Genomic DNA, 113,961 nt, shown 5'->3' on the forward strand with positions numbered 1-113,961 from the left:
GGCCGTCGACCTCGCCGCGAAGCTGCGGCCGCCCTCCTGGGCCCACCTGTTCGGCACCGACGACGTCGGCCGCGACCTGCTGCTGCGCTGCGTCTACGGCCTGCGTGTGTCCCTGCTCGTCGGGGTCGTCGCCGCCGTCGTCGCCACCGTCATCGGGACCGCCGTCGGCGCGCTCGCGGGCAGCCTCGGCGGCTGGTTCGACCGGGGCCTGATGCGCGTCGTCGACGCCTTCTCCTCCGTGCCGCACCTGCTGCTCGGCATCTTCGTCGTCGCCATGTTCCGCCCCGGCGTCTGGCCCGTCGTGATCTCCGTCGGGCTCACCCACTGGCTGTCCACCGCCCGGATCGTGCGCGCGGAAGTACTGTCCCTGCGCTCGCGCCCGTACATCGACGCGGCGATCTCCGGCGGCGCCTCCCGCCGGCGCGTCACCGTGCGGCACCTGCTGCCCGGCGTCCTGCCGCGGGCCGCGCTCGCCGCCGTCCTCATGGTGCCGCACGCCATCTGGCACGAGTCCGCCCTGTCCTTCCTGGGCCTCGGACTCCCCGCCCACCAGGCGAGCCTCGGCACCCTCGTCCAGTCGGCGCGCGGCTCGCTCCTCGCCGGTGACTGGTGGCCCACCCTGTTCCCCGGCCTGTTCATCATCGTGCCGACCCTCGCCATCGCGGGCCTCGCGGGCGCCTGGCGCGAACGCCTCGACCCGCGCCGCCGATCGGAGCTGACCCTGTGACCCCGGTGCTCTCGGTGGACGGCCTCTCCGTCCGGTTCCGGATGCGCGACGGCGCGTACGTACGGGCCGTCAGCGACGCCTCCTTCGACCTCGCGGCGGGGGAGTGCCTGGCCCTCGTCGGCGAGAGCGGCTGCGGCAAGTCCGTGCTCGCCTCCGCCCTGCTCGGCCTCCTCCCCGCCAACGCCGAGACGGCCGGCGCCGCCCGCGTCGGCGACCTCGACCTGCTCGGCGCCGACGAGGCGACCCTGGCGCGCACCGTCCGCGGCCGGCGCGTCGGACTCGTCCCCCAGAGCCCCGCCGCCCACCTCACCCCCGTCCGCACCGTCCGCTCCCAACTCGCCGAGACCGTAAGGGAACTGACCGGCATCGGGCGGCGCGGACCGAAGCTCGCCGCCGCTGTCGAGGCCGCCGCCGCGCGCTCCGCCTTCCCCGCCGATCATCTCGACCGGTACCCCCACGAACTCTCCGGCGGCCTCGCCCAGCGCGCCGCCACCGCGCTCGCCCTCGTCGGCGACGCCCCGCTGCTGCTCGCCGACGAACCCACGACCGGACTCGACCGCGACCTCGTCGACCGCACCGTCGACGAACTGCGCCGCCACATCGGCGACGAGCGCGCCCTGTTGCTCATCACCCACGACCTAGCCGCCGCTGAACGCATCGCCGACCGCGTCGCCGTGATGTACGCGAGCCGCATCGTCGAACTCACCGACGCCGCCACGTTCTTCGGCCCGCCGGGCCCCCGGCACCCGTACGCCCGCGGCCTCCTGAACGCCCTGCCCGACCGGGACTTCACCCCGATCCCCGGCATGCCGCCCGAACTGGGCGCACTGCCGCCGGGCTGTGCTTTCGCCGCGCGCTGCGACCGCGCCGACGCCGCGTGCGACCGGCTGCCCGCGCTGCTCGACGGCACCGCCTGCCACCACCCCGTACGGGAGGCCGTCCATGCTTGAGCTGCGACGCGTCACCGCGGGCTACGACCGTCGCGAGCCCGTCCTGCGGGACGTCAGTCTCACCCTGGAACCCGGCGAGAGCGTCGGTCTGCTCGGCCCCAGTGGCTGCGGCAAGTCCACGCTCGCCCGGGTCGCGGCGCTGCTGCACGAGCCGTACGCCGGAGAGGTCGTCGTCGACGGCGAGCCCGTACGCGGCTGGCGGCACCGCGCTCCGCGCGCACAGCGCACCACGTTCGGCGTCGTCTTCCAGCAGCCCCGCCTCTCGGCCGACCCGCGCCTGCGCCTGGCCGACCTCGTCGCGGAACCCTTGCGTGCGAACGGGCTCGCCCCTGACTCCCGGGTCGCGGAACTCGCCGAACGGGTCGGACTCGGCCCGGACCTGCTGTCCCGCCGCCCCCACGAGGTCAGCGACGGCCAGCTCCAGCGCGCCTGCCTGGCCCGCGCCCTGACCCTGCGCCCCCGGTGGCTGATCTGCGACGAGATGACGGCGATGCTCGACGCATCCACGACGGCGGCGTTGGTCGGGGTGGTGGAGGCGTACCGCGGGGAGAGCGGGGCCGGGGTGTTGGCTGTGGGGCATGATCGGGTGTTGCTGGAGCGCTGGTGCGGGCGGATTCTGGACTGGAGCGTGCGGCCCCAGCCTTCGAGGTGACAGCACCTCGACGCCGAGCGCGCGATTTGGTGGACCTGAGCCTCGGCTGCAGCGCCCCTGCCGTAGGGGGCGAGGATCATCGCCGGGTGCCGCGCCATCGTGGCTGATCGCGCAGTTCCCCGCGCCCCTTACGGGGCCTGTCGTGCCCCCGCGCTTGATAGGGCGCCGCCCTGGCCCCAGCCCATCTCCCACCCACCCGCCCCCTCCGGGCGCGTTCGGCCCGGCGACCTGCCTCGCGTCCAGCTCCGGGCACGGATACATGTGGCGTGCCGCCGCCTTGGGCAGTCTGCCGCCTGGGGCGGCACGGGTGGGCAAGGCGGCACCCAGGTGCCGGGTGCCTGAATCATTGGGGCTCCGCCATGGCGCCGTTGCCGGGTGCTGCGTCGTTGGGGCTGGGCGCGCAGTTCCCCGCGCCCCTTTCGGGGCGTATCTGACCGGGGCTGGATGCGTGCCGCCGCCCCCGGTGAACCATGGGCGACGGTCCGGACAACTCCCTTGCAGGGGCTCCCTTTTGGCGGGGCGGGCCGCGCATACTCACCCGTGTCCTCAACGGCCCACCACGGGAGGCACCATGGCCCCGACCACCCGCCGCAGAGCCCTCGGCACCTTCGCCGCCGCCCTGGCCACCGGTCTCGCCGCGCCCCAGCTCGCCCGGGCGGACGGGCAGGGGCCGCGCGGGCCCCGGCCCCTGCTGCGCGCCCACGCCCACAACGACTACGAGCACCCCCGGCCGCTGTTCGACGCGCTGGACCACCGCTTCAACAGCGTCGAGGCCGACATCTACCTCGTCGACGGCGACCTCCTCGTCGCCCACGACCCCGTCGACCTCGACCCGAGCCGCACCCTCGAATCCCTCTACCTCGCCCCGCTCGCCGCCCGCGTCCGGGCGAACCACGGATCGGTGTACCAGGGGCATCGCGTCCCGCTCCAGCTGCTCGTCGACATCAAGACCGACGGCGCGGCCACCTACCTCGAACTCGACCGCCAACTGAAAAGGCACCGCCACCTGTTCACGACCTACGCCCACGGCCGCGTGCGCCCCGGCCCCGTCACCGCGGTCGTCTCCGGCGACCGGGCCGCCCGCGTCCCCATGGAGGCCCAGACCGCGCGCAGCGCCTTCTACGACGGCCGGCTCGCCGACCTCGGCACCGCGGCGCCCGCCTCCTTCGTGCCGCTGATCAGCGACAACTGGTCGAACAACTTCACATGGCGGGGCGTGGGCCCGATCCCCGCCGCCGAACGCGACAAGCTGCGCCAGATCGTCGGCGCTGCGCACGCCGCCGGGCGGCGGGTCAGGTTCTGGGCCACCCCGGACCTCGCGGGACCGCAACGGGACGCCGTCTGGGCCGAGTTGACGGCCGCCGACGTCGACCATCTGAACACCGACGATCTCGCCGGACTCCAGGCCTTCCTGGAGACGTACGACCGGTGACGGCCCGTTAACACTCTTTCGGGGGACAGGTCGTGACCCGGGACGAGCCCTCCGCTGCGCCACACTTGCGGCCGACAGCCACGGCGTGGGCGTGGCGGAGGAGGTTCGGCGATGTCTCTGTCCATTTCCATCGTGCTGCTGCTCCTGGTCGTCGCGGTGATCTTCCTGCGGAACGGGGCGCTCAAACTCTCGCACGCCCTGGTGTGCGTCATGCTCGGCTTCCTGCTCGCCGGGACCAGCGCCGCCCCGACCATCCATGACGGCATCAACGCGACGGCCGGCCTGGTGAGCGGACTCAACCCGTGACACCGGTCCGCCCCGCCCCACCGCCCGCAGTGATCGTTTCGGGTTCGTGAACAACTCCCGTATGTACATGGACACTTCAAGGGAGTCGGCCTAGCTTCGGCGCATGCCGCAGCGAAGAAGCCTCGCCCGTGCCCTCGCCCTGACCCTCGTCGTCGCGGGCGCGGGTGTCGTCGGCCCGTCCGTGGCCTCGGCCGACGACATCCCCAAGGCGCCGGGCCACCGACTCGTCCCGCAGTACGAGGGCGCGCCCGCCACCCCGCGTCCGGTCACGGGCCGGGCCCCCGACCAGCACCCCCACCTCGCCGCCAACGGCCGCAGCGGGATGCACGCCGACGCCTGGGGCAGCGGCACCTACCCGTGGAGCGGGCCGCGCGGCGTACGCCCCAGCGTGAGCAGCGAGAAGATGGCCGCCCTTGGCGGCGAGTGCGCCACCGTCACCTTCGACAAGGCCGGCCGCATCGTCACTGTCTGCGGCACCTTCACCGGCTTCCTCGTCAAACTCCTCGACCCGAAGAGCCTCACGACGCTCGCCGAGTACAAGCTCCCGCAGCGGCCCTCCACCGTCGAGGCGATCACCCGCCTCGACTTCTCGAAGATCTTCAAGGACACGTCCGGCGGCGCCTACTCCTACCTCGACGAACAGGACCGGCTCGTCCTCGCCGACTCCCGCCAGCACATCGTCCGGCTCGCCCACGAACAGGCCGCGGACGGCACCTGGAGCTTCCGGGTGACCGACGACTGGGACCTCACCGGACAGGTCCCGCACGACTGCGTCAGCTGGACCAACCTCTACCCCAGCGGCACGTGCGACCCCGTCACCTCCGTCATGCCCGACTGGGACGGCCGCGTCTGGTGGGTGACCCGGCAGGGCCGAGTCGGCACCGTCGACCCCGACACCGGCACCATCCGCTCGATCCGACTGGACGGCGAGGAGATCCAGAACTCGTTCTCCGTGGCCCGCGACGGCGTCTCCATCGTCACCGACCACGCCCTCTACAGCTTCGAGACCACCGCCGACGGAACCCCCGAGGTCGTCTGGCGCCAGACCTACGACCGGGGCACCGGCACCAAACCCGGCTCCGTGAACCAGGGTTCGGGCACCACCCCCGACCTCTTCGGCGAGCACGAGAACTACGTCGCGATCACCGACAACGCCGACGACCGCATGAACGTCCTCGTCTACCGCCGCGACGCCGGCGTCCCCGACGCGCAGCGCCTCGTCTGCAAGATCCCCGTCTTCGGCTCCGGCGCGTCCACGACCGACAACTCCCTGATCTCGTACGGGAACAGCCTCGTCGTCGAGAACAACTACGGCTACGAGAACATCACCTCGCTCACCCTCGGCCGCAGCGTCGTCGGAGGCGTCACCCGCATCGACGTGCGCGAGGACGGCAGCGGCTGCGACACCGTCTGGGAGAGCCAGGAGCGCTCCCCGTCCACCGTGCCGAAGCTGTCCACCGCGGACGGGCTGCTGTACCTGTACACGAAGAAGCCCGACAAGCTCGGCATCGACGCCTGGTACCTGACCGCCGTCGACTTCCACACCGGCGAGACCCGGTGGAAGCAGCTCGTCGGGACGGGCATCGCCTACGACAACAACTGGGCGCCCGTCACCCTCGGACCGGACGGCACCGCGTACGTCGGCGTGTTCAACGGGCTCACGGCGGTACGGGACGAGTAGCGGGCCGTGGCCCGTCAGGTGCCGAGCAGCCGGGAACGGATGAGGAACCGGACCCCCTCCGGGGCCTCCAGGGAGAAGCCGCTGCCGCGCCCCTCGACCACGTCCACGATGAGCCGCGTGTGGCTCCACAGCTCGTGCTGGCTCCTCGACATCCAGAACGGCACCGGCTCGGCCACCCCCGGCACCGCCAGCTCGGCGAGCAGGACGTCCGCCGCGCCGGTGCGGAACTCGCCGTCCGGATAGCACATCGGGGCGCTGCCGTCGCAGCAGCCGCCGGACTGGTGGAACATCAGCGGGCCGTGGGACTCCCGCAGCCGCCGCAGCAGCGCGGCGGCCTCGGGAGTCAGCTCCACGCGGGGTTCGTCGCTCATGACGGACCAGTCAAGCCACGAGGACGTTGCGAGCACGTTGCACGTACGGGGGCCCGCGCCGCATAGGCTCGCACCATGGAACAGAGGGAGATCATCCTGCGGGCGATCGGCGTGCTGACCGAGACGCAGGAGATGGTGCGCAGACTCACCGACGGCGAGCAGCTCGACACCGACGTCACCCAACTGGGGCGGCTCGTCTCGGAGGTGTTCCCCACCGTCGAGATCCCGGCGGGCGCGACCGCCGAGCAGGCGGCCGAGATCACCATCTCCGCGCTGATGCCGGCCAGCGTCTCGCTCGTCGAGGCCTTCGCCTTCCTGTTCACCCAGCTCGCCCTGGTGCACGACGAGGGCCGCAGGGACGTCAGCTCCACCGAGCTGCTCCAGGAGATCGCCCTGCGGATGTCCGCACCGGACGCGCAGGACTCACCGGAGAGCCCGGACACGCCCGACACGGACTGACGTACTAGCGGTTCGGATCCCGGAAGCGGCCGAACGCCTTCGACAGGGCGCCGAGCGGTGAACCGTCCGGCCGGGCCACGGGCGCGGCCGGACGCGGCGCCGCCGAGCCCGCCTCCGCGAGCGCGGCCTGCGCCGCCTCGGCCGCCTCCTTGTACAGGTCACGGGACTTGGTCATGGCGTCGAGCGCCTCCGCGTACCGGCCGACCATGTCCCGCGCGTGCGCCAGCTCCTCCTCCGGCGTCAGCAGGTGCCAGCCCTTGCGCAGCCGGCTCACCACCCGCTCCGCCTCGGCGGACAGCGGCTTCGGCAGCGCCGTCGCGGCTACGACCCGGGCCAGGAGTTCGGGCTGCTCCGACCCGTCCAGGAACACGCTGCGGACCGTGAAGGCCTCCGGCTCGTACCCCGGCTCGCGGGGCGTCGAGGGCAGTACGACGGCGCCGCCGCGCGGCAGCCGCACGTCGAGTTCCTTGCGCAGCGCGAAGTCCACGATCTGCGCCAGCTCGGGCGCCGCCCGGTGCTCGATCACCCGGTGCCGCAGGCTCGGCGGCAGCGACGCGACGACCGGGAGCTGCCCCCGCAGGTCGGGGGTCATCGCCTCGTGCACCACGACGTGCGTGTACCAGCTGTCGCGCGCGCACTCCCGCAGCAGCCGGCGCACCTCGTCGTCGTCCTTGGGCAGCGGGTTCGCCGCGCGGATGCGCAGCCCGGCCACCGTCTCGTGGTCCCACGGCACCCGCTCGCTGTCGGGCCAGAACATCGTCGCGGGCGAGGGCCAGTGCGGCTGCCAGTCGCCCTCGGCCTCCGCCGCCAGGACCCACGGCACGCCGCCCTCGGTCTCCCGGCGCCGGGCCTCCGGCTCGTACGTCGTCAGCTGCGCCCGCACGGTGATGTCGCCGTCCACGCGCCAGCGGGCCTCGAAGACACGCCGGGCGCCGGGGCCCGGGTCGGCGTCCTCGTCGCGGGGATGCATCGCCGTGGAGCGGGCGGCGTCGGCCGGATCGAGATCCAGGAAACCGTCCAGCACCCCGGCCGCCTCGAGAGCGATCAGGTTGCGCCGGACGTCCTGCTCGGGCTCGGGACCGGTGTGGCGGCCACGGGCCGGCCAGACAGTCGCGGGGGCGGGGTTCGAGGAAGGTTTCTTCTTGGCCATGGAGTCGATCTGTGAGCGGACGGGGCCCGACCAGTATGGTCCGTCGACCTGTGTGCGCGGAGGACCAGGGGGTGCGGGTGTCGGGATTGTCGCGCCGGGATTGTCGCACGTGCCCGTGATTCCACGCCGTGTACCCGGCGACACGCCCGCCGGATCCCGTACGCTCGCCGCATGGCCAGGTACTTCGACGTGCATCCCGAGAACCCGCAGGCGCGCCTGATCACGGCCGTCGCCGACAGCATCCGCGACGGGGCGCTCGTCGCCTATCCGACGGACTCCTGCTACGCGCTGGGCGCGCGGCTCGGAAACCGCGAGGGGGTCGACCGGATCCGCGCGATCCGCCAGCTCGACGACAAGCATCACTTCACGCTGGTGTGCCAGGACTTCGCGCAGCTCGGCCGGTTCGTGCACATCGACAACGACGTGTTCCGCGCCATCAAGGCGGCCACGCCCGGCAAGTACACCTTCATCCTGCCCGCGAGCCGCGAGGTGCCGCGCCAGCTCCAGCACCCGAAGAAGAAGACCGTCGGCGTCCGCATCCCCGACCACGTCGTCACCCAGGCCCTGCTCGCCGAGCTCGGCGAGCCGCTCCTGTCGAGCACCCTGCTGCTGCCCGGCGAGGACGAGCCCCTCACCCAGGGCTGGGAGATCAAGGAGCGGCTCGACCACTCCGTCGACGCGGTGCTCGACTCCGGCGACTGCGGCACCGAGCCGACCACCGTCATCGACTTCTCCGACGGCGAGGCCGAGATCGTCCGGTACGGCGCGGGAGACACCGAGCGCTTCGAGTGAGCGGCCCGCTCGGCGGGCTCAGACCGTGCCGAGGAAACGGATGTGCGGTCCCGCCTCCGGGTCCGGGTGCGTGATCTTGGCCCGTACGCCGTAGACGTCCGCGACCAGTTCCTCCGTCAGGACCGCGCCCGGGGTGCCGGACGCCACGACGCGGCCCGCGCGCAGGACGACGACCTCGTCGCAGTACGTGGCCGCGAGGTTCAGGTCGTGCAGGGCGACCACACAGGTCAGGTCGAGGCTCTGGACCAGGTCGAGCAGCTCCAGCTGGTGCTGGATGTCGAGATGGTTCGTCGGCTCGTCCAGGAGCAGTTCGCGCGGCTCCTGGGCCAGCGCCCGCGCGATCTGCACCCGCTGCCGCTCACCGCCCGAGAGCGTGTGCCACAGCCGGTCCGCGCGGTCGGCGAGCCCGCTGCGTTCCAGCGCGGAGCGCACCGCCCGCTCGTCGGCCGCCGAGGCCGGCGACCACGCCCTGCGGTGCGGGATCCGGCCGAGCCGCACCACGTCGGCGACCGTCAGCTCCACCTGTGTGTCGGACTGCTGCTGCACCAGCGCGATCCGGCGCGCCGCCTCCCTGCGCCCCACCTCGGCGAGCGGATCGCCGTCGAGGGTGACGACCCCGGCCGTCGGCGCGAGCACCCCGGCGAGCAGCCGCAGCAGCGTCGACTTGCCCGACCCGTTCGGCCCGAGCACCCCCGTCACCGAACCGGGCTTCGGCGCGACACTCACCCCGTCGAGGATCACCGCCGCGCCCGCCGACCGGGCCACGCGCTCGGCGCCGAGCCCCGCCGTCATCGCGTGCTCCGGCCGCGCCACAGCACGTACACGAACGCGGGCACGCCGATCAGCGACGTCACCACCCCCACGGGGACCTCCTGCGGTTCGAGAGCCGTACGGGCCAGCGTGTCGACCCACACCAGGAACACAGCCCCGGCGAGCGCGGTGGCCGGCAGCAGCCGGGTGTGGCCGGGGCCCACCAGGGCGCGGGCCGCGTGCGGCAGCACCAGACCGACGAAGCCGATCGCGCCCGCCGCGCTGACCAGCGCCGCCGTCAGGAGTGCCGTCACGCACAGCAGGACGAGCCGGGTGCGGGCCACCCGCACACCGAGCGCGGCCGCCGCCTCGGGGCCGAACGCGAACGCGTCGAGCGTCCGCCCGTACCCGAGGCACACCGCCAGCGTGACCACGAGGACGGCCAGGCACAGCCACACCTCGGTCCAGCCGACCCCGCCGAGCGAGCCGAGCAGCCAGAACAGGACGCCGCGCGTGGTCTCCGCGTCCGCCGCCGTCAGGACGACGAACGAGGTCAGCGCCGAGAACAGCTGCATCGCCGCGACACCGCACAGCACCACCCGGTCCGTGGTCCCGCCGAGCGCGTGACTGAGCACCAGCACCAGGCCGAACGAACAGACGGCGCCCAGGAACGCGCCGCCGGACACCGACAGGGCGCCCCCGCCGATGCCCAGCACGACGACGAGGACGGCGCCGGTCGAGGCCCCGGAGGAGACGCCGAGCACGAACGGGTCGGCGAGCGGATTGCGCAGCAGGGCCTGGAGGACCGTGCCGCAGACCGCGAGGCCCGCCCCGCACACGGCGGCCAGCAGGGTGCGCGGCAGCCGCAGGTTCCACACGATCCCGTCGCGGATCGGCGACAGGTCCGAGCTGCCCCAGCCGACCCGGGCCGCGACCGACGCCCACACGTCGCCGACGCCTATGTGTGCGGGCCCGATCGTGATGGCCACGGCGACCGAGACGCACAGGGCGAGCAGGCCCGCCGCCGCGTACGACGCCGGGCGCAGGCGGGTCACTTGGTGAGGCCGGGGCACTTGGTGGGGCCGGGTCACTTGGTGAGGCCGAACGCGCGCAGCGCCGCCGCCACCTTCTCCACGCCGTCCACGGTGCGGATCGTCGGATTGAGGTCCTGCCCCTTGAGCAGCACGTACCGCTTCTCGCGGACCGCCTTCATGTTCTTCGTCGCGGGGTCGGACTCCAGGAACCTGATCTTCTGCGCCGCCGACTCGGCCGACTGCGAGCGCCGGGTCAGATCGCCGATCACCAGGACGTCCGGGTCGCGGTCCACGACCGTCTCCCAGTTGATCTGCGGCCACTCCTCATGGGTGTCGTCGAAGACGTTGCGCACCCCGAGCGCGTTCGTGATGACTCCGGGAGCTCCGCAACAGCCCGCCATGTAGGGCGACTTGGAGTCGGAGAACCAGTACAGGACGCGCACGCCGTCGGCATCGCCACCCGAAGCGGCCTTCCGCACCCGCGACTTGAGCGTCGCCACCAGCTTCTCGCCGCGTTCGCGCACGTCGAAGATCCGTGCCAGGTCCCGGATCTCGCCGTAGACCGTGTCCATGGTCAGCGCCTCGGTGCGGACGCCGTCGCCGTCGCCGCTGTTGTCCTTGTCCGCGCAGTCGGTGGGGGACAGGTACGTCGGCACGCCGAGCTTCTCGAAAGAGGCGCGCGGCGCCACGCCGCCCTTGCCGAGCGTGTACCCGAACGAGGCAGCGGCGAAGTCGGGTTCCGTGTCGAGGACCTTCTCGAACGACGGGTAGCGGTCCGCGAGGCGCGGCACCTTCGCGTTCGCCTTCGCCAGGTTCCCGCGCACCGGGTCGGTCCAGGTGCCGGTGCCCGCCATCCGGTCGGCGAGGCCGAGGGACAGCATGATCTCGGCGGAGCCCTGGTCGAGGGCGACGGCGCGGCGCGGCGGGTGCGCGACGTGCACGCGCTGCCCGCAGTTGGTGAGCGTGACACCGGCGCCGGACGCACCGTCGGAGCGCTCCGACGGGGCGCCGGATCCGCAGGCGGTGAGCAGCAGTGCGGTGATCGGCACGAGGGCACAGAAGCGGGCGAGACGTGCGAAGGGCACGGGAGATCCTTTAGCGTCCAGGGCTCAAACGCGGAGCCGGCCAACGGTCCGCCCCGCCGGGTGCACGGGCGGGGCCGCCAGCAGGTCTTCGGACTCGGGGTCGTCCGGACGGAGCGCCTTCCCAGGCCCGGTTCCCCCCGGCCCAGTGGCAGTTGCCCCGCCCGTCGCCCTCACCGCTGCGCGTCAGTTCCGGTCTTGCACCGGATTCCCTGACCCGAGTACGTACAAGTACGCACAAAGGTACGACTGGCTTGGGGAAGCTATCACAGGGCGTCACCACCCCGGCAGGGCGCGTCAGTCCTCGCCCGACCAGGCCCGCAGCTTCTCCGGATTGCGCACCACCCAGATCCGCGCGACCCGTCCCCCGGCGAGGTCGAACGCCGCCACCGTCAGCACCACACCGTCCCGGAGCGCGACGAGTCCCGGCGCGCCGTTGACCGTACGCTCCAGAAGTTCCAGACCCGGCGCCTTGTCGGCGATCGCCACCATGTACGAGGCGATGCGCGCCGCCCCCTCGACCGGGCGCAGCGCGGCACCGGCCAGGCCGCCACCGTCGGCGGTCATCACGGCGGACGGGGCGAGCAGGCCGACGAGCGCCGCGATGTCCTTCGCCTCCCAGGCCCGTCTGACCTGCCGCACCGCTTCCGCCTGCCGCGCGCCGACGTCCTCCGGGCGCGCGGCGCCCACCCTCCGCCGCGCCGAGGCGGCCAACTGCTTGCAGGCCGCCGACGACCGGCCGAGGACCTCCGCGATCTCCGCGAACGGATACCGGAACACGTCGTGCAGCACGAACGCCACCCGCTCCGCCGGCGTCATCGACTCCAGGACGACGAGGAACGCCATGCTCACGGACTCGTCGAGCACCATCTGCTCGGCGAGGTCGCCGCCCTGCCCGTGCGCCCACTCGGACCGGTCCGGGAGCGGCTCGGGCAGCCACGCGCCCACGTAGCGCTCGCGCCGGGCACGCGCCGAGCCGAGCACGTCCAGGCAGATCCGGCCGGTCACCGTCGTCAGCCAGGCGCCGGGCGACGCGATCTCGTGCCTGCGGCTGTCGGGGAGCGCGTACCAGCGGGCGTACGCCTCCTGCACCGCGTCCTCCGCCTCGGCCAGTGAGCCGAGCAACCGGTAGGCCACATTGAGCAGTTGGCGCCGCTCGCCCGCCACCGTGTCCGTGTCCGCCCCCGCCGTCCCCAAACCGTCCGCCCCCTCGCCTTACCTTTCGCCGACCTGCGTCGTCGGCCTGGCGAGACCTTATCGACCGACTGCCCTCGGGCGGGAAAGAGGACCAGGCCATGGCCACCCACGTGACGACCACCCGGCGCACCCTTTCGTTCCTGCGCGTCGCGATCGCCCTGCAGACCGCGACGATCTTCCTCCAGGCCGTCTCGGCGGGGCTGCTGCTCACCGCCTCCTACGGGGAGGCGCTGCACAGCGCCGGGGCGCGCGTGATGTACGCGGCGTCGATGCTGTACCTGCTCGCGGCGGTCCTCGCGTGGAAGCCGGGCGGCGGGCCGGTCCGGCCCGTGTGGCACGCGACCGGATTTCTGGTGCTCGCCTCGGCGCAGGTAGTGCTCGGTGTCGCGCACGTCCCGTCGGTCCATCTGCCGCTGGGGGTGCTGATGTTCGGCCTGAGCGTGCTGGCGCTCGCGCGGCGGACCGGTGAGCGGCGAGGGCGGGTGTGACGCCTGTGGCCCCTGGGGCCGTGTGCACCTTTTGCCGTATTTAAGGTGCATGGGCAGGATGGGGTGATCTGGCATCTGAAGGGAAACCCGGCATGCACTCCTCCCTGAACCCGGAAATACTCCGCGACCTGCGCAGGCCGCGCTCGTACCCCGCCGTGTCGGTGGCGATGACCACGCACCGGCGGCCCCCGGGCGACGCCCAGGACCCGGTGCGGCTCGGCAACCTCGTCGACGACGCGGCCCGGCAGCTGTCCGCCGACCCGGGCGTGACCAAGGAGCGCCGGGAGGACGTCCTCACGCATCTGCGTGCCGCCGTCCAGGAGGCGGACCTCGTGCACGCCAAGGACGGCCTCGTGCTGTTCGCCGCACCCGGCGAGCACCAGGTGTGGGCGATCGACCGGGAGGTGCAGGACCGTGTCGTGGTCGCCGACACCTTCCTGACCCGCAACCTGGTCGCCGCCGACGCGGCCGCCCATCCGTACTGGGTGCTCTCGGTCGCCGCCGACCGCGTCACCCTCTGGGACGGCCGCGGCAACCGCGTCGTGGAGGACAAGCAGCACGGCTTCCCGCAGGAGCGGAGCCTCGAGGACCCGGACGCCGAACGCAAGGAGCGCGTCGGCGACGTCCCGAGCACCTACCGGGACGAGGCGACCCGGCAGTTCTTCCGCGAGGCCGACGCGGCGCTCGGCGAACTGCTGCGGACCGCGCCGCGCACCCTTTATGTGACGGGCGAGCCCGCCGCGCTGTCCCTGCTCACCGAGACCGGCACGGCCGCCCACGGCGCCGCCCAGGTCCCGTTCGGCGGGCTCTCCCACGGCAGGCCCGAGGCGGTCGCCCGCGCGGTGGCCCCGGCCCGCACCGCCGACGCGGAGCGCGAGGTCGCCGAGGCCATGGCCGACCTGGACCGGGCCCGTGGCGCCAACACGTACGCGGCCGGGGTCGACGAGGTGTGGCAGGAGGCCGCGGACGGGCGGATCCGCCGGCTGGTCGTCGAGGAGAACTTCCGCGTCACCGTGCGGGCGGGGGAGGGGCATCTCGCGCCGGCGGCGGACGACGACGTCGACGCGGTGCACGACATCGTCGACGAGATCGTGGAGTGCGCGCTCGAGACGGGGGCGGAGGTCGTGTTCGTGCCGGACGGGGCGCTGGAGGAGGCGGGACGGATCGCGGCGGCGCTTCGGTTCTGACCTGCCTTCTGCCGGGCGGGGTGAGTGTGGGGGCCCTGCCGATCTTCGGGGGCGCGCCGTTGTGGGGCGCCGATGCGTGGCCGGGTGCGCGATCGTGGTGGCTGGTCGCGCAGTTCCCCGCGCCCCTGGAGGTCGAGGCTCCGCCGCTCTCCAGCGGCACCTGTCTCGCCGTTCTACCGAGGGTGACGCAGTCGCCCGAGCAAGGCGTAGGCGCGGCCCTCCGTCGCGGCCAGTTCCGTGGGGTCGATGCCCGCCGGCCAGAGTTCGCCGGCGGCCGTGTCGTCGGCCTCGCGCAGTTCCACGACGGCCAGGGCGAGGCGGACCTGGAGGACGGGGAGCAGGGGGCCCGGCGGGCCGGTCAGAGCCCGTTCCGCGTCCGCCACCGCGCTCCGGCACTCCGCCAGCGCCCGCTCGACCCGCACCGCGGCGCGGTCGTGGACGATCAGCAGGGCGCAGAGCAGGCCCACCCCGATGCCCACGACGCTGCCGAGGACGCGGTCCAGGACCAGTTCGCCCGCGGGGGCCGGGACGGCCAGCTCGGTGAGGAGCAGGGCGATCGGGGTGAGGAAGACGACGGCCAGCGCGTAGTTGCGGGCCGCGACGTACTCCAGCAGGAATTCCAGCACCACGACCACCAGGGTCAGCGTCACCGGCGCCAGGTGCAGGCCGAGCACCGCGAGCGCGAGGAGCAGGCCGACCCCCGTGCCCAGGGTCCGCTGGACCGCGCGCTGGGCGGTGGTGCGGACGTTCACCGAGTGCAGCACGGCGGCGGCCGAGATCGCCGCCCAGTAGCCGTGCTCCAGACCGAGCAGCGCGGCGACCGCGCCCGCCGCGCCCGTGCCCAGGGCCATCCGCCACGCCGGAACGGCCGCCGCCGCGAACCGCTCCCGGCCACCGGGTCGCCCCAGCAGCAGTTCGGTGGCCCGCGTCGCGCCCGGATCCTCCGGCAGGTGCGGTTCGGGCGCGCCCGACCGGGACCGCAGCGGGTCCAGGATCGGCGGGACCCGGCGCCTGCGGCCCGTGAGCAGCCGGGCCTGGGCGCGCAGCCCGCGCGCGACGGGGCCCGCGGCCGCGGCCGGGCCGCCCCCGGATCCGGTCAGCAGGGACCAGGCGAGATCGGTGAGCCGTACGAAGTCGGCCTGGCCGCCGGGCACGGCGCGGGGAGCCCGGGTCGGCGGCGGGACGCCGAGGCAGTAGTAGGCGTGCAGCACGGCGACCGTCGCGCGGTGCCGCACGGACCGTGTCGCGGCGCCGCCCGCGGTGGCCGCGCCGCCGGTGACGTCCAGCAGGTCGGCCACGCGGCGCAGCGCCATGGCCACCGCGAGCCGCTGCGGCCGGTCCGGGTGCAGGAGCACGCCCGCGACGCCCAGCACCCAGGCGCAGCCCGCGCCCGCCGCCGCGAGCCCGGTGTACGGGAGCACGTCGGCGGCGGCCGGCGCCCCGTTGGCCGCGACCGCGAACGCGAAGAGCAGCAGGACGGCGCCGAGTCCGCCGACCCGCGTGACGTCGCAGACGAACTTGGCGATCCCGGCCACCACGGCCGTCGCCGCGATCACGGCGAGCGCCCCCGCCCCGCCCGCGTGCGGGTCCGCCGCGACGGCGAGCGCCGATCCCGTGCCGACGGCGGCGGTCATCGCGAGCGCGGCCACCGAGAGGACCCGGACGCGCCGCGCGTAGGGCAGATTGCGGCCGAACGTGGTGGTGAGGGAGCCGAGCGTCGCGTACACCGCGAGGTCGGGCCGGCCGGCCACGCTCAGCGGCACCGCCACGACCCCCGTGGCGAGCGCGGCCCGCAGCGCGAACACGACCGCCCCGTCGACCTCGTGCAGGGCGAACGCCCCGCGCGGCGACAGAGCACGCCGGGCGCCCCGGGCCGAATGGCGCCACCCGTGCCGCGGCTCGGGCGGAGCGAAACGCCGGAAGTTCGGCATGTGCGGTGTATTCCCCTTGTCAGGTCTGCATTTCAAGTCTGCCCGGTGCCGGGTTTCCCCGCGAGAACGGAATTCGGCGGGCCGCCCCGCCGGGGCGCGGCTAGCGTGGTCGCTCATGAACACCCGAAGGCCGCTTCCGGCCGTTCCCCGGCTGGTCGGCGCGGTCGTGCTCGGCACGCTGACCGGGGTGGCCGTCGCACTGACCGTGGACGCCGGACTCGGTGTCCTCGCCGGCATCGCGGCCACGGAGGCGCTGTTCGTGCTGTCCGGCTGGCTGGTGCTCTGGCCGCTCGACGCCGAGGCCACCCACCGCAACGTCCGCCGTGAGGATTTCCGCCCCGTCACCGAGGAGCTCGCCGTCGTGGGCGTCGCCCTGTGCGGGCTCGTCGCCATCGTGCTGCTGCTCCTGCGCGGAAAGTCGGAGCACGCGCACGCCGCCGCGGCGACCGCGCTCGGCGGAGTGTTCATGGCCTGGGCCGCCCTGCATCTGATGTACGCGACCCGATATGCCTTCGTGTATCACACGGCGGGCGGCGGAATCGATTTCAACGGAAAAGAGACCCCTGCCTACCGGGATTTCTTCTATTTCAGTTACAACCTCGGCATGACCTATCAGGTGTCCGACACGAACGTGTCGAGCCCGACCGTCCGCGCGATCGTGCTGCGGCATTGCCTCCTGTCGTACGTCTTCGGCACCAGCATTCTCGCCACGGCCATCAATCTCGTCACCGGAATCGTCACGGGCTGACCACCCGGTCGATTTTCCGGCAGTCTTTCCCGCCCGGTCAAACTGGTCTTTTCGATCGGCTGATAGCCGGCGCTTATGAACGGCGTGATCGGCGCCGCCTATCACGTGATCGACACCGCCTCTTTGACGAATTCACCGGCGTGCCGGAAAGTGAATTCGCTACGCGGCCGGCGAGGCCGGGGAAGCCGAATGAGGACGAGGAAAGAGGCAGAACGGAACATGGCGGACATCCAGGACCCGGTCGACGATCTCTCCGTCACCCCGCCGAAGGAGTGGGCGACCGGCGTACCCGCCGTGACGCACGCCCTCGAGTACTCCCTGGGCCAGACCTCCGTACGCCGCACCGCCCTCACGCTGCTCAACATCAACCAGGTCAAGGGCTTCGACTGCCCCGGCTGCGCCTGGCCCGAGCCCAAGCCCGGCAAGCGGCACAAGAACGAGTACTGCGAGAACGGCGCGAAGCACATCGCCGACGAGGCCACCTCGCGCCGCGTCACCGCCGACTTCTTCCGCGACCACACCGTCGCCGAGCTCGACCAGAAGTCCGACTACTGGCTCAACCAGCAGGGCCGCCTCACCGAGCCCATGGTCAAGCGCCCCGGCGCCGAGCACTACGAGCCCATCGGCTGGGACGCGGCCCTCGACCTCGTCGCCCAGGAGCTGCGCGCCCTCGACTCCCCGGACGAGGCCCTCTTCTACACCTCGGGCCGCCTCAACAACGAGGCCGCGTTCCTGCTCCAGCTCTTCGCCCGCGCCTACGGCACCAACAACCTGCCCGACTGCTCCAACCTGTGCCACGAGTCCAGCGGCTCCGCCCTGACGGAGACCCTCGGCATCGGCAAGGGCAGCGTCACCCTCGACGACATCCACGAGTCCGACCTCGTCTTCGTCGTCGGCCAGAACCCGGGCACCAACCACCCGCGCATGCTGACCGCGCTGGAGGAGACCAAGCGGGGCGGCGGCCGGGTCATCGCCGTGAACACGCTGCCCGAGGCGGGCCTGCTGCGCTTCAAGCACCCGCAGAAGGCCCGCGGCGTCATCGGCCGCGGCACGCAGATCGCCGACCAGTTCCTGCACATCCGGGCCGGCGGCGACCTCGCCCTCTTCCAGGCGCTCAACCTGATGCTCCTGGAGGCCGAGGAGAAGGCCCCGGGCACGGTCGTCGACCACGACTGGGTCACGACCCACAGCACCGGCTACGAGGAGTTCGCCGAGCACGCCCGCAAGACGTCCTGGGACGACGTGCTCATGGCCACCGGGCTCTCCCGCGCCGAGATCGAGCAGGTCCACGAGCAGGTCCTCAAGAGCCGTAACGTCATCGTCTGCTGGGCCATGGGCGTCACCCAGCACAAGCACGGCGTGCCCACCATCCGCGAGATCGTCAACTTCCTGATGCTGCGCGGCAACATCGGCAAGCCCGGCGCCGGCGTCTGCCCCGTCCGCGGCCACAGCAACGTCCAGGGCGACCGCACCATGGGCGTCTGGGAGCGGATGCCGCAGGCGTTCATGGACGCGCTCGGCCGCGAGTTCGACTTCACGCCGCCCCAGAAGCACGGCCTCGACTCCGTCGACGGCATCCGTGCCATGCGCGACGGCAAGGCCAAGGTCTTCGTCGGCGTCGCGGGCAACTTCGTGCGCGCCACCCCCGACAGCGACGTCACCGAAGCGGCGATGCGCGGCTGCCGGCTCACCGTCCACATCTCCACCAAGCTCAACCGGTCCCACACGGTCTGCGGAGACACGGCCCTCATCCTGCCGACGCTCGGCCGCAGCGACCGCGACGTCCAGGCGGGCGGCGAGCAGTTCTACACCGTCGAGGACTCGATGAGCGAGGTGCACGCCTCGCGCGGCCGTCTCGCCCCCGCCTCCCCGCACCTGCTCAGCGAGATCGCGATCATCTCCCGCCTCGCCCGCAAGGTCCTCGGCGACAGCCCCGCCATCGCCTGGGAGGACTTCGAGGCGGACTACGGCACCGTCCGCGACCGGATCTCCCGCGTCGTGCCCGGCTTCGAGAACTTCAACGAGCGGGTCGCGGCCCCCGGCGGCTTCCGCCTGCCCAACCCCGTCAACCAGGGCGTCTTCCGCACCCCCAGCGGCAAGGCCGTCTTCACGGTCAACGACTTCACGATGCCCGAGGTCCCCGCCGGCCACCTGCTCCTGCAGACCCTGCGCTCCCACGACCAGTGGAACACCATCCCCTACGCGATGAACGACCGCTACCGGGGCATCCACAACGCCCGCCGCGTCGTCATGGTCAACCCCGAGGACATCGAGGCGCTCGGCCTCGCCGACCGCGACCTCGTCGACCTCGTCTCCGTCTGGCACGACGGCACCGAGCGCCGCGCCCCCGGCTTCCGCATCGTCTCCTACCCGACCAGCGAGGGCTCGGCCGCCTCCTACTACCCCGAGACGAACGTCCTCGTCCCGCTGGACAGCGTCGCCGACATCAGCAACACGCCGACGTCGAAGAGCGTCCTGGTCCGGCTCGAACCGGCCGCCTCCGGCGGTACGCCCGCCGACGACGTGGCACTGTGAACGGAGGAGGATCGACATGGGGCGAGTGACCGCGCGCAGGCGCGTGATGCGGGTCCGCGACGGAGTGGTGTCCCACCGGCCGGACACCCTCGCGGCCGAGGAGCCGATGGAGATACGGGTCAATGGGCGCCCGCTGACCGTCACGATGCGCACCCCGGGCGACGACTTCGACCTCGCGGCCGGGTTCCTGGTCAGCGAGGGCGTCGTCCACCGGGCCGCCGACGTCGCCGGGATCCGCTACTGCGCGGGCGCGACGTCCGACGGCGGCAACACGTACAACGTGGTGGACGTCGTCCTGGGCGCCGGCGTCACGCCGCCCGACGCCTCCCTGGAGCGGAACTTCTACACCACCTCGTCGTGCGGCCTGTGCGGCAAGGCGAGCCTCGACGCCGTGCGCACCACGGCCGCCTGGACGGTCGAGGACGACCCGGTGCGGCTCGGTATCGAGCAGCTCACCCAGTTCCCGGACCGGCTGCGCGCGGCGCAGAAGGTGTTCGACAGCACCGGGGGACTGCACGCCGCCGGACTGTTCACCGCCGACGGCGAGATGCTCTGCCTGCGCGAGGACGTCGGCCGGCACAACGCGGTCGACAAGGTCGTCGGGCACGCCCTGCGCGAGGGCCTGCTGCCGCTGCGCGGCACGGTCCTGATGGTGAGCGGGCGCGCCTCCTTCGAGCTCGTGCAGAAGGCGGTCATGGCGGGCATCCCCGTGCTCGCGGCCGTGTCCGCGCCGTCCTCGCTCGCCGTCGACCTGGCCGACGAGAGCGGACTGACCCTGGTCGGCTTCCTGCGCGGCACCTCGATGAACGTGTACACGGGCGCCGAGCGGCTCGCCGCCGTACCGGCCGGCTGACCGCGTCCGCGGGCCGGGCGTCCCCTCAGCGGGCGTCCGGCAGCCGGTCGAGCGTCGTCGCCAGATCCTCGTGCCGGGCCACCTCGACCAGGGCCCGCGCCATCACCGAGCCGGGCTCCCGGGCGGACCAGACCAGACCGACCGGGACGGCGGCGCTCGGGTCGACCAGCGGCACCGCCCGCATCCCGTGCGGCACGCCGAACACGTGCAGCCAGGCCTGCGGCACGACACTCGCCCACTGGCCCGTCCTGACGTGCGCGAACAGCGCGCCCACCGAGTCCGTCTCGATCCGGGGAGACGGCGTGAGGCCCACCGACGCGAACACCTCGTCGAGGACCCGGCGGCCCTGCATCGACCCGGTCAGCAGACACAGCGGCAGCCGGCTGGCATCGGCCCAGGTGGCCGAGCGCCGGTGCGCCGGGCCCTCGGCCACCGTCGTGAGCAGCACGTACCGCTCCTCGTACAGCGGGAGCGTCTGGACGCCCTCGGGCAGTTCCTTGTGCAGATACGTGATGCCGGCGTCGATCTCGAAGTTCTGCAGCAGCCGGAAGACGTCCACCGACTGAAGGTCCGTCAGGACGTCCACCGTGACGAGCGGGTGCGCGGTGCAGAACGGGCCGGTCAGCAGGGACACCGCGCCGGACGCTGTCGGGATCGAGCCGATCCTCAGCCGCCCGTTCAGACCGCTGCGCAGCGCGCCGACCTCGTCCCGGAGCGCGTCCCGGTCCGCGATGATGCGCTGCGCCCACACGACGATGCGCTCGCCCTCGGGGGTGAGCCCCTCGTACTTGCGGCCGCGTCGCACGAGCGGCACGTCGAGCTCGTCCTCCAGTTTGCGGATCGCCTCGGACAGCGCGGGCTGGGAGACGTGACAGGTTTGCGCGGCGCGGGCGAAATGGCGCTCACGGGCGAGCGCGACCAGGTACTCGAGTTGACGGAACAGCACGTGACGGGTCTACCCGAGCGGCGCGCGAAGCGCCAATCGCGCCCCGGCGCGTCCTCGGTGGACCGCTAGGGCCTCTCGTTTGGATCAGGCTGGGCTCGCGGGGTGTGGCACGCACATCTGCGGCGTTGTCGTCAGTCGCCGACGTCCCCCAGCCTTCGGCCGGGAGGTGCCCCCACCGCGTCGACTCCTTCCTCCGCCTTGCAGCTGCACGCACCACGCCCCGCTCCCTGATCCAGCCTGATCCAAACGAAAGACCCTAGCCGAGCGAGACGATGCGGGCCGACGTCGGCCCCGCGGGGGTGCGGTAGTCGACGGTGTCCCCGGGGCGGCGGCCCATCAGGGCGAGTCCCAGCGGGCTGTCGGACGTGACCAGCGACGGCGTCGAGGCGTCGGGCAGCTCGCTGATCTCCACGGTCTGCTCGGTGCCGTCGTCGAAGCGCACGGTGACCGTGCTGCCCACGCCGACCTCCGAGGTGTCGGGGGCGCCCTCCGCCGCGCCCTCGCGCAGCCGCAGCTCCACCTCCTCGATCCGGGCGTCGAGCCGCCGCAGCTCGTCGGCGCGCTGGATCTCGTCGGCCGAGTCGGCCTCGTCGCCCACCTGGTCGGGATCGCTCAGGGTGGCGGCCACCGTCGCGCGCTCGGCGGCGAGATCGGCGCGCTGCCGTTCGAGGGCCGCGCGGCCGGTGGCGCTGATCGGTTCGGGCTGGCTCGACATGCCGACTCCTCGGACCAGGAGAACAGGATGAAACCGGATATTCGTAGCCTAAGTGGTACGGGTGAATGTGGCAGGGCCGCGATGATCCACACGCGTGCGGCGCGTCCGGGTGCGGTCGCTATGTTGAGGGCCATGCAGTCCTACACCATCGGCCAGGCAGCGCGGCTGCTCGGCGTCAGCCCCGACACCGCACGCCGCTGGGCCGACGCCGGCCGCGTCGCCACCCACCGCGACGAGGCCGGACGCCGGCTCGTCGACGGCAGGGATCTCGCCGCGTTCTCCGTGGAGCTCGCCAAGAGCGGCGGCTCCGGCGAGGACGAGATCTCCTCCACCTCGGTCCGCAACGCGTTCCCCGGCATCGTCACCGCCGTCAAGCTCGGCGACGTCGCCGCCCAGGTCGAGATCCAGGCCGGGCCGCACCGGCTCGTCTCCCTGCTCACCCGCGAGGCCGTCGAGGAGCTCGGCCTCGAGGTCGGCATGGAGGCCACGGCCCGGGTCAAGTCGACGAATGTCCATATCGACCGGACCTGATCCCTCCGGGCGGCGCCCGCTCCGTATAAACGCACATGCATGGCTGGTCGTGGATGGTGGCCAGCTCATGCGATGCCACAGCAGACTTCTCCCTCGCACCTGCGGCAGTATGATCCCCGCAAGCCAGGAACCAAGGGAGTGGACCTGTGATATCTCGTCCCGCGCGCCGGGCCCGTCGCACGCTGACCGTCGCCGGCCTCGGAGCGGCCGCACTGCTGACACTGAGCGCCTGCGGCTCCGCCGACCCGTCGTCCGGCAAGACGGACGCGGGTGCGTCCGCGTCCGCGTCGTCGGGGGGCAAGGTGTCCGGCACGGTGAACGTGTTCGCCGCCGCCTCCCTCAAGGAGAGCTTCACGACGCTCGGCAAGCAGTTCGAGAAGGCGCACCCGGGCACCCACGTCACCTTCAACTTCGGCGGCAGCGACAGTCTCGCCGCGGGCATCAACAGCGGCGCCCCGGCCGACGTGTTCGCCGCCGCCAGCCCCAAGACGATGAAGATCGTCACGGATGCCGGGGGCGCCGCGGCCGACCCGAGCACCTTCGTGCGCAACCAGCTGGAGATCGCCACCCTGCCGGGCAACCCCCACAAGGTGTCCTCCCTCAAGGACCTCACCGCCGACGGCCTGAAGGTCGTCCTGTGCGACAAGGCCGTGCCCTGCGGCACCGCCGCCCAGAAGGCCCTCGACGCGAGCAAGCTGAAGCTCACCCCCGTCTCCTACGAGCAGGACGTCAAGAGCGCCCTCACGAAGGTCGAGCTGAAGGAGGCCGACGCGGCCGTCGTCTACAAGACCGACGTGAAGGCCGCGGGTGACAAGGTGGAGGGCGTGGAGTTCCCCGAGTCCGCCGACGCGATCAACGACTATCCGATCGCCCTGCTCAAGAAGGCCCCCAACACCGCTGCGGCCAAGGCCTTCGTCGACCTCGTGCAGTCGCCCGACGGCCAGAAGGTGCTGACCTCCGCCGGATTCCTCGCACCGTGACCGAGCCCCGCACGCCGGGCGCCGCGACCGACACCCTCACGGGGGGCGGTCCGCGGCGCCGCCGTCGTACCCGCACCGCGCCCCTTCCCTTGCTGCTGCCCGCCCTCGTCGGCCTCGCCTTCCTGGTCGTGCCGCTGATCGCCCTCCTCGTCCGGGCGCCGTGGCGCGATCTGCCGTCGCAGCTCACCAGCCCCGAGGTCTGGCAGGCGCTCCAGCTGTCGTTGGTGTGCGCGACGGCCGCGACGCTCGTCAGCCTCGTGCTCGGCGTCCCGCTGGCCTGGCTGCTCGCCCGCACCGAGTTCCCCGGGCGGGGCCTCGTCCGCGCGCTCGTCACCCTGCCGCTCGTGCTGCCGCCCGTCGTCGGCGGTGTCGCCCTGCTGTCCGCGCTCGGGCGCAACGGACTCGTGGGCCAGTACCTCGACTCCTGGTTCGGCGTCACCCTGCCCTTCACCACCACCGGCGTGATCGTCGCCGAGGCCTTCGTCGCCATGCCCTTCCTCGTCATCAGCGTCGAGGGCACCCTGCGCGCCGCCGACCCCCGCTACGAAGAGGCCGCCACCACGCTCGGCGCCTCCCGGTTCACCGCGTTCCGGCGCGTCACCCTGCCGCTCATCGCGCCCGGCATCGCCGCCGGATCCGTCCTCGCCTGGGCCCGGGCGCTCGGCGAGTTCGGCGCCACGATCACCTTCGCCGGCAACTTCCCCGGCCGCACCCAGACCATGCCGCTCGCCGTCTACCTCGCCCTGCAGAGCGATCCGGCCGCGGCCATCGCCCTCAGCCTGGTCCTGCTCGCCGTGTCCATCGCGGTCCTCGCGGGCCTGCGCGATCGCTGGATGACCGCCTCATGACCCGTACCGACAAGGCCCTCGACGCCGACGAGACCCTCGCGCTCAGGGAGGAGCCCGGGGGCGCGGGGCTCGACGCCCGGCTCGTCGTCGACCGCGGCGACTTCCACCTCGACATCGCCCTCAGCGCCGCACCCGGCGACGTCGTCGCCCTCCTCGGCCCGAACGGCGCCGGGAAGAGCACCGCCCTGCGCGCCCTCGCCGGCCTCGCCCCGCTCGACGCCGGCCACCTCCGGCTCGACGGCGTCCCGCTCGACGACACCCCGCCCGAGTCCCGCCCCGTCGGCGTCGTCTTCCAGGACTACCTGCTCTTCCCGCACCTCAGCGCGCTCGACAACGTGGCCTTCGGCCCGCGTTGCCAGGGCGTGAGCAAGGCCGAGGCCCGCGCGCAGGCCCACACATGGCTCGACCGGATGGGCCTCGCCGACCACGCGGGCGCCAAACCGCGGCGCCTGTCCGGCGGCCAGGCCCAGCGCGTCGCCCTCGCCCGCGCGCTCGCCACCCGGCCCCGGCTGCTGCTCCTCGACGAACCCCTCGCCGCGCTCGACGCCCGCACCCGGCTCGACGTACGGGCCCAGCTGCGACGCCACCTCGCCGAGTTCGAGGCCGTCGCCGTGCTCGTCACCCACGACCCGCTCGACGCCATGGTGCTCGCCGACCGGCTCGTCGTCGTCGAGCACGGCCGCGTCGTCCAGGAAGGCGCCCCCTCAGCTGTCGCGCGCCGCCCCCGCACCGACTACATCGCCCAGCTCGTCGGCCTCAACCTCTACCGGGGGCAGGCCGACGGGCACGCCGTGCGGCTCGAGGACGGCCAGGAGATCACCACCACCGAGGACCTGCGCGGCCCCGTCTTCGTCGCGTTCCCGCCCGGCGCCGTCACCCTCCACCGCGAGCGCCCCAGCGGCTCCAGCGCCCGCAACCTGTGGGAGTGCGAGGTCACCACCATGGAGACCCACGCCGACCAGATCCGCGTCGCCCTCACCGGCGGCCTGCCCCTGGCCGCCGACCTCACGACGATCGCCGCCGCGGAACTGGGCCTGCATCCCGGGACGACGGTCTGGGCGACAGTGAAGGCCACGCAGACGCACGCGTATCCGGCGTGACGGAGGGCGGGGGCTCGCGGCGCTGGGGAGTGTCGGTTGACGGGGGTGACGGGGTCGGTGGGGTGGCGGGGAGGTGCGGCGGCTGGGTGGGGTGCGTGTTGGGTGAGCCGGTTCAGGGTGCGGCCTCGCCGGGCGGTGACGGCGCAAGGCCGCGTATCGGGGCGGGGACAGGCGTCCGGCGAGTTGCCGCTGCACGTGCGTGCCGGGCTTCGTCGGGCTGTCCGGCCGGGCGGCGTCGCCGCGACTGGGGCGGCGGGGGAGGTGCGGCGGCTGGGTGGGGCGCGTGTCGGGGTGAGCCGGTTCAAGGTGCCGCCTTGCCGGGCGGTGACGGCGCAAGGCCGCGTACCGGGGCGGGGCACGGGGTCCGCTGAGTTGGCGCTGCACGTGCGTGCCGGGCTTCGTCGGTCGTCGGGCCGGGCGGCGTCGCCACGACTGGGGTGGCGGGTGTCGGGGTGAGTCGGTTCAGGGTGTCGCTCGGCCGGGCGGTGACGGCAATACGCGTACGAGGTCCGGGGCGCGGCCTCCGGTGAGGTGACGCGGCACGCGCGTTCTGGGCTCCGGGCCGTCCGGCGACGACGTGACGCGTACCCGGGCCCGAGTACGGCCGAGCATTGCGTCCGGCGACGTGACGTCCGCGTCGACACACGCCCGTCCCGCTTGACCGGCTATGTCCCCCGGCGCCGCTACCTTGGCCACGTCCGACACCCCGTCACCAGTGAGGCGCGCCGTCATGACCCTGAGCACGAGCATCCGCAACCAACTGCCCGGCACCGTCGCCGCCGTCACGTCCGGCGCCGCCATGGCCACCGTACGGATCCGCCTCGACGACGGGCAGGAGCTGACCTCCGCCGTCACCGCCGAGGCCGTCGCCGACCTCGGCATCGACGTCGGCTCCCGGATCACCGCGCTCGTGAAGTCCACCGAGGTCGCCCTCGCCATCGGCCCCGTCGAGGGACTCTCCATCCGCAACCGCCTCGCCGGCACCGTCAGCTCCGTCACCCTGGGCCCGGCCATGGCCATCGTCAAGATCGCCTCCGGGTCCGTCGAGCTGACCGCGGCCGTGACCTCCGACGCCGTCACGGACCTCGCCCTCACCACCGGCACGCCCGTCGTCGCCCTGATGAAGTCGACCGAGGTCTCCCTCGTGACCGACTGAGTCTTACGGAGCCGTGACGTGCGGGCCGCGTCCCGTGCTCCGCGCCGTCCCCGCGCCTAGCGTGGCGCCATGCGTGTACTGGTCACCGGCGGTGCCGGGTTCATCGGGTCCCATGTCGTCGAGGCGCTCGCCGCGCACGGCCACGAACCCCTCGTGTACGACGTGCGGGACGACCCCGGCGCCGACGTGCGTGACCCCGACGCCGTCGCCCGCGCCCTGGCCGGCGTCGACGCCGTCTGCCACCAGGCGGCGAAGGTCGGACTCGGTGACGGGGTCCGGGACGCGGCGGATTACGTCTCCCGCAACGACCTCGGCACCGCCGTCCTCCTCGCCGCCATGGCCGACCACGGCGTGCGGCACCTCGTCCTCGCCGGGTCCATGGCCGTGTACGGGGAAGGCCGCTACACATGCCCGCACCACGGCGACGTCCGCCCCGGCCCCCGCACGGTCACCGACCTCGACGCGGGCCGCTTCGAACCCCGCTGCCCGCGCTGCGCCGCCGCCCTGGAACCGGCCCTGATCGGCGAGGACGCCCCGGCCGACCCGCGCAACGTCTACGCCACCACCAAACTCGCCCAGGAACACCTCGCCGCCGCCTGGTCCCGCTCCACCGGCGGCACGGCCGTCTCCCTGCGCTACCACAACGTCTACGGCCCCCGGATGCCCCGCGACACCCCGTACGCGGGCGTCGCCTCCTTCTTCCGCTCGGCGCTCGCGCGCGGCGAGGCACCGCGGGTCTACGAGGACGGCCGGCAGCGCCGCGACTTCGTCCACGTCCGCGATGTCGCCGCCGCCAACCTCGCCGCCCTGGAGGCCGGCGCCGCCCCGGGCGCCCTGACCGCGTACAACACCGGCAGCGGAGACCCGCACACCGTCGGCGAGATGGCCCGCGCCCTGGCCGCCGCCCACGGGGGACCCGAGCCGGTCGTCACGGGGGAGTACCGGCTCGGCGACGTCCGCCACATCACCGCCGACTCGGCCCGCCTGCGCGCGGACCTGGGCTGGAAGCCGACGGTCACCTTCGAGGCGGGCATGCGTGCCTTCGCCCGGGACGAGCTGCGCGCCCCCTGACCGCTCCGGCTACGACGCGGTCGGCAGGGTCACCTCGAAGCAGCAGCCTCCCGGGATGTTGCGGACCGTGGCCCGGCCGCGGTGGGCCTCCACGATGCCGCGCACGATGGCGAGGCCGAGCCCCGCGCCCGCGGGGGGCGTCCGGGCGTGGGTGCCGCGCCAGCCGGTGTCGAAGACGCGGTCGAGGTCGTCCTCGGGGATGCCTCCGCAGCCGTCCGTGACCGAGAGCACGACCCCCTCCGCGGAGCGCTCCGTGGCGACCGCGACGGTGCCGTCCGCCGGGGTGCGGCGGATCGCGTTCACGAGGAGATTGCCGAGCACGCGGCTCATCTCCTTGCCGTCGACCTCCACCGGCACCGGCTCGACCCCGTCGCCGACCAGCCGCACCCCGTGCTCCCGCGCGAGCGGGTCCGCGCCGGCGAGCGCGTCGCCCACCAGGTCGTACAGCGACATGCGGGCCGGGGTGAGGGGCAGGGCGCCCGCGTGGATGCGGGACAGTTCGAAGAGGTCGCCGACCATGCCGTTGAGCCGCTCCACCTCGGCGCGCATCTGCCGCAGATAGCGGTCCGGATCCTCCGCGACCCCGTCCTCCAGCGCCTCCGACATGGCCCGCAGACCGGCCAGCGGGGTCCGCAGATCGTGCGAGATCCAGGCCACCAGCTCGCGCCGCGACGTCTCCAGGGCACGCTCCCGCTCCCGCGACGCCGCGAGCCGCGCACTCGTCGCCGCCAGCTCCCGGCTCACCGCCTCCAGCTCGGCCGTGGCCGGATGATGCGGGGCGGCGAAGTCCCCGCCGTCGCCGAACGAGCGGGCGGCGACGGCCAGTTCACGGCTGCGGGCGACGACCCAGCGGCCCAGCAGCAACGCCGTCGCGAGCGACACCACCGCCGCCATCGCCACCACCGTCGTCACGACGGTGAGGTCGTGCGGCGACAGGAACATCGCCCACGCGACGGCCAGCGTGCCCGCCAGCATCGCGACCACCCCGACCGCCGCGACCACGGCCAGTGACGCGGTCAGCGACCGGCGCCGGGTCAGCCGCAGCAGCGCCGCCCCGGCCAGACCCGTCGCCGCCGCGCCCGCGAAGGCGTACAGCGCGATGAGAAGGATGTCCCCCACGGCTCAGGCCTCCCCGGCGCCGGGCGTGTCGTCCGGCTCGAAGCGGTAGCCGACGCCCCACACCGTCCGGATCAGGCGCGGGCGGGCCGGATCGTCCTCGACCTTGCCGCGCAGGCGCCGGATGTGCACCGTCACCGTCGACAGGTCGCCGAACTCCCAGCCCCACACCTCACGCATCAGGTCCTCGCGGCTGAACGCCCGCCCCGGATGCCGCAGGAAGAAGGCGAGGAGGTCGAACTCGCGCAGGGTCAGGGCCAGTTCGGCGCCGTCCCGGGTGGCGCGGCGGGCCGCCGGATCCAGCGCGAGGCCCGCCGCGCGCAGCGGGCGCAGGCCCGTGCGCGGGCGGGCCCGGCGCAGCACCGACTCGACGCGCAGCACTAGTTCGCGCGGGCTGAACGGCTTGGTCACGTAGTCGTCGGCGCCCACCTCCAGGCCCAGGATGCGGTCGTCCTCGTCGCCCCGGGCCGTGAGCATGACGACCGGCACGGGCCCGTTCTCGCGGATCCGCCGGCAGACCTCGAGGCCGTCCATGCCGGGCAGCATCAGATCGAGCACGACCAGATCCGGGTGCCGGGCCGTGGCCCGGGCCAGCGCCGTCGGACCGTCGGCGGCGCGCTCCACCAGGAAGCCGGCCCGGTCCAGGTATCCGGCCACCACCTCGGCGACCGTCGGATCGTCGTCGACGACCAGGACCCGCGCCGGATCCGTGGGCGCCGCGTGGCCCGTGAGCTCGTGTGACTGCTGCATGAGGCCAGCCTCGCACCGCGCCCGCGCGTACGACGACCCCGAGCGGGCCCGCACCGGCGGACGTCCGCGTTTCGTAAGGAGCGCGCATCCGAAATGCCCGGATCGCGCTCGTAGGGTGAAAGCCGTGACGACCCCACCCCACCCATCCCCCTCCGTCGACGTGGTCCTGCCCTGCCTGGACGAGGCCGAGGCGCTGCCCTGGGTGCTCGAACGCATCCCGACCGGCTGGCGCGCCCTCGTCGTCGACAACGGCTCCACCGACGGGTCCGCGGACCTCGCGCGCGCCCTCGGCGCGACCGTCGTGCCCGAACCGGTACGGGGGTTCGGCGCCGCCTGCCACACCGGGCTGCTCGCCGCCGACGCCGACATCGTCTGCTTCTGCGACTGCGACGCCTCCCTCGACCCGGCGCTGCTCGTCCCGTTCGTCGACGAGGTGCGCACCGGACGCGCCGACCTCGTGCTCGGGCGGCGCCGCCCCACCCGCCGGGGCGCCTGGCCCCCGCACGCCCGCGCCGGCAACCTCGCCCTCGCCCGCCTTCTGCGCCGCCGCACGGGTCTGCGCCTGCACGACCTCGGCCCCCTGCGCGCCGCCCGCCGCACGGAGCTGCTCTCCCTCGACCTCACCGACCGGCGCAGCGGCTACCCGCTGCAGATGGTCGTCCGCGCCGCCGACGCGGGCTGGCGCGTCACGGAGCACGACGTGCCGTACCGCCCACGCAGCGGCGCCTCCAAGGTGACGGGCACATGGCGGGGCACCTGGCAGGCCGTACGCGACATGAGCCGCGTCCTCGCGGAGGCGACGCCGTCCGCCGCGGAAGGGCGCTCCCGGTGAATCCTCGCGCCGCCGCCCTGCCGCAGCGGGACCCGGTGACCGGGTCCCCTGGCCACGCAGCCTCCGGGGCGGCCCCCGCCCGGCCGCCAAGCCGGACTCCAGCCCCGGCCCGGTGGCTGAGCTGTACGCCGGCCCCCGCCCGGCGGCTGAGCCGCACGCTGGCCCTTGTTCGGAGGCCGAGCCGTACTCCAGCCCCGGTCCGGCGGATGGGCCCCACTCCGGTCTCCGCCTGGAGGCCGATCTGCACGCTGGCCTCCGCCCGGCCGCCAAGCCGAATTCCAGCCCCCGCCGGGCGGCCGAGCCGTACTCCAGCCCCGGCCCGGAGGATGGGCTGTACGCCGGTCTCCGCCTTGAGGTCGATCTGCACGCTGGCCTCCGCCCGGCCGCCAAGCCGAATTCCAGCGCCCGCCCGGCGGCTGAGCCGTACTCCAGCCCCCGCCTGGAGGCCGCGCCGCACGCTGGCCCCTGTTCGGAGGCCGAGCCGTACGCCGGTCCTTGCCGGGCGGCTGAGCCGTACGTCGGTCCCCGCCGGGCGGCCGAGCCGTACTCCAGCCCCGGTCCGGCGGTTGGGCCGTACTCCGGCCCAGGCCCGGCGGATGGGCCGTACTCCAGCCCCGGCCCGGCGGATGGGCCGTACTCCAGCCCCGGCCCGGAGGATGGGCCGCACGCCGGCCTCCGCCTGGAGGCCGATCTGCACGCTGGCCTCCGCCCGACGGCCGAGCCGTGCGCCCGCCCCCGGAGGGAGCCGACGTCGTGCCGGCCCCGTGGAGGCGCATCGGCATGGCCATGCCGTCGCGTGCGCCTTCCGCTCCCGCGGTCACGTCCCCGACGTGACCGGCCCGCGCGAGGCGGCCCAGGTCATGCGGCGCGTCCGGGCCGCGTTCCCGACCCAGCGGCCGCGCCTCGGTCCGCGCGGCCCCGAGTTCCCGACCCAGCAGCCGTGCCTCGGTCCGCGCGGCCCCGAGTTCCCGACCCAGCAGCCGGGCCCGGGCCCGCGCGACCCCGCGTGCAAGGCCCTCCGGGCCGGGCGCCGCGTCTCCGCAGTTGCACCCGGGCTCGCGCAGCCCCGCGTGCACGGCCGTCCGGGCCGAGCACCGCGTCCCCGCCCCGCCCCGAACACCACCTCCGCCCCGGAAGGCCGTACCCCGTGACCACCCTCCTCGTCATCGCCAAGGAACCCCGCCCCGGCCGGGTCAAGACGCGGCTCACGCCACCCTTCACGCCCGAGGGCGCCGCCGCCCTCGCCGAGGCGGCCCTGCGCGACACCCTGCACGCGGTCGCCGCCGTGCCCGCCGAGCGGCGCGTTCTCGTGCTCGACGGGGTGCCGGGGCCCTGGCTGCCGGACGGGTTCGACGTCGTGCCGCAGAGCGGCGGCGGCCTCGACGAGCGGCTCGCCGACGCCTTCGCCGGGTGCGACGGGCCCGCCCTGCTCGTCGGCATGGACACCCCGCAGCTCAGCCCCGCCCTGCTCACCGTCGACTTCGCGGACTGCGACGCCTGGTTCGGCCCCGCGCTCGACGGCGGATTCTGGGCCCTCGGCCTCGCCGACCCCGACCCCGCACTCCTGCGCGGCGTGCCCATGTCCACGGCCCGCACGGGAGCCGTGCAACGCGAACGCCTGAGAGCCGCCGGACTCCGCGTCCGCGACCTGCCGACCCTGCGCGATGTCGACACGGCCGCAGACGCCGCCGCGGTGGCCGCCCTCGCCCCCGACAGCCGCTTCGCCGCCTGTCTCGCCCGGTGTACGTCGCAGGCCCGCGGATGAGCGCGCCACCCGCCGAGACGGCACCCTGGGCCGCGGCCGACCCCTACACGGCGGCCCTGCGCACCGGCACCGGCCCGCTGTTCCTGCGCCGCACCGACGGCTGGCTGCTGCCCCTCGACGTCGAACGCTGGTGCGCCCGCGCCGACGCCGTCGACCGGGACGTCCTGGACCGCTGCGAAGGCCCCGTCCTCGACGTGGGCTGCGGACCCGGCCGGCTCGTAGCCGAACTCGCCGCCCGCGGCCGCACGGCCCTCGGCATCGACGTGAGCTCCACCGCCGTCGAACGCACGACACGGCTCGGCGGCCCCGCCCTGCACCGCTCCGTGTTCGACCCGCTGCCCGGCGAGGGCCGCTGGCGCACGGTCCTCCTGATGGACGGAAACGTCGGCATCGGCGGCGACCCGTACGCTCTGCTCCGCCGGGCGGCCGAACTCCTCGCCCCCGACGGACTGTTGATCGCGGAGACGGCGCCCGTCGACGTGGACGAACGCGCCGAGGTCGAGGTCACCGACACGCCCGGCCGGGCCCCGGGCCGCCCCTTCCCGTGGGCCCGCCTCGGCACACCCGCCCTGCTCAGGTACGCGAACGAGGCGGGCCTGCGCCCCACGGCTCAGTGGGAGGCGGGCGGCCGCAGCTTCGTCGCCCTGCGCGCCCGCACCGCCCACACGAGCGCGGACACCCCGAACAGGGCCGCGGTGATCAGCAGCCAATGGCCGAGGAACACGTCCGCCGAACGGCCGGTCGCCCGCGCGTAACGCCGGGCCGTCGTCCCCGTGATGAGCGGGAACCACACGAGCAGCAGCAGGCACGACAGCGCGGCCGGCACCCGCACGTAGCCCACCCACTCGCGCCGGCCCGCCGCACCGAAGGCCCGTACGAGCGCCCGGTCGGCGCCCGCGTACAGCGGCAGCAGCACCAGATCGTGCAGCAGTGCCGCCCCCACGACCCACACGGCGACGCCGAACCAGTCATCGTCCAACAACCGCACACCGGCGTACCCGGCCAGCGCGAACGAACACAGCAGGAGCAGCAGGGTGAGCGGGCTGCCCAACGGGATCCTCTGCCGGGGGATCCATTTCCTCGTGGTCACCGGGAATCACGGCCTTCCGAAGGTCAGCCGGGCCACCCATTTGGTGTTGAGCACACCGGGCGCCGCGGGAACGATGACCCGGGCCGGACGGCCGTGGTCGGCGGACAGCGGCTCGCCGTTCACCCGGAGCGCGAGCAGCGAGCGCGGATCGGCGACCTGGGAGGCGCTCAACGCGGCGTGCCGGAACGCCCCGTGGCGCTGGAGCGACTCGACGAACACGCCCGGCGGATCGTCCTCGTGCCCCACGAGCGCCGCGAGATCCCGCAGCCGGACACCCCGCCACCACTGGTCGGACGTCGACCAGCCCTCCACGCACGCGATGGGCAGCGCGGCACTGTGCTGCGGCAGCCGTGCGAGCGCCGCCCGGTCGAGCCGCACCGTCCCGCCCCGCCCGACCACCGTGAGCCGCCACGCCGGATCGCTCGCCTCCACCGCGTCGATCCCGGCGAGTTCGGCCGTCTTGTTGATCTGGAACCCGTTCGGCCCCGTCCCCGGATCGGCGCCGCCGTGCGGGGCGAGCAGGGCCGTACGGCGCAGCGGCCCGTCGAAGTTCTGCCCGACGGTCGTGCCGAACAGCAGCGCCGAGCCGCCGCCGACGAACCACAACGCCCCGCGCCGGGACATCGTCGGCGGGTCCGGCGACGGCGCCACGAGCCCGGCCGGATCGTCCACCTCCTCCGTCTCCGCGCGCATCCGCCGTACGTTCCGCACGGCCGCCGGTACCTTCAGCACCGCGTGCACCACGAAGGCGGAGAAGAACACCCAGGCCCCGTAGAAGTGCAGCGGGTAGAACGAGCCGGGGAACACGTAGTCGAGCTGTACGTTCAGGACCCCCGTCGCGAACTCGAACAGGCCGCCGCCGACCAGGAGCAGCAGCGACAGCCGCTCCAGGGCGTGCGTGACGGACCGGACGGGCGGGAGCGCGAAGAGCCGCGGCACCACCGACCACAGTTTCGCCAGCAGGACGGGGATCAGTGTGACGCCGAGCGTGACGTGCACGCCCTGCGTGAGCCGGTACAGCCAGTGCGGATCGGTCGGCCAGTCGAACAGGTAGAAGCCGAGGATCCCCTTGTCGGGGGTCTTGTCGTTCACCGGAGCCAGGTCCGGGTTGTACGCCGCGTACGACACGAGCCCGGTCACGAACAGCACGGTGACGCCCACGAGCAGGACGAGACCGAGCACCGAGGTGAACCGGGGACCGCGCAGCGGACTGCGCCAGAACGCGGGGGACGAGGGGGAGCTGTCGCGCATGACCCGACCGTAGGCCGGGACCCACCCTCCGAGGCCGCTGCGACCCATGACGAAACGCTGACGTCCGGCCCGGGAGACCTCCGACGCACCACCGCACGGCCTAGCGTGCCGGTGTGACCCGCACCGAACCCTCCGACCCGCGTACCGCGTGCGCCCCCGACCCCCGCCGCGACCGGCTCGACCTCGTCGCGGCCACGGCCGCGGCCCTCCTCGTGGTGGCGGCCGTGCTGGTCGGCCGGCACATCGAGGGGACGTACGGCACGCTGCACGTCGGCTGGCCGCCGCTGTACGCGAACTGGCTGCCCCACACGGGCCCCGGCACCGTCCCCGCCCTGGTGCTCGCGGGCCTCCTCGTGGCGTACGGCCCGGCCCTCGCGTCCCGCCTGCCCTGGCGAGCCCTGCTCCCGGGCGCCTGGGCGGCGTCCACCGTCTGGATCCTCTCCCTCGCCCTGGTGGACGGCTGGCACCGCGGCATCGCCGTGCGGCTCACCACCCGCTACGAGTACCTCCAGGTCATCGACCGCTTCCACGACATCCCCGCCACCCTGCGGGACTTCACGCACCACATCCTTCTCGACTCGCCCGACCACTGGCCCGCCCACACCGCGGGCCACCCGCCGGGTGCCACGCTCACCTTCGTGCTGCTCGACCGGATCGGGCTGCGCGGCGGCGGCTGGGCCGGCCTGTGGTGCGTCGTCGTCGGCGCCACCGCCTGCGTCGCCGTCCTCATCACCGTGCGCGCCCTGTCCGGCGAGGCCCTGGCCCGCCGCGCGGCCCCGTTCCTCGTGGCCGCCCCCGGGGCCGTGTGGATGGGCGTGTCCGCCGACGCCTACTTCGCCGCCGTCGCCGCCTGGTCCGTCGCCCTGCTCGCCCTCGCGGTCACGGGCCGCGGCATCGCCTGGGCCGCCGGCGCCGGCCTCCTCTACGGCCTGACCTGCTACCTCTCCTACGGCCTCACCCTCGTCGCCGTCATCGGCGCGGCCGTCCTGCTGCTCGGCCGTCACGAGGTCCGCAGGCGCCCCGCGCTGCTCCTCCTGCTGTTCGCCGGATGCGCGGTCGTGCCGGTGGTGTTCACCCTCGCCGGGTTCGACTGGTGGGAGGCGTACCGCCTGCTCGTGACCCGCTACTACCAGGGCGCGGGCGGCATCCGCCCGTACGGCTACTGGGTCTGGGCCAATCTGGCCTGCACGGTCCTGATCGTCGGCCTGGCCGCGGTCGCCGGCCTGCGCCGTGCCGTGACCGCGCTGGCCGACCGGGCCGCGCCCGCCGCCGACCGCCGCCTGACCCTGCTGGTCACGGCCGCGCTCCTGGCCCTGCTGATCGCCGACCTGTCCGGCATGAGCAAGGCGGAGACGGAACGCATCTGGCTCCCGTTCTCCCTCTGGCTCCTGCCCGCCTGCGCCCTGCTCCCGCGCCCGCGCGCCTGGCTCGCCGCGCAGGTGACCCTGCCGCTGCTCGTCAACCACCTGCTCCTGACGGGGTGGTGACCTGTGCGCCGGCCGGGAAGGGGTCGCGTACGACGATCTCCCGCCGGAGGATCTTCCCCGTCGGCCCCTTCGGCAGGGACTCGGCGACGCGCACGATCCGCGGGTACTTGTAGGCGGCGAGCCGTTCCTTCACGTACGCGCCGAGCTCCTCGGGTGTCGGGCCCGGGGTCGTCCGGAGGGTGACGACGGCTGCGACCTCCTCGCCGAGCTCTGGATGCGGTACCCCCACGACGGCGGCCTCGACGACCTCGGGGTGGGTGTACAGGACCTCCTCGATCTCGCGCGGGTAGACGTTGTAGCCGCCCCGGATGATCAGGTCCTTCTTGCGGTCCACGACGAAGTGGTAGCCGTCCTCGTCGACCTGGGCCAGGTCGCCGGTGAGGAACCAGCCGTCCTGGAACGCGGCGGCGGTGGCGTCCGGGCGCCGCCAGTACCCCTTCATGACGTTCTCGCCCCGGACCGCCAGCTCACCGACCTCACCCGGCCCGGTCACCGGACCGTCGGGGCCGAACAGGCACAGCTCGACCCCCTCGACGGGCAGGCCGATCGAACCCGGCTTGCGCGGCCGGTCCGGCGGGTTGAAGCAGGCCACCGGCGACGTCTCCGACAGGCCGTAGCCCTCCAGGACCGTGACCCCGAGTTCGCGTTCGGCGGCGTGCAGCAGCTCCACGGGGAGCGAGGCGCCGCCCGAGACCCCGAGCCGCAGCCGGGGCAGGGCCGGGCCGACGCCCGCGCGCAGCAGCGCGGTGTACATGGTGGGGACGCCCAGGAAGACGGTGACCTCGTCGCGCCGCAGCGTCTCCAGGGCCTGGTCCGGTTGGAAGCGGGGGAGCAGGGACAGCGCGGCGCCCGCCGCCGTCGCCGCGTTGAGGGCGCAGGTCTGGCCGAACGCGTGGAAGAGGGGCAGCCCGCCGAAGAGGACGTCGTCCGGGGTGAGCCGGAGCAGGGTGCGGGCGGTCGTCAGGGCGTTGGTGACCAGATTGCGGTGGGTCAGTTCGGCGCCCTTGGGGGTGCCTGTGGTGCCGGAGGTGTAGAGGATGACCGCTGTGTCGTCGGCGGCCGCGTCCGCCGGAGCGCCTGCCGCCGGGTCCTGCGCGCGCAGCAGCCCGTCCCAGGCCGCCGGATCCGCGACCAGGCACTCGGCGCCGGTCCGCGCGGCCGCGGCGGCGGCCTCGTCCGCGCCGCCCGGCGCCGCCACCAGGAGCCGCGCCCCGCTGTCCCGCAGCGCGAACTCCAGCTCGCCCGCCTTGAGCAGCGGATTCAGCGGCACCACCACGGCCCCGGCGTACAGGGCGCCGTAGTAGACGACGGGGAAGCGCAGGACGTTCGGCAGCGCGACCGCCACCCGGTCACCGGCGCGCAGCCCGCGCGCCCGCAGCAGCGCCGCGAACCGGGCCGCCCGGTCGTCGAGCTGCGCGTACGTGAGCGAGGCCGTGCCCTCGCGGACCGCCGTACGGTCGCCGTGCGCGCGGGCGGACCGGGTGAGCAGGGCGGACAGGGCGGACACGTGAGGCAGGTTCGGCACGTGCGGCAGGGAGGGGCCGGGCGCGGTCATGCGGGTTCCTTTGTGTGGAAGGGGGAGCGGTGGGCGATCACGTCGCGGGGCGGGACACCGCCGCGTGTCCCGTGCGGACCCTGGGCCGTGTCGCCCCAGAACTCCGGGGGCAGGTCGCGTGGCTGATGTGGCGTCAGCCAGAGCCGCAGGGCGTCGGCGGTGGCCTCGGGGGCCGTCGCGCGGGGATTCGTGAAGGTGAGGGTGTGCGCCACCGTGTGGTTGTCGAGCAGGAGGAGGTCGCCGGGGGAGAGGTCGAGGTCAAGGCGGAGGGCCGGGGAGGCGGCGGCCGCGTCGAGGAGGTCGAACAGCTCGACGTCCTCGCGGGTCAGGGGCGGCACGCCGGGCCGGCCTTGCGCCGCCTCGATCCGGCGGCGGTCGTAGCGCAGGCTGAAGCGGGGCCCCGCGCGGTGGGCGAGCGGCGCGGCGAGGGCGGGCAGCCGCGGGCCGCGATCCAGGTGATGGGTGCGGTAGAGGCGGTGGAGCAGCTCGGGCCGGCGCGCGAGCACGGTGTTGTGCAGCGCCGCCGAGCTGACCAGGGACGCCCGCGCGGGACGCAGGCAGAGCAGGGCCGTCGTGTCCGCCTCGTCGGTGCGGAAGGCTCCCGGGGAGGCGGCGGCCGGACCGGCGACGGGCAGGCGGCCCAGCATGTGGCCCGTCACGTCCTGCGAGACCGGTGTGCCGAGGTGCCGGCCGAGGCCCCACAGCAGCTGCTCCCGTTCGGCCGGACGGAAGCCCTCCACGGGAATGCGGCGCACGACCGCGAGCCCGCACCCGTGCGCCAACTCGTGGGAGATCGCCGCGAGTTCAGGATGCCAGGCCGGGGCGGGGAACTGTTCGGCGGTCACGCGCAGGAGCGGGGTGCCCCGGGTGCGGACCGTGCGTACGGCGAGGGCGAGCTCGGCGAGCTGCGCGGGTGTCGGACGGCGCAGCCAGGCTCCGGAGGCGGCCGGTTCCGGTCCCGTCCACAGGGCGGGGCCGTGGCAGGGGACTCCGGGGGCGGCGGCTGACGAGGGGCCCACGGCCGGCTCCTTTCGAGGGGCATCGGGGTGGTGCCACGCTAGGTCACGGTCTGCCGTATCGCTTGACCTCACGGGGCAGATGACTTATCAGTTGGGGACAGGTCCCGTGCGGAGCACCGTGCCGCGCGGCAGGACCAGATCCCGGACCGAGCCCCGGAGTGCCCGATGAAGCCCCTGGTCCGCAACGCCGCGCTGAGCAGCTACGTCGAGCTCAGCCAGTCCGTCGGCATCGACCCCCGCGCCCTCATGAAGCGGGTGGGCCTCGACCCCGTGGGCCTCACCGCCCAGGACCGCTGGGTGTCCGGCGACGCCGTCACCCGGCTCCTCGAACTCTCCGCCGCGGCCGCCCGCCGCGAGGACTTCGGACTGCTCCTCGCCGAGCGGCGCCGCTTCGCCAACCTCGGCCCCATCAGCCTCGTCCTGCGCGAGGAACCCGACGTGCGCAGCGCCCTCGCCCTCCTGGTGCGCCACGAGCGCGTGTACAACGAGATGCTCCGCAGCCGCCTGACCGAGACCAACGGACTCGCGACGGTGCGGGTCGGCCTCGAACTCGGCGAGTTCCACGAGTCGCGCCAGGCCGTCGAGCTGGCCGTCGGCACGTTCATCGGATTCCTGCGCGAGTTCCTCGGCCCGCGCTGGCAACCCGTCTCCGTGTGCTTCACGCACGCCGCACCCCGCGACCTCACCACCCACCGCCGACTCCTCGGCCCCGTCGTCGAGTTCGACCGCGAGTTCACCGGCGTCGTCCTCTACGCCGCCGAGCTCGACACCCCGAACAAGCTCTCCGACCCGCTCCTGCGCGACTACGCCCGCCAGTACTTCGAGTCCCTCGCCGTCACCACCGACACGACGGAACTGGACCGGGTCCGCGAACTCATCGAGGTGCTGCTGCCCACCGGACGCTGCTCCGTCGAACAGGTGGCGGGCAGCCTCGGCGTCGACCGCAGGACCGTCCACCGGCATCTCGCCACGACCGGCGAGACCTTCTCCGGACTCGTCAACGCCACCCGCACCCAGCTAGCCGAGCAGCTCGTCGCCAATCCGAGGCGCTCGCTCACCGAGATCTCCGGCCTGCTCGGCTTCTCGGCCCCGAGCGCCTTCTCCCGCTGGTTCCGCGAGCAGTTCGGCACGAGCGCCCGGGACTGGCGCACCCGGCACACGGCCGGCGCCGCCCCGGCCGCCGACTGAGCCTGTCCCGAACCTGTCCCCGACCTGTCCCGAACGGGAAAGTCTTGTGTCTCCTCGGGTGAAGCGCGGCCGGTAACCCGCTCTTAACGTGGCGGTACCGCGAGCGACACCGAAGCAGTCACCACCCGGTGTCCCCGCCTCCACCACGCGTCGGGCCCGGCCGCGACCGTTTCCGGCGCCACCGCCCGCCGCCCCGTTCCAGGAGACTGCCATGCACTTCCTCGACGACTCCCTGCTGCCCGAGAACCAGGAGAAGCTGGTCATCCAGGCCGCCCCCTACGGACCCGAGTGGCTGCCCGGCGACGCCGACGACCTGCCCCTGACCATGGACGAGCACGTCCAGGCCGCCGTCGACTGCTACAACGCGGGCGCCACCGTGCTCCACATCCACGTCCGCGAACTCGACGGACACGGCTCCAAGCGCATGTCCAAGTTCAACGAGCTCATCGGCCGGCTGCGCGAGGCCGTGCCCGACATGGTCCTGCAGATCGGCGGATCCATCTCCTTCGCCCCCGAGGACGAGGGCTCCGAGGCCAAGTGGCTCAGCTACGACACCCGCCACCTGCTCGCCGACCTCGACCCGCGCCCCGACCAGGTGACCATCGCCATCAACACCAGCCAGATGAACATCGTCGAGATCATGTCCGACGACGACCTGGCCGGCACCTCCATCGCCAAGCCGGACTACTACAAGGCCTACCGCGACATGGTCGTCGAGGCCGGCCCCGACTTCTACCTCGAACACCTGCGACGGCTGCGAGGCAACGGCATCCAGCCCCACTTCCAACTCGCCACCCTGGCCCAGCTGGAGACCGTCGAACGCCTCATCCGCAGCGGCGAGTACACCGGCCCGCTCGTCCTCAACTACGTGGCGATCGGCGGCGGTTTCGCCGGCCGGCACCCCGCCGACCTCATCGAGTTCGTGCGCCGCGTCCCCGACGGAGCCGTCCTCACCATCGAGTCCTCCATGCGCGCCGTCGCCCCCATGAACGCCATCGCCATCGCCCTCGGCGTTCACGTCCGCGTCGGCAACGAGGACAACCTGTGGGCCCGCAAGGGCGAGCGCATGAGCTCCGTCCGTCAGGTCGAGCAGATGACGCAGATCGCGCACACCCTCGGCCGCGACGTCGCCACCGGCGCCGAGGCCAAGGAGATCTACCACATCGGCGAGTACTACACCGACACCGACGAGACCCTCGCCCGGCTCGGCATGGTCCCCAACCGGCGCCCCGGACAGCGCGGCTTCATGCTCCGCGACACCACCCGCTGACCCGCCGGACCCCACGGAGAACCCCATGGCACACGCCATCCGCTTCCACGAGACCGGCGGCCCCGAGGTCCTGCGCCTCGAAAGCGTCACGGTCGGTGACCCCGGCCCCGGCCAGGTCCGCGTCCGGCACGAGGCCGTCGGCCTCAACTTCGCCGACACCTACTTCCGTACGGGCCTGTACCCGGCCCCGCTCCCCGCGGGCCTCGGCGTCGAGGCCGCCGGTGTCGTCGAAGCCGCAGGACCCGGCGTCACCCACCTGCGACCCGGCGACCGCGTCACCTACACCGGCAGCCCGCTCGGCGCCTACAGCACCGCCCGCGTCATGGACGCCGGACCGCTGATCAAGCTGCCCGACGGCATCGACTGCGAGACCGCCGCCGCGATGACGATGCGCGGCCTCACCGCCGCCTACCTGCTGCGCCGCATCCACCCCCTGAAGCCGGGCGACACGATCCTGCTGCACGCCGCGGCCGGCGGCGTCGGCCTCATCGTCTGCCAGTGGGCCAAGCTCCTCGGCCTCACCGTCATCGGCACCGTCTCCACCGAGGAGAAGGCCGCCCTCGCCCGCGCCCACGGCTGCGACCACACCGTCCTGTACCGCAAGGAGGACGTCGCCGCCCGCGTCCGCGAACTCACCGGCGGGGAAGGCGTCCCGCTCGTCCTCGACAGCATCGGCAAGGACACCGTCGCCGGATCCATGGCCTCCCTGCGCCGCCGCGGACTCCTCGTCTGCTTCGGCACCGCCTCCGGCGTCCCGCCCCTGGACGCCATGCAACTCGCCCTCCACGGCTCCCTGTTCGTGACCCGCCCGGCCCTCGCCGACTACATCGCCGACCCCGCGGAACGCGACGCGCTCGCCGGCGAGCTCTTCGGCCACGTCACCGCGGGCCGGATCCGCATCCGTATCGACCAGCGTTACGCCCTGACGGACGCGGTGGCCGCCCACCGCGCCCTGGAGTCCGGTCTCACCACCGGCTCCTCCGTCCTGATCCCCTGAGGAGCGCGCACATGACGCACACGTCCACCGCCGTCCGCACCCGGATCGACGCCGAACCCCTGACCTGCACCCTCGGCGCCCAACTGCACGGCGTCCAGCTCGCCGACGCCGTCCACGACGACGCCCTCTTCGCGGAGATCAGGCAGCTCCTGCTGCGCCACAAGGTCCTCTTCCTGCGCGACCAGAACCTCAGCCGCGCCGACCACGTGGCCTTCGCCTCCCGCCTCGGCCCCCTGGAGGACCACCCCGTCCTCGGCAGCGACCCCGACCACCCGGGACTCGTCCGCATCTACAAGGACCTCGACAGCAAACCCGAGCACTACGAGAACGCCCTGCACTGCGACGCCACCTGGCGCGAACGCCCGCCCATGGGCGCCGTCCTGCGCTGCGTCGAGACCCCCGAGGTCGGCGGCGACACCATCTGGGTCGACATGGCCGAGGCCTACCGCCGCCTCCCCGAGCACATCCGCACCCAGATCGCCGGCCTGCGCGCCCGCCACAGCATCGAGGCCAGCTTCGGCGCCGTGCTGCCCCCCGAGGAACGCCACCGGCTCAAGGAACGCTATCCCGACCCCGAACACCCGGTCGTGCGCACCCACCCCGAGACCGGCGAGAAGATCCTCTTCGTCAACGCCTTCACCACCCACTTCGTCAACCACCACACCCCCGAGAACGTGCGCTTCGGCCAGGACCACGCCCCCGGCGCCAACCTCCTGATGAACTACCTCGTCAGCCAGGCCGCCGTGCCCGAGTACCAGGTCCGCTGGCGCTGGACCGCGAACAGCGTCGCCATCTGGGACAACCGCTCCACCCAGCACTACGCGGTCCAGGACTACTGGCCCGCCGTCCGCAAGATGGAGCGCGCCGGGATCGCCGGTGACCGGCCCGAGTGAACGGATGACCCGCCGCTACGCGTGGGTCGTGTTCGGCCTCAGCTTCGGCCTGCTGCTCTCCGACTACATGTCGCGGCAGGTCCTCAACGCGGTGTTCCCGCTGCTGAAGGCCGAGTGGATGCTCTCCGACGCCCAACTGGGCTCGCTGAGCGGGATCGTCGCCCTCATGGTCGGCGTGCTCACCTTCCCCCTCTCCCTGCTCGCCGACCGCTGGGGCCGCGTCCGCAGCCTCGTCCTCGCCGCCGTCGTGTGGAGCCTCGCGACCATCGGCTGCGCCGTCGCCGCGAGCTTCGGCCAGATGTTCCTCGGCCGGTTCATGGTCGGCGTCGGCGAGGCCGCGTACGGCAGCGTCGGGGTCGCCGTCGTCATCAGCGTGTTCCCCGCGACCCTGCGGGCCACCCTGTCCGGCGCGTTCATCGCCGGCGGCGCCTTCGGCTCCGTCCTCGGCGTCTCCGTCGGCGGCGTCGTCGCCCAACACCTCGGCTGGCGCTGGACGTTCGCCGTCATGGGCCTGTTCGGCCTCGTCCTCGCCGCGGTCTACAGCGTGGTCGTCACCGAACGCCGCCTCGCCCGCGCCACCGTGGACCTGGGCACCGCACCCGGCGCCGGGGGACCGGTGCGGGCCCTGCTGCCCCGCCTCTTCTCCTCCGTCTCCGTACGCTGCGCCTACGTCGGCAGCGGACTGCAGATGTTCCTGGCCATGTCCCTGCTCGCCTGGATGCCCAGCTACCTCGACCGCTCCTACGGCCTGTCCACCGACAAGGCCGGACTCGTCGCCGGCGTCTTCGCCCTCGTCACCGGCATCGGCATGATCGGCGGTGGCCTCGTCAGCGACCGGCTCGGCCGCCGAGACACCCACCACAAGTGGACCCTCGCGATCCTGTGCAGCACCGGATCCCTGGTCCTGCTCGCCGCCGGATTCCAACTCCCCACCGGCATCGGACAGTTGCTGCTCATCGGCGCCGGGACCCTGCTCTCCAACGCCACCGCGGGACCGGCCGCCGCCATGGTGGTGAGCCTGACCCCACCCGCCGTCGTCGCCACCTCCATGGCGACCCTCACCCTCGCCAACAGCCTCCTCGGCCTGGCACCGGGCCCCGCCGTCACCGGCATGCTCGCCGACCGCATCGGACTGCACGCCGCACTCGGTGTGATCCCGTTCGTCTCCCTCGTGGCCGCCGGGGCCTTCGCCCTCGGCCGCCGCCACTACGCCGCGGACCTCCTCCCGGCCGCCCCGGCCGCACCCCGCACGAAGACGGAGCTCCCCACATGACCCCCGAACCGACGGCCGCTCCCACGGTCGTGTTCGTCCCCGGACTGCGCGACCACGTCCCCGACCACTGGCAGACCCGTCTCGCCGCCCGGCTCCCCGGATCCGTGACCGTCCCACCGCTCACCGAGGCGCGGCTCAGCCGCGCCGCCCAGGTCGCCGCCCTCGACGCGGCGCTCACCTCGGTCGCCGGGCCCGTCGTGCTCGTCGCCCACAGCGCCGGCGTCCACACCACCGTCCACTGGGCGCTCACCCACGACCGCCCGGTCCTCGGCGCCCTGCTCGCCACCCCGCCCGACTTCGACACCCCGCTCCCCGAAGGACACCCCGACCCGGCGACCCTGCGCGCCCACGGCTGGCTGCCCGTCGCCCGCACCCCGCTGCCCTTCCCCAGCATCGTCGCCGCCAGCACGAACGACCCCCTCGCCCGCCGGGAACAGGTGGCCGCGCTCGCCGCCGACTGGGGCAGCCGCCTCGTCGACATCGGCCCCGTCGGCCACCTCAACCCGGCCTCGGGCCACGGAGAATGGCCCCAGGCCCTGCGCCTCCTGGAGGAACTCGGCTGCCGCACGCACACCCCGCGGGAGGCCGTGAAGTGAGCGCCCCCGCCTCGAACATCGCCGACTTCCAGGCCTGGCTGCACCGCGAACGCGGCCTGGTCCACGCCGACTACGCCGCCCTGTGGCGCTGGAGCACCGACGACCTGCCCGGCTTCTGGTCCGCCGTGTGGGAGTACTACGGCCTGGACCACGTCAGCTCCTACGAGGAGGTCCTCGCCGACGCGACGATGCCCGGCGCGTCCTGGTTCACCGGCGCCCACCTCAACTTCGCCCGGCAGTGCCTGACCCGAGGCGACGACACCCGGCCCGCCGTCATCGCCGTCTCCGAGACCGGCGCGCCCGAACACATCCCCTGGCAGCGGCTGCGCGCCGAGGTCGCCGGCGTCGCCGCCGGCCTGCGCGACCTCGGCGTCGGCCCCGGCGACCGCGTCGCCGGCTACCTGCCGAACGTGCCGCAGGCCGTCGTCGCGCTCCTCGCCACCGCCGCCGTCGGCGCCACCTGGACCGTCTGCTCCCCGGACTTCGGCACCGCCGGAGTCCTCGACCGGCTGCGCCAGGCCGCACCGAAGGTGCTGTTCTCGGCGGACGGCTACCGCCACGGCGGCAAGGAGTACGACCGACGCCCCCAGACAGCCGAACTGCTCGCGGGGCTGCCGACCGTCCGCCACCTCGTCGCCGTCGACCGGCTGTACGCGTCCGCGCCCGGACCGGCCTGGTCGGACCGGCCGGACGTGACCCAGCACGCCTGGGCCGCGCTCGCCAGCCGCGACGCCCCGCTGGTCTTCGCCGACGTCCCCTTCGACCACCCGCTGTGGATCCTCTGGTCCTCCGGCACCACCGGCGTCCCCAAAGGCATCGTCCACGGCCACGGCGGCATCGTCGTCGAACTGCTCAAGGCGCTCGGCCTCGGCGTCGGCCTGCGCCCCGACGACCGCTACCTCTTCCACACCTCCACCAGCTGGATGGTCTGGAACTTCATGGTGGCGGGCCTGCTGCACGGCAGCACGATCGTCCTCTACGACGGCAGCCCCACCCACCCCGACATCGACGGGGTCTGGCGCATCGCCGAACGCACCGGCGCCACCGTCGTCGGCGTGGGCGCCGCCTATCTGACCGCGGGCGAGAAGGCGGGCACCCGTCCGGCCCGGGACCTCGGCGCCCTGCGCACCGTGCTGCAGACCGGCTCGGCCATGCCCGACAGCACCTGGCACTGGGTCCGTGAGCGGCTCGCGCCCGGCGCCCGGCTCCAGTCGATCTGCGGCGGCACCGACATCTGCTCGGTCCTCGCCGGCGACTCGGCCCTGCTGCCCGAACACACCGGGCGGCTCTCCGCACCGGCCCTCGGCGTCGCCCTCGACGCCTGGGACCCGGACGGCCGGCCCGTCGTGGGCGAGCAGGGCGAACTCGTCGTCACCGCCCCGCTGCCCTCGATGCCGCTCCACTTCCTCGGCGACACGGACCATCGGCGCTACCGGGCCGGGTACTTCGACGTCTACCCGGGCGTCTGGCGGCACGGCGACTGGATCACCCTGCACCCCGACCTGTCCGTCGAGGTCGCGGGACGCTCCGACGCCACCCTCAACCGCATGGGCGTACGCATGGGCTCCGCCGACCTGTACGCCGTCGTCGAACGGCTGCCGCGCGTCGCCGACAGCCTCGTCATCGGCGCCGAACTGCCGGGCGGCGGCTACGCGATGCCGCTGTTCGTCGTGCCCGCACCGGGGGAGCCCTTCGACGACAGTCTCCGCGCGGAGATCGTCGCGGCGATCCGGCAGAACCTGTCGCCCCGGCACGTCCCCGACGTGATCGTCCCCGTCGAGGCCGTGCCCCGCACCCTCACCGGCAAGAAACTGGAGGTGCCCGTCAAACGCATCCTGCAGGGCGCCCGCGCCGCCGACGTCGTCGCCGAGGGCACGGTGACCCGCCCCGACCTGCTGCCCTGGTTCGCGGAGTTCGCCGCGCGGTCCGGCTACGGAACCCGCGCCACACCCACGTAGAACCCGCTCAGCTCCTCGGCCGGCGCGGGCTCGGACCGGTACCACTTCGTCGCCGTCACCAGTCCGGGCTCGACCAGCTCCAGGCCCTCGAAGAACGGCTCGACCTCGGCGCGGGAGCGCATCCGCAGCGGGATCTCGCCCTTGCGGTACGTGTTCTTCACCGAGCTCGCCAGGTGCGGGTGCTCGTCCGTGGTGCCGTGGGAGAGGACCAGGTAGCTGCCGGACGGGAGGGCGTCGACGAGCTTGCGCGACAGGCCGTACGGGTCCTCCTCGTCCGTGATGAAGTGCATCAGCGCGATCATCGACAGGGCGATCGGCCGCTCGAAGTCGAGGAACGTACGGGCGTGCGCGAGGATGCCCTCCGGGTCACGGGCATCGGCCTCGATGTAGTCCGTGGCCCCCTCCGCGCTGCTCACCAGCAGCGCTTCCGCGTGGCGCAGCACGATCGGGTCGTTGTCCGTGTAGGCGACCCGGGCCGACGGCACGATCTTCTGCACGATCTGGTGCAGGTTCGGCTTCGTCGGGATGCCGGTGCCGATGTCGAGGAACTGGTCGATGCCGCTCTCGGCGAGCCAGGCGGCGGCGCGGTGCATGAACGCGCGGTTGCGCATCGCGTTGTGCCGCGCCTCGGGCGGCAGCTTCTCCGCCACCTCCTGGTCGACCGGGTAGTTGTCCTTGCCGCCCAGCAACCAGTCGTAGACACGCGCCGGATGCGGCTTGCTCGTGTCGATACGGCTCGGCGAAGACGGTGCCGTCATGGCGGACTCCAGCGTGTACTCGGACGGTGAAGGACCCGGCGATTATGTCATTGGCCAGGCCCTTGCGCGGAGTTGTCACCTGCCGGTCGGTCGGACGGCCGGTGACAACTCCGCGCCCGCTCACCCCACGTGGACGCGCGGCCGCAGCTCGCGGTCCGGCTCCGCCTCGCGCAGCACCTCGCGGGTCACGGGAGCGATCTCGCCCTGGCCGAAGAGGAAGAAGCGCAGGAAGTTGGCGAAGGGGTTGCCCTCGGTCCACTCGAAGTAGATGTGGGGGCGGACGCCGGTGAGGTCGCGGGCGTGGAGGAGGAGCGCGGCGAGGCCGTTGGGGACGGAGGAGGCCTCGACGGTCAGGACCCGGAAGCGGTTGTGGAGGACCTCGCCGCGGACGGTGAGGCCGGCCTCGAACTCGGACGGGTCGGTGATGGTGACCTCGACGAAGACGAAGTCCTCGGCGCCGGGGATGTCGTTGTCGGCGCGGATCTGGTCCTTCTTCGCCCGGTACTCGTCGGCGTCGCGGTTGTCCGGCTCGTTCGCGATGAAGCGCGGCGTGCGCTTGCAGATGTCGCGGATGAAGCGCTCGGCCGTCGCGTCGAGCTCGACATGGGTGACGCGCAGCTCGAAGGCGCGGCCGAGCCGCGACAGCAGGGAGATGAGGATGATGCCGGCGATGAAGCAGGCGCCGATCTTCACGCCGTCCGGGCGCTCGATGATGTTGACGACCGTGGTGTAGAGGAAGACCACGGCGATGACGCCGAAGCCGATGGTCCAGCCGCGCTGGCCCGCCTTGTTCGCGGCGATGGTCACGGCGATGGCGGCGGAGCAGATGAGGACGAGGACGCCGGTGGCGTAGGCGCCGCCCTGGGCGTCGACGTTGGCGTCGAAGAGCCAGGTGACGAGGAACGCGACGAGGATGAACACGATGACCATGGGGCGCACCGCGCGCGCCCAGTGCGGGGCCATGCCGTACTTGGGCAGGTAGCGGGGCATCAGGTTCAGCAGGCCCGCCATCGCCGAGGCGCCGGCGAACCACAGGATGAGGATCGTCGAGATGTCGTAGACGGTGCCGAAGGAGTTGCCCAGGTATTCGTGGGCGAGGTAGGCGAGGGCGCGGCCGTTGGCCTTGCCGCCGGTCTCGAACTCGTCCTGCGGGATCAGGACCGTCGTGATGAAGCTCGTGCAGATCAGGAAGACGCTCATGATGAGCGCGGCCGTGGTGAGCAGCTTCTTGGTGTCGCGGATGCGGCCGGCGGGGTTCGTGTCGGTGTCGGTGTCCGCGCCCTTCACGTGCGGCATGACGGCCACGCCGGTCTCGAAGCCGGACAGGCCCAGGGCGAGCTTGGGGAAGACGACCAGGGCGACGCCGATCATCACGAAGATGTTGCCGTGTTCCTGGGTGAGGGCGGCGGTCCAGTCGGTGACGACGTGTTCCTCGGTGACGACGTGCCACAGGCCGGTGACGACCACGACGACGTTGAGTGCGAGGTAGATCCCGACGAGGGCGGCGGCGACGCCGATCGCCTCGAGGAAACCCTTGAGGAACACGGCGCCGAGGAGCGCGATGAGGATCATCGTGATCAGCACCTGCTTGTCGTGCAGGGCGGATTCGAGGTGGGGGTTCTCGACGAGGTGCGTGGAGGCGTCGGCGGCGGACAGGGTGATCGTGATGAGGAAGTCCGTGGCGGCGAAGCCGAGCAGCGTCAGGACGAACAGCTTGCCCTTCCAGAACGACAGCAACCGCGACAGCATCGCGATCGAGCCCTCACCGTGCGGGCTCTCCTCGGCGACCCTCCGGTACACGGGCAGCGCGCCCGCCAGCGTGACGATCACCAGAACGACCGTGGCGACGGGGGAGAGGAGTCCGGCGGCGAGCGCGGCGATGCCGGGCTGGTAGCCGAGGGTCGAGAAGTAGTCGACACCCGTCAGGCACATGACCCGGTACCAGGGCTGGCCCCGGTGCTCCGTGCCGGCGTCGGGCTTGGGCACGGACGGCCGTCCCTTGCCCATGTCCGACAGGCCCTCCAGCATCCACGCGCGCAGTCGCCCGCCGCGCGCGGGGTCGGTCGTGGACATGGATGCTCCTGGGGCTGCGGGAAAGGGGGACGTACCACCGCGCGGACACCCGCACTGACGGTCGAGTCAGCGTAAGCAGCCCCGACCGGTCCGTCCCCGCTCCCGGCGTCAGGGAAGCGTCAAGATCCCCCGGAGAGACGTCGTGTGCCTCACATTCGTGCCCCTGCTGCTGGTAGGCACCGCGTCACCTGCTGTGCCGGCCCGGTCGGCCGAAGGCGGTGAAGTGGGCCGGCGGATGGTCGAGAGGCAGGCTGGGACGCCACGCGGTGAGGATCTGCGCCGAGCACTCGAACAGGCCGTGCGGCAGCGCGTCGAGCGGCCACCAGGACCAGTCTCCGACGCTCTCGCCGGGCCGCGTCCGCGGCGCACCCCGCCAGGCCGTCACGACGGCGCCGACCGTGACCCGTAGGACGTCCTCGACCCGGTCGACGAGCGTGCCGAGCAGCTCGACGTCCGCCGCCTCGGCCATCAGGCCCGTCTCCTCACGGAGCTCGCGCACCGCCGTCTCGGCGAAGGACTCACCCGGCTCGACGGTCCCGCCGGGCAGTTCGAGCGTGCCACGGCGGTGCCGGCCGAGCAGCAGCCCGTCCTCGCCGAGCACGATCGTGCCCACCCCGACCGCCGCGTGCGGCACGGGCGCGCGACGGCCGCGCGGACGGCTGGAGATCCGCCCGTCTCCGGAGGACAAGCGGCGGGCCCGGATCAGCGTGCAGACCACGGGATTGTCCGGATCGGGCGAGCGCAGGAGACCGGTCTCCTCCACGCCGAATCCGTACGCGGACAGCAGGCTCTCCCACGCCTCACCGGTCAGCACCCAGGTGTCCAGCGGCAACGGCGTCATGCCGACGACCCCGAGCATCTCCTCGCGCGGGGCCACGGTGGCCGACGGGCCCACGCCGTGGACATTGGTGTGCAGGACGGAGAAGACGAACGGCGCACCCGGCGCGAGCGCGTCGCGCAGTGCGGGCAGCACGCGGTGCGGATCGATTCCGGCCAGCGTGCAGACCGCGTACGCCCCGTCGTACGGCTGCTCGGTGCGGCGCAGATGCTCGACCACGTCGTCGTGGACGAAGGAGACGCCGGGCACCTCACCGAAGTGCGTGACCGCCCGCTCGTACTGGGTCGGTGACAGCTCGACGGCGTCGATCCGGGCGCCGTGGGTCCGCGCCAGGTGCACGGCGTAGTGGCCGACCCCGGAGCCGATGTCGACGAGGCGACGCCCGGCCAGCGGTCCCAGGACCTCGTCGCCGGGCCCCACCCCGTCCCAGAATCCCCAGCGCATCCGGTCCGGCAGCCCCGGCATGTACTTCCGGCCGATCTGGTGACGGCCGTACGCGGTCCAGGCGTCGGTGTTCGAGGTGCGCGGGGACGGGGTGTGCGGGGACACGGGGCCTCCTGAGGGCGGGGTCATGCGGGGTCGGTGACGGTCGGGGCGGGCGGTGGCGTGGGGTGGGGGACGGTGGGCGGTACGGGGGCGTACTGGTCGGCCTGGGCCGTGAACATCGCGGCGTAGCGGCCCCGGGCGGCGAGGAGTTCCGCGTGGGTGCCCTCCTCCGTGAGGCGGCCCTGGTCGAGGACGAAGATGCGGTCGGCGTGGCGGACGCCGGACATGCGGTGGGTGACCAGGACGACGGCCCGGTGCGGTGCGGCCAGGCGGCGGATGCGGTCGAACGCCTCGATCTCGGCCTCGGGATCGAGCGCCGAGGTCGGCTCGTCGACGATGAGGATGCTGTCGGCGGTCGATGTCGCGCTGCGCCAGTGCGTACGGGCGAGGCCCATCTTCTGCCACTCGCCGCCCGAGAGCTCGATGGCGCCGCGGAACATCCGGGCCAGCAGGCTACGGAGACCGTCGGGGAGCTTCGCGACGATCGGGCCCGCGCCCGCGTAGTCGAGGGACGGGCGCAGGTCGTCGGGCTCCGCCGGGTGCTCGGGCCGGCCGATCCGGACGTTCATCGCCGCCGTCACCGGCCAGCGCTGGAAGTCCTGCGTCAGCAGCGAGACCCGGCCATAGACCTCGGCGCGGTCGAGGTCCCGGACGTGCGCGGCGCCCCAGCGCACGGTCCCCTCCTGCGGCAGCAGCAGCCCGGAGAGGATCTTCATCAGGGTGCTCTTGCCGGAGCCGTTCTCCCCGACCACCGCCGTGACCGACCCCATGGGAAGCGTGAGCGACACCTTGTCGAGCGCCGGGGCGTCGCGGTCCGGATAGCGGTAGGTGACCTCGTCGAGCGCGATCTCCGCGACCCGCTCGGGCAGCGGAGCCCCACCGGTCGGGATGGCACGCTGCGCCGCCTCCACCAGGAAGCGGGAGTGGTCGCGCACGTAGAGGGACTCCTCGTGGAGCTGGTTCACGTTCATGACGAGCGCGCCGAGGCTCGCCGAACCCGAACGGACCGCGATCACCGCCGTACCCGCGACTGCCAGGCCCATGCGCCCGCTCATGATGAGCCAGATCATCGCCCCGTACGTGGCGGCCGTCGCGAGGCCCGACAGCGCGGAGGCGACCCACTCGGTGACCGCCTTGCTCGTCGCGAGCCGCTCCTGCTCCGCCTCCGCGCTGCGGGCCATGCCCCGGTAGCGGTCGAGCAGGAACGGACCCACGGAGTGGATCCGGACCTCCTGCGCCGCCGTCCGCTCCGTGAGGAGATTGCCGATCAGCCGGCCGGCCCGGACGTGCTCGATCCAGCTCATCATCGACACGTAACGCTCCTGCGCGACCCGCATCGCGCCCCAGCCGCGCGGCGCCGCGATGACCAGCAGCATCGGCAGCAGCGCCGGATGCAGCACCGTGAGCACACCGGCCGTGGCGACCAGGGAGATCGTGCTGTTGAGCGCCGAGACGCAGCAGCTGATCATGCGGCGCGCGGAAGCCGCCCCGTACTGGGCGATGTCGATCAGACGGCGGAACTCCGGGTCGTCGATCGCCTCCAGCTCGACCGCCGTCGCCGCCGCCAGGTACTGCGTCGTCGCGATCCGCTCGACCAGCGGCTCGAGCCGGCCGGCCTGCGCGGTGGACCAGCCGGCCAGCGCGGAGTTGACGACGGCGACAGCCGCGGCGGCCAGGAGTCCCGGGAGCAGGGCGTGCAGCCGTTCGGCGGCCGTGCCGTCGCCCAGCAGGGCGTGCATGACGGCGTTGACCGCGAGCAGCCCGACAGCGGCGGCCACCCCCTGCCCGATCTCGCTCAGCGCGACCACGAACAGGGCCCGCCGGTCCGCGTTCCACGCCATGCGCAGGGCGGCCCCCACGAGCGCCGGCATCTGACGTAACGCCGAGCGCATCGTCAGGTCGAGGGTCGCGTTCTCATGCGTGGACCAGCCCATGTCGTAGCGCAACGGGCCGCCGAACAGCTCCCGTTCGGCCTCCGACACACGCGGCTCGGCCGGCCGCACCTTCCCGAAGAACCTCTTCAACTGTCACCCTCCCAGAGCATCGGCACCCGCGGTGAATGCACCGTGAGGGCGCTATTTAAAGCGGGGATCCGTGCGTGTGGGGCGGCTCTGGGAGGCCTGGGACGGATGGGCCCGATGCGGTGCGTGGGGGGTGGTGAGGGGTGGATTCCGGGGGCGCGCGGGACGCGCAGTCCTCCGGGTACGACGCGGCTCCCTACGCTGCCGATGCAACGGGTGCGATGTCGCTCTCCGGGGGCTTGGTGCCGCCGGGCGCGTCGGGCAGTACCGTGCGGGTCGTCTCGGCGTCGTCGGATCGGGAACGCGGTGGGTGAAGTGGACGGTGCGGCGCCGGCAGGAACGACCCGGGCGGGGAAGCGGCAGATGGCACCGCTGTACGCCGCGGGCTTCACCACCGCCTTCGGGGCGCACGGCATCGCCGCCAGCCTCGGCGCCGGGGACACGGACCTGGCGAGCTCCGTCCTGTACCTGGGCGTGCTGCTCGCCCTCTACGACGGCGCGGAGGTCGTGCTCAAGCCGGTCTTCGGTACCCTCGCCGACCGCGTCGGCCCCCGGCCCGTCCTCCTGGGCGGCCTCGTCGCCTTCGCCCTCGCCTCCGCGCTCTACGTGGGCGTACGCGACCCGGGCTGGCTGTGGGCGGCCCGCCTCGGCCAGGGCGCGGTGGCCTCCGCGTTCTCACCCGCCGCGTCCGCGCTGGTCGCCCGGCTCAACCCGCAGGCCAGGCACGGCCGTGCCTTTGGTTCCTACGGTTTCTGGAAGAGCCTCGGATACACCGCGGGCCCACTGATCGGCGGCGTGCTCGTGTGGCTCGGCGGGCTGACGCTGCTGTTCGCCGTTCTGATGGTGCTCGCGATCGTGGTCGCGGGCTGGGCGCTGCTCGCGGTGCCGGTCGTGCCGCCGCTGCCCAAGCGACGGCAGACCCTCGCGGATCTGGTGCGGCGGCTCACCGACGGGGTGTTCCTGCGGCCCGTCGCCGCGCTGGCCGCGGCGACCGCCGCGATGTCGGTCGGCGTCGGCTTCCTCCCGCTGTCCGGCCGGGCCGACGGGCTGTCACCCGTGGCCACGGGCTCGGTCGTCTCGGTCCTCGCGGCCTGCGCGGCGCTTGTGCAGCCGTGGGCGGGGCGGGCGCTGGACGCGGGGCGCCTGAGTACGCGGGGCGGATTCGGCGCGGGGCTCGCGGTGACGGCGGGCGGGCTGGCGGTGGCCGCGGTGCCCGGGGTCGCGGCGCTCGTGGGGGCGGCGGTGCTGATCGGGGCCGGGACCGGGCTGATCACGCCGATCGGATTCGCGGCGCTGGCCGCGGCGACTCCCGAGGAGCGGATGGGGCAGACGATGGGGGCGGCGGAGCTCGGGCGTGAACTGGGCGACGCGGGTGGGCCCTTGCTGGTGGCGTCGGTCGCGGCCGGGGCGTCTTTGGGGTGGGGGTTCGGGGTGCTGGCGTTGTGCACGGGCGTGTTGGTGCCGGTTGTGGTGGGGGCGGGGTCGCGGCGCGGGGGGCGGTGAGGTGGGGCTGGGCTTGTGGTTCCCGGGGCGCGGCGTGACGTTGGGCGGGCGTTTCCGTGGGCTCGGCTGCTGCGCGGCGCTGTAGGGGTGGGGCTCGGTGTCGGGTGCCGGGTGCCGGGTGCCGGGTGCCGCGCCGTCGTGGCTGGTCGCGCAGTTCCCCGCGCCCCTTACGGGGCGTGTCTGACCCGGTGCGTACGGGTGGGCAAGGCGGCACCTAGGCGCTGGTCGCGCCCCGTGGCGGAGCCGCTAGTGGACACAGCCTCGCGCTCCCGGCCAGCGCCCCCGGCGGGGCGTGTCGGCACCTGAGGCGTTCGAGACATGCCGAGTTCCCGCGCGGGGCCGGGTTCACCCGATCCGGCGATCATGGTCGACCGGTTCGGCGGGGCTGGGGGCTGGGCGGAAGTGGTCGTTCCGGGGCGGGGGATCCTTGGCGCCGTTGAGCTCCGAGCGGTCCAGCCGCCGCCGCGAGGCGCCCCGCTGCGACTGATCTTCACGCGCACTTTATGCGCTCACCCGATTACTCTCTGTCGTCATGAGGATCTCGCCCGCACGTCACGACAGGAGCCGCCCCGGTCACCGCACCGGCGCGATCCTCGCCGTGCTGCTGGCGGCCCTCGTCCATCTCCTGTGCTGCGCGCACGGCCCTGTCGCATCCGCCGCCGGCCGCGCCGACACGATCACGGCCGTCGCCCCCGCCCCGTGCGGGCAGCCCGCCGGACCGCAGACGCACCTGGGCCACGACGACCACGACGGTCACGACGGTCACGAGGGCGACGCACAGTGCTCGGGCACCGACGAGCCGAGCGTGCAGGCCCCGCGCGGCATCCAGCCGGCCGCCGACATCACGCCGGTCACTCTCCCCGGCGCGGACCTCGACCGGGCGGACCTGCCCACCGCGCGCAGACCGTTCGGGTACAGCGGCCCACCCCTCGTCGCCCCCGCGGAACAGCGGCGCGCCCACCTGGGCATCTGGCGGACCTGACCGGCCCCGCGCCGTCCCGCCTGCCCACGCGGCACCTACCGCGCACCACGCGTACCCCGTGCACACCACGCACGCCGGCAGGACGACGCCCCCGGACCACCAGAATCCGACCGACACGCCGGCCCGGCAGCTCCACGGAACCTTCAGGTCACCGCCCTGCCCACAGCGCCGCAGGAGAAGCACGTCATGACCCACACCACGACACACGCCACGACCCACACCACGACGCACGCCGTCACCCACGCCACGCAACACGACACGACCCACGCCACAACACACCTGGACGCCCCCGCCCGACTTCTCGCCGACACCAAACGTCCCCAGCACACCCCCGGCGGCCTCGTCGGCGACACACCCGTGCTGTGGATCGGCGCCCCCTTCACCGCCGAAGGCCGTGGCTTCTGGGCCAAGCTCGAAGGGCACAACCCCGGCGGCATCAAGGACCGCACCGCCCTCCACATGGTGCGCGCCGCCCGTGAGCGCGGCCGCCTCCTGCCCGGCGCGCGCATCATCGAGTCCACCTCCGGCACCCTCGGCCTCGGACTCGCCCTCGCCGGTGCCACGTACGGACACCCCGTCACCGTCGTCACCGACCCCGGCATGGAGCCACTCATGACCGGCCTTCTCACCGCCTACGGTGCGGAGGTCGATCTCGTGGAGCACCCGCACCCCGAAGGCGGCTGGCAGGAGGCCAGGCGTCTGCGCGTCGCACGGCTCCTCGCCGAGGACCCCACGGCCTGGTGCCCCGACCAGTACCACAACCCCGACAACGTGGCCGCCTACGCCCCGCTCGCCCACGAACTCGTCGCCCAACTCGGCCGTATCGACACCCTGGTCGTCTCCGTCGGCACGGGCGGGCACTCGGCGGGCATCGCCTCCGTCCTGCGCGGCTACTTCCCGCGCCTGCGGGTCGTCGGCGTCGACACCACCGGGTCGACGATCTTCGGCCAGCCCGCCGCCGCCCGCCTGATGCGCGGCCTGGGCAGCAGCATCTATCCGCGCAACGTCGCCTACGACCTCTTTGACGAGGTCCACTGGGTGGCCGCGCCCGAATCCGTCTGGGCGGCACGGAGCCTGGCCCGCCGGCACTACGCCACCGGCGGCTGGAGCGTCGGCGCGGTCGCCCTCGTGTCGCGGTGGCTGGCCCGCACCCGCCCCGCGGAGGAGCGGATCGTCACCGTCTTCCCCGACGGTCCGCAGCGCTACGTCGGCACCGTCTTCGACGACGCGTACGGCCACGAGCACGGGTTGCTCGGCCGGCCGCCCGCCGAGGATCCCGACGAGATCGCACACCCCGCCGACCGGGTCGTCACCCGCTGGACCCGCTGCACCCACGTCACCGATCCCCTCGACCCCGTCGGCCCTCTCGGCCCCGACGCGGCACAGCCGCACCGCACCGCCGGGACGGCCACCGGGGCCCGGCGATGACCGGCCTGTGGCGGCAGACCCGCTCCTTCCCGGCCCCGGTACGGCTGCTGATGATCAATCAGTTCGCCATCAACCTCGCCTTCTACATGCTCATGCCCTACCTCGCCGCGCATCTCGCCGGATCGCTCGGCCTCGCGGCGTGGGCCGTCGGACTCGTCCTGGGCGTACGGAACTTCTCGCAGCAGGGCATGTTCCTCATCGGCGGCACCCTCGCCGACCGCCTCGGCTACAAGGCTCCGATCATGGCCGGCTGCCTGCTGCGCACCGTCGGGTTCGCCCTGCTCGGCTGGGTGGACAACCTGCCCACGCTGATCGCCGCCTCCGCCGCCACCGGATTCGCGGGCGCTCTGTTCAACCCGGCCGTGCGCGCCTACCTGGCCGCCGAGGCGGGGGAGCGGCGCGTCGACGCCTTCGCCACCTTCAACGTGTACTACCAGGCCGGCATGCTCCTCGGCCCGCTCGTCGGACTCGCCCTGCTGGCCGCCGACTTCCGGCTCGTGTGCACCACCGCGGCCGCCGTCTTCGCCGCGCTCACCGTGCTCCAGGCGCGCGCCCTGCCCGCCCGGCGCGGCACAGGGACCGACCGCCCGCAGCAGGAGGACGTCGCCGACGAGAGCGTGCTCGCCCAGTGGCGCAGGGTCGTCGCCAACCGGCCCTTCCTGCTCTTCGCCCTCGCCATGATCGGCTCGTACGTGCTGACCTTCCAGGTCTACCTGGCGCTCCCGCTCGCGGCGCGCAGCGCGCTGGGGGAGCGCGGCACCTGGGCGACCAGCGGCCTGTTCGTGGTGTCGGCCGCCGTCGCCGTCGCGGGCCAACTGCGCCTCACCGGCTGGGCGAAGACGCGGTGGAGCCCGCCGCAGGCGCTGGTGCGAGGGCTGACCGTCATGGGGCTCGCGTTCCTGCCGCTCGCCCTGACCCCGTCCGACGCGGCCTGGCCCGTACTCGGCGCGCTCGTCCTGACGGTCACTCTGCTCGCCCTGGGCGGCGCCGTCGCCTACCCCTTCGAGATGGACACGGTCGTCACCCTGTCCGGCAACCGCCTGGTCGCCACGCACTACGGGCTCTACAACACCGTCTCAGGCCTTGGCATCACCCTCGGCAATCTCGCGACGGGCGCCCTGTGGGACTTCGCCGAGCGGCATGACGCCCTGTGGCTGACCTGGTGCGCGCTCACCCTCACCGGCCTGGGCTGCGCCGCCTCCGTCGCCGCTCTCGCCCGCGCCGGCCGCCTCACCGCACGGCCCGAGCCCCGCCTGGCGACCGCGTGAAAAGGGTGCGGGGCGAAGCGCCCCGAAGGCACCCCGCCCCGCACCCCTTCACTTCGTGCGACCGCTCAGTCCTGCGCCACCGCCGGCGGCGCCGCGTCGACACCCCAGCGCGTCGGCTGCCCGGAGAGCGTGACCTTGATCGACCCCGCGTCCAGCAGCTCCCGGTGCGACAGCCAGCTCCGCTGCAGCGGACCCGCACCCGTGCGCACCGAGGACACGTACTGCATCTTCGAGGCGTCGGCCCCCGGCGCCTCGATCGAGATCGGCTTGCCGTGCGCGGGCCGGATCTCGACCTTGTCGAACATCGGCGCCGTGACGATGTAGTTCGCCGATCCGGGCTGCGCCTCGAAGACGCCGGCCATCGCGAAGACCAGGAGCGAGGAGGTCGCCCCGAGGTCGTCGTTGCCCGGCATGCCGTACGCGTCGTCCGTGAACAGGGTGCGCATCGCCCGCAGCACCGCCGAGGTTTTCCACGGCGCGTTCGTCCACGTGTACATCCACGGCGCGTGGAAGTCCGGCTCGTTGTTCGGGTTGAAGGCGAAGTTGTTGTGGTAGTCGTACGCGCCGTTCACCCAGGACTCCGAGGCTGCCTTCGCCGGGTCGGTGAGCACGGTCGGCATGTCGAAGAACGTGTCGAGCCGCTGCTCGGCCGCTCCCGCCCCGCCCATCAGCCCGTACAGGGTCCCCGGGTCCTGCTGGGCCAGCCACTGGTACTGCCAGGCCGTGCCCTCGTGGAAGGCGCCCGACTGGGTCGGGTCGGTGTCGCCGGCCGGCGTGCCGTCCGCCTTCTTCGCCACGGGGAAGCCGGTGAAGCCCTTCGAGGAGATGCCGGAGTCCCACAGCTTGGTGAAGTTGTCGCAGCGTCCCGCCAGCAGGTCCGCCTTGTCCTCGTGGCCGAGCCCGCGCGCCATCGTGGACAGCGCGCAGTCGCCGAGCGCGTACTCCAGCGTCGCCGAGCCCGCCTGCCGGGTGTCGCCGAACTGGTAGCCCGGCAGGTCCTGGTAGCCGACGAAGCCGTTCTTCACGTACGTCGGATTGCCGTCGCGGCCGCGGAAGCGGGACTGGTCCGCGGGGACCTCGTTGACGTTCTTCCACAGCGCGTCGAACAGGCCGCGCGCGGTGCGGTCGTCGAGCAGACCGCGGTTGTAGAGGTCGACGATCCACGGGGTGACGGGGTCGCCGCTCATCACGTTGGTCTCGCCGTTGCCGAGCCCCCAGCGCGGCAGCCAGCCGCCGTCCTCGTAGACGCGCAGCAGCGACTTGGCCATGTCCCTGGCCTTGTCCGGGTTCAGCAGCGCCACCAGCTGGTTCTGCGAGCGGTACGTGTCCCACAGGGAGAACATCTGGTAGTATGGCGAGTCCGAGCGGTGCACCTGGTCGTCGAAGCCCCGGTAGCGGCCGTCGACGTCCGAGCCGACCGACGGATGCAGCAGCGAGCGATAGAGCGCGCTGTAGTAGGTGCGCTGGTCGGCCTTGCTGCCGCCGGCCACCCGCATCCGGTTCAGCTCGTCCTGCCATGTGTCGTGCGCGGCCGAGCGGACCTTGTCGAAGGACTCCGGCTGCTCGGCCCGCCGGTTCAGGCGCGCCCCGTCGACCGACGTGTACGACAGGCCCACCGAGGCGCCCACCCGGTCGCCCTTGTCCCGGTCGAAGGAGAGCCAGGCGCCCGCCCGCTTGGTGCCGCGCTGTGCCTCGCGCTTGCCCGGCGTGAGCGTGCCGTCCGTCCAGGTGCCGAACTTGGAGAACGTGCGGTCGAACTTGGCGCTGAAGTAGACCCGGTAGCGCTCCTTGACGGTCTCCCAGCAGAAGTTGCCGCCCTGGACCCAGCCCTCCACGGTGTCGTCACCGACCACCTTGAGGTCACCGGCGAACGTGGCGCCGTTGCTCTCGCCCGCCTCGATCAGCACGTTCTCCGCGCCGGACCCGCTCGGGAACGTGTATTGGTGCTGGCCCGTGCGCTGCGTGGCCGACAGTTCGGCCTTGATGCCGTTGTCGAACTTCACGCCGTAGTAGCCGGGCGAGCGGGTCTCGTTGTCATGGCTGAACTTGGCCCGGTACTGCGCCGGGTCCGAGGACGTGACGTCCCCGGTCGTCGGCATGAAGCGGATGTTGCCCATCGTCTGACAGCCGACGCCCGACAGGTGCGTGTGGCTGAAGCCGAGGATGCTGTCCTGCGCGTAGTCGTAGGACGCGTACTTGTTCAGCTGGGTGTCGGGGCTCAGCTGCACCATGCCGAAGGGCGTGGCCGCGCCGGGGAAGGTGGTCCCGTCGCCGTTGTTGCCGATCGACGTGTCGACCAGCGTGGTGGGGTCCGCGGCGAACTCCGGTCCCTGCTCACGGGCGCTCGCGGCGCCCGTGGCGGTGACGGAGGCGGCGGCCAGAGTGGTGGCGATCAAGGCTGCGGTGAACGCGCGTCTAAACGCTCGCATCGCGATCCTCTCGTGCGACAACGTTGTCAAAGGGGGTGCCCGTCGATCTTTCTCTCCTGGGCATGCATCCGTCAATGCCGTGGCACCGACTCGTCACGGATGGCCGTCCCCGGCGCCGGTGAGCAGGCGAGCCCGGGCCGATCGACGGAACATGGAGAAAGCGGAGGGATCACAGGGCGCCGAGCAGACGGGAGTGCCGCACGTGGGAGGCGGGCGCGAACACGGCAACACCGAGGAGTACGACGCCGAGATGCGCCAGGTCGACGCCCTCAACCGACTGGCGGGCCCGGCCACCGGAGGAGCGGGCAGGCCGCCGGACGACCTGCGCCACCGCGGCGCCGACCTCCTCGTCACCGGCCACGCCCTGGCCCGTGTCGCCTCACTGGGCGAGGCACTCACGCTGATCTCCGGACTGACCGACCCGTCACTGCCCCTGTGCAGCCAGGCCGTGTTCCGCGCGGACCGGGAAACGCTGCACTGCGTCGGCCAGTTGGGGCTGCGCGACGACGGGCGGGACGCGTACCGCATGCCACTGGGCACCGTGCACCCCGCCGCACAGGTCGCCCGTACCGGACGGCCGGTCTTCCTCGGCTCGCCGCAGGAGTTCCGCGACCGGTTCCCCGAGGGCCACTCCCTCTCCACCCACGCCGGACACGAGTCCTGGGCCTTCCTGCCCCTGACCACGTACGGCCAGCTCACCGGCGTGTGGATGGCCGCCTTCGACGCCCCCGTCACGATCACCGACGGTCTGGGCGTCTTCCTCATGACCGTCGCCCGGCTCCTCGGCCAGAGCATCGAGCAGACCTACGACGGCCAGGCCGACCGCGCCCTGTCGCAGACCCTGCGCAACAGTCTGGGCGGCGTCGGTTCCGGCGTCGACGGCCTCAGCGTCGCCGCCCGCTACGTCCCCACCGGCGGCGGACTCATGGTCGGCGGCGACTGGTTCGACAGCATCGCCCTGCCCGGCGGCCGCCTCGGGCTCGTCATCGGCGACGTCCAGGGCCACGACCTGCAGGCCGCGGGGCTCATGTCCCGGCTGCGCACCGCCATCCACGCCTACGCCGCCGAGGGCCACGGGCCCGACGCCGTCCTGGTGCGGGCCTCGCACTTCCTCGCGTCCCTGGGCGAGGACCGCTTCGCCACCTGCATCTACCTGGAGGCCGACCCCGCCACCGGAACCCTCCGGATCGCCCGCGCCGGCCACCCGCACCCCGTCCTGCGCCTCCCCGACGGCACCTGCGTGCTCAAGCACGTGAGGGGCGGCCTGCCCCTCGGCCTCGACCTCGACGAGGACGACTACCCGGTCAGCGTCGTCACCCTGCGCGAGAACGAGATCATGATGCTGTGCACCGACGGACTCATCGAGTCCGGCGGCCACGACATGTACACGGGATGGCTGCGCGTGCGCGACGCGCTCGAACCGGGCAGCGCCGGCGACCTCGGCGGACTCGCGGACCGGCTCATGAACGCCGTCGTCGCACCGATGGAGGCGGTGAAGGGCGAGCAGCCCGCCGCCGCCTTCACCGAGGACGACATCGCGCTGCTGCTCCTGCGCCGCGACCCGTCCGCCGTCCCCGTCGACGGCACCGGCCGGAACCTGCGCTTCACCCTCGAACAGGACCAGGCCCAGGGCCTCGCCGACGCCCGCATCGAGTTCCAGGGCCTTCTTCACGACTGGGCCCGCCCCGAACAGGTCGACACCGTTCTCCTGCTCGTCTCCGAGCTCCTCGGCAACGTCCTCGTCCACACCGAGCAGGCCGCCGCCCTGCGCGCCGACATCCATGGCTCCCACGGCCGGCGGCGGCTGCGCGTCGAGGTGTCCGACCGCAGCGACGAGGTCCCGCACCGGCGCGCCCCCGGCGAGCTCTCCTCCTCCGGCCGCGGCCTCGTCCTGCTCGACCTGCTGGCCCACCGGTGGAACATCCGGCCCGAGCCCGAGGGCAAGACGGTCTGGTTCGAGCTCGACGAGGACGGCCCGGAGGAACCGTGAGCACACGGCGGCGGCCGGGGCGGACCAGGCCGCCCCGGCCGCACACCGAGCAGCAGCTCCTCAGGTCACCGGATCTCGACGAGCAGGTCGCCGCCCTCCACCTGCTGGATCCGCGAGATCGCGAGACGCGAGACCCGCCCGCCGCGCGGCGCCGTGATCGAGGCCTCCATCTTCATCGCCTCGATCGTCGCCACCGTCGCACCGGCCTCGACCTGGTCGCCCTCGGCCACCGCCAGCGTCACGACACCGGCGAACGGCGCCGCCACATGCCCCGGATCGCCCTTGTGGGCCTTCTCGGTCACCGGCAGGTCGGCCGCGGCCGCGTTGTCCCGCACCTGGATCGGCCGCAGCTGGCCGTTGAGCGTGGACAGCACCGTGCGCAGGCCCCGCTCGTCGGCCTCGCCGACCGCCTCCAGCTCGATCAGCAGCCGCACTCCAGGTCCGAAGTCGACGCTGTACTCCTTCCCCGGGCGCAGCCCGTAGAAGAAGTCCTTGCTGTCGAGCACGCTGGTGTCGCCGTACGCCTCGCGATGCGTCTCGAAGGCCTTCGTCGGACCGGGGAACAGCAGCCGGTTGAGGGTCGAACGGCGGTCCTTGGCGAGGCCGTCGCGGTCCTCGGCGGTCAGGTCCTGGACCGGCCTGGGTCCGGCCCGGCCCTCGAGGGCCTTGCTGCGGAACGGCTCGGGCCAGCCGCCGGGCGGCGTGCCCAGCTCGCCGTGCAGGAAGCCGATCACCGAGTCCGGGATGTCGAACCGGTTCGGCGTCGCCTCGAACTCGGCGGGCTCCACGCCCGCGCCCACCAGATGCAGCGCGAGGTCGCCCACCACCTTCGAGGACGGTGTCACCTTCACCAGCCGGCCCAGCATCCGGTCGGCCGCCGCGTACGTCGACTCGACGTCCTCGAAACGGTCGCCGAGGCCGAGCGCGACGGCCTGCGTACGCAGGTTGGACAGCTGTCCGCCGGGGATCTCGTGGTGGTAGACCCGTCCGGTCGGCGCGTCCAGACCCGCCTCGAAGGGGGCGTAGATCTTGCGGACGCTCTCCCAGTACGGCTCCAGGTCGCCGACCGCCTGGAGGTCGAGGCCCGTGGGGCGCGCCGAGTGGTCGGTCGCCGCGACGATCGCCGACAGCGACGGCTGCGAGGTGGTCCCGGCCATGGAGGCCACCGCGCCGTCCACAGCGTCCGCCCCGGCCTGGATCGCCGCGAGGTACGTCGCGAGCTGGCCGCCCGCCGTGTCGTGCGTGTGCAGGTGCACCGGCAGGTCGAACTCGCGGCGCAGCGCCGAGACCAGCGTCGCCGCGGCCGGGGCGCGCAGCAGACCGGCCATGTCCTTGACCGCCAGTACGTGCGCGCCCGCGTCGACGATCTTCTCGGCGAGCCGCAGGTAGTAGTCCAGCGTGTACAGCTTCTCCGCCGGGTCCGACAGGTCGGACGTGTAGCAGAGCGCGACCTCGGCGACGGCGGTGCCGGTCTCGCGCACGGCCTCGATCGCCGGCCGCATCTGGTCGACGTCGTTGAGCGCGTCGAAGATGCGGAAGATGTCGATGCCGGTGGCGGCGGCCTCCTGCACGAACGCGTCGGTCACCTCGGTCGGGTACGGCGTGTACCCCACGGTGTTGCGACCGCGCAGCAGCATCTGCAGACAGATGTTCGGCACGGCCTCGCGCAGCGCGGCGAGCCGCTCCCACGGGTCCTCGGCGAGGAAGCGCAGCGCGACGTCGTACGTGGCGCCGCCCCAGCACTCCAGCGAGAGCAGCTGCGGCAGCGTGTGCGCCACCGTCGGAGCCACGGCCAGCAGGTCCTTGGTGCGCACCCGGGTGGCGAGCAGCGACTGGTGCGCGTCGCGGAACGTGGTGTCCGTGACGCCGAGCGTCGGCGCGTCCCGCAGGCTCCGGGCGAAGCCCTCGGGCCCCAGCTCCGCGAGCCGCTGCCGCGAACCGGCCGGCGGCTCGCCCGCGGGGAGCGGTGCCAGCTTGGAGGCGGGCGAGATCAGCTCGGGCCGCGGCCCGTGCGGCTTGTTCACCGTCACGTCCGCGAGGTACGTGAGCAGCTTCGTGCCCCGGTCCGCCGAGTGACGGGCCGTCAGCAGATGCGGCCGCTCCTCGATGAACGAGGTGGTGACCCGCCCGCCCTGGAAGTCCGCGTCGTCGAGCACCGCCTGAAGGAACGGGATGTTCGTCGACACGCCCCGGATGCGGAACTCGGCGACGGCCCGCCGCGCCCGGTCCACGGCCGTGCGGAAGTCCCGGCCCCGGCAGGTCAGCTTCACCAGCATCGAGTCGAAGTGGGCGCTGACCTCGGTGCCCGCGTGCGTCGTACCGCCGTCGAGCCGGATGCCCGAACCGCCGGGGGAGCGGTAGGCGCTGATCATGCCGGTGTCGGGGCGGAACCCGTTCGCCGGGTCCTCGGTCGTGATGCGGCACTGGAGCGCGGCGCCGTGCAGCACGACGGACTCCTGCGACAGGCCCAGGTCGGCGAGGGTCGCGCCGGAGGCGATGCGCAGCTGCGCCTGCACCAGGTCGACGTCGGTGACCTCCTCGGTCACCGTGTGCTCGACCTGGATGCGCGGGTTCATCTCGATGAAGACGTGCTTGCCCGCGCGGTCGAGGAGGAACTCCACGGTGCCCGCGTTGCGGTAGCCGATCCGGCGGGCGAACTTCACCGCGTCGGCGCAGATCCGCTCGCGCACCTCGGGGTCGAGGTTCGGCGCGGGCGCCAGCTCGATGACCTTCTGGTGGCGGCGCTGCACGGAGCAGTCGCGCTCGAACAGGTGGATGACGTTGCCCTCGCCGTCGGCGAGGATCTGCACCTCGATGTGGCGGGGGTCGACGACCGCCTTCTCCAGGAAGACCGTCGCGTCACCGAAGGCCGACTCGGCCTCACGGGCCGCCGCCTCGATCGACTCGCGCAGCAGCGCCGGGTCGTCCACCCGCCGCATACCGCGCCCGCCACCGCCGGCGACGGCCTTCACGAACACGGGGAAGCCGATGCCCTCGGCGGCCGCCACCAGTTCGTCCACGTCGGTGGACGGCGCCGAGGAGCCGAGTACCGGTACTCCGGCCTCGCGCGCGGCGGCCACGGCCCGCGCCTTGTTGCCCGTCAGCTCCAGCGTCTGCACGGACGGGCCGACGAACGTGATGCCCGCCTCCTCGCAGGCGCGCGCCAGTTCGGGGTTCTCGGAGAGGAATCCGTAGCCCGGGTACACGGCGTCGGCCCCCGCGAGCCGGGCCGCGCGGATGATCTCCTCCACCGACAGATAGGCCCGCACGGGATGCCCCGGCTCGCCGATCTCGTACGCCTCGTCGGCCTTCAGCCGGTGCAGCGAATTGCGGTCCTCGTGCGGGAACACGGCGACGGTGCGCGCCCCCAGTTCGTAGCCGGCGCGGAACGCGCGAATCGCGATCTCCCCGCGGTTGGCCACCAACACCTTGCGGAACATCCTGACCCCTTCACCTGGCCGGTGACGAGCACCGTGGATCGTGCCCGGCTCGTTTCGGCAACGCTAAGGGCAGCGCGGGCGCGTACTGAAGGTTCGGCGACAGTGACATGGATCATCGAGCCGAAGGGGCCGCCAATGGCGCAGAGTGGACCCCTTTGCCTCCGTGCCGCCCGCGCGCCGCCCGCCGACCGATGAGTTCCGTCGACCCCAGCGGTCCTACCCACCGACAGGCCGTTGATCCTCCTTCCGCACGGGAGTACGTCATGACCGCCACATACACCTTCGACATCTTCAGCAGCCTCGACGGCTTCGGCGCCGCGAGCGGCGACTGGACCGGATACTGGGGCAAACAGGGCCCCGAACTGCTCGAGCACCGGCTCCGCCAGTACGACCGGGACCAGCGGATGGTGCTCGGCGCGAACACCTACCGGGCGTTCGCCGAGATGCTGGCCGAGAACACCGAGCCGGGCGTCCGCGACCCGTGGGTCACCCGGATGCGGAACCTGCCGCTCACGGTCGTGTCGACCACACTCGAGGAACCGCTCGACTGGCCGGACGCCACGGTCGTGAGCGGCGACGCGGTCGACGTCGTGGCCCGCCTGAAGAAGGAGTCCGACGTACCGCTGCGCTCGCACGGCAGCCTGTCGATGAACCGGGCCCTCATGGCCGCCGGCCTCGTCGACCGCGTCCAGATCACCGTCTTCCCCGTCATCACGGGCCGCACCGGCCTCGACCCGGTCTTCGCAGGCGCGGAGGACTTCGACCTCGACCTGATCGAGACACGCACCCTCGACGGCCGCACCCAGGAGTTCGTCTACCGCCCGACCCTGCACGGCTGAACGGGCGCGGCGCCGCGTCAGCCGCGCCCGCGCATCGGCGCGAGGGCCGAGGTCAGCGCGACCACCTCACCGAGCATCTGGCCCAGGGCCCGATCGTGGCGCTCGGCGGGCGCGAACGTCCGGTACTCCTCGAAGTCGCTCTGCAGCGACAGGTGCACCTGCGTGTGCACGGCGGTCAGCTGGACCGCACCGGCGATGTGCCGCAGATGGTCGAGGGCGCGGGCCCCGCCGACGTTGCTGCCGTAGCCGACGAACCCGGCCGCCTTGTGGTTCCACTCGTTGTAGACGAAGTCGATGGCGTTCTTGAGCGCGGCCGGGATCGACCGGTTGTACTCGGGCGTGACGAACACGAACCCGTCGAGGGCGTCGATCGTGGCGGCCCAGGCACGGGTGTGGGCGTGCTCGTAGTCGCCCAGGCGGGGCGAGCGCGGCTCGTCGAACAGCGGCAGGTCGTAGTCGGCGATGTCGACGACCTCGAACGTCGCGTCGTCCCGAGCCCCGGCCGTCTTCTCGACCCAGCTCGCGATCTGTGGCCCGACCCGGCCGGGACGGGTGCTGCCGAGGATGATGCCTATCGTCGTCATGTCCTGCGTCTCCAGGTGCGTGGCGTCGTACGGGTGAAGAGCGGTGCGGGTGTGCTCAGTGGGCGGGACCGGCGGTGGGCAGCAGGGCCTCGACGAGGTCCGCGGCGCGCAGGGTGCCGCCCTCGGCCCGCGCCTCGGCCTGCAACTCGCGGGAGCGCGCGCGGCGTTCGGGGTCGTCGATCAGCGCGGTCAGCGCCGCGCGCAGCGTCTCGGCGGTGGCGTCTGCGGTGTCGACGCGGCGGGCGACGCCGAGTTCGACCAGGCGGTCGGCGTTCAGGAACTGCTCGGCGCCCTGCGGCACGGCGATCATCGGGACGCCCGCGAGGAGGCCCTCGCCGCAGCCGCCCATCCCGGCGTGCGTGACGAAGGCGTCCGCCTGTTCCAGGATCGCCCGCTGCGGCACCCAGGAGTGCACCTCGACATTGCCCGGCACGTCACCCAGCTCGGCCGGGTCGGTGTAGCGCCCGATCTGGAGCACGACGTGCCATCCGGGCAGGTCGCCGAAGGCCGCGACGCACTGCCGGTAGAACTCCGGCTGCCGCGTGTACGCGGAGCCGAGCGAGACCAGCAGCACCTTCTCGGCGCCCGCCGGCCGGGTCCAGCCCTCCGCCTCCGTACGAGTGTCGAAGCACGGCCCGACGAACGTGACGACGTCCGTGTCGACCCGGTCGGCGTGCAGCTGCATCGCGCGCGGGATCAGGGCCAGGGAGCGGGAGGGCGGCCCGGAGAAGGCGTCCACGTCCGTGGTGACGGCCCCGGCCTCGGCGAGCCAGCGCGCGAACCTGCCCCGGTACGCGTCGGCGCCGGGCAACTGCCGCAGATGTACGGCGACTTCCTCCTCGTACCCGTCCCAGGCGACGAAGGTCGGGGACAACTGCGCGAGCGGACGGCCCTGCGTCTCGGCCAGGGCGCGCGCGGCGTAGGCCCCGATGTCGTAGAGGTACAGGTCGGCCGGGTCGTCGTCGTACGCGGCGTGCAGTTGCGGCAGCGCCTGGATAGCGTCGTCGAGGAAGAGGGCCGCCGCCGCGATGGGATCGTCGGGCCACTTGTTGTCGGCGAAGGGCAGGGTGGAGGCGCACGGCACGAGTTCGGCGCCGGTGGCTTCGATCCGCTCGGCCATCACCGGGTCGTTGGCGTACGTGACCCGGTGCCCGCGGGCCACGAGTTCACGGATCACCGCGAGGCTGGGCAGGACATGGCTGACGAGGGGGACGCCGACCATCGCGATGTGGGCGCGGCTGCGGGGCATGCTCGATCACTCGATTCCGGGGAGGGAGGGGCGGACGGGGTTCAGGTCCGGGGGAGCAGGGCGGCGGCCGCCTCCAGTTCCGCGATCGACCCCGACATGATCGTCCGTACGTGCGCGGTGATGTGCTCGACGGGCCAGTCCCACCAGGCGACCGCGAGCAGCCGGGCGACGTCCGCGGCGTCGTAGCGGGTGCGGATCAATCGGGACGGGTTGCCGCCCACGATGCCGTAGTCCGGCACGTCGCCCGTGACGACGGCGCCGGAGGCGATGATCGCGCCGTGGCCGATCCGCACCCCGGGCATGACCATGGCGCCGTGGCCGAACCACACGTCGTTGCCGACGACCGTGTCGCCTCGGCCGGGCAGGCCCGTGATCAGGTCGAAGTGCTCGGCCCAGGAGCCGCCCATCGTGGGGAAGGGGAACGTGGACGGGCCGTCCATACGGTGGTTGGCGCCGTTCATGATGAACCGGGTACCGGTGCCGAGCGCGCAGTACTTGCCGATCACCAGGCGCTCGGGCCCGTAGTGGTACAGGACGTTGCGCGTCTCGAACGCGGTCGGGTCGTCCGGATCGTCGTAGTACGAGAAGTCGCCGACCTCGATGAGCGGTGACTTCACCAGCGGCTTGAGCAGGACGACGCGCGGGTGCTCGGGCATCGGGTGGAGCACGGTGGGATCGGCGGGAACAGCGGGAACGGGCGGCATCGTGAAGGCGGTCCCTCTCGGCAGACGGCGCGTACGCAGGTGGCGGCGGCGATGAGGAGCGTTAGTGCGACAACTGTTGCGTTAAGATGCTGTCACAGCCCACCGACGTGGATCAACCGGATACTGGATTCCCGATGTCAGAACCCACGGCCCCCGCACCCGACCGCCGGCCGGGCGGCCGCACCGCCCGCATCCGCGCCCAGGTCCTCGACGCGGTCCGCGCCGAACTCGCCGAGGGCGGTCACGAGTCGCTCACGGTGGAGGGCGTCGCGACGCGCGCCGGCGTCCACCGCGCCACCGTCTACCGACGCTGGCGCGACGTCGGCGGACTGCTCGTCGACGTCATCGACGCGGCGGGCGAGATCGACTGGCAGCCCCCGGACACGGGTTCGCTCCTGGGTGACCTGACGGCCCTGAACCGGGAGATCCAGGAGTCCCTGGCCGTGCGGCCCTCGCTCGCCGTCGCCCTGATGTCCGCCTCGTTCCACTCCGAACAGGCGGCGCAGGCCCAGACGCGTCTGTGGGCGGACCGGTACACGCAGTGCGCGATCCTGGTCGAACGAGCCGTCGGGCGCGGCGAACTCCCCTCGCCGCACACCGACGCGCAGGCCCTGCTGATCGCGGCGACCGCGCCGCTCTACCACCGACTCCTGCTGCTGCGCGCCGATCCCGACCCGCACCAGCCGGAACGGGACGCGAGGACGGCGGTGTCGGCGGCCGCGGCGGGGGCCTTCACCGTCAGCCCGTAGGCGCGGCCCGATAGGCTCCCGCGATGCGCATGCGCCTGATACCCGACGAACCGTTCCCCGAGATCGGCCACCCTTTCACGACCGCCGTGAGCGCGGACGGCCGCTGGATCGCGGTGAGTTGCCACGCGAGCGGCCGCGACGGCCGCGGGCGCATCGCCGTCTACCGGACGAGCGATCTCGCCCTGTGGGACCAACTGGTGGTCGGACGGTCCGTCGAGGCGCTCGCCTTCCACCCGGCGCTTCCCCTGCTCGCCGTGGGCGCGGGAGAGGGTGACGAGTTCGCGGCGCAGGGCGCACTCCACCTGTACGAGCCGGATACTCACCGTCGCGTCGACGTGGAGGTCGCCGGAGCCGAGGTCGTCGCGCTGCGCTGGTGGAACGCGCGGCGCCTGGAGGTGACGTTCAGTGCCCCGATCGTCGACTACGAGGACCTGGGGAACGTCTCGTACACGCGCGCCGTCGCCGAGCACGACGACTGGAGCCGGGTCACCGCGGACGTGCTCGCCGCGCGGGTCGCCTGGCCGCAGACGCCCGCGACGGTGGACTGGACCGCCGCGAAGGGCCCCGCCGTGGACGCCCCGCAGCGGTACCTGGCCGCCGTCGCCGCAGAGCACGGCAGCTCCTGGAGCACGCGCAGCGGACCCGCCGCGGTGGAGGTGCTGAGCGACGGCCGGATGCTCGTCGCGCGGCCCACCAAGACACTTCTGGAGTGCTGGTCGCGGGACGGCGCTCTGCTGTGGTCGCTGCCGGAGCCGGAGGACACGTTCGAGCGCAGCGGCTGCCGGATCCACGTCACCCCGGACGAGACGAGCGTCTGGGTCACGATCCTGGTCGGCACGAGCGACAACCGCCGCACCCGGCTGTGCCGGTTCGACCTGGCCGACGGCGCCCCGATCGCCGAACTCGCCCTCGACTTCCCGGTCGTCATCGCCGCGCGTACGGACGGCGCCTGGGTGGCGAGGGACTCGCGCGACCTCTTCCCCTGGGCGCACTGGCCGCCCAGCGCGAGCGTCGTCCTCACCCCCTCCGGACGGCAGTTGGGCACCCTGGACCTGGGGGAGTGCCACACCTCGTTCGACCTCCCGGTGCGCCGCTCCCCGCACCTGCTGTTCCTGTACGGCGACGGCCCCGCGGACGTGCAGCCGCCCCTGCTGGAGAAATGGGTCGTGCGGGCCGGCCCCGACGGGATCGAGCGGCTGTTCCCGCTCTCCTGGGACGACTCCGTCGGCGCGTACCAGGGCGGCCCCGCCGTGTACGTCGACGACGCCCTCGGCGCCGGACTCGTCCACGGCTGCACGGGCCGCGACGCCTCCCACCTCGTACGCCGCTCCTACCCGGACGGCGCCGCGGTCTGGGCCCACCGCTTCGACACGAGGATCACCGGAGTCGACGCGCACGACGGCCTCGTCCACGCCGTGACGGCCGGTCCGGCCTGCGAACTGCTCACCCTGCGGGCGACGGACGGCACGGTGCTGCGACGGCAGCCGCTCGCGCTCGGCGAGCACGTCTACACGCCCACCTGCCTGAGCGCCGGCCCGGACGGGGAGCTGGTGATCGGCACGGCCGAGGGCCGGCTGATCCGGACCCGGCTGGAGTTGGGGCCCGCTCAGACCCCGTAGCCGCCGTCGACGTCGAGCTTCTGGCCCGTGATGAAGCGGGCGCGGTCGGAGGCCAGGAAGCACACGGCCTCGGCGATGTCCTCGGCGGTGCCGAAGGTGCGCAGCGGGATGTTGGCCATGGCCGCGTCGAGCGCCCGCTGATCGAGATCGCCGGAGTCCATCAGCCGCGCGGCCATCCCGTCGGTCAGCATCCCGGGCCCCACGCAGTTCACCCGCACCCCGAACCGGCCCTCCTCGGCGGCGAACGCGCGGGCCAGCGCCTCCACCGCCGCCTTCGGCCCCGCCGACAGGCCGTCACGTACCGGATAGCGGCGGGTCGCCGCCGTCGTGACCGCCACGACCGAGCCTCGGCTCTCGCGCAGGGCCGGCAGCGCGGCGTGCAGCAGGTTGAAGAAGGCGGACGTGTCCGTGTCGAGCTGCTCGCGCCACTGCTCCGGTGAGACGCGCGAGAGATGCACCATCGGCACGTGCGGGCCCGCGCAGTGGACCACGGTGTGGACCGCGCCGAACCGGGAGACCACCGCGTCGAGATAGCGGCCGGTGGCGGCCGGGTCCGACAGGTCCAGCGGGTCCGTCGCGACGGTGACACCGTGCGCGGAGGCCAGCTCGGCGGCCACCGCCTCCGCCTGCTCCTTGTTGCGCCGGTACGTCAGGGCCACGGCCGAACCGGCGGCCGCCAGGCCGCGGCAGACGGCCGCCCCGATCCCTCCGGAGCCGCCGGACACGCCCGCCCTGTTCCCGAAGTCGCGCATCGCGCCCACCTCTCGTGCTCGGAGCACCGCCCGGCGAACAAGCAGACGCTTGGTCGTGGATCACGGTAGGTGCGCCGTGAGAGGCCGGTCAAGGGGCCGGAATCAACACCAAACAAATGCTTGACCGGTGCGCGATTCACCGTGCTACGTTTCGCGGCACTAACAAGCGCTTGGTTCGGTAGCGGCGCTTCCTCGGCTCTCCGATCGACTTTCCATCGACTTCCATCGACTCTCCGTCGGCTCTCCATAAGGGTTGAAAATGAACAGACGAATCGTTGCGGTGATCGCGTCGGCCACGGGTGTCGCCTTCACCCTCACGGGCTGTGGGGCCGGTTCGGCCACGGAAGGGAAGAGCGCCGACGAGCCCTACCGCGTCCTGGTCACCGGTGGCCTGAGCGCGCAGGGCGTCCTCGCGGACAACTCGGCGACCTCGGTGCTCTCGGCGAAGGCCGGCGCCAAGGTGGTGAACGCGGCGGGCGGGATACTCGGCCGCAAGGTCGAGGTCACCGTGGTGGACGACGCGGGCGACCCGACGACCGCGGTCACCAAGCTCCGCGAGGCGATCAACTCCGACAAGAAGCCGGACCTGTTCCTCGACTCCGGCCCGTCCACTGTCACCGCCGCCGTCCTGCCGATCCTGAAGCAGAACAACATCCTGTCCATGAACGTCGGCCCCACCGCCGACTCCTCGGACCCGAAGGCGTTCCCCCTCAACTTCGACCTGTCGCCCGGCCCTTCCGACTACGCCAAGGGCTTCATCCCCCACCTCAAGGACAAGGGATACAAGAAGGTCGGCATCATCCACGGCAGCAGCTCCTACGGGGAGACCTTCGACGCCGAGATGACGAAGGCCTTCGACGACGCCGGGATCAAGGTCGTCAAGAGCGAGGAGTACGACGTCGCCGCGCTCGACATGACCCCGCAGCTCCAGGCGGTCCGCGCGGCCGGCCCCGACGCCCTGATCATGGACGGCTACGGCGCCCCGGTCGGCTACCTGCTGAAAAGCATGAAGAAGCTCGGCTGGAACGTCCCGGTCGTGGCCAACACCTCGGTCTCCGCGACGGGCCTGATCTCCACGCCGCCGCCCGCCGGGGTCCTGGGCACCGACCAGGTGAAGAACCTGGTGATGCAGGTGTACACGAGCACCAAGTACGACGCCGGGGACAAGGCCATGAACGAGGCGGTCGCGGCCATGAAGTCCCTCGGTAAGATCCGCTCCACGCTGATCCTCGGCTACAACTACGACGCGCTGCCCCTCATCGCCGCGGCCGCCGAGAAGGCCGGCTCGCTCGACGACCCGAAGGCACTCGCCAAGGCGCTCGAGGAGCAGTCCGTCCAGGGCAAGGCGAAGACGGCGATCCTGAACGACTACCACTTCAGCACCACGGCGCACCGGCCGAACGCCGACGCGGGGGTGTTCCTGTTCATCGCCCCGTCCGAGATCAAGGACGGGCAGTTCCAGTGACGCTGATCTGGGGCGGGCTGGCCCTCGGGGCGGTCTACGCGCTCGTCGCCGTCTGCTACAACATCGTCTTCATCTCCTCGAAGACGTTCAACTTCGCCCAGGCCCAGCTCATCATGGTCGGCGCGTTCGTCACGTACACCGGCCTGGTCACCTGGAAGCTGTCCGTCCCGGTCGTCATGCTGCTCGCCGTCGCCTCGGTCCTCGCCCTGGCGGCGGTCGAGGAACGGCTCGCGGTGCGCCCGGTCAAGGACCCGCACAACATCCTCGTCACCACCCTCGGCGTCTCCATCCTCCTCAACGGAGTCACCCAACTGGTGTGGGGCACCCAGCCGTTGAACGTCCCGTTCTTCGGCGGCAACGAGGTCATGCGGCTCCTTGGTGGCCAGACCTACCCGGTGGAGATCGCGCTCGTCGTTGTGGCCGTCCTCCTCGTGTGGGCGCTCACCCGGCTCAGCCGCCGCTTCCTCGTGGGCCTCGCTCTGCTCGGCATGTCGGAGGACCGCGAGGCGGCGATGCTGCGCGGCGTCGACGTCCGCCGGCTCGCCTTCGGCGCCTTCGCGTTCTCCGGCGCCGTCGCCGGCGTGCTCGGCATGTTCGTCGGCCCCAAGACCTTCGCGGTGGCCACGCTCGGCGCGTCCCTCGCCCTCAAGGGCTTCGTCGTCCTGGCCATCGGCGGGTTCGGCTCCATGCCGGGCACGCTCGTCGGCGGCCTGGTCGTCGGCCTCGCCGAGGCCCTGGCCGCCCGCTACCTGGGCGGCGCCTACGCCAACATCACTGTCTTCGTCATCCTCGTCACCATCCTTCTGGTGCGACCGGCGGGCCTCTTCGTACGGGTCCAGGAAAGGACGGTGTGACCATGGCCCTGTGGCGAACCGTGCGCGCGGTGCCGGGCTGGGCCCCGGCCCTGGCGCTCGGACTGCTGGTCCTCGTCCTGCCGTGGGCGGGCCTGGACTTCTCCACGACCCGTCAGGTCCAGCTCACCCTCATCCTCGCCCTCGTGGTGAGCGGGCTCAACCTCAGCCTCGGATACGCCGGTGAACTCGCCCTGGGGCAGGCCGCGATGTACGCCTCCGGCGCCTACGTCGCCGGTCTGCTCTCCAAGGCGGGCCACACCGACATCCTGCTCCAACTGCTGCTCGCGGGCCTCGGCGCGCTCGCGGTGGGCATCGTCACCGGCATCCCTGGGCTGCGGCTGGGCAGTTGGTCCCTCGCGATGACCTCGTTCTTCCTCGTCCTCCTGGTCCCCGACGTGCTGGCGGTCTTCCCCGGCGCGACCGGCGGGCGGAACGGCCTCAGCGGCATCCAGAGCCCCACCCTGTTCGGCTCCCTGCTCGACGGCACCGGCTTCTACCTCGTCATCGCCGTGGTCGCGATCCTCTGGTTCGCCGTGCTGCGCAACATCGTGACCTCCCGGCACGGCATCGCCCTGCGCGTCCTCAAGCAGAGCCCCGTCCTCGCCGCGTCCACCGGCATCTCGGTCTTCCGGATGAAACTCCTCGCCTACGCGCTCGGCGCCATCCCGGCGGGCCTCGCCGGCGCGCTCTTCGCCAACCTCGACCTGTACGTCTCCCCGGAGGCATTCTCCTTCGCCTTCGCCACCACCGTCCTGTCCGCATCCATCCTCGGCGGCTCCGCCAGCGTGTACGGAGCGCTGGTCGGCGCCGCCATCATGCAGTTCGGGCCCAACCAGTCCTCGGGCTTCCAGCAGTACGCGCTCGTCTTCACCGGCGCCTTCCTCGTCATCGGCGGCGTCCTCCTCACCGGCGGACTCGCCCGCGTCTTCCGCGTGCTCGCCGCCCGACTCGACCGGCTCGACCGGAAGGCCGAGCACGCCGAGAGCGCCGTCGGGGCGGACGAGGGACCCGCACCGGAGCTCCCCCCGTTCCAGGGGGCGACCCTCGCGATCCGAAACGTGTCCAAGGCGTTCGGCGGCAACCAGGCCCTGAAGGACGTCTCGCTCGACGCCCGCCCCGGCACCGTGACCGCGCTGATCGGACCCAACGGCTCCGGCAAGACCACACTCCTGAACATGGTGTGCGGCTTCTACCGCACCGACGCGGGCGAGATCACCCTCGACGGCACCGCCCTGCACGGGCTCCCGTCCGACGGGGTCGCGCGCGCCGGAGTCGCCCGCACCTTCCAGACGCCGAACATCCCCGCGGGAGTCACCGTCCTCGAAGCGGTGGCGTCGGGCCGGTACACCGGACACCGCGCCTCCGTCCTCGCGGCCGTGCTGCGCACCCCACGGTTCCGGCGGGTGCGCCGCGAGGACCTGGAGGAGGCGGAGCGGATGCTCGCGCTGGTGGGCCTCGGCCATCTGCGCGACGCCGAGGCCGTGTCGCTGCCCCTGGGCATGCGCCGGCTCCTCGAGGTGGCCCGCGCCCTGATCGACGCACCGGGCGTGCTCCTCCTTGACGAGGCGGCGTCCGGCCTCGACGAGCACGAGGTCGAGCGGCTCGCCGCGCTGATCCGGCAGATCCGGGACGCCGGCGGAACCGTCGTCCTCGTCGAGCACAACTTCCGGCTGGTCCTCTCCCTCGCCGACGACATCGCCGTCCTCGCCCACGGGCAACTCATCACCACCGGCCCGCCGGAGGAGATCGAGCGCGACCCGCGCGTCCTCAGCGAGTACCTCGGCGTGGAACCCGCCACCACCTCGGGGGAGACCTCATGACGACACAACAGCCCGGCGAACCGATCCTTCGGGTGAGCGGACTCGGCACCGGCTACGGCGACCTCCGGGTCGTCTGGGACGTCTCCTTCGAGGTCTGGCCGGGACAGCTCACCGTCCTGCTCGGCCGCAACGGCGCGGGCAAGACCACCACGCTGCGCGCCGTCTCCGGCCTCAACAAGGCGATCGCGGGCCGCGTCGAACTCGCCGGCCGGGACATCACGAAGGCCGCCGCGCACACCCGCGTGAAGCGGGGCATGGCCTATGTCCAGGAAGGCAAGCGCGTCTTCCACGCGCTCACGGTCGAGCAGAACCTGCTGCTCGGCGGCTACACCCGCCGTCTCAAACGGCCCGCGCTGCGCGAGGAGGCGGAGCGGATGTACGAGCTCTTCCCCGTCCTCGGAGACAAGCGGGCGCTGCTCGCCGGCACCATGTCCGGCGGCCAGCAGCAGATGCTCGCCATCGCGCAGGCCCTCATGGCCGGACCGAAGCTCCTCATGCTCGACGAGCCGTCCGGTGGCCTGGCCCCCGTGATCGTCAACGAGGTCATGGACACCGTCGGCCGGCTGAAGGAGACCGGCATCGGCATCCTGCTCGTCGAACAGGCCGTCGAGGCGTCCGTCGCCGTCGCCGACCACGTGGCCGTCCTCGACATGGGCCGCGTCGTCCTGTCCTCGCCCGCCGATGAGGTGGACGACCTCCAGGACGCCTACTTCGGCAGGACCCCGTCACCGGGAACACCCGCTCCGGGCTCCTGAAGCCGCCGCCCGCCGCACCCCGTCCCGGCCCCCGCCGAGCACCGTCGGCGGGGGCCGGGGCGTGCCGCGCTCCGGTGTGGCAAGCTGCGCTTACCGGGGGTAGTAGTGACGGATCGTTGGCGGATCGAGCAATTGCTTGGTGGGGGAACGTCCCCCTGCCAGGAGGGACGGACGACATGGCGGCAGGGCGGTCCGGGCAGCCGGCGAGCACACGGCGCGGATCCAGGGCCGGCGGCAACAGCGGCTCGCGGCGCCGGGGCGAACTCCTCGGCATCGCCGCGGAAATGTTCGCCACGCGCGGCTACGCCCAGACGACCGTCCGGGACATCGCCGACGAGGCGGGCATCCTGTCGGGCAGCCTCTACCACCACTTCAGCTCCAAGGAGGAGATGCTCGACGAGATCCTCCGCGAGTTCCTCGACCCGCTCCTCGAACGATTCATCGCGATCGAGCAGCAGGGGGAGAACCCGGAGCAGGTGCTCGACGAGCTCGTCCGCCACTCCTTCGCGGCCATCCACGACTCACCCGTCGCGGTGGCGCTCTACCAGAACGAACTGACCATGTTCAGCAGCCGGCCCGGCTTCGAGTACGTCGGCCGGACCGGCAAGAAGATCGAGAAGATCTGGCTCTCCGTGCTCAAGGCGGGCCAGAAGTCCGGGGTGTTCCGCCCCGACGTCGACGTGAACCTCACCTACCGCTTCATCCGCGACGCGATCTGGTCCACCGTCCGCTGGTACCGCCCGCGCGGCACGTACCGGCACGAGGCGGTCGCGGTGCAGTTCCTCCTGGTCCTCCACGGAGGCCTCCACACCGCGTAGTCCGGCCCCCGGTCGCGCGGACCCGGCCGCTCACTGGCTGGCGTATCCGCCGTCCACCAGGAACTCCGCGCCCGTCGAGTAACTCGCCTCGTCCGACAGCAGGTAGAGGACCATGTTGGCGACCTCCTCCGGCGCGGCCTGGCGCTGGATCGGCTGGTGCTTCACCGACTCGTGCGAGCGCTCCGAGTCCGCCGTCATGTCCGTCGCCACCATGCCGGGATGCACCGAGTTCACGCGGATGCCGTACGGCGCGAACTCCTGCGCCGCTGCCTTCGTCATCCCGCGCACGGCCCACTTCGAGGCGACGTAACTGATGATGTACGGGAAGCCGATGACGCCGCCCAGCGAGGAGATGTTCACGATCGAGCCGCCGCCGGCCGCCCGCATCGAGGCCAGCACCGTCTTCATGCCGAGGAAGACACCGACCTCGTTGACGTCGATCACCCGGCGGTAGTCCGCCTCCGACAGCTCCTCGACGGGGCAGCGGTGCACGACACCCGCGTTGTTCACCAGCCCCGTCACCTCGCCGAACGCCTCCCGCGCACGGGCCACCGCCGCGCCCCACGACGCCTCGCTCGTCACGTCCAGCTCGGTGAACAGGGCGTTCTCCACACCCAGTTCCGCCGCGAGCGCCTCGCCCTCCTTCACCAGGATGTCGCCGACCACCACCTTGGCGCCCTCCGCGACGAGGCGCCGCGCGAACGCCGCGCCCATGCCGCGCGCGCCGCCCGTCACCACGACCACCTTGCCGTCCGCCCGTGCGTTCATCCTGTGCCCTCCGTACCCGTCGACGGCCGTCTGCCGTGTGCGGCGTGATGCTCGCAGCGGACCCCGCCCCCGCGCCCGGCCCCCGTCCCGGTCACCGGAACACGCGCTCCCCGCGGCGCCGCGCCGACAGCTGAGAGGGTGATTCTCACAGTGTGAGAAGGGGGTGTGCGCGGGGCCCTCCCGTGCGGCACGGTCGTGGTCCCAGGCCGAGGGAGGCTCCGTGGCACCGTCCGTCCCCGAGCGCGCGGAGCGTACCGGCACGTCGTCGGCAGGCTCCTTCCAGCGCGGACTCAACGTACTCATCACCGTGGCCGAGTCCGGCGAGGCCCGGGTGGAGAAGATCGCCGCCGACGTCGGCATCCCCGTCAGCACCGTCTACCGGTACCTGCGCACCCTGCGCGACATGGAACTGGTGGAGGAGCGCGGCGGCACCTACGCACCCGGCTGGCGCCTCCTGGAGATCTCCGGTCAGCACCTCACCCACACCCGCCTCGTCGAACTGGGCCAGGGCGTGCTCGAGGAACTCACCGAGACCACCGGCGAGACGGCCGTCCTCACCGTCCGCGTCGGCACCCAGGCCATGTGCCTGCGCCAGACCCAGTCGGCCCAGCCGCTGCGCATGGCCTTCCGCATCAACCAACTGCTGCCGCTCTACGCGGGAGCCGGCCAGCGCGTCCTGCTGGCCCACGCCCCGCGCACCGTCATCGACCACGTGCTCCAGCAGCCACTACGCAGCATCACCCCGCGCACCCTCGGCCGCGCCCAGCTCGCGGGCGAGATCGAGCAGATCCGCCGGCGCGGCTTCCTCGTCACCCGCGGCGAGCTCAACGAGGGCGCCGTCGCCGTGGCGGTGCCCGTCGTCGCCGGGGGAGAGGTGCTGTGCGCGCTGACCGTGGCCGGACCGGAGAACCGGTGCGGCTCGGACTGGCGCCGGCACGCCCGCGGCCGGCTCCAGGCGGCCGGGCTGCGGCTCGGCGAGATCCTGGAGCACCGCGCCGGCCCGCCGCCCACCGGCTGAGCGGCGGCCCCGCCCGGCCTCAGGCCGGGGTGATCCGCACCGGCAGGCTCTTCCAGCCCCGCAGCGTGTTGTGCAGGAACGGCACCGGCTCGCCCGCGAGCTCCACCGTGCGGACCCGCCGGGCCAGCTCGCTGAACAGCACGTCCATCTCCAGGCGGGAGATCGGCTGCCCCACGCACTGGTGGATACCGATGCCGAACGCCAGGTGCCCGGACGCGTCCCGCTCGATCCGGTACGCGTCGGCGTCCTCCCCGAACCTGCGCGGGTCCCGGTTCGCGGCGCCCATGAATAGCGCGACCTTCGTGTCCTCCTCGAGGCGCACCCCGTCGATCACCGTCTCGCGCGCCGTCGTACGGAAGAACGACTGGAACGGGGACTCGAAGCGCAGCGCCTCGTCGATCGCGAACCGCGCCAGGGACGGGTTCTCGTGCAGCGCCGCCCACTCCGCGGGGTTGGTGACCAGGCACTTCATGGTGTTGCCGATGGACAGCACCGTCGTGTCCAGGCCCGCCGACAGCAGCGCGCGCACCAGCCGCGTCGCCTCGTCCGGGCTGATCACACCCTGGTCCGCGTACTCCCAGATCTTGGCGCCGAGCCCGTCCGGAGTCAGGTTCTCGCGGGCGCAGTTGCTCATCACCCACTCCACGGTCCCCTCGCCGGCGGCGAAGTAGGCGTCGTAGCGGGCGTCCTCCGGGCCGAACGCGGAGAAGTTCATCGCGCCGTGCGGCAGCAGGTTCTCGGCGCGCCCCTCGCGGGGGATGCCGACCGCGTTGCCGAACACCTCGATCGGGAACAGCTCGGCGAGGTCCGTGATCGCGTCGAACTCCCGCTCGTCCAGGACCCGGTCCACGAGCTCCACCGCGAACTTCTGGAACGCGGCCCGCAGCACCCGCACGTTGCGCGGCGAGATCACCCCGGCCATCGTCGTGCGCAGCGGGGTGTGCATCGGCGGGTCCGAGTCCAGGATGCCCGCGGGGCGCCACGGCGGCTGCTGGTGGTAGTTGCGCGGCCCGACCCCGGCCCCGGAGATGAACGTCTCGTGGTCGGCCAGGATCTGCCGGCACTCCTCGAACCGGGTGAAGGCGTGCACCCCGTACTTCTCCAGCCACACCGCGGGTCCGGCGTCGCGCATACGGGCGAACAGCGGATACGGATCGGTCAGGCTGGCGTCGTCGTACGGGTCGTCCAGGACGGAAGTGACGACGTGGCCGGCGGTCCCGGTCATGGGGCCCCCTTCGGATCGGTACGGGTGGACGTGCCGAACCGTAGGCGCGTAGCGGACGCCCGGGACACGGCCGTTATCACCTGCTGAGAACCACCGTTGCCGCACCCCGGCCGACGTCAGCACGATGCGGGTGTTCGGGGCGCCGGAAGACGCGCCCCGCGGACGGCGAGTGCGGAGACGGAGGAGCCATGTCGGCGCAGCAGTTCGTGACCGTCAAGGTCGAGGAGGTGACGCGGGAGGCGGAGGATGTCGTCTCCTACGTCCTGGCGTCGCGCGACGGCCGGGTCCTCCCGGCGTGGACCCCGGGGTCCCACATCGACGTCGTGCTCTCCCGCGACCTCGTCCGGCAGTACTCCCTCTCGTCGGGCCCCGACGAGGCGCGCTGGCGGATCGCGGTCCTGCGCGAACTCGAGGGACGCGGCGGATCCGCCCACCTCCACGACCGGGTCAAGGTGGGGGACCACCTGCTGGTGAGCACACCCCGCAACACCTTCCCGCTGGACCTCGCGGCCGACCGGCACGTCCTCGTCGCAGGCGGCATCGGGATCACGCCGCTCCTGCCGATGGCCGCCGCGCTGGAAGCCGCGGGCAAGCGGTGGACGCTGCTCTACCTGGGGCGCTCGGCGACCTCGATGGCCTTCGCGGACGAGCTGGCCGAGTACGGCGACAAGGTCGTCCTGCACCGCGACGACGAGTCCGGCGTCATCGACGTCGCCACCGCACTCGACCGCCTGGGAGCCGGGCACGCCGACCTGTACGCCTGCGGACCGGCCGGCCTGCTCGCCGCCGTCGAGGGCTACGCCGGGAACCGCCCCGGCAGCCGGCTCGTCCTTGAGCACTTCACCGCGGCCCCCGACGCCGCGGGACGCGCGGACGACCGCCCGTTCACCGTGGTGACCCGCGACGGCCGCGACATCACCGTGGGCGCGGACGAGTCGATCCTCGACGCGCTGTCCGCGGCCGGCGTACGGTCGCTCAGCTCCTGCCGGGAAGGCGTGTGCGGGACCTGCGAGACGGGCGTGCTCGAGGGCGCGCCGGACCACCGCGACCGCGTGCTCTCCGAGGAGGAGCGCGCCGCGGGCGACACGATGATGATCTGCGTCTCGCGGTGCCGCGGGGAGCGCCTGGTCCTCGACGTGTGAGGGCCGCGGGCCGCCGCCGTCGCGGCTGCCCATCATGAGAAGTGCCGCGACACCGTCGCGCGCGACGAGGTACGGAACCGACATCAGGAGGAAACCCATGACCGAGCCCCTGACCCTGGGCGAGGCGCCCGTCTCGCTCGACGACCTCGTCGCCGTCGCCCGCGACGGCCGGGAGGTCGTCGTCGGCGCCAAGGCCGTCGAGGCCATGCGCGCCAGCGAGCAGTGGGTCGGCTCGATCATCGAGGACATGCGCGCCGGGAAGCCCGTCGAGCCCATCTACAGCATCAACACCGGCTTCGGCTCCCTGGCCGGACGCCAGGCCTTCGACACCGTCGAGGACGCCGCCGAACTGTCCCGCCGGCTGATCGTCTCCAACGCCAGCGGCGTGGGCCGCCACCTCGACCACGAGGTCGTCCGCGCCTCCATGCTGATCCGCGCCGCGAGCCTCACCCGCGGCTACTCGGCCGTCCGCTCCGCACTGCCCGAGACCCTCGCGCGCATGCTCTCCGCGGGCGTCCACCCAGCCGTCCCCGAGTACGGCTCGCTCGGCGCCAGCGGCGACCTCATCCCGCTCGCCCACCTCGCGATCGTGCTGTCCCGCCCGGCCGGCGAGGACGCCGAGATCGACAGCGGCGAGGCGTTCTGGGACGGGGAACTCATGAGCGGCGTCGCCGCCATGAAGCACGCCGGGATCGAGCGGATCACCCTGCGCGCCAAGGAAGGACTCGCCCTCACCAACGGCACGTCCTTCTCCACCGCGCAGGTCGCCCTCGCCGTCGCCGACGCGGAGAACCTGCTCGCCACCGCCGAGATCACCGCCGCGATGTCCATCGAGGCCCTGATGGGCTTCGGCGACGCGTTCCTCCCCCAGATCCACGAGGCCCGCGGCCACCAGGGACAGATCGAGTCCGCCGCCCGCATCCGGCAGCTGCTGAGCGACAGCACCCTGATCGACGGCGACGTCGACCGCGACCCGACCCGCAGGCCGCCCCAGGACGCCTACTCGCTGCGCTGCACCCCGCAGGTCCTCGGCCCCGTCCGCGACACCCTGCGCTTCGTGCACGGCATCGTCGAGACCGAGATCAACGCGGCCACCGACAACCCCCTCGTCTTCCCGGACCTGCCCGCCGGCCGCTCCCTGAAGGCCGTCTCCGGCGGCAACTTCCACGCCGAGTACCTCGCCTTCGCCGCGGACTTCCTCTCCATCGCCGTCACCGAGATCGGCAGCATCGCCGAACGCCGGCTGTTCCGCCTCGACGACGGCTCGCTCAACCGCGGACTGCCCGACATGCTCGTCGCCAGCGAGAAGGTCGGCATGGACTGCGGCTACATGCTGCCGCAGTACCTGGCGGCCGCCCTGGTGTCGGACTGCAAGACGCTCGCCCACCCCGACAGCGTCGACTCCATCCCGACCTGCGCGAACCAGGAGGACCACGTCTCGATGGCGAACAACGCCGGCCGGCACGCCCGGCAGGTCGTCGCCAACATCGAGGCCGTCATCGGGATCGAGCTCCTCATGGCGGCGCAGGCACTCGAACTGCGCCTCGCCGAGCAGGACGCCGACCGCTCGGCGCTGTCCTCCGCGAGCCGGGCGGTCCTCGACATGCTGCGCTCGACCCGCTCCGCGGACGGCCGGCCCGTCGACCACATCACGCAGGACGTCGTCATGTACCCGAGGGTCCGCGCGGCCATCGACCTCGTGCACCGCGGCGCCGTCGTCGACGCCGTACGCACCGTGCACGCGCACGAGCCCGCCTGAGCAGGCGGCAGGCGGCAGGGGGCGGGTGAGGGGGCGGCGCGTGGTCGCCCCCTCACCCTGCGGCTGCTGATCACAGAGGGCCGGGCCGGCCTCCCGTGCTAGCCTTGTGCGTTTGTGGCCTCGCCGCGTCGCCGCTCCGTACGGGGCTCCGGCCGGCGGCCGCGTCCCCCGCCGCGCCTTCCTCGGTACGGTCCCTTCGGAGGAAGGCTCTCTGTGAGCGATTCAGCACGCGCCGACGCCCGGCAGCAGGACGACGTGCCCGCCGCGTCCTTCAGTGAACTGGGACTCCCGGCCGCGCTGCTGCGGACGCTCGACGAGCACGACGTGACGGTGCCCTTCCCCATCCAGGCGGCGACGCTGCCCAACGCCCTCGCGGGACGGGACGTCCTCGGCCGGGGCCGCACGGGCTCCGGCAAGACGCTCGCCTTCGGCCTCGCCATGCTCGCCCGGACCGCCGGCCGGCGCGCCCAGCCGAAGGAACCCCTCGCGCTCGTCCTGGTGCCCACCAGGGAGCTCGCCCAGCAGGTCGGCGAGGTGCTCACCCCGTACGCGGAGGCCCTGAACCTGCGGCTCGCGACCGTCGTCGGCGGCGTGTCCATCAGCCGGCAGATTGCCGCGCTGCGGGACGGCGCCGAGATCGTCGTCGCCACCCCGGGACGCCTGCACGACCTCATCGAGCGCAAGGGCTGCCGCCTCGGCCGGGTCCGCATCACGGTCCTGGACGAGGCCGACCAGATGTGCGACATGGGGTTCCTGCCCCAGGTCACCGAGATCCTCGACCAGGTACGGCCCGACGGGCAGCGGATGCTGTTCTCGGCGACCCTCGACGGCGACGTCGACCAGCTGGTGCGCGGCTACCTGAGCGACCCCACCGTCCACTCCGTGGACCCCTCGTCGAACGCGGTCTCCGGCATCGCGCACCACGTCTTCGTCGTGCACGGCCCCGACCGGTGGTCCGTCGCCACGGAGATCGCCGCCCGGGACGGCCGCGTCCTGCTGTTCCTCGACACCAAGCACGGCGTCGACCAGCTCACCCGGCACCTGCGGGCCAGCGGTGTGCCCGCCGCCGCCCTGCACAGCGGGAAGTCCCAGCCGCAGCGCAGCGCGACCCTGGCCCGGTTCAAGAACGGGCAGGTCACCGCGCTGGTGGCGACGAACGTCGCCGCGCGCGGCCTGCACGTGGACGACCTGGACCTCGTGGTCAACGTCGACCCGGCCACCGACCCGAAGGACTACCTGCACCGCGCGGGCCGCACCGCCCGGGCCGGCCGCACCGGCACCGTCGTGACCCTGGCCCTCTCGGGACAGCGCCGCGAGACGAGCCAGGTCATGGCGGACGCCGACGTCACCGCCAAGGTCACCAAGGTGCGGTCCGGCGAGGCGGAGCTGAGCCGGATCACCGGCGCCCGGGTCCCCTCCGGCACGCCCCTCGACGGCGGACCCTCGTCACGTCCCAAGAACCAGAACGCCCCGTTCCGCGGCATCGGCACCAGCAAGGACACCAAGGGCGGCGCCTCCGGCGCCAAGCCGTCCCGCAAGGGCAGCGAGGCCCGCAAACTCGCGGAGGCCCGCAAGGCGGCCCGGGTCCGACGCGGCGGCTGAGCCACCGCGCCGGGGGACATCGGTGCTCAGCGCTCAGCGCTCCGTACTCAGTGCTCGCAGAGCGAGAACTCCCGTTCGTAGAGCTGCTCGTTGTGCTCGGCGACGAAGAACTTGCGCTCCCGCATGAGCTCTTCGCGGTACTCCTTCGCCTGCTCCAGCGTCATCGTCGAGGTCTCGGACCACGGCTGCTGCGGCGGCACGTCGGAGGTCGACACGATCGTCTCCGACGGGTCGACCAGGAAGAACGCCAGTATCTTGCGGTGGCCCGGGCGGGTCGGGTCCGCGAGGCGGAACGCGTCGACGCGGTGCTGCAGGACGTTGGGGAACGCCAGGCAGCGGCCCGCCGGGGTCGCCGCCGAGCCCAGCAGCTGGTTCAGCGCGTCCTCGTCCTCCAGGCCGTAGACGTCCCGCACCCCGTTGTCGTCGTTCTGTTCGTAGTCCGGGTCGTCGAGCGCCGCCCGGAAGCCGAGCCGGCTCTCCGTGATGTTCTCGCTGTCCCAGTAGTAGATGCCCGTCGAGACGATCCGCTCGTTTAGCATCCCCTCGACGTGCCAGGAACCCCCGGCGTACTCGGGGTGGTCCGGGGTGAGGTGAATGGTGGCGAGCTTCGCTATGACCTGAAGCCGGCGACCACGCAGGCGGACTCGCCCGGACGCGTCCGGCAGCTCGGGCGGTGTGAAGACCGGGGCGTCGGGAACGACCGGGCGGCGGTTCTGCCACCAGTCGTCCTGGGCGACCTCCCAGAGCCGCATGGCCTCCTGGTACGCCTCCTGGTCCTCGCCGTAGGAGGCCTTGTCCGGATACTCCGGCTCCGAGTCGTACCACCCGAAGGGATCGGCCTCGATGCGCGGCGGCCGGGGATGACGCAGATCGGTGAGGACGTTCTCCCAGAGCGGGATCATCCGCGCGAACAACTCCGGCAGAACGGCGGCCAGTTCACGATGCCGCTCGGGATGCACGTTGTTCACGTAGGAGCGGAAGTCGGCACTGCCGTCCTCCGCGACATCGACGTCCGTGGGCAGCCACTGGAACTTCTCCGAGAACTCGTACTTCGCGTACCGGTCCGCCGGACGGTGCCAGGCCCGCTCCGGCGCGCCGCTCACGTCGCGCACGAGGCAGAACAGGGACGGATGCACCAGATCGAGCACCTGCCCGTCGGACCCGGGATGCCAGTCCTTCTCCGCGTCCGGCACCTCCTCCAGCACCCGCACCGCCGCGCGCAGCCGCGACCTCAACCCGTCGTCGACCAGCGCGTCCGACTGCCACACCCCGTCGACGCCCGACACCTCGATCCCGGTGCGCTCGTCCCGCAGCGCGGCGTAGTGCGCGAGCTCGGCGAGCACGTGATCGACCTGCGCCCGGGTGAGCCCCTGGGCGAGCGCCTCCTCGGTCCAGCGGGCGACGACACCGGCGTCGCGTATCTTCTCGAACCACCGCGCCTTCGCCCGGATGTGCGCGCTGCACCGCATCATCTCAAGCTCCCGCAGCGTGCGGGGTGTCGCGAAGGGCAGGGAACGGGACGTCTGAAAAGGCAACGGAAAAGCGGACTGGCCGGACAACTCTCTTGTTCCTCCCGCTCGGTGTGCGATGTCGGGAAGAGTACGGGGCGCCACTGACAACACCGCCGAGCCCGCTGTCCGGCGACCATCGTGCCATCAGCGGCGGGGAGTTACGGAGCGAGCATGTGGGACGGTCCCTTCTACCGGGTCAGGCGCGAGGGGTACGAGATCTGTTTCGTCCCCGGCGCGGGAGAGGACCTCGACGAGGTCGGGGTCAGGCCGTCCTGCTCCACCCCGCCGTGCCCGAGTACACGTCGATCAGGTCCACCACGAACACCAGCGTCGAGCCCGGCGGGATCAGTGGTGAAGGTGACTGTTTGCCGTAGCCGAGGCGTGGGGGAACGATGATCTCGCGTCGGCCGCCTACCCTCATGCCCTTCACCCCGCGGTCCCAGCCCTTGATGACCCGGCCGCTGCCCAGGGCGAACTTGAAGGGCTCACCCCGGTCCCAGGAGGCGTCGAACTCCTTGCCCGTGGCGAAGGTGACCCCGACGTAGTGGACCCGGACCACCATGCCCGGCTTCACCTCGGGGCCGTCCCCGACGACCAGGTCCCGGACGGTCAGCTCGGTGGGGGCGTCGCCCCCGGGAACGTCGACCTCGGGCTTGGTCGGTTCACTCATCGCGGCCTCGTCGCTCTCCGTAGGAAGTCTTCGGGGTCACGCTACGTCAGTCCGTTCAGGTGGGTCCCGACCAGTCGAAGGTGATCGTCTTGCTGGACTTGCCGGTGCGGTCCCAGGTGAAGCCGAACGCGTCGGCCTGATCGGTGACGGCGCGGCCCCAGGTGGCGAGCTGGCCGGGGCCGGTCTCGCAGCCGGGCAGGTTGGTCGACTGCACGCGGGCGCCGTCCGGGGTGGTCGGACCGGTGAGCGCCTCGGCACGGGCCTCGAGCTTCCCGGGAACACTGGCCCGCCAGGTGCCCAGGTCCTCGTCGATCTGCACGTCGATCGGCGCGAAGTCCATGCCCCGCACCTCGAAGGCCCCCATGGTCACCAACTGCTCGGGCCAGCTGCCGGCCTGACCGCTGAAGATCATCTGCAGGGCCTGTCGCTGCCCGTCGTCGGCTCGCTCGTCGAAGATGAACGCGGCGTACGAGTCCGAGTGCTCCGCCCAGACGTTGCCGACGAAGGAACCGAGCATCACCATGTTCAGGCCGTCCAGCCGGACGTCACCGTAGGCACCCTCGCGGATGTGCCACACCAGGATGCCTTCGCAGTCGCCGCTGGTCGGCGGCTGGGCGAACGAGCACGGGCACGGAATGCTGCACTTGCACACGTCGAACCAGTCGCCCGCCAGGCGCCAGGCCGGCACCGTCTCTGTCCCCGGGGTCATCGCTCCCACCTCACACAGCCATGGCCGCGGGGCGTAGGAGCGGAGCGTGGACCCGGTGATCCGTGCTCGTCCGGCCCCCGGCGGCCGGAACGGTTCGATTCCCTTCCTCCCCTCCATCCTGCGCCCGGATCGCCGGCACATCCACCGGTGAGCGGCTCGCGGCGAACGGCTTGCCTTCTCCGGGATCCGTGCTGTGCTGGAAGGGTCCGAGAGGAGTGCGTCATGCATGCCTTTCAGCGGCTGGACACGAAGGGCGACCATCCGTTGCGGACGGGAGTGCTGCTGCCGGTCCGGGACCTCGCCGTGGCCTGGACGCTGATCATTCTGATCGCGGCCCTGGCCTGGGTGCTCACGGTGGGCCAGGCCAGGGACATGGGGGTCGAACCCGGCACCATGGGGATGGCACTGCCGCTGTTCCTCCTGCTGTGGCTGGCCATGATGGCGGCGATGATGCTGCCCTCCGTCGCCCCCGTCGCGCTGACCTGGGCCAAGGGCATCGGCCGCCAGTCCAGTGGTGCCGTACGGGCGCTGCGCACCACCGAGTTCCTCTGCGGGTACCTGCTGGTCTGGACGGCGTTCGGCCTCCTCGCGTACGGCGGCCTCGCGCTCACCGGCGACCTGGTCGACGGGAACCCGGATGCCGGGAAGTGGATCGGGGCGGCCGCCTTCGCGCTGGCCGGGCTGTACCAGTGGGGGCCGCTCAAGGACATCTGCCTGCGCCACTGCCGCAGCCCGATGGCACAGCTGATGCGTTACGCCTCGTACCGGCCGCGCCTGCGTGACCTGCGGGTGGGGCTGCATCACGGGGCGTACTGCCTCGGCTGCTGCTGGGCCCTGATGGTCGTCCTGATCCCGCTCGGCGTCATGAACATCGCGGCGATGGCGGCGGTCGCCGCGCTGATCTTCCTGGAGAAGCTCTGGTACCGGGGACCGCAGCTGGCCCGGGTGTCCGGCGTCGCGTTCCTGGTCCTGGCCGTACTGGCGCCCTTCCAGGACTGGCTGCTGCCGGGTCTGCAGGGCTCGATGACGATGCCGATGTGAGGCGGTCGGCCCGGCAGACGGTCACTCGTAACGGTTATTACATCTAGCCATCGCGAACATTGATGTGTAACTTCTGGAACGTCGGCGGAACGGATTCCGCCAGCTTCGGACGTCCGAGAGGGAACGACGTTGATGTACATCTCTGTGCCCCGCCGCGGGGCGACCGTCGCGCTGGCCTGCACGGCTCTGGCGGCGGTCTCCGGCTGCGGCGCGAGTGGCGCCGGCGGTGGTGAGCCGGCGGGCGGGGGCAAGGTTGCCGGGGTCACGGTCACGCGGGACGCGGCGCTCCACGACGCCCTGCCCGAGCAGGTCAGGAAGGCGGGCGCCGTGCGGGTGGCCACGGACGTCCCGTACCCCCCGTTCGCCATGTTCGCCGCCGAGGGGAAGAGCGAACTGACCGGCCTGGACTACGACCTCGGCCAGGCCCTGGGCGCCAAGCTCGGCGTCAGGTTCGCCTTCACCCCGACCAAGTTCGACGGCATCGTGCCCGCCCTCCAGGCCGGCAAGTTCGACGCCGCCATGTCGGCGCTGACGGACAACAAGGAGCGGCAGAAGGTCGTCGACTTCGTCGACTACTCGCGCTCCGGCTCGGGCATCCTCGTGGCCGAGGGCAACCCGGCGAAGATCAGCACGCTCGACGGCCTCTGCGGCAGAAAGGTCGGCGTCCAGGCGGCGACCAACCAGCACAAGCTGCTCGAGGCCCATCAGGCCACCTGCCGGGCGGCCGGCCGGCAGGCAGCCGACATCCAGACCTTCCCCAAGGACTCGGACGCCCAACTCGCCCTGCGCTCCGGCAAGGTGATCGCCGAGGTCGTCACCAAACCCGCCGCCGGCTGGTCGGCCAAGACCGCCGACGGCGGCAAGGCCTTCGACCTGGCCGAGGACCCCGGGGCGCCGGCGGGCTACGGCGCCTCGCCCAACGGCATCGCCGTCGACCGGCGACTCCCGCAACTGACCGACGCCATCCAGAGGGCGCTCCAGGCCCTGATCGACGACGGCACCCTCACCAAGATCTGCGACAAGTACGGCGTCGCCTCCATCGCCGTGAAGGAAGCCACCAAGAACGCGGCGGTGGACTAGAGATGACCACCACCACCCACCTGGGCACACCTCACACCGGTCGGACCCCTGCACCCGACACCTTCGAGATCGTCCCCGTCCGCCACTGGGGACGTTGGATCTCCGCCGTGGCCGCCGTCGCCGCGCTGGCCGGCGTCATCGGCTCGCTCGCCAAGAACGGCAACGTGCACTGGGACGTCGTCGGCCACTACCTGTTCGCCGGCCTCATCTTCGACGGCCTGGCCACCACCCTGTGGCTGACCGCCGCCGCGATGACCCTCGGGCTCGTCCTCGGCACCCTGGTGGCCGTCATGCGGCTCTCCGACAACCCGGTCCTGTACGGCCTCTCGTCGCTGTTCGTCTGGATCTTCCGCGGCACCCCGCTGCTCGTACAGATCATCTTCTGGGGCTACGCCGGAGCCCTCTACCAGCACGTGATGATCGGCATCCCGTTCACCGGCGTCACCTTCTTCCAGGTCGACACCAACAGCCTGCTCACCCCGTCCGTCGCGGCCCTGCTCGCGCTCGGTCTGAACGAGGCCGCGTACGCCTCCGAGATCGTCCGCGCCGGGATCCGGTCCGTCGACCCGGGGCAGACCGAGGCGGCCCACTCGCTCGGCATGCGCCCGGCCCTCACCATGCGGCGGATCGTGCTGCCCCAGGCGATGCGGGTGATCATCCCGCCGCTGGGCAACGAGACGATCAACATGCTCAAGATGACCGCTCTCGTGTCGGTGATCGCGGCGCACGACCTGATGTCCAACATCCAGGACGTGTACGGGCAGAACTACCAGGTCATCCCGATGCTCGTGGTGGCGTCGATCTGGTACCTGGCCCTGGTCAGCGTCCTGAGCGTCCCGCAGGCGTGGCTCGAACGCCGCTACGGGCGCGGCACGGCCCGCGGCGCCGAGATCTCCCCCCTGCGACGCCTGTGCGCCGAACCCCTCACTGCTCTGCGCGGCCGTACACAGAAGGAGGCGGGCCGTTGAACGCGCCCATGGTGCACGCCGAGGGCGTGCGCAAACACTTCGGGAAGCTCCAGGTTCTCAAGGGCATCGACCTGACGGTCGAACGCGGCCAGGTGTGCTGCCTGTTGGGGCCCTCCGGATCCGGCAAGTCCACCTTCCTGCGGTGCATCAACCATCTGGAGAAGATCGACGGAGGCCGGCTCTCCGTCGACGGCGAACCGGTCGGCCACCGGCCGCAGGGCGCCCGCCTCCACGAGTTGCGCGAGCGCGAGGTCGCCGCCCGGCGCCGCGACATCGGCATGGTGTTCCAGCGGTTCAACCTCTTCCCGCACATGACCGCCCTGGAGAACGTCATGGAGGCGCCCGTCAAGGTCGCCGGTGCCACCAGGGGCCGGGCCCGCGACGAGGCGAGGGCCCTCCTCGACCAGGTGGGGCTCGCCGACCGGGAGGGCCACTACCCGGCCGAGCTCTCGGGCGGCCAGCAGCAGCGCGTCGCCATCGCCCGCGCCCTCGCCATGAAACCGAAACTGATGCTGTTCGACGAGCCGACGTCGGCGCTCGACCCCGAACTCGTCGGCGACGTCCTCGACGTCATGCGCCGGCTCGCGGACGACGGTATGACCATGGTCGTCGTCACGCACGAGATCGGCTTCGCCCGCGAAGTCGGTGACCTGGCCGTCTTCATGGACGAAGGCGTCGTCGTCGAATCCGGCGACCCCCGACAGGTCCTGGCCGAACCGGAGCAGGAGCGCACCCGCGCCTTCCTGTCGAAGGTCCTGTGAGCGCCCCGTCCCGGCAGCAGCCCCTCGACGAGGCACTGCTGTCCCTGTCCCACGCACACCAGGCCCGGTACCTGGAAGACCTGGCCGAACTCGTCGCGATCGACTCCGGCTCGTACAGCGCCGACGGCGTCGACCGGGTCGCCGACCTGGTCCGCGCCCACCTCGAGCGCCTCGACTTCTCCGTGGAGCGCGTCCCGCTGCCACCGGCCCACGGACACCGCACCGCAGACGCGCTCATCGGCCGTAAGGAGGGATGCCTCGCCGTCGCGGACGGAGGCCGCAGACTCCTGCTCGCCGCGCACATGGACACCGTCTTCGACGACGGGGCCGCCGCCGAACGTCCCTTCTCCCGCACCGGACCCCTCGCCCACGGACCCGGCGTCAGCGACGACAAGGGCGGCCTGGTCGCCGGCCTCGCAGCCCTCGAGATCCTCGCCACGGCGGGCATCGAGGACTACGCGGAGATCGTCTTCCTCGCCACACCCGACGAGGAGATCGGCTCACCCGCCAGCAGGCCGGTCACCCGGCGGGCGGCCGAAGGGGCGCACTACGCCCTCGCCCTCGAATGCGCCCGGGAGAACGGCGACCTGGTCATCGCGCGCAAGGGCGTCGCCGACTTCAGGCTCACCGTCACCGGCCGCGCCGCACACGCGGGCATCGAACCCGAGCGCGGAGCGAACGCGGCCCTGGCCGCCGCCCACCTCGTCATCGCGATCCAGGCGCTGAACGGCACGTGGGACGGCGTCACCCTCAACGTGGGCGTCGTGCGCGCGGGCAGCCGCTTCAACATTGTCTGCCCCGAGGCGGAACTCCTCGTCGAGATCCGCTCGGCCACGGACAGCGGCATGCGCGCGGCCACCGCCGCCCTCGAGCAGGCCGCCGCGCAGCCTGGCGTGCCCGGCACCCGGGTCACCGTCGAGGAGCTCGCGTCCTGCCCGCCGATGGAGGACACGGCCGCCTCCCGCCGGATGCTCGACCGGGCCCAGGCCATCGGCGTACGCCTGGGCCTGACCTTCGGAGCGACGGCGACGGGCGGTGTGGGGGACGCCAACACCATCGCCGGGACGGGAGTCCCGACCCTGGACGGCCTTGGACCGGTCGGTGGCGCCGACCACACCCCCGAGGAGTGGCTCGACGTCAGCTCGGTCCCAGCCAGGGTCGCTCTGCTCGCCCGACTCATCGCCGACCTCGGCGACAGCCGCGGGACCTGACGCGGCGGCGGCCGGGATCACGGCGGCGGTGATCGGCACTAGGCTCGGCACGCGGGCCGCACGCCCGCCCATGACCGAGAAAGGACCCCGCGATGGCCCCTGGCGCACTCGCCGACGTGATCCGGCACAAGCTGGGCGACCTCAGCCCGGCCGAGCGCAAGGTCGCCCGGGTCCTCCTGGTCAACTACCCCTCCGCCGGCTTCGAGACCGTCGCCGTCCTCGCCGACCGGGCGGGCGTCAGCGCCCCCACCGTCGTCCGCTTCGCCACCCGGCTCGGCTACCGCGGCTTCCCCGACTTCCAGACAGCGCTGCGCGAGGAACTCGACGAACGCAACGCCTCGCCCCTGTCCCTGTACGAATCCGCCGACCACACCCGCACCGACACAGCGCCGGGCGGCGAAGCGTCCCTGCTCGAACAGGGCAGCACCCTGTTCAGCTCCGCCGTCGCGCAGACTCTCACCGAACTCCCGCCGCACGACCTGGAGCAGGCCGTCGCACTCCTGGCCGACGGCAAACGGCGCATCACCCTGGCCGGTGGCCGCTTCACCCATCTCCTCGCCCAGTACCTCGGACTGCACCTCATGCAGTTGCGCGGCGACATCCGGCTCCTGCCCGCGGGCGACGTCGAGCGGACCGCGACGCTCGGCACGCTCACCCGCCGCGACGTCCTGGTCGTCTTCGACTACCGCCGCTACGAGCAGGACAAGGTCACCATGGCCCAACTCGCCGTCGAACAGGGCGCGAAGGTCATCCTGTTCACCGACCGATGGCTCTCCCCGGTCGCCGCGCACGCCGACGTCGTCCTCCCGAGCCTGGTCACGACGCCGTCACCGTACGACAGCCTCGTCCCCACCCTCGCCGTGGTCGAGACCGTCGTCGCCGGAGCCGTCACGGCCCTCGGCGACGACGCCCCCGCACGCCTGCGGCACACCGAGGAGATCGCGCAACGCCTCGGACTGCAGTGACCCGGCTCAGCCGCGCTGCGTGCGGATGAGGTCGCGGTACCAGGCGAAGGACGCCTTCGGGGTGCGGACCTGAGTGTCGTGGTCGACATGCACGAGGCCGAAGCGCTGGTGGAAGCCCTCGGCCCATTCGAAGTTGTCGATCAGGGTCCAGGTGAAGTAGCCGCGCACGTCCACGCCTTGGGCCACGGCGGCGTCGACGGCCTGGAGGTGAGTGTCCAGGTAGTCGATGCGATCGAGGTCCGGGACGGTGCCGTCCGCGGCGACGACGTCCACGGACGAGCAGCCGTTCTCCGTGATGTAGACGGGCGGAAGGGCCGGGTACCGCTCCTTGAGGCCGACGAGCAGTTCCCGCAGACCGTCGGGGACGACGGGCCAGTCGAAGGCGGTGCGCCGGAAGCCCTCGATGGGGGCCTCCTCGAAGGGCAGCCCTTCGGACGTCGGTGCCTTGATCCGGGACGGGTTGTAGTAGTTGACGCCGAGCGCGTCCAAGGGGGCCGAGATCAGTTCGAGGTCACCGTCCTGGACGGAGCCGCCCAGGGTGGCGTCCGCGCCGAAGGCGGAGAGGTCGGGGTAGGTGCCCGTGAAGAGCGGGTCGTTGAACATGCGGTTGTGGAGGGAGTCGTAGGCGTCGGCGGCGGCGATGTCGGCGGCCGCGTCCGAGGCGGGCCAGACCGGGGTGCAGTTGTTGGCGATCATCACCTGGAGGCCGCGTGCCCGCAGCTCCCTCGACGCCAGGCCGTGGCCGAGGAGTTGGTGGTGGGCGACCGGGAGGCAGTCCAGGAAGAGGGCGCGGCCCGGTGCGTGGGTGCCGAGGCCGTAGCCCCAGACCGTGTGGATGAACGGCTCGTTGAGCGTGATCCACTTCTGGACCCGGTCGCCGAGCCGGTCGGCCATGAGGGCGGCGTACTCGGCGAAGCGGTGAGCGGTGTCGCGGTTCATCCAGCCGCCCTCGTCCTCCAGGGCCTGCGGGAGGTCCCAGTGGTAGAGCGTCGGGACGGGTTCGACGCCGCGGGCGAGGAGGCCGTCGACCAGGCGGTCGTAGAAGTCCAGGCCCTTGGCGTTGACTTCGCCCCTGCCGGTCGGCAGGACGCGGGACCAGGCGATCGAGAAGCGGTAGCCGGTGAGGCCCGCCTCGGCCATGAGGTCGAGGTCCTCCTCGTAGCGGTGGTAGTGGTCGCAGGCCACGTCACCGGTGTGCCCGTCGCGGACGGTGCCCGGCCGGGCGGTGAAGGTGTCCCACACCGAGGGCCCGCGGCCGTCCTCCTCGGTGGCGCCCTCGATCTGGTACGACGCCGTCGAGGCGCCCCAGACGAAATCGGCGGGGAGATGGTTCAGTGTCACGGCGGACCTCCTGGAACATGGAACGTGGATCAAGATCTCGGCACGAGTGCGAGTACGAGTACGGGTACGGGTACGGATGTGGGTGCGCGGCACCGGACGGCGGTCCGGTACCTGGCTCAGCGGACGCTCCTGACCTTCCAGACCATGGCCGCGCCCAGGACGGACACCCCCGCGGAGCAGAGGAACAGCGAGCGGTAGCCGCCCAGACTGCCGAGCACGACCGAGGCGATGGGCGGAACGAGGACGTACGGCAGGGAGGTCATGAGGTTGGCGAGGGCCATGTCCTTGCTGCGGTCCGCCGAGGCGGGCAGCACCTCGGTGATCAGCGCGGTGTCGACGGACAGGTACACGCCGTAGCCCAGGCCCAGGACGACGGCCGCGACCAGCGTCATCGTCCACGTGGGCGACAGCGCGAGGGGGATCGCGGCGACGGCCATCGTGAGGCCGCCGAGGAAGACCGGCATCCGCCGTCTGCCGAGCTTGTCGGAGAGCCACCCGCCGAGCACGACCGTCGCGACCGTGGCCAGACAGTTGACGCCGATCACGATGAGGAGGCCGTCGTCGATCGACTGGCCGGGGAACAACTGCTCGTAGTGCAGTACGTCGTCCAGGAAGTACGGCAGGTAGAGCGTGCCGAGGCCGTATCCGAGACCCATGGCGAACCGGGAGCTCATCGCCCAGACGAAGTCGGGGTGCTCACGCGGGCTGATCCGGTACCCCTCCAGGAAGGCGCGCAGCGAGAACGGCTCGCGGTGCCCAGCGGGAAGCGGCGGATCCTTCAAGGTGATCGCGAACAGCAGGATCAGCAGCGGCAGGGCGGCCAGCAGCAAGTACTTGGCGGAGAAGGCCGTGACGAGGCCGATCAGCAGTCCGCCCGCGATCAGACCGCCGGCCTGCGGGGCCGTGGCCCAGCCGAGGACCACGCCCCGCTGGCCGGCCGGAACCTGGTCGGGCACGACCGGGGAGAGTCCGGCACCGATGATCATGCAGGCGGCGGACAGCGCGAAGGAGCCGATCGCGACGCCGACGACCGTCGTCTGGAGCCCGAGGAAGACCAGCACCGCCATGTAGATCAGGGAGCCGACGGCCATCCACGGCCGGCGCCGGCCGAACCGGCCGGTAGTGCGGTCGCTGAGGGCGCCGGCCAGCGGCGCGAGGACGATTCCCGAGATCGCGCCCATGACGCTGACCCAGGCGTAACTGCCCACCTTGCCCGCCGGATCGATCTCCGCGATCTGCTCGGGCATCAGGAGCGTGGTCGGCACCAGCATCGGGATGAACAGGCCGACATTGCCGAGGACGTAGAGGGTGATCCAGCCGCGGCCGACCGGGTGGACGGGCTCGGCGAGGGAGTCCGATCGCACGGGCGGCATCGGCCGCTCCGGCTGCTCGGGATGCTCGGGCCGCTCGGGGGCGAGGCTCATCGGGGCAGTCTCCTGAGATGGACGAGCTCGCTCGTCCAGTCGAAGGGCAGCAACGGCGGCAGGCCGTGGCCGAGCAGGACGGCGCCCGCGTGGACGGCGCCGGTGGTCTCGTCCCGGTAGTGGGCATCGGGGTCGAGGCCCTTCAGCCGGGTGCGGGCGACCGACCGGGCGGACGCGGACGGCTGGAACTGGAAGACGACGACCTCGTCCTCCGTGAGGTACTGCACCGCGTCGTGCTCCAGGCGGTACTGGACGCCGCCGTGCACCACGGGCCGGATCCGCTTGTACTGCTCGACGAGCATCCGGGACCAGGCGAGGTCCTCCTCGCTCCACTTCCTGAGGTCGCCGCCGATGCCCATCGCCCCGGCCATCGAGACATGGAAGCGGTACCGGATCGAGGTCGCGCGGGCGGTGAAGGCGTGCGGGCTGTCGGTGACCCAGGCGCCCATGGTCCGGGCCGGAAGGAGCTGACTGTGACCGTGCTGGATGGAGATGCGCTCCACAGCGTCGGTGTTGTCCGAGGTCCACACCTGGTCGGCGCGGGCCAGGACACCGAGGTCGGCCCGGCCCCCGCCGCCCGCGCAGGACTCCAGGTACAGGCCGGGGCGGGCGGCGCGCAGCCGGTCCATCACCTCGTAGACCCCGCGGGTGTGCTCGATCCAGACCCGGTCGGGGTCGGTGGCCCCGGGCTGACCGGCCTCGCTGAAGGGCCGGTTCATGTCCCATTTGAGGAAGGCCACGTCCAGTTCGGTGACGGTCCTGACCAGCCACTCCACCGCCCACTCCCGGACGTCGCGGCGCGCGAAGTTCAGAACGTGCTGATTGCGGCGCTGCGTACGGGCGCGGCCTTCCTGGTGGAGGATCCAGTCGGGGTGCGTACGGAAGAGATCGCTGTCGGGGTTGACCGCCTCGGGTTCCACCCACAGGCCGAATCCCATACCGAGCGCGCGGACGTGATCCGCGAGCGGGCCGAGGCCGTTCGGGAAGCGTTCGGGGCTCGGCCACCAGTCGCCGAGCCCGGCCCGGTCGCTGGTGCGGGCGCCGAACCAGGCGTCGTCCACGACGAAGACCTCGACGCCGACCCCCGCGGCCAGCTCGGCCAGCTCCCGCTGTTGCTGCTCGCCGATGTCGAACTCGGTGGCTTCCCACGAGTTGAAGATCAGGGGGCGTTCGGCGGGACGGGCGGGGAGCACCTGACGTTCGACGTAGGCGTGCCAGCGGCGGCTGGTGCCGCCGAAGCCGTCGGGGGCGTAGAGGCCGGTGAAGACGGGAGTCTCCAGACGCTCACCGGCGCCGAGCTTCCAGACCAGCCCCTCGTGTCCGAATCCGCCGGTCCAGGAGGCGCGGCCGTAGGGGTCGCGGCGCAGGGTGATCCGGCGGCTGCCGCTCCAGGCCAGGGCCGCGCTCCAGACCTCGCCGTGCTCCTCGCCGGCGTCGTGCGCGTCGAGCATCAGCCAGGGTCCGGCGTGCGGGCCCGTGATGCCGAGGCGGCTGGTGAACACGGTCTCGCCGACGGGCACCCGGTCGCGCCGGAGCTGGAACTCCCGGGCCCATTCGCCCATCACATGGCTGACCCGGTAGTCGTCGCGGGCGGGCAGCGTCCAGGCGGCGGAGTCGAACCGCAGGACGTCCACTGGTTCGCCCGCGCTGAGGACGGCCCAGCGCTCGATCTGGTCATGGCCGTCCCGGACCCGGTAGTTGAGGTCGAGATCGAGGGAGCGGACCCGGTCGGTGAAGGAGAGCGTGAGCAGGTCCCCCTCGCCGGTGCGCGCGACCATGTGCGAGACGAACCGCCACTCGAAGCCGCGCACGCCGTCCTCGAAGCGGACGGTCAGGGACGGTGCCCCGAACCGCAGACCGCCCTCCACCCCGTACTCCTCCCCGCCGGGATCGTCGCCGCCCGGGTCCTCGGCGGGCAGGTCGTCCGCGACCGCGACGGCCTGCTCCAGGCTCAGCGGGCGGCCCCAGTGCACGTGCCGGGGCACGTCGTGGGCGTCCAGCCGGAAGGCGTAGGAGGTGCCGGGGGTGCTCAGAAGCCAGAGGCGGGCTTCGGGGTGATGACTGATCACGTGGTTCCTCAAATATGAGTCCGGCTCATGTTCTGCCCCGTACGGTAAGCAGTCGAGCGCGCGCTGCCAAGCCCCTGGCGCCCCCAAAAAACCGGTCGGGGCCGACCGGATCAGGAGAACTGATCCGGCCGGCCCCGACGTGTTCGGAACCAGGCTGGTGGGGTGGCGGTCTCGCCGGGTTCAGGGCGCGGTCGGCGTCGTCGCGGGTCCCTGACCGGCGACGAGGGTCCAGGCGTCGACGTCCTGGTAGCGCCGCGGGCCGGAGTGGCCCCTCACTGTGCTGCCGACCAGGTGGAGGCGTTCGGTCCGCCAGGGGCGCCCGGTGAAGCCGTCGAGGCAGGCGGCCGCCGCGGCGATCGACGTGCTGTCGTTGCGGCGGGCGCGGGCCAGCGTGAGGTGGGGGCGCAGCGGCCGCTCGACGAAGGCGACGCCGCAGTGCCTGACCCGCGCCCGCACGGCCTCGGCCAGCTCGTGCAGGGGATCGAGATCGCCCCCGATGCCGCTCCACAGCACCCGCTCGTCGAAGTGCCCGCCACCGACCAGTGACAGTTCGAGAGCGGGGCGGGCGGCGGCCAGGTCGGCAAGGGGTGCACGCAGCCGCTGAACGGACCGCACCGGCAACTCGCCCAGGAAGGCCAGGGTGATGTGCCAGTCCTCGATGCGGTTCCAGCGCAGCTCCGGGTGGGCGGCGTAGGCCGGGCTCAGCGCGCGGGCCAGCTCGTCCTTCGCGTCGTCGGGTGGTGCCAGGGCGATGAACGCGTGCTGGGTGGCGGTCTGCGGTGCTTCCTTCACGGATGCCTTCCTACCTCATGCGCCGGCGATACCGGACACCTATTTCGCTACGGCCGTTGCGTAAAGGCTGGAGCCGTCGTACGGTGTATTTACGAAACGGTCGTAGCGGAATGGTGAGGGAGACGGACGTGGCGCAACGGGGACGGCCTCGTGACGCGGAGACGGATGAGCGGATCCTGCGGGCGGCGCTGGAGCAGCTCTTGGCGCACGGCTATGGCGGCTTCGTCGTCGACAAGGTCGCGGAGCAGGCCGGAGTGGCCAAGACGACGCTGTACCGGCGTTGGCCCACCAAGGACCACCTGGCGGTCGAGGTGATCGCCCGGATGCAGGACGACGTGGCGGTCCCCGACACCGGGGATGTCCGTGCCGATCTGACCGACTACGTGGAGCAGATCGCCCTGGGGCTCAACCGGATGCGGCGGGCCGGACGGCAGGGCGCGGCGGACGACTCCTCGGCCGGGCTGGTCGCCGAGCTGGTCGCGGCGGCTGCCCGGCATCCCGACATCGGCGGCCTGGTGCGGGCCGTGTTCGCCCGCCGCAACGAGCTCGTTCTGGGACTGATCGACCGGGCGCGGCAGCGCGGCGCCCTCCGCCCCGACACCGACCCCGGCGTGCTGTTCGACCAGCTCGCCGGCGCCCTGTACTACCGGCTCCTCGTCACCGGACAGCCGATCGACCGCAGTTACGCCGAACGCCTAGTGACCGGCGCCCTCGACGGCGCCCTTCCTGCCAGGGAGAGCTGATGACCGTGTTGACGGAAACAACGGAACCGAAGGAAACAACGGAACCGAAGGAAGCAGCGGGAGTGACGGGAGCCGCGGAAGCGGGGGAGGCGCCGTCCGCTCGGCCTCGCCGCAAGCGGCTGCGCCGTCGCATCCTCGCCGTACTCGCGACCCTCCTCGCCCTGTTGGCGGTCTACACCGCCTGGGCGAACGCGCGCCCGTACACCCTGAGTTCGTCGATCGAGCTCGACGCCACCCCCGACGAGGTCTGGCGGGCCCTCACCGACCTGTCCGCCTACGACGAGTGGAACCCGTTCATCGTCTCCGCCGACGGCACCGTCGAGCGCAACGCCACTCTGCGCCTGGTGCTGCGTGACGAGACCGGAGACAGCACCTTCACCCCCACGGTCCTGGCCGCCGAACCCGGCAGGAAGCTGCGCTGGCTCGGCCGGATCGGCCCGGGCCTGATCTTCGACGGCGAACACCGGTTCCTGATCGAGCGGTTGGGGGAGCACCGCGTCAGGCTGACCCAGAGCGAGGAATTCCGCGGTGTGGTGGTGCCGTTCTTCCGGGGCAGCCTCGACTCCCGCACGCTGCCGCAGTTCGGCGCGATGAACCGGGCACTCGCCGACCGCGTCGCCGAACTGGTGGAGACGGGCGTGAGCCGACCCGCGCACTGATGCCGGGGCGGGAACTCATGGGAGGCTCATGGGACTTGGCCAGACACCCGGCTCAGGTTCCGGGGAGGATGCGCCGCGTCTCGTAGGCCCACATCGCGATCTCGACCCGGTTGCGGGCGCCCAGTTTGGCCATCAGGCTCGCCAGATGCGTCTTCACCGTGCTGAGGCTGATGTGCAGCGCGTCGGCGATCTCGGTGTTGGTCAGCCCGCGCGCCACGGCGAGGAGCACCTGCTCCTCGCGGGCGGTGACGGGAGCGACCGGCTGGACCACGGGCCGCCCGGCGGGCAGGTCCGCGAAGGCCCGCAGCAGACGGACGGTGACGCTGGGCGCGATGAGCGCCTCCCCGTCGGACGCCGACCGTACGGCCTGCGCCAGAAGGTCCGGTCCGGTGTCCTTGAGGAGGAAGCCGCGGGCGCCGGCACGCAGTGAGCCGTAGACGTACTCGTCGAGGTCGAACGTGGTGATGACGACCACGGCCAGCGGGTCGGTGACGCCCGGCCCTGCGACCAGCCGGGTGGCCTCGAGCCCGTCGATCACCGGCATGCGGATGTCGAACAGGCAGACGTCGGGGCGCAGTTCGCCGGCCAGACGTACCGCTTCCCGCCCGTCGGCGGCCTCGCCGACCACCTCGATGCCGGGCTGGGCGTTCAACATGATCCGCAGCCCGGTACGGATGATCGTCTGGTCGTCAGCGACGAGCACGCGAATGGACACCGCTCTCGCTCCTCGCTCTCGGCAGCTCGGCCTCGACATGCCAGCCCCGGTCGGCGCCCGGGCCGACTCGTAGTGTGCCGCCGAGCAGGGTCGCGCGCTCGCGCAGTCCGGTAAGTCCGTATCCGTCGCGACCCCGGCCGGTGCGCCGGCCGTCGTCGCGCACGCTCACCCGTACCGTGTGCCGTTCCGCGGCGACCCGGACGACGAGCTCGGTCGCGTCGACCGCATGGCGCAGCGCGTTGGTCACCGACTCCTGCACGATCCGGTAGACGGCCGCGTCCACGGCCGGGGGCAGCGCGTCCAGTTCGCCGTCGAGCCCCAGGTCGACCCTGAGGCGACCACCCGGGGTGCGCACCAGGCGCTCCAGATCCGCGACACCCGCAGGCGGCGCCAACTCGGCGCCCACCCCGCGGTCGCGCAGCGCGGCGACCATGGCGCGCATCTCCTCCAGCGTGCGCGCCCCTTCCTCCTCGATCCCCTCCAGCGCCTCGACGGCGGCGGACGGGTCGGTGCCCGCGAGCACCCGGCCCGCCTGAGCGATGATCACCATGGCTGATGCTGGTCTTCCGCTCGGTCGTCGTACCGCTCAAGGCGGTGCTGCTGAACCTGCTGAGCATCGGCGCCGCCTACGGCGTCATGGTCGCGGTCTTCCAGTGGGGCTGGGGAGGAGCGCTCATCGGGCTGGAGGCGACGGTCCCGATCGTGTCGTTCATCCCGATGTTCCTCTTCGCCATCCTGTTCGGTCTGTCGATGGACTACGAGGTGTTCCTCCTCTCGCGGGTGCGCGAGGAGTATCTGCGCACCGGCGACAACGGCACGGCGATCGTGGAGGGCGTCGCGGGCACCGCCCGGGTCATCACGTCGGCCGCCCTCATCATGGTGGCGGTATTCCTGTCCTTCGCCGTCGCCGACGACCCCTCCGCCAAGATGTTCGGGCTCGGCCTGGCCACCGCGATCTTCATCGACGCCACGCTCGTACGCATGGTGCTGGTACCGGCGACCATGACACTCCTCGGCCGGGCCAACTGGTGGCTGCCGAACTGGCTGGACCGGATGCTTCCGAGAAGGCACCCGACCCGGGGAACAACCCAGGCCGGGCGCCTCCTTTCGGGCCGCTGGAAGGAGCTGGGCTAGAAGAAGCCCAGCTTCTTCGGCGAGTAGCTCACCAGCAGGTTCTTCGTCTGCTGGTAGTGGTCGAGCATCATCTTGTGGGTCTCGCGGCCGATCCCGGACTGCTTGTAGCCGCCGAACGCCGCGTGGGCCGGGTACGCGTGGTAGCAGTTCGTCCAGACGCGGCCGGCCTGGATGGCGCGGCCCGCGCGGTACGCCGTGTTCATGTCGCGGGTCCACACTCCGGCGCCCAGGCCGTACAGGGTGTCGTTCGCGATCTTGATGGCGTCGTCGAAGTCGGTGAACGGGGCCACCGAGACGACCGGGCCGAAGATCTCCTCCTGGAAGACGCGCATGCGGTTGTTGCCCTGGAAGATCGTGGGCTGGACGTAGTAGCCGCCCGCCAGTTCGCCGTCGTACTCGATGCGATGGCCGCCCGTCAGGACCTTCGCGCCCTCCTGCTGGCCGATGTCCAGGTAGGAGAGGATCTTCTGGAGCTGGTCGTTGGAGGCCTGGGCGCCGATCATCGTGTCGGTGTCCAGGGGGTGGCCGGGGACGATCGCCTCGGTGCGGGCGACGGCCGCGTCGAGGAACTCGCTGTAGTGGCCCTCCTGGACCAGTGCACGCGAGGGGCAGGTGCACACCTCGCCCTGGTTCAGGGCGAACATGGTGAAGCCTTCGAGGGCCTTGTCGCGGAAGTCGTCGTCCCGCGCCCAGACGTCGTCGAAGAAGATGTTCGGCGACTTGCCGCCCAGCTCCAGCGTGACCGGCTTGATGTTCTCCGAGGCGTACTGCATGATCAGCCGGCCCGTCGTGGTCTCGCCCGTGAACGCGACCTTCGCGACGCGCGGGCTCGACGCGAGCGGCTTGCCCGCCTCGACGCCGAAACCGTTCACGATGTTGACCACGCCCGGCGGCAGCAGGTCCGCGATCAGGGACATCCACACGTGGATCGAGGCCGGGGTCTGCTCGGCCGGCTTGATGACCACCGCGTTGCCCGCCGCCAGCGCGGGCGCCAGCTTCCACGTGGCCATCAGGATGGGGAAGTTCCACGGGATGATCTGCGCGACCACGCCCAGCGGCTCGTGGAAGTGGTACGCGATGGTGTCGTCGTCGATCTCCGAGAGCGAGCCCTCCTGCGCGCGGACCGCGCCCGCGAAGTAGCGGAAGTGGTCGATGGCGAGCGGGATGTCGGCGGCGAGCGTCTCGCGGACGGGCTTGCCGTTCTCCCAGCTCTCGGCGACGGCGAGCAGTTCGAGGTTCTGCTCCATCCGGTCGGCGATCTTGAGGAGGATGTCGCCGCGGGCCCCGGGCGCGGTGCGGCCCCAGGCCGGCGCCGCCGCGTGCGCCGCGTCGAGCGCGCGCTCCACGTCCTCGGCCGTGCCCCGGGCCACCTCGGTGAACGGCTGCCCGTTGACCGGGCTCGGGTTCTCGAAGTACTGGCCGCGGGCGGGCGGGACGTACGCGCCGCCGATCCAGTGGTCGTAGCGGGCCTTGTACGAGACGACGGAGCCCTGCGTGCCGGGCGCTGCGTAACGGGTCATCGGGGGAGGCCTCCTGTGCGCGCTGCTGCCCGCCGTTGGGCAGCTTCCGCACCGGACGCTAGGGAAGCGGACGTTGCAGCTACGTTGCGTACGAACCGGCGCCCTGCTCGGCGTCGAGCGCCGCGAGGCGGGACAGGACCGGGGGAGCGGGCCGGGCCGCCGCGAGGGCGCGCCACACGTCGAGGTCGTCCTCGCCCCAGGGCGCGTGCGCCCAGTCGGCGAGCAGGTCCGGGTCCCCGCGCGCGATCAGCGCCGCCCGCAGCCCGTCGGACAGGCGGCGGCGGATCCGGGCCACGGCGGGCGCCTGCGACTGCGGCAGCAGCGGGCCCGTGTACGCGGCCGCGGCCGCCGTCACCGCACCCGAGGCGAGCCGGCGCTCCACCACGGCGAGGTCCGACTCGACCGGGACGGCGAGCCGGTACGGGCGGGACTCCAGCAGACCCGGGCCCAACACCCGGCGCAGACGCGCGAGTTCCGCCCGCAGCGTCACCGGCGTCACCGACTCGTCCTCGTACAGGCAGCACAGCAGCTCGTCGCCGGTCAGGCCCTCCGGGTGGCGGGAGAGGAGGACGAGGAGCTCGCTGTGGCGGCGGCCCAGGCGGATCTTGTGGCCGCCCGGGGTCAGCAGCAGGGCCTCGTCGCGGCCGAGGACGCTCAGTCGAAGCCCGGTCTCCTCGGCGGGCGGCGGGGCGAGCAGAGCGAGTTGGGACTCGGCGGCGCGCGCCACCGCCTGCACGAACGCCAGACTGTGCGGATGCGCAAGACCGTCGCCGCCCGTGATGTCGACCGCGCCCAGCAACCGCCCCGAGTGCGGGTCGTGCACCGGGGCCGCCGCGCACGTCCACGGCTGGACCTCGCGGATGAAGTGCTCGGCTGCGAACACCTGCACCGGCCGGTCCACCGCGACCGCCGTACCCGGCGCGTTCGTGCCCATCGCCGACTCCGACCAGCGGGCCCCCGGCACGAAGTTCATCCGGCCCGCCTGCCGCCGGGTCGCCGCGTGTCCCTCGACCCACAGCAGCCGCCCCTGCGCGTCGCACACCGCCAGAAGATGCTCCCCGTCCGTCGCGAACGTGCCCATCAGCTCACGGAACAGAGGCATCACCCGGGCCAGCGGATGCTCGGCGCGATACGCCCCGAGGTCGCCGTCGGCCAGCTCCACCGACGCGGAGGCGTCCGGGCTCACATGGGCGCCGGCCGAGCGGCGCCAGGACGCGGCCACCACCGGACGCACCGGCCGGACCACCGTGCCCGCCGCCGTGAACCGGTCGTGCGCGCGCCGCAGCGCCCGCACCCGTTCGGACGGATCGGTGCCCGGCTCGAGCGCGACCCACGGATCGGTCAATTCGGCCTCCCGGACGCTCGCTCCTGGCACACGTGATGTGGGGCCATCGTCGCCCCGGGCGGGCAGGGCGACAAGGCGGCGGACACGGAAAAGAGCGACCGGCCGGGGCAGGGGCGGGCGGGTCAGGCGAAGTTCACCATCCGGATGTAGCGGGTCCAGTCCCAGTAAGGGCCCGGATCCGTGTGGTCCGTGCCCGGCACCTCGACATGGCCGAGGATGTGCTCGCGGTCCCTCGGGATGCCATAGCGCGCGCAGATCGACGCGGTCAGCGCCGCGGACTGCTCGTACATGGCGTTCGTGAAGTACTCGGGCCGGTCCACCCAGCCCTCGTGCTCGATGCCGATGCTGCGCGTGTTGTACGTCCAGTTCCCCGCGTGCCACGCGACGTCCTTCTCGCGCACGCACTGCGCGACGTGCCCGTCCGCCGACCGGACCAGATAGTGCGCGCTGACCTGCTTCGCCGGGTTCTGGAAGATGGCCAGGGTGTCGGCGTACGTCTCCTGCGTGACGTGGATGATCACGCGGTCGATCTTGTACGTCGACGGGCGGCTGGACTTCGTGTAGTTGGAGGTGCTGGCCGGGACGGACTCGGCCGGCGGGTAGTCGACGGCCTGGATGCCGGCGGCGGCGCGGCCGGCCGGCAGCAACAGCCCCGGGACCGCGGCGAGCGCCCCCGCCTGGAGGAGGCGGCGGCGGGCGAGTCGGGACGGGGGCGCGGGCTCGGGTCGGCCGCTGACGGATTCAGCTCGGTCCATGACGATCCTGCCTCTCGGACGGGCCCGGGCGGGGCTCGGTCGGTGGGGGAGAGTTGGCGCCGGCATTCAGTGCGCGGGACGGTGGCAGGTTCGCCACGATCTCGAGCGGACGGGCGTGCGGCCCGCGGTGAGTCTCCCGTGCGCGCGGCCGATCCTTGTGGATCTTGCCCACGTACGGGGGGTCGGTGTCGCGCGTCGGACGGGTGGGCCGGGGTGCGCCGAAGCTGCCTGCGCGTCAATTACGTTACGGGGCCCGGTGGTTGGGGCGGAAGAGGGCGCGGCGGGGTCCGATCGAGGGAACTTCGCACGTCAGAGGTGGGGACCATTGGCGGTGCGGGCCCCTTTTGGGGGTGCGCCGGGGGACCCGGGCGGTCGTGCGGGGGTATGTGATCGCCGGGGTGCGGGGGCACCGCGTCAGGCCTGCACCGAACCCATCGGGTCGTCGAGTACCGTCCGCGTCACCGAGTGCGCCGCCCCGAGCAGCGGGCCCTCCGAGCCCAGATGGGAGATCAGGACTCCGTCGGCCGGGGTCGTCGCGCGGCGCGTCAACTCCCGTTCCAGGGACGGAAGAAGCCACGGTGCCAGGCGGGAGAGCGCGCCACCGAGGACCACCGCGCGGGGGTCGAGGAGGTTCACGGCGCCGGTCAGCGCGATGCCGAGGGCCACGCCCGCGCCGCGCAGAGCCCGACGGGTGGCCGCGTCGCCGGCCTCCGCCCGTTCGGCCAACAGGGCCGTCCGGTCCTCGCCAGGAGTGAGGCCCGCCGCCCGCAGCACCGCCTCCTGGCCCGCGTACTGCTCGAGGCAGCCGCGCGACCCGCACGGGCACGCGGGTCCCTCGGGGCGCACCGGTACGTGGCCCAGTTCGCCCGCGAACCCCCGCGCCCCGCGCAGCAGTTCACCCTCCACCACGAGCGCGGCACCGATCCCGATCTCCGCCGACACGTGCAGGAAGTCGGCGGGTCGGTCGTCGGCGAGCCAGAGCTCGGCGAGGGCGCCGAAGTTGGCCTCGTTGTCGACGGTCAGCGGCACGTCGCCGCCCCAGGGCAGGTGCGCGGGGAGCAGCGCGCCGAGGTCCGTGTCGTGCCAGTCCAGGTTCGGGGCGCGGACGACGGTGTGCGTGCCGCGCGTGACCAGGCCCGGCACGGCCACCGCGAGTCCGGCGGGGCGCAGGCCCCCGGCCGCGGCCTCCTCGTTCACCCGGCCGATCAGTTCGGCGAGGTCGCGCAGCACCGGCTCCGGAGCGCGTCCCCTGTTGCTCACCCGGCGCTCGGCGCGCGCCCGCACCTCGCCGCGCAGGTCGACCGCGCACACCGCGAGATGGTCGACGCCCACCTCGGCGCCGAAGCCGGCCGGGCCTTGGCGGCTGACCATCAGCGCGGAACCGGGCCGGCCCACGCCGCCGGGGCGCTGCGGCCCCAGCTCCTCCAGGAGCCCGGCCCGGATCAGCTCGTCGACGAGCGTGGACACGGCGGCCCGGGTCAGCCCGATGTGCTGGGCGACCGCCGCGCGGGACAGGGGGCCTCCGGCGGCCACGGCGTGCAGGACGCGGGAGAGGTTGCGCCGGCGCATGCCCTGCTGGGTGTCGGGGGTTCCGGGGCGGGGCCGGTGCAGTGGTGCGGTCATGTGTTCATGGTCCCAGTTGCTCCGGGCTTGGTCGGTGCGGGATCGCCTTCTCGTCTGCTGGGTTCTGTTTCGTGGCGGCTTCAGCGCCGTCGTGGCTGGTCGCGCAGTTCCCCGCGCCCCTGAAATGCACGCCCTTCGGGCGGCATTTCCCCGATGCGATCGCCCCTCCAGCAGTTGCCCCGCGCCCGCCGCCCCCGGCGAAGCTCAAGCCTCCTCCAGCAGCCGCCTCGCTTCCTCCCGTACCCCCGAGATTCGCTGCAACGCCGACTCGTCCCGCTCCACTGGCTCCAGCACAGGCCCCTCGGACGTCCCCCAGCGGCGGGCCACCGTCGCCGGGTCCTCACCGGTGAGGAGGCTCGCCGCCTGGGCCGCCGCACCCAGGGCCACCAGTTCCTGAGCCCTCGGCACCCGTACCGGGCGACCCGAGAGGCGGCGGACCGTCTGTTGCCAGGCGGTGCCGCGCGCGCCGCCGCCGATGAGGAGGAGGGGCGTCGTGGGGTCGGCGTCGGCGTCCAGGACGTGGTCGAGCGCGCTGAGCAGCGCGTGCACCGCCCCGTCGTACGCGGCCTGCAGAACCTGCCCGCCCGTCGTGTCGTGGCGCAGTCCCGTGAGCAGCCCCGACGCGTTCGGCAGGTCCGGGGTGCGCTCGCCGTCCAGGTAGGGGAGGAGCGTCGCGGTGCCGCCGGGCTCGACCGCCTCCCGGTCCAGGCCCAGCAGCGCGGCGATCCGGTCCACGGCGAGCGTGCAGTTCAGGGTGCAGGCCAGCGGCAGCCAGTCGCCGCGCGCGTCCGCGAACCCGGCGACCACACCGCTCGGGTCCGCGGGCCGGTGCCGCGACACCGCGTACACCGTCCCGGACGTGCCGAGGCTGAGCACGGCGGTGCCGGGCAGCAGGCCGAGGCCCAGCGCGGCCGCAGCGTTGTCCCCGGTCCCGGCGGCCACCAACGCGCCCTTCGCCAGCGGGAGGTCGGGATCGGTCCCGGGCACGGCGCCCGCCGCCTCGCCGGGCGCCACCACCCGCGGCAGCAGCGCGGGCTCGAGCCCGACCCGGTCCAGCACGTCTTCGTCGTACGCCTCCGTGCGCGACGCCCACCATCCCGTACCGGAGACGTCACCGCGATCCGTCGTGCCGGGGCCGCCTGTGAGCCGCCCGGTCAGATAGTCGTGGGGGAGACGTACCGCCGCCGTGGCCCGCACGGCAGCCGGCTCGTGCTCGGCCAGCCACGCCCACTTCGCCACGGTGAACGAGGCCCCCGGCACGCTCCCGAACCGCTCCGCCCACTCCTTCGGACCGCCCAGCTCCGCGACCAGCCGCCGCGCCTGGGGCGCCGAGCGCACGTCGTTCCACAGCAGAGCCGGCCGCACCGGCCGCCCGTGCGCGTCCAGTGTCACCAGCCCGTGCTGCTGCCCGCCAACCGACACAGCCGCCGCCCGCCGCGCCGCGTCCCCGCACCGCGCGAGCGCCGTCCGCAGCGCCCCGTACCACTCCTCGGGATCGCTCTCATGGCCCGCGCCCGTGGTCACCGTGTGCGGCGCCTGGCCGCTCGCCACCACCGCCCCCGTGGCGACGTCGACCACCAGGGCCTTCGTGGACTGCGTCGAACTGTCGACCCCGACGACGAGGGGGCCCTCGGCAGCTGGCATGCGGCTCTCCTGACTCGGTCGGTCCCGGGGCGGCTCTTCCCAGGAACGTGCCCGCATACTAATTTGTAAAGTGCGATGACGAAATGGGTGGACGGCAGTCGGTGTCAGCACGGACCCGCCGCCCCGCTCGAAGATGAGGGAGCCGCACGATGACGTACCAGCCCACCCCCGAGGACAAGTTCAGCTTCGGCCTGTGGACCGTCGGCTGGCAGGGCCGCGACCCGTTCGGCGACGCGACGCGCCCCGCGCTCGACCCCGTCGACTCCGTGCGCGCGCTCGCCGAGCTCGGCGCGTACGGCGTGACGTTCCACGACGACGACCTCATCCCGTTCGGCGCCTCCGAGACCGAGCGCGAGTCCCACGTCAAGCGGTTCCGGCAGGCCCTCGACGCCACCGGCCTGGTCGTCCCAATGGCGACCACGAACCTCTTCACGCACCCCGTCTTCAAGGACGGCGGCTTCACCGCCAACGACCGCGACGTGCGCCGCTACGCCCTGCGCAAGGTCATCCGCAACATCGACCTCGCCGCCGAACTGGGCGCCCACACCTACGTCGCGTGGGGCGGCCGCGAAGGCGCCGAGTCCGGCGGCGCGAAGGACGTCCGCGACGCGCTCGACCGGATGAAGGAGGCCTTCGACCTGCTCGGCCAGTACGTCACCGAGCAGGGCTACGACCTGCGCTTCGCCATCGAGCCCAAGCCCAACGAGCCGCGCGGCGACATCCTCCTGCCCACCGTCGGCCACGCCCTCGCCTTCATCGAGCGCCTGGAGCGCCCCGAGCTCTACGGCGTCAACCCCGAGGTCGGTCACGAGCAGATGGCCGGGCTCAACTTCCCCCACGGCATCGCCCAGGCCCTTTGGGCCGGCAAGCTCTTCCACATCGACCTCAACGGCCAGTCCGGCATCAAGTACGACCAGGACCTGCGCTTCGGCGCCGGCGACCTGCGCTCCGCGTTCTGGCTCGTCGACCTGCTGGAGACCGCGGGCTACGAAGGCCCGCGCCACTTCGACTTCAAGCCGCCGCGCACCGAGGACCTCGACGGGGTCTGGGCCTCGGCCGCCGGCTGCATGCGCAACTACCTGATCCTCAAGGAGCGCGCGGCCGCCTTCCGCGCCGACCCCGAGGTCCAGGACGCGCTGCGCGCGTCGCGCCTCGACGAGCTCGCCCGGCCGACCGCCGAGGACGGACTCGCCGAACTGCTCGCCGACCAGAGCGCGTTCGAGGAGTTCGACGTGACCGCCGCCGCCGAACGCGGCATGGCCTTCGAACGGCTCGACCAGCTCGCCATGGACCACCTGCTCGGCGTGCGCGACTGACGCCGGCTCGAGAGGAAGGGGTCGCGCGCCGGCCCCTTCGCCGGACACCCTGGAGGCATGGCCACACCTCCGATGCCACCGCAGCCGCCCCCGCCGCCGAGCGACGCGCCCCCGCCCGGCGGCGGAGGCTTCGGCGCACCGCCCGACGCCCCACCACCCCGCCGCGACTCCGGCGGCCGCCGCTTCCTGGTCCTCGCCGTCGTCGCCGCGCTCCTGGTGATCGGCGGGGCTGTGGCCTTCGCGATGATGCGCGACGACGGGGGTGACGGTGTGGGCGACGGCAAGCCATCCCCGTCCGACAGCACGTCCGCCACGACGTCGCCCTCGCGCAGCCTCCCGAGCGAACTCCCCAGCCTGCCCAGCGAGTTGCCCAGCTCCCTCCCGAGTTTCCTCCCGAGCGAGCTGCCCAGCAGCCTCCCCAGCGACCTGCCCTCGAAGCTCCCGAGCGGACTGCCCAGCGAACTCCCCAGCGGCCTGCTCCCCAGCGACGTGGAGAGCCTCCTGCCCTGACCTCCGACACGCCCTAGATATGGCCCTCGACATGGCCCTACGAAAAGGCCCGCGGCCCCCGCTCCCACAGGACAGGAACGGAGGCCGCGGGCACCGGCGTCACACCAAAGAGGCGCTCAGAGCGCGCCCTTGGGCAGCCGCACATACGTGACCCGCGTCTCGACGCCGCTGTCGACGAGCCGCCCGTCCGCGTCGAAGGCCTCCGCCCCGTCCGTCATCCCGAAGTCGTTGTCGTTGATGAGGGCGAGCGTGCCGCGCCCGGCGAGCGCCACGCCCTCGATCTTGTCCGGCACCCCGTCGACCGCGTTCAGGTCCACGACCAGACGCTTGCGCAGCACCGGCACGCCGGACCCCGCCGGGTCGTCCAACTGCTCCAGCGACGGCGACGTACGGTCGTCGTCCCAGCGGCCGCCGAGGATGTTCGCGCCGCGCGTGAGCCGCACTTCCTGGAGACGGGCCGCCTTGTCGGTGCGCTCCTCGACGAGCAGCCGGTCGCCGCCGAGCGCCACGACCGAGGAGATCTTCAGTTCCGACGTGTCGTCCTCGCCCGGGTCGACGACGTCCACCGCGTCGAAGCGGTACGCGTACTCGGCCGTCACCGCGGCCTTCCTCGGGGAGAAACGCAGCAGCCGCGTGGTGCGCGAGGCCTCGCCGGCGTCCTGGTCCGGAACGGACAGCGGGCTCTGCACGGCCAGGACCAGATCGCCGTTCGGGAGCTGGGCGAGGCCCTCGAAACCGCGGTTCACCTTGCGGTGCAGCAGGATCGACGGCAGCGACTCGACGACCGGGTAGTCGGCGCCCTTCAGAGCGAGGCCCTTCGGCACGTGGCGGGCGAGCACACGGCCGTGCGCGGAGACGTGCACGAGGGAGGGGCCGTACTCGTCGACCAGCCAGAAACTGCCGTCGGCGGCCCGTACGATCCCCTCCGTGTCGAGCCCGTTCGGGTCGAAGGCGAGCGGCGTGCGCGCGTCGTACGTGTACGGCTTCTCGTCGCGGCTCTCCTGGTTCGGCAGACCCGTGACCGCCTTGCCCGAAGTGGTCGTCAGCGGGATCGAGTCGATCACCTCGACCGCGTCGCCGTTCACCTTGATCTTCACGATCGCCGGGTCGAACCCGGGCACGGGGAACGTGCGGCGCTTCTTGCCGTCGACCTTGATCTGACCGTTCGGGCCGCGGTCGGTCACCGTCCAGTACTCGCCCTTGCGGCCCGCCGGGTAGAGGTCCGAGCCGATGCCGCCCAGGTCGACGCCGCGGTCGTCGGCGACGGTGCCCGGCAGGAGGTGGTTGCTGAACTCGCCGAGCGGCAGGTCGGGAAGCGTCGCGCCGCCCGTGACCTCGGCCGCGGCCGGACCGGCCGGTGCGCCCGACGCGGTGCCGGCCACGGCGACGGCCGCCAGCGCGGCGAGCGGCACCCCGACGGCGAGGGTGCGGCGGACGCGGCGCTTGCCGGGGACGAGCGGGGACATGGGGCCTCCTGGACGCGGTGCTTCGCTCGGACCGGTCACACGGTCGGCCCCGGGTTCGAACTGCCGGTGGCCGGAGGGTGAATGCGGGCGAACGAGCGGACGGCGCGCTGCCCGTCGGTGAGGGAGGAGACCGGTCGGAGACCGCGCATCGTGATCGTTGCGAGCGGATCCGATCGATACGATGCACCACGGTCCGACACGGTCCGAGGGACGGACGGGAGCGGGGGAGGAGCCGAGATCATGCGGCTGCATGTCGACCGGCGCCACGCACGGGTGCTC

The 113,961-nt window shown here is 72.7% G+C and carries 100 protein-coding genes, 1 pseudogene and 1 riboswitch (2 of these 102 cut by a window edge); of the genes and pseudogenes, 60 read left to right on the top strand and 41 right to left on the bottom strand.

From position 1 onward, the window contains the following. The 6 genes from ACIBTU_RS00555 to ACIBTU_RS00580 form a co-directional block, all read left to right on the top strand. Positions 1-727, top strand: the 3' portion of a protein-coding gene (locus ACIBTU_RS00555) for an ABC transporter permease (protein ID WP_399123658.1). 146 nt of this gene lie to the left of the window's left edge; 727 of the gene's 873 nt are visible here — the last part of the coding sequence; the start codon falls outside the window, past its left edge; it ends in the stop codon at positions 725-727. A gap of 41 nt (positions 728-768) precedes the next feature. Next, complete coding sequence (locus tag ACIBTU_RS00560) at positions 769-1,677, top strand: ABC transporter ATP-binding protein (RefSeq protein WP_399124209.1); 909 nt, start codon at positions 769-771, stop codon at positions 1,675-1,677. Further along, a complete protein-coding gene (locus ACIBTU_RS00565) occupies positions 1,670-2,329 on the top strand; it encodes an ABC transporter ATP-binding protein (RefSeq protein ID WP_399123659.1) in 660 nt (219 codons plus the stop codon). Before ACIBTU_RS00560 ends, ACIBTU_RS00565 begins: the two co-directional genes overlap by 8 nt. Positions 2,330-2,900: 571 nt before the next feature. Beyond that, positions 2,901-3,761, top strand: a complete 861-nt coding sequence (locus ACIBTU_RS00570; RefSeq protein WP_399123660.1) for a phosphatidylinositol-specific phospholipase C/glycerophosphodiester phosphodiesterase family protein — start codon at positions 2,901-2,903, stop codon at positions 3,759-3,761. A gap of 111 nt (positions 3,762-3,872) precedes the next feature. Next, positions 3,873-4,067, top strand: a complete 195-nt coding sequence (locus tag ACIBTU_RS00575; RefSeq protein WP_399123661.1) for a hypothetical protein — start codon at positions 3,873-3,875, stop codon at positions 4,065-4,067. Positions 4,068-4,170: 103 nt separating this feature from the next. After that, the gene (locus tag ACIBTU_RS00580; RefSeq protein WP_399123662.1) at positions 4,171-5,748 is read left to right on the top strand and encodes a hypothetical protein; all 1,578 of its coding nucleotides are present in this window, start codon (positions 4,171-4,173) and stop codon (positions 5,746-5,748) included. A gap of 14 nt (positions 5,749-5,762) precedes the next feature. Here the strand turns inward: ACIBTU_RS00580 and ACIBTU_RS00585 are convergent, their stop codons facing one another. Further along, positions 5,763-6,119, bottom strand: coding sequence for a DUF779 domain-containing protein (locus ACIBTU_RS00585; protein WP_399123663.1), 357 nt, complete (start codon positions 6,117-6,119; stop codon positions 5,763-5,765). A 75-nt stretch (positions 6,120-6,194) separates the two neighbouring features. Between ACIBTU_RS00585 and ACIBTU_RS00590 the strand changes: the two genes are divergently transcribed. Then, positions 6,195-6,578, top strand: a complete 384-nt coding sequence (locus ACIBTU_RS00590) for a hypothetical protein (RefSeq protein ID WP_399123664.1) — start codon at positions 6,195-6,197, stop codon at positions 6,576-6,578. 4 nt (positions 6,579-6,582) lie between these two features. On the opposite strand, the gene ACIBTU_RS00595 is transcribed toward ACIBTU_RS00590, so the two are convergent. Next, entirely contained in the window at positions 6,583-7,728 is a 1,146-nt protein-coding gene (locus ACIBTU_RS00595; protein ID WP_399123665.1) for a hypothetical protein, read from the bottom strand. A 171-nt stretch (positions 7,729-7,899) separates the two neighbouring features. Here ACIBTU_RS00595 and ACIBTU_RS00600 point away from each other — a divergent pair, with 171 nt between their 5' ends. Beyond that, entirely contained in the window at positions 7,900-8,520 is a 621-nt protein-coding gene (locus ACIBTU_RS00600; protein WP_399123666.1) for an L-threonylcarbamoyladenylate synthase, read from the top strand. A gap of 18 nt (positions 8,521-8,538) precedes the next feature. On the opposite strand, the gene ACIBTU_RS00605 is transcribed toward ACIBTU_RS00600, so the two are convergent. From ACIBTU_RS00605 to sigJ, 4 genes are all read right to left on the bottom strand, one after another. Further along, the gene (locus ACIBTU_RS00605) at positions 8,539-9,312 is read right to left on the bottom strand and encodes an ABC transporter ATP-binding protein (protein WP_399123667.1); all 774 of its coding nucleotides are present in this window, start codon (positions 9,310-9,312) and stop codon (positions 8,539-8,541) included. Beyond that, the gene (locus ACIBTU_RS00610; protein WP_399123668.1) at positions 9,309-10,325 is read right to left on the bottom strand and encodes a FecCD family ABC transporter permease; all 1,017 of its coding nucleotides are present in this window, start codon (positions 10,323-10,325) and stop codon (positions 9,309-9,311) included. The genes ACIBTU_RS00605 and ACIBTU_RS00610 overlap by 4 nt, the downstream gene beginning before the upstream one ends. A 32-nt stretch (positions 10,326-10,357) precedes the next feature. Next, positions 10,358-11,389, bottom strand: coding sequence for an ABC transporter substrate-binding protein (locus tag ACIBTU_RS00615; protein ID WP_399123669.1), 1,032 nt, complete (start codon positions 11,387-11,389; stop codon positions 10,358-10,360). Positions 11,390-11,450: 61 nt separating this feature from the next. Further along, positions 11,451-11,655: riboswitch (cobalamin riboswitch) on the bottom strand. A gap of 28 nt (positions 11,656-11,683) precedes the next feature. Continuing rightward, entirely contained in the window at positions 11,684-12,583 is a 900-nt protein-coding gene (sigJ, locus tag ACIBTU_RS00620) for an RNA polymerase sigma factor SigJ (protein WP_399123670.1), read from the bottom strand. A gap of 98 nt (positions 12,584-12,681) precedes the next feature. Here sigJ and ACIBTU_RS00625 point away from each other — a divergent pair, with 98 nt between their 5' ends. Next, positions 12,682-13,071, top strand: coding sequence for a hypothetical protein (locus ACIBTU_RS00625; protein WP_399123671.1), 390 nt, complete (start codon positions 12,682-12,684; stop codon positions 13,069-13,071). A gap of 92 nt (positions 13,072-13,163) precedes the next feature. Next, positions 13,164-14,258 (top strand): chemotaxis protein, encoded by a 1,095-nt coding sequence (locus tag ACIBTU_RS00630; RefSeq protein ID WP_399123672.1) that lies wholly within the window; start codon positions 13,164-13,166, stop codon positions 14,256-14,258. 173 nt (positions 14,259-14,431) lie between these two features. Here the strand turns inward: ACIBTU_RS00630 and ACIBTU_RS00635 are convergent, their stop codons facing one another. After that, complete coding sequence (locus tag ACIBTU_RS00635) at positions 14,432-16,189, bottom strand: FUSC family protein (RefSeq protein WP_399123673.1); 1,758 nt, start codon at positions 16,187-16,189, stop codon at positions 14,432-14,434. 115 nt (positions 16,190-16,304) lie between these two features. Between ACIBTU_RS00635 and ACIBTU_RS00640 the strand changes: the two genes are divergently transcribed. The 3 genes from ACIBTU_RS00640 (at position 16,305) to fdhD (ending at position 20,325) form a co-directional block, all read left to right on the top strand. Beyond that, the gene (locus tag ACIBTU_RS00640) at positions 16,305-16,937 is read left to right on the top strand and encodes a DUF1345 domain-containing protein (RefSeq protein WP_399123674.1); all 633 of its coding nucleotides are present in this window, start codon (positions 16,305-16,307) and stop codon (positions 16,935-16,937) included. A 219-nt stretch (positions 16,938-17,156) separates the two neighbouring features. Continuing rightward, positions 17,157-19,472: an FdhF/YdeP family oxidoreductase gene (locus tag ACIBTU_RS00645; RefSeq protein ID WP_399123675.1), complete on the top strand. Its 2,316-nt coding sequence runs from the start codon at positions 17,157-17,159 to the stop codon at positions 19,470-19,472. A 16-nt stretch (positions 19,473-19,488) separates the two neighbouring features. Then, positions 19,489-20,325 carry a formate dehydrogenase accessory sulfurtransferase FdhD gene (gene fdhD, locus ACIBTU_RS00650; RefSeq protein ID WP_399123676.1) on the top strand — a complete coding sequence of 279 codons (837 nt, stop codon included), beginning with the start codon at positions 19,489-19,491 and terminating at the stop codon, positions 20,323-20,325. 25 nt (positions 20,326-20,350) lie between these two features. Here the strand turns inward: fdhD and ACIBTU_RS00655 are convergent, their stop codons facing one another. Further along, entirely contained in the window at positions 20,351-21,271 is a 921-nt protein-coding gene (locus tag ACIBTU_RS00655) for a LysR family transcriptional regulator (protein ID WP_399123677.1), read from the bottom strand. 256 nt (positions 21,272-21,527) lie between these two features. Next, positions 21,528-21,986, bottom strand: a complete 459-nt coding sequence (locus ACIBTU_RS00660) for a GreA/GreB family elongation factor (RefSeq protein WP_399123678.1) — start codon at positions 21,984-21,986, stop codon at positions 21,528-21,530. Between the two features lie 132 nt (positions 21,987-22,118). On the opposite strand from ACIBTU_RS00660, the gene ACIBTU_RS00665 reads away from it, so the two are divergent. The 6 genes from ACIBTU_RS00665 to ACIBTU_RS00690 all read left to right on the top strand — a co-directional run bounded on the left by ACIBTU_RS00665 (position 22,119) and on the right by ACIBTU_RS00690 (position 27,672). Continuing rightward, the gene (locus tag ACIBTU_RS00665; protein ID WP_399123679.1) at positions 22,119-22,517 is read left to right on the top strand and encodes a molybdopterin-binding protein; all 399 of its coding nucleotides are present in this window, start codon (positions 22,119-22,121) and stop codon (positions 22,515-22,517) included. Positions 22,518-22,666: 149 nt separating this feature from the next. After that, positions 22,667-23,497, top strand: coding sequence for a molybdate ABC transporter substrate-binding protein (gene modA / locus ACIBTU_RS00670; protein ID WP_399124210.1), 831 nt, complete (start codon positions 22,667-22,669; stop codon positions 23,495-23,497). Beyond that, on the top strand, positions 23,494-24,345 hold the full coding sequence (gene modB / locus ACIBTU_RS00675; protein ID WP_399123680.1) for a molybdate ABC transporter permease subunit: 852 nt from the start codon (positions 23,494-23,496) through the stop codon (positions 24,343-24,345). The genes modA and modB overlap by 4 nt, the downstream gene beginning before the upstream one ends. Then, positions 24,342-25,445 (top strand): ABC transporter ATP-binding protein, encoded by a 1,104-nt coding sequence (locus tag ACIBTU_RS00680; RefSeq protein ID WP_399123681.1) that lies wholly within the window; start codon positions 24,342-24,344, stop codon positions 25,443-25,445. The genes modB and ACIBTU_RS00680 overlap by 4 nt, the downstream gene beginning before the upstream one ends. A gap of 736 nt (positions 25,446-26,181) precedes the next feature. Then, positions 26,182-26,601 (top strand): molybdopterin-binding protein, encoded by a 420-nt coding sequence (locus tag ACIBTU_RS00685; RefSeq protein WP_399124211.1) that lies wholly within the window; start codon positions 26,182-26,184, stop codon positions 26,599-26,601. Positions 26,602-26,670: 69 nt separating this feature from the next. Then, positions 26,671-27,672: an NAD-dependent epimerase/dehydratase family protein gene (locus ACIBTU_RS00690; protein ID WP_399123682.1), complete on the top strand. Its 1,002-nt coding sequence runs from the start codon at positions 26,671-26,673 to the stop codon at positions 27,670-27,672. A 9-nt stretch (positions 27,673-27,681) separates the two neighbouring features. Here ACIBTU_RS00690 and ACIBTU_RS00695 read toward each other — a convergent pair whose 3' ends face one another. Beyond that, a complete protein-coding gene (locus tag ACIBTU_RS00695) occupies positions 27,682-28,791 on the bottom strand; it encodes a sensor histidine kinase (protein WP_399123683.1) in 1,110 nt (369 codons plus the stop codon). A gap of 3 nt (positions 28,792-28,794) precedes the next feature. Next, a complete protein-coding gene (locus ACIBTU_RS00700; protein ID WP_399123684.1) occupies positions 28,795-29,538 on the bottom strand; it encodes a response regulator transcription factor in 744 nt (247 codons plus the stop codon). 115 nt (positions 29,539-29,653) lie between these two features. Between ACIBTU_RS00700 and ACIBTU_RS00705 the strand changes: the two genes are divergently transcribed. The 4 genes from ACIBTU_RS00705 (at position 29,654) to ACIBTU_RS00720 (ending at position 32,890) form a co-directional block, all read left to right on the top strand. Next, positions 29,654-30,370 (top strand): glycosyltransferase family 2 protein, encoded by a 717-nt coding sequence (locus tag ACIBTU_RS00705; protein WP_399123685.1) that lies wholly within the window; start codon positions 29,654-29,656, stop codon positions 30,368-30,370. Between the two features lie 830 nt (positions 30,371-31,200). Next, a complete protein-coding gene (locus tag ACIBTU_RS00710) occupies positions 31,201-31,521 on the top strand; it encodes a hypothetical protein (protein WP_399123686.1) in 321 nt (106 codons plus the stop codon). After that, positions 31,518-32,135: a DUF2064 domain-containing protein gene (locus ACIBTU_RS00715; protein WP_399123687.1), complete on the top strand. Its 618-nt coding sequence runs from the start codon at positions 31,518-31,520 to the stop codon at positions 32,133-32,135. Before ACIBTU_RS00710 ends, ACIBTU_RS00715 begins: the two co-directional genes overlap by 4 nt. Then, positions 32,132-32,890, top strand: a complete 759-nt coding sequence (locus tag ACIBTU_RS00720; protein WP_399123688.1) for a class I SAM-dependent methyltransferase — start codon at positions 32,132-32,134, stop codon at positions 32,888-32,890. The genes ACIBTU_RS00715 and ACIBTU_RS00720 overlap by 4 nt, the downstream gene beginning before the upstream one ends. Before the next feature lie 341 nt (positions 32,891-33,231). On the opposite strand, the gene ACIBTU_RS00725 is transcribed toward ACIBTU_RS00720, so the two are convergent. Continuing rightward, complete coding sequence (locus ACIBTU_RS00725) at positions 33,232-34,476, bottom strand: molybdopterin-dependent oxidoreductase (RefSeq protein ID WP_399123689.1); 1,245 nt, start codon at positions 34,474-34,476, stop codon at positions 33,232-33,234. 113 nt (positions 34,477-34,589) lie between these two features. On the opposite strand from ACIBTU_RS00725, the gene ACIBTU_RS00730 reads away from it, so the two are divergent. Then, on the top strand, positions 34,590-35,963 hold the full coding sequence (locus ACIBTU_RS00730; protein WP_399123690.1) for a hypothetical protein: 1,374 nt from the start codon (positions 34,590-34,592) through the stop codon (positions 35,961-35,963). Here ACIBTU_RS00730 and ACIBTU_RS00735 read toward each other — a convergent pair. Further along, entirely contained in the window at positions 35,935-37,518 is a 1,584-nt protein-coding gene (locus ACIBTU_RS00735) for an AMP-binding protein (protein WP_399123691.1), read from the bottom strand. The two genes, ACIBTU_RS00730 and ACIBTU_RS00735, sit on opposite strands and share 29 nt — an antisense overlap. Beyond that, positions 37,515-38,537: a TauD/TfdA family dioxygenase gene (locus tag ACIBTU_RS00740; protein WP_399123692.1), complete on the bottom strand. Its 1,023-nt coding sequence runs from the start codon at positions 38,535-38,537 to the stop codon at positions 37,515-37,517. Before ACIBTU_RS00740 ends, ACIBTU_RS00735 begins: the two co-directional genes overlap by 4 nt. A 165-nt stretch (positions 38,538-38,702) precedes the next feature. Between ACIBTU_RS00740 and ACIBTU_RS00745 the strand changes: the two genes are divergently transcribed. From ACIBTU_RS00745 to ACIBTU_RS00775, 7 genes are all read left to right on the top strand, one after another. Then, a complete protein-coding gene (locus ACIBTU_RS00745) occupies positions 38,703-39,725 on the top strand; it encodes an AraC family transcriptional regulator (protein ID WP_399123693.1) in 1,023 nt (340 codons plus the stop codon). A gap of 211 nt (positions 39,726-39,936) precedes the next feature. Next, positions 39,937-40,995 (top strand): 3-keto-5-aminohexanoate cleavage protein, encoded by a 1,059-nt coding sequence (locus tag ACIBTU_RS00750; RefSeq protein ID WP_399123694.1) that lies wholly within the window; start codon positions 39,937-39,939, stop codon positions 40,993-40,995. Positions 40,996-41,020: 25 nt separating this feature from the next. Then, positions 41,021-41,992, top strand: a complete 972-nt coding sequence (locus ACIBTU_RS00755; protein WP_399123695.1) for a quinone oxidoreductase family protein — start codon at positions 41,021-41,023, stop codon at positions 41,990-41,992. 11 nt (positions 41,993-42,003) lie between these two features. After that, the gene (locus tag ACIBTU_RS00760; RefSeq protein WP_399123696.1) at positions 42,004-42,885 is read left to right on the top strand and encodes a TauD/TfdA dioxygenase family protein; all 882 of its coding nucleotides are present in this window, start codon (positions 42,004-42,006) and stop codon (positions 42,883-42,885) included. After that, entirely contained in the window at positions 42,869-44,158 is a 1,290-nt protein-coding gene (locus tag ACIBTU_RS00765; RefSeq protein WP_399123697.1) for an MFS transporter, read from the top strand. The genes ACIBTU_RS00760 and ACIBTU_RS00765 overlap by 17 nt, the downstream gene beginning before the upstream one ends. Beyond that, positions 44,155-44,754: an RBBP9/YdeN family alpha/beta hydrolase gene (locus ACIBTU_RS00770; RefSeq protein WP_399123698.1), complete on the top strand. Its 600-nt coding sequence runs from the start codon at positions 44,155-44,157 to the stop codon at positions 44,752-44,754. The genes ACIBTU_RS00765 and ACIBTU_RS00770 overlap by 4 nt, the downstream gene beginning before the upstream one ends. Further along, on the top strand, positions 44,751-46,712 hold the full coding sequence (locus tag ACIBTU_RS00775) for an acetoacetate--CoA ligase (protein ID WP_399123699.1): 1,962 nt from the start codon (positions 44,751-44,753) through the stop codon (positions 46,710-46,712). The genes ACIBTU_RS00770 and ACIBTU_RS00775 overlap by 4 nt, the downstream gene beginning before the upstream one ends. Here ACIBTU_RS00775 and ACIBTU_RS00780 read toward each other — a convergent pair. From ACIBTU_RS00780 to ACIBTU_RS00795, 4 genes are all read right to left on the bottom strand, one after another. Continuing rightward, complete coding sequence (locus ACIBTU_RS00780) at positions 46,685-47,470, bottom strand: SAM-dependent methyltransferase (RefSeq protein WP_399123700.1); 786 nt, start codon at positions 47,468-47,470, stop codon at positions 46,685-46,687. The genes ACIBTU_RS00775 and ACIBTU_RS00780 overlap by 28 nt on opposite strands. 120 nt (positions 47,471-47,590) lie before the next feature. Further along, positions 47,591-49,543, bottom strand: a complete 1,953-nt coding sequence (locus tag ACIBTU_RS00785; RefSeq protein WP_399123701.1) for an amino acid transporter — start codon at positions 49,541-49,543, stop codon at positions 47,591-47,593. A gap of 184 nt (positions 49,544-49,727) precedes the next feature. Then, positions 49,728-50,930 (bottom strand): bifunctional class I SAM-dependent methyltransferase/NUDIX hydrolase, encoded by a 1,203-nt coding sequence (locus tag ACIBTU_RS00790; protein ID WP_399123702.1) that lies wholly within the window; start codon positions 50,928-50,930, stop codon positions 49,728-49,730. A 20-nt stretch (positions 50,931-50,950) separates the two neighbouring features. Further along, the gene (locus ACIBTU_RS00795) at positions 50,951-52,951 is read right to left on the bottom strand and encodes an ABC transporter ATP-binding protein (protein WP_399123703.1); all 2,001 of its coding nucleotides are present in this window, start codon (positions 52,949-52,951) and stop codon (positions 50,951-50,953) included. A gap of 360 nt (positions 52,952-53,311) precedes the next feature. On the opposite strand from ACIBTU_RS00795, the gene ACIBTU_RS00800 reads away from it, so the two are divergent. The 4 genes from ACIBTU_RS00800 to ACIBTU_RS00815 all read left to right on the top strand — a co-directional run bounded on the left by ACIBTU_RS00800 (position 53,312) and on the right by ACIBTU_RS00815 (position 58,129). Continuing rightward, positions 53,312-54,451 (top strand): MFS transporter, encoded by a 1,140-nt coding sequence (locus ACIBTU_RS00800; RefSeq protein ID WP_399123704.1) that lies wholly within the window; start codon positions 53,312-53,314, stop codon positions 54,449-54,451. Between the two features lie 532 nt (positions 54,452-54,983). After that, on the top strand, positions 54,984-55,433 hold the full coding sequence (locus ACIBTU_RS00805) for a hypothetical protein (protein ID WP_399123705.1): 450 nt from the start codon (positions 54,984-54,986) through the stop codon (positions 55,431-55,433). 186 nt (positions 55,434-55,619) lie between these two features. Then, positions 55,620-56,861, top strand: coding sequence for a PLP-dependent cysteine synthase family protein (locus ACIBTU_RS00810; protein ID WP_399123706.1), 1,242 nt, complete (start codon positions 55,620-55,622; stop codon positions 56,859-56,861). After that, positions 56,858-58,129, top strand: a complete 1,272-nt coding sequence (locus ACIBTU_RS00815; RefSeq protein ID WP_399123707.1) for an MFS transporter — start codon at positions 56,858-56,860, stop codon at positions 58,127-58,129. The genes ACIBTU_RS00810 and ACIBTU_RS00815 overlap by 4 nt, the downstream gene beginning before the upstream one ends. A 65-nt stretch (positions 58,130-58,194) precedes the next feature. Here the strand turns inward: ACIBTU_RS00815 and ACIBTU_RS00820 are convergent, their stop codons facing one another. After that, complete coding sequence (locus ACIBTU_RS00820) at positions 58,195-60,525, bottom strand: GH92 family glycosyl hydrolase (RefSeq protein ID WP_399123708.1); 2,331 nt, start codon at positions 60,523-60,525, stop codon at positions 58,195-58,197. A gap of 184 nt (positions 60,526-60,709) precedes the next feature. Between ACIBTU_RS00820 and ACIBTU_RS00825 the strand changes: the two genes are divergently transcribed. Then, on the top strand, positions 60,710-62,548 hold the full coding sequence (locus ACIBTU_RS00825) for a SpoIIE family protein phosphatase (RefSeq protein WP_399123709.1): 1,839 nt from the start codon (positions 60,710-60,712) through the stop codon (positions 62,546-62,548). Positions 62,549-62,613: 65 nt separating this feature from the next. On the opposite strand, the gene ACIBTU_RS00830 is transcribed toward ACIBTU_RS00825, so the two are convergent. Next, positions 62,614-65,988 (bottom strand): pyruvate carboxylase, encoded by a 3,375-nt coding sequence (locus tag ACIBTU_RS00830; protein WP_399123710.1) that lies wholly within the window; start codon positions 65,986-65,988, stop codon positions 62,614-62,616. A 263-nt stretch (positions 65,989-66,251) separates the two neighbouring features. On the opposite strand from ACIBTU_RS00830, the gene ACIBTU_RS00835 reads away from it, so the two are divergent. Further along, positions 66,252-66,827: a dihydrofolate reductase family protein gene (locus tag ACIBTU_RS00835; RefSeq protein WP_399123711.1), complete on the top strand. Its 576-nt coding sequence runs from the start codon at positions 66,252-66,254 to the stop codon at positions 66,825-66,827. A 17-nt stretch (positions 66,828-66,844) separates the two neighbouring features. On the opposite strand, the gene ACIBTU_RS00840 is transcribed toward ACIBTU_RS00835, so the two are convergent. The 3 genes from ACIBTU_RS00840 to ACIBTU_RS00850 are packed head-to-tail and all read right to left on the bottom strand — an operon-like array spanning position 66,845 to position 69,364. Continuing rightward, entirely contained in the window at positions 66,845-67,411 is a 567-nt protein-coding gene (locus tag ACIBTU_RS00840) for an NADPH-dependent FMN reductase (RefSeq protein WP_399123712.1), read from the bottom strand. Between the two features lie 55 nt (positions 67,412-67,466). Continuing rightward, positions 67,467-68,660, bottom strand: a complete 1,194-nt coding sequence (locus ACIBTU_RS00845; RefSeq protein WP_399123713.1) for a macrolide family glycosyltransferase — start codon at positions 68,658-68,660, stop codon at positions 67,467-67,469. 41 nt (positions 68,661-68,701) lie between these two features. Next, the gene (locus ACIBTU_RS00850) at positions 68,702-69,364 is read right to left on the bottom strand and encodes a CatB-related O-acetyltransferase (RefSeq protein WP_399123714.1); all 663 of its coding nucleotides are present in this window, start codon (positions 69,362-69,364) and stop codon (positions 68,702-68,704) included. Positions 69,365-69,498: 134 nt separating this feature from the next. Between ACIBTU_RS00850 and ACIBTU_RS00855 the strand changes: the two genes are divergently transcribed. Both ACIBTU_RS00855 and ACIBTU_RS00860 read left to right on the top strand, forming a co-directional pair. Continuing rightward, positions 69,499-70,113, top strand: coding sequence for a TetR/AcrR family transcriptional regulator (locus ACIBTU_RS00855; RefSeq protein WP_399123715.1), 615 nt, complete (start codon positions 69,499-69,501; stop codon positions 70,111-70,113). 23 nt (positions 70,114-70,136) lie between these two features. Then, entirely contained in the window at positions 70,137-71,732 is a 1,596-nt protein-coding gene (locus tag ACIBTU_RS00860) for a hypothetical protein (RefSeq protein WP_399123716.1), read from the top strand. Here ACIBTU_RS00860 and ACIBTU_RS00865 read toward each other — a convergent pair. After that, complete coding sequence (locus ACIBTU_RS00865) at positions 71,720-72,484, bottom strand: SDR family NAD(P)-dependent oxidoreductase (RefSeq protein WP_399123717.1); 765 nt, start codon at positions 72,482-72,484, stop codon at positions 71,720-71,722. The genes ACIBTU_RS00860 and ACIBTU_RS00865 overlap by 13 nt on opposite strands. A 259-nt stretch (positions 72,485-72,743) precedes the next feature. Between ACIBTU_RS00865 and ACIBTU_RS00870 the strand changes: the two genes are divergently transcribed. From ACIBTU_RS00870 to ACIBTU_RS00890, 5 genes are all read left to right on the top strand, one after another. Beyond that, a complete protein-coding gene (locus ACIBTU_RS00870; RefSeq protein ID WP_399123718.1) occupies positions 72,744-73,949 on the top strand; it encodes an ABC transporter substrate-binding protein in 1,206 nt (401 codons plus the stop codon). Further along, positions 73,946-74,803 (top strand): branched-chain amino acid ABC transporter permease, encoded by an 858-nt coding sequence (locus ACIBTU_RS00875; protein WP_399123719.1) that lies wholly within the window; start codon positions 73,946-73,948, stop codon positions 74,801-74,803. Before ACIBTU_RS00870 ends, ACIBTU_RS00875 begins: the two co-directional genes overlap by 4 nt. Positions 74,804-74,805: 2 nt before the next feature. Beyond that, positions 74,806-76,623, top strand: a complete 1,818-nt coding sequence (locus tag ACIBTU_RS00880) for an ATP-binding cassette domain-containing protein (RefSeq protein ID WP_399123720.1) — start codon at positions 74,806-74,808, stop codon at positions 76,621-76,623. Further along, positions 76,620-77,378, top strand: coding sequence for an ABC transporter ATP-binding protein (locus tag ACIBTU_RS00885; protein ID WP_399123721.1), 759 nt, complete (start codon positions 76,620-76,622; stop codon positions 77,376-77,378). The genes ACIBTU_RS00880 and ACIBTU_RS00885 overlap by 4 nt, the downstream gene beginning before the upstream one ends. A gap of 176 nt (positions 77,379-77,554) precedes the next feature. After that, complete coding sequence (locus tag ACIBTU_RS00890) at positions 77,555-78,196, top strand: TetR/AcrR family transcriptional regulator (protein WP_399123722.1); 642 nt, start codon at positions 77,555-77,557, stop codon at positions 78,194-78,196. 30 nt (positions 78,197-78,226) lie between these two features. On the opposite strand, the gene ACIBTU_RS00895 is transcribed toward ACIBTU_RS00890, so the two are convergent. Beyond that, positions 78,227-78,964 carry a glucose 1-dehydrogenase gene (locus tag ACIBTU_RS00895; protein ID WP_399123723.1) on the bottom strand — a complete coding sequence of 246 codons (738 nt, stop codon included), beginning with the start codon at positions 78,962-78,964 and terminating at the stop codon, positions 78,227-78,229. A 220-nt stretch (positions 78,965-79,184) separates the two neighbouring features. Between ACIBTU_RS00895 and ACIBTU_RS00900 the strand changes: the two genes are divergently transcribed. Then, positions 79,185-79,982: an IclR family transcriptional regulator gene (locus tag ACIBTU_RS00900; RefSeq protein ID WP_399123724.1), complete on the top strand. Its 798-nt coding sequence runs from the start codon at positions 79,185-79,187 to the stop codon at positions 79,980-79,982. Between the two features lie 19 nt (positions 79,983-80,001). Here ACIBTU_RS00900 and ACIBTU_RS00905 read toward each other — a convergent pair whose 3' ends face one another. Beyond that, complete coding sequence (locus tag ACIBTU_RS00905; RefSeq protein ID WP_399123725.1) at positions 80,002-81,207, bottom strand: cytochrome P450; 1,206 nt, start codon at positions 81,205-81,207, stop codon at positions 80,002-80,004. Positions 81,208-81,395: 188 nt separating this feature from the next. Here ACIBTU_RS00905 and ACIBTU_RS00910 point away from each other — a divergent pair, with 188 nt between their 5' ends. From ACIBTU_RS00910 to ACIBTU_RS00920, 3 genes are all read left to right on the top strand, one after another. Continuing rightward, positions 81,396-82,349 (top strand): PDR/VanB family oxidoreductase, encoded by a 954-nt coding sequence (locus tag ACIBTU_RS00910; protein WP_399123726.1) that lies wholly within the window; start codon positions 81,396-81,398, stop codon positions 82,347-82,349. A 97-nt stretch (positions 82,350-82,446) separates the two neighbouring features. After that, positions 82,447-84,108: a histidine ammonia-lyase gene (gene hutH / locus ACIBTU_RS00915; protein WP_399123727.1), complete on the top strand. Its 1,662-nt coding sequence runs from the start codon at positions 82,447-82,449 to the stop codon at positions 84,106-84,108. A 255-nt stretch (positions 84,109-84,363) separates the two neighbouring features. After that, on the top strand, positions 84,364-85,710 hold the full coding sequence (locus tag ACIBTU_RS00920) for a DEAD/DEAH box helicase (RefSeq protein ID WP_399124212.1): 1,347 nt from the start codon (positions 84,364-84,366) through the stop codon (positions 85,708-85,710). A 47-nt stretch (positions 85,711-85,757) separates the two neighbouring features. On the opposite strand, the gene ACIBTU_RS00925 is transcribed toward ACIBTU_RS00920, so the two are convergent. The 3 genes from ACIBTU_RS00925 to ACIBTU_RS00935 form a co-directional block, all read right to left on the bottom strand. After that, on the bottom strand, positions 85,758-87,269 hold the full coding sequence (locus tag ACIBTU_RS00925) for a DUF4246 domain-containing protein (RefSeq protein WP_399123728.1): 1,512 nt from the start codon (positions 87,267-87,269) through the stop codon (positions 85,758-85,760). Positions 87,270-87,483: 214 nt separating this feature from the next. After that, positions 87,484-87,891, bottom strand: coding sequence for an FKBP-type peptidyl-prolyl cis-trans isomerase (locus tag ACIBTU_RS00930; RefSeq protein ID WP_399123729.1), 408 nt, complete (start codon positions 87,889-87,891; stop codon positions 87,484-87,486). A gap of 55 nt (positions 87,892-87,946) precedes the next feature. After that, a complete protein-coding gene (locus ACIBTU_RS00935; RefSeq protein ID WP_399123730.1) occupies positions 87,947-88,600 on the bottom strand; it encodes a DUF1326 domain-containing protein in 654 nt (217 codons plus the stop codon). Between the two features lie 222 nt (positions 88,601-88,822). Here ACIBTU_RS00935 and ACIBTU_RS00940 point away from each other — a divergent pair, with 222 nt between their 5' ends. From ACIBTU_RS00940 to ACIBTU_RS00965, 6 genes are all read left to right on the top strand, one after another. Then, entirely contained in the window at positions 88,823-89,641 is an 819-nt protein-coding gene (locus ACIBTU_RS00940; RefSeq protein WP_399123731.1) for a DUF2182 domain-containing protein, read from the top strand. A gap of 132 nt (positions 89,642-89,773) precedes the next feature. Next, a complete protein-coding gene (locus tag ACIBTU_RS00945) occupies positions 89,774-90,721 on the top strand; it encodes an ABC transporter substrate-binding protein (protein ID WP_399123732.1) in 948 nt (315 codons plus the stop codon). Between the two features lie 2 nt (positions 90,722-90,723). After that, entirely contained in the window at positions 90,724-91,689 is a 966-nt protein-coding gene (locus ACIBTU_RS00950; protein WP_399123733.1) for an amino acid ABC transporter permease, read from the top strand. A gap of 8 nt (positions 91,690-91,697) precedes the next feature. Then, on the top strand, positions 91,698-92,450 hold the full coding sequence (locus ACIBTU_RS00955) for an amino acid ABC transporter ATP-binding protein (protein WP_399124213.1): 753 nt from the start codon (positions 91,698-91,700) through the stop codon (positions 92,448-92,450). Next, entirely contained in the window at positions 92,447-93,661 is a 1,215-nt protein-coding gene (locus tag ACIBTU_RS00960; protein WP_399123734.1) for a M20 family metallopeptidase, read from the top strand. The genes ACIBTU_RS00955 and ACIBTU_RS00960 overlap by 4 nt, the downstream gene beginning before the upstream one ends. Before the next feature lie 92 nt (positions 93,662-93,753). Further along, a complete protein-coding gene (locus ACIBTU_RS00965) occupies positions 93,754-94,626 on the top strand; it encodes a MurR/RpiR family transcriptional regulator (protein ID WP_399123735.1) in 873 nt (290 codons plus the stop codon). 6 nt (positions 94,627-94,632) lie between these two features. Here the strand turns inward: ACIBTU_RS00965 and ACIBTU_RS00970 are convergent, their stop codons facing one another. The 4 genes from ACIBTU_RS00970 to thpR all read right to left on the bottom strand — a co-directional run bounded on the left by ACIBTU_RS00970 (position 94,633) and on the right by thpR (position 100,252). Next, positions 94,633-95,967 carry a GH1 family beta-glucosidase gene (locus tag ACIBTU_RS00970; protein ID WP_399123736.1) on the bottom strand — a complete coding sequence of 445 codons (1,335 nt, stop codon included), beginning with the start codon at positions 95,965-95,967 and terminating at the stop codon, positions 94,633-94,635. A gap of 116 nt (positions 95,968-96,083) precedes the next feature. Further along, positions 96,084-97,391, bottom strand: coding sequence for an MFS transporter (locus ACIBTU_RS00975; RefSeq protein ID WP_399123737.1), 1,308 nt, complete (start codon positions 97,389-97,391; stop codon positions 96,084-96,086). Then, on the bottom strand, positions 97,388-99,460 hold the full coding sequence (locus tag ACIBTU_RS00980) for an alpha-galactosidase (RefSeq protein ID WP_399123738.1): 2,073 nt from the start codon (positions 99,458-99,460) through the stop codon (positions 97,388-97,390). Before ACIBTU_RS00980 ends, ACIBTU_RS00975 begins: the two co-directional genes overlap by 4 nt. A 180-nt stretch (positions 99,461-99,640) precedes the next feature. Beyond that, entirely contained in the window at positions 99,641-100,252 is a 612-nt protein-coding gene (gene thpR, locus ACIBTU_RS00985; RefSeq protein WP_399123739.1) for an RNA 2',3'-cyclic phosphodiesterase, read from the bottom strand. 128 nt (positions 100,253-100,380) lie between these two features. On the opposite strand from thpR, the gene ACIBTU_RS00990 reads away from it, so the two are divergent. Both ACIBTU_RS00990 and ACIBTU_RS00995 read left to right on the top strand, forming a co-directional pair. Then, complete coding sequence (locus ACIBTU_RS00990; protein WP_399123740.1) at positions 100,381-100,995, top strand: TetR/AcrR family transcriptional regulator; 615 nt, start codon at positions 100,381-100,383, stop codon at positions 100,993-100,995. Between the two features lie 62 nt (positions 100,996-101,057). Next, a complete protein-coding gene (locus tag ACIBTU_RS00995) occupies positions 101,058-101,654 on the top strand; it encodes an SRPBCC family protein (RefSeq protein WP_399123741.1) in 597 nt (198 codons plus the stop codon). A 52-nt stretch (positions 101,655-101,706) separates the two neighbouring features. On the opposite strand, the gene ACIBTU_RS01000 is transcribed toward ACIBTU_RS00995, so the two are convergent. Continuing rightward, a complete protein-coding gene (locus ACIBTU_RS01000; RefSeq protein WP_399123742.1) occupies positions 101,707-102,369 on the bottom strand; it encodes a response regulator in 663 nt (220 codons plus the stop codon). Beyond that, entirely contained in the window at positions 102,344-102,919 is a 576-nt protein-coding gene (locus ACIBTU_RS01005; protein ID WP_399123743.1) for a sensor histidine kinase, read from the bottom strand. Before ACIBTU_RS01005 ends, ACIBTU_RS01000 begins: the two co-directional genes overlap by 26 nt. A 2-nt stretch (positions 102,920-102,921) precedes the next feature. Here ACIBTU_RS01005 and ACIBTU_RS01010 point away from each other — a divergent pair. Next, positions 102,922-103,503, top strand: a pseudogene (locus ACIBTU_RS01010) (MMPL family transporter); the annotation flags it as partial. On the opposite strand, the gene ACIBTU_RS01015 reads toward ACIBTU_RS01010, so the two are convergent. The 5 genes from ACIBTU_RS01015 to xylB form a co-directional block, all read right to left on the bottom strand. Continuing rightward, positions 103,500-105,023: an aldehyde dehydrogenase family protein gene (locus ACIBTU_RS01015; protein WP_399123744.1), complete on the bottom strand. Its 1,524-nt coding sequence runs from the start codon at positions 105,021-105,023 to the stop codon at positions 103,500-103,502. The pseudogene ACIBTU_RS01010 and the gene ACIBTU_RS01015 overlap by 4 nt on opposite strands. Before the next feature lie 79 nt (positions 105,024-105,102). After that, entirely contained in the window at positions 105,103-106,368 is a 1,266-nt protein-coding gene (locus ACIBTU_RS01020; RefSeq protein WP_399123745.1) for a GAF domain-containing protein, read from the bottom strand. A 122-nt stretch (positions 106,369-106,490) separates the two neighbouring features. Further along, complete coding sequence (locus tag ACIBTU_RS01025) at positions 106,491-107,123, bottom strand: N-acetylmuramoyl-L-alanine amidase (RefSeq protein WP_399123746.1); 633 nt, start codon at positions 107,121-107,123, stop codon at positions 106,491-106,493. 414 nt (positions 107,124-107,537) lie between these two features. Next, positions 107,538-108,746, bottom strand: coding sequence for an ROK family protein (locus ACIBTU_RS01030; protein WP_399123747.1), 1,209 nt, complete (start codon positions 108,744-108,746; stop codon positions 107,538-107,540). Positions 108,747-108,950: 204 nt separating this feature from the next. After that, positions 108,951-110,390 (bottom strand): xylulokinase, encoded by a 1,440-nt coding sequence (gene xylB / locus ACIBTU_RS01035; protein WP_399123748.1) that lies wholly within the window; start codon positions 110,388-110,390, stop codon positions 108,951-108,953. Between the two features lie 149 nt (positions 110,391-110,539). Between xylB and xylA the strand changes: the two genes are divergently transcribed. Together xylA and ACIBTU_RS01045 are read left to right on the top strand one after the other, a co-directional pair. Beyond that, entirely contained in the window at positions 110,540-111,706 is a 1,167-nt protein-coding gene (xylA, locus tag ACIBTU_RS01040) for a xylose isomerase (protein ID WP_399123749.1), read from the top strand. A 57-nt stretch (positions 111,707-111,763) separates the two neighbouring features. After that, positions 111,764-112,216, top strand: coding sequence for a hypothetical protein (locus ACIBTU_RS01045; RefSeq protein ID WP_399123750.1), 453 nt, complete (start codon positions 111,764-111,766; stop codon positions 112,214-112,216). A gap of 116 nt (positions 112,217-112,332) precedes the next feature. On the opposite strand, the gene ACIBTU_RS01050 is transcribed toward ACIBTU_RS01045, so the two are convergent. After that, the gene (locus ACIBTU_RS01050) at positions 112,333-113,682 is read right to left on the bottom strand and encodes an esterase-like activity of phytase family protein (protein ID WP_399123751.1); all 1,350 of its coding nucleotides are present in this window, start codon (positions 113,680-113,682) and stop codon (positions 112,333-112,335) included. Positions 113,683-113,922: 240 nt separating this feature from the next. On the opposite strand from ACIBTU_RS01050, the gene ACIBTU_RS01055 reads away from it, so the two are divergent. After that, positions 113,923-113,961, top strand: partial view of a substrate-binding domain-containing protein gene (locus tag ACIBTU_RS01055; protein ID WP_399123752.1) — the beginning only. The gene runs 1,089 nt beyond the window's last position; 39 of the gene's 1,128 nt are visible here — the first part of the coding sequence; the start codon lies at positions 113,923-113,925; its stop codon lies off the right edge, out of view.

It is taken from the genome of Streptomyces sp. NPDC050145 (genome assembly GCF_044460245.1).
Taxonomy (GTDB): domain Bacteria; phylum Actinomycetota; class Actinomycetes; order Streptomycetales; family Streptomycetaceae; genus Streptomyces.

Bases quoted from the DNA above. Each gene is read 5' to 3' on its own strand.
- ACIBTU_RS00560 (WP_399124209.1), top strand. From the start codon at position 769: ATGCGCGACGGCGCGTACGTACGGGCCGTCAGCGACGCCTCCTTCGAC.
- ACIBTU_RS00565 (WP_399123659.1), top strand. From the start codon at position 1,670: ATGCTTGAGCTGCGACGCGTCACCGCGGGCTACGACCGTCGCGAGCCC.
- ACIBTU_RS00570 (WP_399123660.1), top strand. From the start codon at position 2,901: ATGGCCCCGACCACCCGCCGCAGAGCCCTCGGCACCTTCGCCGCCGCC.
- ACIBTU_RS00575 (WP_399123661.1), top strand. From the start codon at position 3,873: ATGTCTCTGTCCATTTCCATCGTGCTGCTGCTCCTGGTCGTCGCGGTG.
- ACIBTU_RS00580 (WP_399123662.1), top strand. From the start codon at position 4,171: ATGCCGCAGCGAAGAAGCCTCGCCCGTGCCCTCGCCCTGACCCTCGTC.
- ACIBTU_RS00585 (WP_399123663.1), bottom strand. From the start codon at position 6,119: ATGAGCGACGAACCCCGCGTGGAGCTGACTCCCGAGGCCGCCGCGCTG.
- ACIBTU_RS00590 (WP_399123664.1), top strand. From the start codon at position 6,195: ATGGAACAGAGGGAGATCATCCTGCGGGCGATCGGCGTGCTGACCGAG.
- ACIBTU_RS00595 (WP_399123665.1), bottom strand. From the start codon at position 7,728: ATGGCCAAGAAGAAACCTTCCTCGAACCCCGCCCCCGCGACTGTCTGG.
- ACIBTU_RS00600 (WP_399123666.1), top strand. From the start codon at position 7,900: ATGGCCAGGTACTTCGACGTGCATCCCGAGAACCCGCAGGCGCGCCTG.
- ACIBTU_RS00605 (WP_399123667.1), bottom strand. From the start codon at position 9,312: ATGACGGCGGGGCTCGGCGCCGAGCGCGTGGCCCGGTCGGCGGGCGCG.
- ACIBTU_RS00625 (WP_399123671.1), top strand. From the start codon at position 12,682: ATGGCCACCCACGTGACGACCACCCGGCGCACCCTTTCGTTCCTGCGC.
- ACIBTU_RS00630 (WP_399123672.1), top strand. From the start codon at position 13,164: ATGCACTCCTCCCTGAACCCGGAAATACTCCGCGACCTGCGCAGGCCG.
- ACIBTU_RS00635 (WP_399123673.1), bottom strand. From the start codon at position 16,189: ATGCCGAACTTCCGGCGTTTCGCTCCGCCCGAGCCGCGGCACGGGTGG.
- ACIBTU_RS00640 (WP_399123674.1), top strand. From the start codon at position 16,305: ATGAACACCCGAAGGCCGCTTCCGGCCGTTCCCCGGCTGGTCGGCGCG.
- ACIBTU_RS00645 (WP_399123675.1), top strand. From the start codon at position 17,157: ATGGCGGACATCCAGGACCCGGTCGACGATCTCTCCGTCACCCCGCCG.
- fdhD (WP_399123676.1), top strand. From the start codon at position 19,489: ATGGGGCGAGTGACCGCGCGCAGGCGCGTGATGCGGGTCCGCGACGGA.
- ACIBTU_RS00660 (WP_399123678.1), bottom strand. From the start codon at position 21,986: ATGTCGAGCCAGCCCGAACCGATCAGCGCCACCGGCCGCGCGGCCCTC.
- ACIBTU_RS00665 (WP_399123679.1), top strand. From the start codon at position 22,119: ATGCAGTCCTACACCATCGGCCAGGCAGCGCGGCTGCTCGGCGTCAGC.
- ACIBTU_RS00680 (WP_399123681.1), top strand. From the start codon at position 24,342: ATGACCCGTACCGACAAGGCCCTCGACGCCGACGAGACCCTCGCGCTC.
- ACIBTU_RS00690 (WP_399123682.1), top strand. From the start codon at position 26,671: ATGCGTGTACTGGTCACCGGCGGTGCCGGGTTCATCGGGTCCCATGTC.
- ACIBTU_RS00700 (WP_399123684.1), bottom strand. From the start codon at position 29,538: ATGCAGCAGTCACACGAGCTCACGGGCCACGCGGCGCCCACGGATCCG.
- ACIBTU_RS00720 (WP_399123688.1), top strand. From the start codon at position 32,132: ATGAGCGCGCCACCCGCCGAGACGGCACCCTGGGCCGCGGCCGACCCC.
- ACIBTU_RS00725 (WP_399123689.1), bottom strand. From the start codon at position 34,476: ATGCGCGACAGCTCCCCCTCGTCCCCCGCGTTCTGGCGCAGTCCGCTG.
- ACIBTU_RS00735 (WP_399123691.1), bottom strand. From the start codon at position 37,518: ATGACCGCGCCCGGCCCCTCCCTGCCGCACGTGCCGAACCTGCCTCAC.
- ACIBTU_RS00745 (WP_399123693.1), top strand. From the start codon at position 38,703: ATGAAGCCCCTGGTCCGCAACGCCGCGCTGAGCAGCTACGTCGAGCTC.
- ACIBTU_RS00750 (WP_399123694.1), top strand. From the start codon at position 39,937: ATGCACTTCCTCGACGACTCCCTGCTGCCCGAGAACCAGGAGAAGCTG.
- ACIBTU_RS00755 (WP_399123695.1), top strand. From the start codon at position 41,021: ATGGCACACGCCATCCGCTTCCACGAGACCGGCGGCCCCGAGGTCCTG.
- ACIBTU_RS00760 (WP_399123696.1), top strand. From the start codon at position 42,004: ATGACGCACACGTCCACCGCCGTCCGCACCCGGATCGACGCCGAACCC.
- ACIBTU_RS00770 (WP_399123698.1), top strand. From the start codon at position 44,155: ATGACCCCCGAACCGACGGCCGCTCCCACGGTCGTGTTCGTCCCCGGA.
- ACIBTU_RS00780 (WP_399123700.1), bottom strand. From the start codon at position 47,470: ATGACGGCACCGTCTTCGCCGAGCCGTATCGACACGAGCAAGCCGCAT.
- ACIBTU_RS00785 (WP_399123701.1), bottom strand. From the start codon at position 49,543: ATGTCCACGACCGACCCCGCGCGCGGCGGGCGACTGCGCGCGTGGATG.
- ACIBTU_RS00800 (WP_399123704.1), top strand. From the start codon at position 53,312: ATGGCACCGCTGTACGCCGCGGGCTTCACCACCGCCTTCGGGGCGCAC.
- ACIBTU_RS00805 (WP_399123705.1), top strand. From the start codon at position 54,984: ATGAGGATCTCGCCCGCACGTCACGACAGGAGCCGCCCCGGTCACCGC.
- ACIBTU_RS00810 (WP_399123706.1), top strand. From the start codon at position 55,620: ATGACCCACACCACGACACACGCCACGACCCACACCACGACGCACGCC.
- ACIBTU_RS00815 (WP_399123707.1), top strand. From the start codon at position 56,858: ATGACCGGCCTGTGGCGGCAGACCCGCTCCTTCCCGGCCCCGGTACGG.
- ACIBTU_RS00825 (WP_399123709.1), top strand. From the start codon at position 60,710: ATGGAGAAAGCGGAGGGATCACAGGGCGCCGAGCAGACGGGAGTGCCG.
- ACIBTU_RS00830 (WP_399123710.1), bottom strand. From the start codon at position 65,988: ATGTTCCGCAAGGTGTTGGTGGCCAACCGCGGGGAGATCGCGATTCGC.
- ACIBTU_RS00835 (WP_399123711.1), top strand. From the start codon at position 66,252: ATGACCGCCACATACACCTTCGACATCTTCAGCAGCCTCGACGGCTTC.
- ACIBTU_RS00840 (WP_399123712.1), bottom strand. From the start codon at position 67,411: ATGACGACGATAGGCATCATCCTCGGCAGCACCCGTCCCGGCCGGGTC.
- ACIBTU_RS00845 (WP_399123713.1), bottom strand. From the start codon at position 68,660: ATGCCCCGCAGCCGCGCCCACATCGCGATGGTCGGCGTCCCCCTCGTC.
- ACIBTU_RS00850 (WP_399123714.1), bottom strand. From the start codon at position 69,364: ATGCCGCCCGTTCCCGCTGTTCCCGCCGATCCCACCGTGCTCCACCCG.
- ACIBTU_RS00855 (WP_399123715.1), top strand. From the start codon at position 69,499: ATGTCAGAACCCACGGCCCCCGCACCCGACCGCCGGCCGGGCGGCCGC.
- ACIBTU_RS00860 (WP_399123716.1), top strand. From the start codon at position 70,137: ATGCGCATGCGCCTGATACCCGACGAACCGTTCCCCGAGATCGGCCAC.
- ACIBTU_RS00865 (WP_399123717.1), bottom strand. From the start codon at position 72,484: ATGCGCGACTTCGGGAACAGGGCGGGCGTGTCCGGCGGCTCCGGAGGG.
- ACIBTU_RS00870 (WP_399123718.1), top strand. From the start codon at position 72,744: ATGAACAGACGAATCGTTGCGGTGATCGCGTCGGCCACGGGTGTCGCC.
- ACIBTU_RS00880 (WP_399123720.1), top strand. From the start codon at position 74,806: ATGGCCCTGTGGCGAACCGTGCGCGCGGTGCCGGGCTGGGCCCCGGCC.
- ACIBTU_RS00885 (WP_399123721.1), top strand. From the start codon at position 76,620: ATGACGACACAACAGCCCGGCGAACCGATCCTTCGGGTGAGCGGACTC.
- ACIBTU_RS00890 (WP_399123722.1), top strand. From the start codon at position 77,555: ATGGCGGCAGGGCGGTCCGGGCAGCCGGCGAGCACACGGCGCGGATCC.
- ACIBTU_RS00895 (WP_399123723.1), bottom strand. From the start codon at position 78,964: ATGAACGCACGGGCGGACGGCAAGGTGGTCGTGGTGACGGGCGGCGCG.
- ACIBTU_RS00905 (WP_399123725.1), bottom strand. From the start codon at position 81,207: ATGACCGGGACCGCCGGCCACGTCGTCACTTCCGTCCTGGACGACCCG.
- ACIBTU_RS00910 (WP_399123726.1), top strand. From the start codon at position 81,396: ATGTCGGCGCAGCAGTTCGTGACCGTCAAGGTCGAGGAGGTGACGCGG.
- hutH (WP_399123727.1), top strand. From the start codon at position 82,447: ATGACCGAGCCCCTGACCCTGGGCGAGGCGCCCGTCTCGCTCGACGAC.
- ACIBTU_RS00930 (WP_399123729.1), bottom strand. From the start codon at position 87,891: ATGAGTGAACCGACCAAGCCCGAGGTCGACGTTCCCGGGGGCGACGCC.
- ACIBTU_RS00935 (WP_399123730.1), bottom strand. From the start codon at position 88,600: ATGACCCCGGGGACAGAGACGGTGCCGGCCTGGCGCCTGGCGGGCGAC.
- ACIBTU_RS00940 (WP_399123731.1), top strand. From the start codon at position 88,823: ATGCATGCCTTTCAGCGGCTGGACACGAAGGGCGACCATCCGTTGCGG.
- ACIBTU_RS00945 (WP_399123732.1), top strand. From the start codon at position 89,774: ATGTACATCTCTGTGCCCCGCCGCGGGGCGACCGTCGCGCTGGCCTGC.
- ACIBTU_RS00950 (WP_399123733.1), top strand. From the start codon at position 90,724: ATGACCACCACCACCCACCTGGGCACACCTCACACCGGTCGGACCCCT.
- ACIBTU_RS00955 (WP_399124213.1), top strand. From the start codon at position 91,698: ATGGTGCACGCCGAGGGCGTGCGCAAACACTTCGGGAAGCTCCAGGTT.
- ACIBTU_RS00965 (WP_399123735.1), top strand. From the start codon at position 93,754: ATGGCCCCTGGCGCACTCGCCGACGTGATCCGGCACAAGCTGGGCGAC.
- ACIBTU_RS00975 (WP_399123737.1), bottom strand. From the start codon at position 97,391: ATGAGCCTCGCCCCCGAGCGGCCCGAGCATCCCGAGCAGCCGGAGCGG.
- ACIBTU_RS01005 (WP_399123743.1), bottom strand. From the start codon at position 102,919: ATGGTGATCATCGCTCAGGCGGGCCGGGTGCTCGCGGGCACCGACCCG.
- ACIBTU_RS01015 (WP_399123744.1), bottom strand. From the start codon at position 105,023: ATGACCCGTTACGCAGCGCCCGGCACGCAGGGCTCCGTCGTCTCGTAC.
- ACIBTU_RS01025 (WP_399123746.1), bottom strand. From the start codon at position 107,123: ATGGACCGAGCTGAATCCGTCAGCGGCCGACCCGAGCCCGCGCCCCCG.
- ACIBTU_RS01030 (WP_399123747.1), bottom strand. From the start codon at position 108,746: ATGACCGCACCACTGCACCGGCCCCGCCCCGGAACCCCCGACACCCAG.
- xylB (WP_399123748.1), bottom strand. From the start codon at position 110,390: ATGCCAGCTGCCGAGGGCCCCCTCGTCGTCGGGGTCGACAGTTCGACG.
- xylA (WP_399123749.1), top strand. From the start codon at position 110,540: ATGACGTACCAGCCCACCCCCGAGGACAAGTTCAGCTTCGGCCTGTGG.
- ACIBTU_RS01045 (WP_399123750.1), top strand. From the start codon at position 111,764: ATGGCCACACCTCCGATGCCACCGCAGCCGCCCCCGCCGCCGAGCGAC.
- ACIBTU_RS01050 (WP_399123751.1), bottom strand. From the start codon at position 113,682: ATGTCCCCGCTCGTCCCCGGCAAGCGCCGCGTCCGCCGCACCCTCGCC.